114 protein-coding genes (3 of these 114 running past the window's edge) are annotated in these 111,068 nt (G+C 70.5%); 55 read left to right on the forward strand and 59 right to left on the reverse strand.

Annotated elements, in window-relative coordinates; genetic code table 11:
- Nucleotides 1-2, forward strand: partial view of a M15 family metallopeptidase gene (locus tag Aco03nite_RS26280; protein ID WP_203798890.1) — a 2-nt sliver only. The gene continues 664 nt to the left of window position 1, outside the view; only 2 of the gene's 666 nt are visible here; its start codon lies beyond the left edge, outside the window; its stop codon straddles the left edge of the window (only 2 of its three bases are visible, at nt 1-2).
- On the opposite strand, the gene Aco03nite_RS26285 is transcribed toward Aco03nite_RS26280, so the two are convergent.
- The 4 genes in view from Aco03nite_RS26285 to Aco03nite_RS26300 are tightly spaced (at most 14 nt apart) and all read right to left on the reverse strand, a layout consistent with a single transcriptional unit that may run on beyond the window.
- Nucleotides 1-2,353, reverse strand: the 5' portion of a protein-coding gene (locus Aco03nite_RS26285) for a glycoside hydrolase family 2 protein (RefSeq protein ID WP_203798892.1). The gene continues 23 nt to the left of window position 1, outside the view; only the first 2,353 of its 2,376 coding nucleotides appear in the window; it begins with the start codon at nt 2,351-2,353; its stop codon lies off the left edge, out of view. The genes Aco03nite_RS26280 and Aco03nite_RS26285 overlap by 25 nt on opposite strands.
- A gap of 14 nt (nt 2,354-2,367) precedes the next feature.
- Entirely contained in the window at nt 2,368-3,189 is an 822-nt protein-coding gene (locus Aco03nite_RS26290) for a carbohydrate ABC transporter permease (protein WP_203798894.1), read from the reverse strand.
- Complete coding sequence (locus Aco03nite_RS26295) at nt 3,186-4,046, reverse strand: carbohydrate ABC transporter permease (RefSeq protein WP_239145440.1); 861 nt, start codon at nt 4,044-4,046, stop codon at nt 3,186-3,188. The genes Aco03nite_RS26290 and Aco03nite_RS26295 overlap by 4 nt, the downstream gene beginning before the upstream one ends.
- Nucleotides 4,043-5,353 carry an ABC transporter substrate-binding protein gene (locus Aco03nite_RS26300; protein WP_203798898.1) on the reverse strand — a complete coding sequence of 437 codons (1,311 nt, stop codon included), beginning with the start codon at nt 5,351-5,353 and terminating at the stop codon, nt 4,043-4,045. Before Aco03nite_RS26300 ends, Aco03nite_RS26295 begins: the two co-directional genes overlap by 4 nt.
- A 153-nt stretch (nt 5,354-5,506) precedes the next feature.
- Here Aco03nite_RS26300 and Aco03nite_RS26305 point away from each other — a divergent pair, with 153 nt between their 5' ends.
- The 3 genes from Aco03nite_RS26305 (at nt 5,507) to Aco03nite_RS26315 (ending at nt 8,137) form a co-directional block, all read left to right on the forward strand.
- Nucleotides 5,507-6,157, forward strand: a complete 651-nt coding sequence (locus tag Aco03nite_RS26305; protein WP_203798900.1) for a TetR/AcrR family transcriptional regulator — start codon at nt 5,507-5,509, stop codon at nt 6,155-6,157.
- The gene (locus Aco03nite_RS26310) at nt 6,154-7,305 is read left to right on the forward strand and encodes an FAD-dependent monooxygenase (RefSeq protein ID WP_203798902.1); all 1,152 of its coding nucleotides are present in this window, start codon (nt 6,154-6,156) and stop codon (nt 7,303-7,305) included. Before Aco03nite_RS26305 ends, Aco03nite_RS26310 begins: the two co-directional genes overlap by 4 nt.
- Nucleotides 7,306-7,384: 79 nt before the next feature.
- Nucleotides 7,385-8,137: a DUF998 domain-containing protein gene (locus tag Aco03nite_RS26315; protein WP_203798904.1), complete on the forward strand. Its 753-nt coding sequence runs from the start codon at nt 7,385-7,387 to the stop codon at nt 8,135-8,137.
- Here the strand turns inward: Aco03nite_RS26315 and Aco03nite_RS26320 are convergent.
- From Aco03nite_RS26320 to Aco03nite_RS26330, 3 genes are read right to left on the reverse strand one after another with little or no spacing between them, the layout of a single operon-like run.
- Entirely contained in the window at nt 8,134-8,772 is a 639-nt protein-coding gene (locus Aco03nite_RS26320) for a hypothetical protein (RefSeq protein ID WP_203798906.1), read from the reverse strand. The genes Aco03nite_RS26315 and Aco03nite_RS26320 overlap by 4 nt on opposite strands.
- Complete coding sequence (locus Aco03nite_RS26325) at nt 8,772-11,159, reverse strand: hypothetical protein (protein WP_203798908.1); 2,388 nt, start codon at nt 11,157-11,159, stop codon at nt 8,772-8,774. The genes Aco03nite_RS26320 and Aco03nite_RS26325 overlap by 1 nt, the downstream gene beginning before the upstream one ends.
- Nucleotides 11,156-11,473, reverse strand: coding sequence for a type VII secretion target (locus Aco03nite_RS26330; RefSeq protein ID WP_203798910.1), 318 nt, complete (start codon nt 11,471-11,473; stop codon nt 11,156-11,158). Before Aco03nite_RS26330 ends, Aco03nite_RS26325 begins: the two co-directional genes overlap by 4 nt.
- A gap of 193 nt (nt 11,474-11,666) precedes the next feature.
- Here Aco03nite_RS26330 and Aco03nite_RS26335 point away from each other — a divergent pair, with 193 nt between their 5' ends.
- From Aco03nite_RS26335 to Aco03nite_RS26350, 4 genes are all read left to right on the forward strand, one after another.
- Entirely contained in the window at nt 11,667-12,104 is a 438-nt protein-coding gene (locus Aco03nite_RS26335) for a hypothetical protein (RefSeq protein ID WP_203798912.1), read from the forward strand.
- Between the two features lie 48 nt (nt 12,105-12,152).
- Nucleotides 12,153-13,352 (forward strand): MFS transporter, encoded by a 1,200-nt coding sequence (locus Aco03nite_RS26340; protein WP_203798915.1) that lies wholly within the window; start codon nt 12,153-12,155, stop codon nt 13,350-13,352.
- A gap of 10 nt (nt 13,353-13,362) precedes the next feature.
- Nucleotides 13,363-14,043: a FadR/GntR family transcriptional regulator gene (locus tag Aco03nite_RS26345; protein ID WP_203798917.1), complete on the forward strand. Its 681-nt coding sequence runs from the start codon at nt 13,363-13,365 to the stop codon at nt 14,041-14,043.
- Nucleotides 14,044-14,225: 182 nt separating this feature from the next.
- Entirely contained in the window at nt 14,226-14,762 is a 537-nt protein-coding gene (locus Aco03nite_RS26350) for a MarR family transcriptional regulator (RefSeq protein WP_203798919.1), read from the forward strand.
- Here Aco03nite_RS26350 and Aco03nite_RS26355 read toward each other — a convergent pair.
- Nucleotides 14,701-15,963 carry an RNA polymerase sigma factor gene (locus Aco03nite_RS26355; protein ID WP_239145441.1) on the reverse strand — a complete coding sequence of 421 codons (1,263 nt, stop codon included), beginning with the start codon at nt 15,961-15,963 and terminating at the stop codon, nt 14,701-14,703. The two genes, Aco03nite_RS26350 and Aco03nite_RS26355, sit on opposite strands and share 62 nt — an antisense overlap.
- Nucleotides 15,951-16,322 (reverse strand): YciI family protein, encoded by a 372-nt coding sequence (locus tag Aco03nite_RS26360; protein ID WP_203798921.1) that lies wholly within the window; start codon nt 16,320-16,322, stop codon nt 15,951-15,953. Before Aco03nite_RS26360 ends, Aco03nite_RS26355 begins: the two co-directional genes overlap by 13 nt.
- Nucleotides 16,323-16,411: 89 nt before the next feature.
- On the opposite strand from Aco03nite_RS26360, the gene Aco03nite_RS26365 reads away from it, so the two are divergent.
- Nucleotides 16,412-17,530: a hypothetical protein gene (locus Aco03nite_RS26365; protein WP_203798923.1), complete on the forward strand. Its 1,119-nt coding sequence runs from the start codon at nt 16,412-16,414 to the stop codon at nt 17,528-17,530.
- Here Aco03nite_RS26365 and Aco03nite_RS26370 read toward each other — a convergent pair.
- The gene (locus Aco03nite_RS26370) at nt 17,511-18,134 is read right to left on the reverse strand and encodes a maleylpyruvate isomerase family mycothiol-dependent enzyme (RefSeq protein ID WP_203798925.1); all 624 of its coding nucleotides are present in this window, start codon (nt 18,132-18,134) and stop codon (nt 17,511-17,513) included. The two genes, Aco03nite_RS26365 and Aco03nite_RS26370, sit on opposite strands and share 20 nt — an antisense overlap.
- Before the next feature lie 70 nt (nt 18,135-18,204).
- Between Aco03nite_RS26370 and Aco03nite_RS26375 the strand changes: the two genes are divergently transcribed.
- Entirely contained in the window at nt 18,205-18,876 is a 672-nt protein-coding gene (locus tag Aco03nite_RS26375; RefSeq protein ID WP_203798927.1) for a winged helix-turn-helix transcriptional regulator, read from the forward strand.
- 60 nt (nt 18,877-18,936) lie between these two features.
- The gene (locus Aco03nite_RS26380; RefSeq protein WP_239145442.1) at nt 18,937-19,335 is read left to right on the forward strand and encodes an MmcQ/YjbR family DNA-binding protein; all 399 of its coding nucleotides are present in this window, start codon (nt 18,937-18,939) and stop codon (nt 19,333-19,335) included.
- 8 nt (nt 19,336-19,343) lie between these two features.
- Here the strand turns inward: Aco03nite_RS26380 and Aco03nite_RS26385 are convergent, their stop codons facing one another.
- Nucleotides 19,344-21,062: a dihydroxy-acid dehydratase gene (locus Aco03nite_RS26385; protein ID WP_203798929.1), complete on the reverse strand. Its 1,719-nt coding sequence runs from the start codon at nt 21,060-21,062 to the stop codon at nt 19,344-19,346.
- A 45-nt stretch (nt 21,063-21,107) separates the two neighbouring features.
- Between Aco03nite_RS26385 and Aco03nite_RS26390 the strand changes: the two genes are divergently transcribed.
- Both Aco03nite_RS26390 and Aco03nite_RS26395 read left to right on the forward strand, forming a co-directional pair.
- The gene (locus tag Aco03nite_RS26390; RefSeq protein WP_203798932.1) at nt 21,108-21,605 is read left to right on the forward strand and encodes an IclR family transcriptional regulator; all 498 of its coding nucleotides are present in this window, start codon (nt 21,108-21,110) and stop codon (nt 21,603-21,605) included.
- Nucleotides 21,602-22,474, forward strand: a complete 873-nt coding sequence (locus Aco03nite_RS26395; protein WP_203798934.1) for an SMP-30/gluconolactonase/LRE family protein — start codon at nt 21,602-21,604, stop codon at nt 22,472-22,474. Before Aco03nite_RS26390 ends, Aco03nite_RS26395 begins: the two co-directional genes overlap by 4 nt.
- 60 nt (nt 22,475-22,534) lie before the next feature.
- Here the strand turns inward: Aco03nite_RS26395 and Aco03nite_RS26400 are convergent, their stop codons facing one another.
- Nucleotides 22,535-25,216, reverse strand: a complete 2,682-nt coding sequence (locus Aco03nite_RS26400; RefSeq protein ID WP_203798936.1) for a transglycosylase domain-containing protein — start codon at nt 25,214-25,216, stop codon at nt 22,535-22,537.
- 466 nt (nt 25,217-25,682) lie between these two features.
- Between Aco03nite_RS26400 and Aco03nite_RS26405 the strand changes: the two genes are divergently transcribed.
- Complete coding sequence (locus Aco03nite_RS26405; protein ID WP_203798939.1) at nt 25,683-28,193, forward strand: polysaccharide deacetylase family protein; 2,511 nt, start codon at nt 25,683-25,685, stop codon at nt 28,191-28,193.
- On the opposite strand, the gene Aco03nite_RS26410 is transcribed toward Aco03nite_RS26405, so the two are convergent.
- Nucleotides 28,171-30,312, reverse strand: coding sequence for a hypothetical protein (locus Aco03nite_RS26410; RefSeq protein ID WP_203798940.1), 2,142 nt, complete (start codon nt 30,310-30,312; stop codon nt 28,171-28,173). The two genes, Aco03nite_RS26405 and Aco03nite_RS26410, sit on opposite strands and share 23 nt — an antisense overlap.
- Nucleotides 30,313-30,590: 278 nt before the next feature.
- A complete protein-coding gene (locus Aco03nite_RS26415; RefSeq protein WP_203798941.1) occupies nt 30,591-31,712 on the reverse strand; it encodes a sugar ABC transporter substrate-binding protein in 1,122 nt (373 codons plus the stop codon).
- A gap of 458 nt (nt 31,713-32,170) precedes the next feature.
- Between Aco03nite_RS26415 and Aco03nite_RS26420 the strand changes: the two genes are divergently transcribed.
- Nucleotides 32,171-32,416, forward strand: a complete 246-nt coding sequence (locus tag Aco03nite_RS26420) for a GNAT family N-acetyltransferase (RefSeq protein ID WP_203798943.1) — start codon at nt 32,171-32,173, stop codon at nt 32,414-32,416.
- A gap of 81 nt (nt 32,417-32,497) precedes the next feature.
- Here the strand turns inward: Aco03nite_RS26420 and Aco03nite_RS26425 are convergent, their stop codons facing one another.
- The gene (locus Aco03nite_RS26425) at nt 32,498-33,328 is read right to left on the reverse strand and encodes a helix-turn-helix domain-containing protein (RefSeq protein ID WP_203798946.1); all 831 of its coding nucleotides are present in this window, start codon (nt 33,326-33,328) and stop codon (nt 32,498-32,500) included.
- Between the two features lie 134 nt (nt 33,329-33,462).
- On the opposite strand from Aco03nite_RS26425, the gene Aco03nite_RS26430 reads away from it, so the two are divergent.
- The 5 genes from Aco03nite_RS26430 to Aco03nite_RS26450 are packed head-to-tail and all read left to right on the forward strand — an operon-like array spanning nt 33,463 to nt 37,379.
- Nucleotides 33,463-33,900 carry a YbaB/EbfC family nucleoid-associated protein gene (locus Aco03nite_RS26430; protein ID WP_203798947.1) on the forward strand — a complete coding sequence of 146 codons (438 nt, stop codon included), beginning with the start codon at nt 33,463-33,465 and terminating at the stop codon, nt 33,898-33,900.
- On the forward strand, nt 33,893-34,204 hold the full coding sequence (locus tag Aco03nite_RS26435; RefSeq protein ID WP_203798949.1) for a hypothetical protein: 312 nt from the start codon (nt 33,893-33,895) through the stop codon (nt 34,202-34,204). Before Aco03nite_RS26430 ends, Aco03nite_RS26435 begins: the two co-directional genes overlap by 8 nt.
- Nucleotides 34,204-34,908, forward strand: a complete 705-nt coding sequence (locus Aco03nite_RS26440; RefSeq protein WP_203798951.1) for a WXG100 family type VII secretion target — start codon at nt 34,204-34,206, stop codon at nt 34,906-34,908. Before Aco03nite_RS26435 ends, Aco03nite_RS26440 begins: the two co-directional genes overlap by 1 nt.
- Before the next feature lie 27 nt (nt 34,909-34,935).
- Nucleotides 34,936-35,451 (forward strand): SUKH-4 family immunity protein, encoded by a 516-nt coding sequence (locus tag Aco03nite_RS26445; RefSeq protein ID WP_203798953.1) that lies wholly within the window; start codon nt 34,936-34,938, stop codon nt 35,449-35,451.
- 56 nt (nt 35,452-35,507) lie between these two features.
- A complete protein-coding gene (locus Aco03nite_RS26450) occupies nt 35,508-37,379 on the forward strand; it encodes a DUF6528 family protein (RefSeq protein WP_203798955.1) in 1,872 nt (623 codons plus the stop codon).
- A gap of 62 nt (nt 37,380-37,441) precedes the next feature.
- On the opposite strand, the gene Aco03nite_RS26455 is transcribed toward Aco03nite_RS26450, so the two are convergent.
- Complete coding sequence (locus Aco03nite_RS26455) at nt 37,442-37,915, reverse strand: NUDIX domain-containing protein (RefSeq protein WP_203798957.1); 474 nt, start codon at nt 37,913-37,915, stop codon at nt 37,442-37,444.
- A gap of 112 nt (nt 37,916-38,027) precedes the next feature.
- Here Aco03nite_RS26455 and Aco03nite_RS26460 point away from each other — a divergent pair, with 112 nt between their 5' ends.
- The 5 genes from Aco03nite_RS26460 to Aco03nite_RS26480 all read left to right on the forward strand — a co-directional run bounded on the left by Aco03nite_RS26460 (nt 38,028) and on the right by Aco03nite_RS26480 (nt 41,704).
- Nucleotides 38,028-38,813 carry an HNH endonuclease gene (locus Aco03nite_RS26460; protein WP_203798964.1) on the forward strand — a complete coding sequence of 262 codons (786 nt, stop codon included), beginning with the start codon at nt 38,028-38,030 and terminating at the stop codon, nt 38,811-38,813.
- A gap of 103 nt (nt 38,814-38,916) precedes the next feature.
- Complete coding sequence (locus Aco03nite_RS54170) at nt 38,917-39,507, forward strand: TetR/AcrR family transcriptional regulator (protein ID WP_203798967.1); 591 nt, start codon at nt 38,917-38,919, stop codon at nt 39,505-39,507.
- Between the two features lie 89 nt (nt 39,508-39,596).
- A complete protein-coding gene (locus Aco03nite_RS54175; protein WP_275415904.1) occupies nt 39,597-40,820 on the forward strand; it encodes a prolyl oligopeptidase family serine peptidase in 1,224 nt (407 codons plus the stop codon).
- A gap of 120 nt (nt 40,821-40,940) precedes the next feature.
- Nucleotides 40,941-41,114, forward strand: coding sequence for a hypothetical protein (locus Aco03nite_RS26475; RefSeq protein ID WP_203798970.1), 174 nt, complete (start codon nt 40,941-40,943; stop codon nt 41,112-41,114).
- 104 nt (nt 41,115-41,218) lie between these two features.
- A complete protein-coding gene (locus Aco03nite_RS26480) occupies nt 41,219-41,704 on the forward strand; it encodes a hypothetical protein (RefSeq protein WP_203798972.1) in 486 nt (161 codons plus the stop codon).
- A 9-nt stretch (nt 41,705-41,713) separates the two neighbouring features.
- Here the strand turns inward: Aco03nite_RS26480 and Aco03nite_RS26485 are convergent, their stop codons facing one another.
- Complete coding sequence (locus tag Aco03nite_RS26485) at nt 41,714-42,376, reverse strand: phosphatase PAP2 family protein (protein ID WP_203798974.1); 663 nt, start codon at nt 42,374-42,376, stop codon at nt 41,714-41,716.
- A gap of 185 nt (nt 42,377-42,561) precedes the next feature.
- Between Aco03nite_RS26485 and Aco03nite_RS26490 the strand changes: the two genes are divergently transcribed.
- Nucleotides 42,562-43,089 carry a SigE family RNA polymerase sigma factor gene (locus Aco03nite_RS26490; RefSeq protein ID WP_203798976.1) on the forward strand — a complete coding sequence of 176 codons (528 nt, stop codon included), beginning with the start codon at nt 42,562-42,564 and terminating at the stop codon, nt 43,087-43,089.
- Entirely contained in the window at nt 43,086-43,847 is a 762-nt protein-coding gene (locus tag Aco03nite_RS26495; RefSeq protein ID WP_203798978.1) for a hypothetical protein, read from the forward strand. Before Aco03nite_RS26490 ends, Aco03nite_RS26495 begins: the two co-directional genes overlap by 4 nt.
- Before the next feature lie 12 nt (nt 43,848-43,859).
- Here the strand turns inward: Aco03nite_RS26495 and Aco03nite_RS26500 are convergent, their stop codons facing one another.
- The 10 genes from Aco03nite_RS26500 to Aco03nite_RS26545 form a co-directional block, all read right to left on the reverse strand.
- Nucleotides 43,860-44,522, reverse strand: a complete 663-nt coding sequence (locus tag Aco03nite_RS26500; RefSeq protein ID WP_203798980.1) for a response regulator transcription factor — start codon at nt 44,520-44,522, stop codon at nt 43,860-43,862.
- A gap of 9 nt (nt 44,523-44,531) precedes the next feature.
- Nucleotides 44,532-46,067 carry a sensor histidine kinase gene (locus Aco03nite_RS26505; protein WP_203798982.1) on the reverse strand — a complete coding sequence of 512 codons (1,536 nt, stop codon included), beginning with the start codon at nt 46,065-46,067 and terminating at the stop codon, nt 44,532-44,534.
- Between the two features lie 37 nt (nt 46,068-46,104).
- Nucleotides 46,105-46,530: an RDD family protein gene (locus tag Aco03nite_RS26510; protein ID WP_203798984.1), complete on the reverse strand. Its 426-nt coding sequence runs from the start codon at nt 46,528-46,530 to the stop codon at nt 46,105-46,107.
- Nucleotides 46,531-46,753: 223 nt separating this feature from the next.
- Complete coding sequence (locus tag Aco03nite_RS26515) at nt 46,754-47,062, reverse strand: hypothetical protein (protein WP_203798985.1); 309 nt, start codon at nt 47,060-47,062, stop codon at nt 46,754-46,756.
- A gap of 293 nt (nt 47,063-47,355) precedes the next feature.
- A complete protein-coding gene (locus Aco03nite_RS26520; protein WP_203798986.1) occupies nt 47,356-47,964 on the reverse strand; it encodes a flavodoxin family protein in 609 nt (202 codons plus the stop codon).
- Nucleotides 47,961-49,061 carry an MFS transporter gene (locus Aco03nite_RS26525; RefSeq protein WP_203799306.1) on the reverse strand — a complete coding sequence of 367 codons (1,101 nt, stop codon included), beginning with the start codon at nt 49,059-49,061 and terminating at the stop codon, nt 47,961-47,963. Before Aco03nite_RS26525 ends, Aco03nite_RS26520 begins: the two co-directional genes overlap by 4 nt.
- A gap of 6 nt (nt 49,062-49,067) precedes the next feature.
- Nucleotides 49,068-49,607, reverse strand: a complete 540-nt coding sequence (locus tag Aco03nite_RS26530) for a hypothetical protein (protein ID WP_203798987.1) — start codon at nt 49,605-49,607, stop codon at nt 49,068-49,070.
- Nucleotides 49,608-49,634: 27 nt separating this feature from the next.
- Nucleotides 49,635-50,825 (reverse strand): ABC transporter permease, encoded by a 1,191-nt coding sequence (locus Aco03nite_RS26535; protein ID WP_203798988.1) that lies wholly within the window; start codon nt 50,823-50,825, stop codon nt 49,635-49,637.
- Nucleotides 50,822-51,505: an ABC transporter ATP-binding protein gene (locus Aco03nite_RS26540; RefSeq protein WP_203798989.1), complete on the reverse strand. Its 684-nt coding sequence runs from the start codon at nt 51,503-51,505 to the stop codon at nt 50,822-50,824. The genes Aco03nite_RS26535 and Aco03nite_RS26540 overlap by 4 nt, the downstream gene beginning before the upstream one ends.
- Nucleotides 51,502-52,620 carry an efflux RND transporter periplasmic adaptor subunit gene (locus tag Aco03nite_RS26545; protein WP_203798990.1) on the reverse strand — a complete coding sequence of 373 codons (1,119 nt, stop codon included), beginning with the start codon at nt 52,618-52,620 and terminating at the stop codon, nt 51,502-51,504. Before Aco03nite_RS26545 ends, Aco03nite_RS26540 begins: the two co-directional genes overlap by 4 nt.
- 80 nt (nt 52,621-52,700) lie before the next feature.
- On the opposite strand from Aco03nite_RS26545, the gene Aco03nite_RS26550 reads away from it, so the two are divergent.
- Together Aco03nite_RS26550 and Aco03nite_RS26555 are read left to right on the forward strand one after the other, a co-directional pair.
- Nucleotides 52,701-53,393, forward strand: a complete 693-nt coding sequence (locus Aco03nite_RS26550) for a response regulator (protein WP_239145444.1) — start codon at nt 52,701-52,703, stop codon at nt 53,391-53,393.
- Nucleotides 53,380-55,143, forward strand: a complete 1,764-nt coding sequence (locus tag Aco03nite_RS26555; protein WP_203798994.1) for a sensor histidine kinase — start codon at nt 53,380-53,382, stop codon at nt 55,141-55,143. Before Aco03nite_RS26550 ends, Aco03nite_RS26555 begins: the two co-directional genes overlap by 14 nt.
- Here the strand turns inward: Aco03nite_RS26555 and Aco03nite_RS26560 are convergent.
- Entirely contained in the window at nt 55,125-55,463 is a 339-nt protein-coding gene (locus Aco03nite_RS26560; RefSeq protein WP_203798997.1) for a hypothetical protein, read from the reverse strand. The two genes, Aco03nite_RS26555 and Aco03nite_RS26560, sit on opposite strands and share 19 nt — an antisense overlap.
- An 11-nt stretch (nt 55,464-55,474) precedes the next feature.
- Nucleotides 55,475-56,410 (reverse strand): TetR/AcrR family transcriptional regulator C-terminal domain-containing protein, encoded by a 936-nt coding sequence (locus Aco03nite_RS26565; RefSeq protein ID WP_203798999.1) that lies wholly within the window; start codon nt 56,408-56,410, stop codon nt 55,475-55,477.
- Between the two features lie 159 nt (nt 56,411-56,569).
- Here Aco03nite_RS26565 and Aco03nite_RS26570 point away from each other — a divergent pair, with 159 nt between their 5' ends.
- Nucleotides 56,570-58,081, forward strand: coding sequence for an MFS transporter (locus Aco03nite_RS26570; protein WP_203799002.1), 1,512 nt, complete (start codon nt 56,570-56,572; stop codon nt 58,079-58,081).
- 55 nt (nt 58,082-58,136) lie between these two features.
- Here the strand turns inward: Aco03nite_RS26570 and ahpF are convergent, their stop codons facing one another.
- The 3 genes from ahpF to Aco03nite_RS26585 form a co-directional block, all read right to left on the reverse strand.
- Complete coding sequence (ahpF, locus tag Aco03nite_RS26575) at nt 58,137-59,693, reverse strand: alkyl hydroperoxide reductase subunit F (protein WP_203799004.1); 1,557 nt, start codon at nt 59,691-59,693, stop codon at nt 58,137-58,139.
- Complete coding sequence (ahpC, locus tag Aco03nite_RS26580; protein WP_425544600.1) at nt 59,693-60,394, reverse strand: alkyl hydroperoxide reductase subunit C; 702 nt, start codon at nt 60,392-60,394, stop codon at nt 59,693-59,695. Before ahpC ends, ahpF begins: the two co-directional genes overlap by 1 nt.
- Before the next feature lie 103 nt (nt 60,395-60,497).
- Nucleotides 60,498-61,373 carry an AraC family transcriptional regulator gene (locus Aco03nite_RS26585; protein WP_203799010.1) on the reverse strand — a complete coding sequence of 292 codons (876 nt, stop codon included), beginning with the start codon at nt 61,371-61,373 and terminating at the stop codon, nt 60,498-60,500.
- 88 nt (nt 61,374-61,461) lie between these two features.
- On the opposite strand from Aco03nite_RS26585, the gene Aco03nite_RS26590 reads away from it, so the two are divergent.
- Together Aco03nite_RS26590 and Aco03nite_RS26595 are read left to right on the forward strand one after the other, a co-directional pair.
- Complete coding sequence (locus Aco03nite_RS26590) at nt 61,462-62,475, forward strand: acyl-CoA dehydrogenase family protein (protein ID WP_203799011.1); 1,014 nt, start codon at nt 61,462-61,464, stop codon at nt 62,473-62,475.
- A 130-nt stretch (nt 62,476-62,605) separates the two neighbouring features.
- On the forward strand, nt 62,606-65,887 hold the full coding sequence (locus tag Aco03nite_RS26595) for a CHAT domain-containing protein (RefSeq protein WP_203799012.1): 3,282 nt from the start codon (nt 62,606-62,608) through the stop codon (nt 65,885-65,887).
- A 4-nt stretch (nt 65,888-65,891) separates the two neighbouring features.
- On the opposite strand, the gene Aco03nite_RS26600 is transcribed toward Aco03nite_RS26595, so the two are convergent.
- Entirely contained in the window at nt 65,892-68,183 is a 2,292-nt protein-coding gene (locus Aco03nite_RS26600) for a DUF4132 domain-containing protein (protein ID WP_203799013.1), read from the reverse strand.
- A gap of 156 nt (nt 68,184-68,339) precedes the next feature.
- Complete coding sequence (locus tag Aco03nite_RS26605) at nt 68,340-69,326, reverse strand: aldo/keto reductase (RefSeq protein ID WP_203799021.1); 987 nt, start codon at nt 69,324-69,326, stop codon at nt 68,340-68,342.
- Nucleotides 69,327-69,427: 101 nt separating this feature from the next.
- Between Aco03nite_RS26605 and Aco03nite_RS26610 the strand changes: the two genes are divergently transcribed.
- Complete coding sequence (locus Aco03nite_RS26610; RefSeq protein WP_203799023.1) at nt 69,428-70,273, forward strand: helix-turn-helix domain-containing protein; 846 nt, start codon at nt 69,428-69,430, stop codon at nt 70,271-70,273.
- 2 nt (nt 70,274-70,275) lie between these two features.
- Here Aco03nite_RS26610 and Aco03nite_RS26615 read toward each other — a convergent pair whose 3' ends face one another.
- The 3 genes from Aco03nite_RS26615 to Aco03nite_RS26625 all read right to left on the reverse strand — a co-directional run bounded on the left by Aco03nite_RS26615 (nt 70,276) and on the right by Aco03nite_RS26625 (nt 72,058).
- Entirely contained in the window at nt 70,276-70,752 is a 477-nt protein-coding gene (locus tag Aco03nite_RS26615) for a hypothetical protein (protein WP_203799025.1), read from the reverse strand.
- A 187-nt stretch (nt 70,753-70,939) separates the two neighbouring features.
- Entirely contained in the window at nt 70,940-71,380 is a 441-nt protein-coding gene (locus Aco03nite_RS26620) for a BP74-related protein (RefSeq protein WP_203799027.1), read from the reverse strand.
- A gap of 111 nt (nt 71,381-71,491) precedes the next feature.
- The gene (locus Aco03nite_RS26625) at nt 71,492-72,058 is read right to left on the reverse strand and encodes a hypothetical protein (protein ID WP_203799028.1); all 567 of its coding nucleotides are present in this window, start codon (nt 72,056-72,058) and stop codon (nt 71,492-71,494) included.
- A 125-nt stretch (nt 72,059-72,183) separates the two neighbouring features.
- On the opposite strand from Aco03nite_RS26625, the gene Aco03nite_RS26630 reads away from it, so the two are divergent.
- The 3 genes from Aco03nite_RS26630 to Aco03nite_RS26640 all read left to right on the forward strand — a co-directional run bounded on the left by Aco03nite_RS26630 (nt 72,184) and on the right by Aco03nite_RS26640 (nt 75,965).
- The gene (locus Aco03nite_RS26630; RefSeq protein ID WP_203799030.1) at nt 72,184-73,332 is read left to right on the forward strand and encodes a sensor histidine kinase; all 1,149 of its coding nucleotides are present in this window, start codon (nt 72,184-72,186) and stop codon (nt 73,330-73,332) included.
- On the forward strand, nt 73,329-73,982 hold the full coding sequence (locus tag Aco03nite_RS26635; protein ID WP_203799032.1) for a response regulator transcription factor: 654 nt from the start codon (nt 73,329-73,331) through the stop codon (nt 73,980-73,982). Before Aco03nite_RS26630 ends, Aco03nite_RS26635 begins: the two co-directional genes overlap by 4 nt.
- 87 nt (nt 73,983-74,069) lie before the next feature.
- Complete coding sequence (locus tag Aco03nite_RS26640; RefSeq protein WP_203799034.1) at nt 74,070-75,965, forward strand: PAS domain-containing protein; 1,896 nt, start codon at nt 74,070-74,072, stop codon at nt 75,963-75,965.
- 39 nt (nt 75,966-76,004) lie between these two features.
- Here the strand turns inward: Aco03nite_RS26640 and Aco03nite_RS26645 are convergent, their stop codons facing one another.
- Together Aco03nite_RS26645 and Aco03nite_RS26650 are read right to left on the reverse strand one after the other, a co-directional pair.
- The gene (locus Aco03nite_RS26645; protein WP_203799036.1) at nt 76,005-76,814 is read right to left on the reverse strand and encodes a LodA/GoxA family CTQ-dependent oxidase; all 810 of its coding nucleotides are present in this window, start codon (nt 76,812-76,814) and stop codon (nt 76,005-76,007) included.
- Nucleotides 76,787-77,080: a hypothetical protein gene (locus Aco03nite_RS26650; RefSeq protein WP_203799038.1), complete on the reverse strand. Its 294-nt coding sequence runs from the start codon at nt 77,078-77,080 to the stop codon at nt 76,787-76,789. The genes Aco03nite_RS26645 and Aco03nite_RS26650 overlap by 28 nt, the downstream gene beginning before the upstream one ends.
- 105 nt (nt 77,081-77,185) lie before the next feature.
- Here Aco03nite_RS26650 and Aco03nite_RS26655 point away from each other — a divergent pair, with 105 nt between their 5' ends.
- Nucleotides 77,186-77,662: a hypothetical protein gene (locus Aco03nite_RS26655; RefSeq protein ID WP_203799040.1), complete on the forward strand. Its 477-nt coding sequence runs from the start codon at nt 77,186-77,188 to the stop codon at nt 77,660-77,662.
- Here the strand turns inward: Aco03nite_RS26655 and Aco03nite_RS26660 are convergent.
- Entirely contained in the window at nt 77,630-78,712 is a 1,083-nt protein-coding gene (locus Aco03nite_RS26660; protein ID WP_203799042.1) for a Gfo/Idh/MocA family protein, read from the reverse strand. The two genes, Aco03nite_RS26655 and Aco03nite_RS26660, sit on opposite strands and share 33 nt — an antisense overlap.
- Nucleotides 78,713-78,858: 146 nt before the next feature.
- Between Aco03nite_RS26660 and Aco03nite_RS26665 the strand changes: the two genes are divergently transcribed.
- Nucleotides 78,859-79,743 carry a helix-turn-helix transcriptional regulator gene (locus tag Aco03nite_RS26665; RefSeq protein ID WP_203799044.1) on the forward strand — a complete coding sequence of 295 codons (885 nt, stop codon included), beginning with the start codon at nt 78,859-78,861 and terminating at the stop codon, nt 79,741-79,743.
- A 4-nt stretch (nt 79,744-79,747) separates the two neighbouring features.
- Here Aco03nite_RS26665 and Aco03nite_RS26670 read toward each other — a convergent pair whose 3' ends face one another.
- Genes Aco03nite_RS26670 through rpmB form a run of 7 tightly spaced genes read right to left on the reverse strand, consistent with a single transcriptional unit; the run spans nt 79,748 to nt 83,169 of the window.
- The gene (locus Aco03nite_RS26670; protein ID WP_203799046.1) at nt 79,748-80,806 is read right to left on the reverse strand and encodes a CobW family GTP-binding protein; all 1,059 of its coding nucleotides are present in this window, start codon (nt 80,804-80,806) and stop codon (nt 79,748-79,750) included.
- Between the two features lie 25 nt (nt 80,807-80,831).
- Nucleotides 80,832-81,008 carry a 50S ribosomal protein L32 gene (gene rpmF / locus Aco03nite_RS26675; protein WP_203799048.1) on the reverse strand — a complete coding sequence of 59 codons (177 nt, stop codon included), beginning with the start codon at nt 81,006-81,008 and terminating at the stop codon, nt 80,832-80,834.
- A 44-nt stretch (nt 81,009-81,052) separates the two neighbouring features.
- Nucleotides 81,053-82,075, reverse strand: coding sequence for a hypothetical protein (locus tag Aco03nite_RS26680; RefSeq protein WP_203799049.1), 1,023 nt, complete (start codon nt 82,073-82,075; stop codon nt 81,053-81,055).
- Nucleotides 82,075-82,407, reverse strand: a complete 333-nt coding sequence (locus tag Aco03nite_RS26685) for a PadR family transcriptional regulator (protein ID WP_203799050.1) — start codon at nt 82,405-82,407, stop codon at nt 82,075-82,077. The genes Aco03nite_RS26680 and Aco03nite_RS26685 overlap by 1 nt, the downstream gene beginning before the upstream one ends.
- Before the next feature lie 56 nt (nt 82,408-82,463).
- A complete protein-coding gene (gene rpsN, locus Aco03nite_RS26690; RefSeq protein WP_203799051.1) occupies nt 82,464-82,769 on the reverse strand; it encodes a 30S ribosomal protein S14 in 306 nt (101 codons plus the stop codon).
- Nucleotides 82,769-82,936 carry a 50S ribosomal protein L33 gene (gene rpmG, locus Aco03nite_RS26695; RefSeq protein WP_239145445.1) on the reverse strand — a complete coding sequence of 56 codons (168 nt, stop codon included), beginning with the start codon at nt 82,934-82,936 and terminating at the stop codon, nt 82,769-82,771. The genes rpsN and rpmG overlap by 1 nt, the downstream gene beginning before the upstream one ends.
- A complete protein-coding gene (gene rpmB / locus Aco03nite_RS26700) occupies nt 82,936-83,169 on the reverse strand; it encodes a 50S ribosomal protein L28 (RefSeq protein WP_203799052.1) in 234 nt (77 codons plus the stop codon). Before rpmB ends, rpmG begins: the two co-directional genes overlap by 1 nt.
- 61 nt (nt 83,170-83,230) lie before the next feature.
- On the opposite strand from rpmB, the gene Aco03nite_RS26705 reads away from it, so the two are divergent.
- Nucleotides 83,231-84,487: a CobW family GTP-binding protein gene (locus tag Aco03nite_RS26705; protein ID WP_239145446.1), complete on the forward strand. Its 1,257-nt coding sequence runs from the start codon at nt 83,231-83,233 to the stop codon at nt 84,485-84,487.
- Between the two features lies 1 nt (nt 84,488).
- Nucleotides 84,489-84,743 (forward strand): type B 50S ribosomal protein L31, encoded by a 255-nt coding sequence (locus tag Aco03nite_RS26710; protein WP_203799054.1) that lies wholly within the window; start codon nt 84,489-84,491, stop codon nt 84,741-84,743.
- Here the strand turns inward: Aco03nite_RS26710 and Aco03nite_RS54180 are convergent.
- From Aco03nite_RS54180 to Aco03nite_RS26715, 3 genes are read right to left on the reverse strand one after another with little or no spacing between them, the layout of a single operon-like run.
- Nucleotides 84,738-84,866: a hypothetical protein gene (locus Aco03nite_RS54180; RefSeq protein ID WP_275415906.1), complete on the reverse strand. Its 129-nt coding sequence runs from the start codon at nt 84,864-84,866 to the stop codon at nt 84,738-84,740. The genes Aco03nite_RS26710 and Aco03nite_RS54180 overlap by 6 nt on opposite strands.
- On the reverse strand, nt 84,866-85,135 hold the full coding sequence (locus Aco03nite_RS53170) for a hypothetical protein (RefSeq protein ID WP_239145447.1): 270 nt from the start codon (nt 85,133-85,135) through the stop codon (nt 84,866-84,868). The genes Aco03nite_RS54180 and Aco03nite_RS53170 overlap by 1 nt, the downstream gene beginning before the upstream one ends.
- Nucleotides 85,078-85,785, reverse strand: coding sequence for a type III PLP-dependent enzyme domain-containing protein (locus Aco03nite_RS26715; RefSeq protein WP_239145448.1), 708 nt, complete (start codon nt 85,783-85,785; stop codon nt 85,078-85,080). Before Aco03nite_RS26715 ends, Aco03nite_RS53170 begins: the two co-directional genes overlap by 58 nt.
- 155 nt (nt 85,786-85,940) lie before the next feature.
- On the opposite strand from Aco03nite_RS26715, the gene Aco03nite_RS26720 reads away from it, so the two are divergent.
- The 10 genes from Aco03nite_RS26720 to Aco03nite_RS26765 all read left to right on the forward strand — a co-directional run bounded on the left by Aco03nite_RS26720 (nt 85,941) and on the right by Aco03nite_RS26765 (nt 98,220).
- A complete protein-coding gene (locus tag Aco03nite_RS26720; protein ID WP_203799055.1) occupies nt 85,941-87,398 on the forward strand; it encodes a choice-of-anchor M domain-containing protein in 1,458 nt (485 codons plus the stop codon).
- A gap of 56 nt (nt 87,399-87,454) precedes the next feature.
- Nucleotides 87,455-88,507 carry a WxL protein peptidoglycan domain-containing protein gene (locus Aco03nite_RS26725; protein WP_203799057.1) on the forward strand — a complete coding sequence of 351 codons (1,053 nt, stop codon included), beginning with the start codon at nt 87,455-87,457 and terminating at the stop codon, nt 88,505-88,507.
- The gene (locus tag Aco03nite_RS26730; protein ID WP_203799059.1) at nt 88,500-89,957 is read left to right on the forward strand and encodes a TIGR03773 family transporter-associated surface protein; all 1,458 of its coding nucleotides are present in this window, start codon (nt 88,500-88,502) and stop codon (nt 89,955-89,957) included. Before Aco03nite_RS26725 ends, Aco03nite_RS26730 begins: the two co-directional genes overlap by 8 nt.
- A gap of 71 nt (nt 89,958-90,028) precedes the next feature.
- Nucleotides 90,029-90,679, forward strand: coding sequence for a choice-of-anchor M domain-containing protein (locus tag Aco03nite_RS26735; RefSeq protein WP_203799061.1), 651 nt, complete (start codon nt 90,029-90,031; stop codon nt 90,677-90,679).
- Nucleotides 90,676-91,296: a choice-of-anchor M domain-containing protein gene (locus Aco03nite_RS26740; protein WP_203799063.1), complete on the forward strand. Its 621-nt coding sequence runs from the start codon at nt 90,676-90,678 to the stop codon at nt 91,294-91,296. The genes Aco03nite_RS26735 and Aco03nite_RS26740 overlap by 4 nt, the downstream gene beginning before the upstream one ends.
- Before the next feature lie 57 nt (nt 91,297-91,353).
- On the forward strand, nt 91,354-92,871 hold the full coding sequence (locus Aco03nite_RS26745) for an anchored repeat ABC transporter, substrate-binding protein (RefSeq protein ID WP_203799064.1): 1,518 nt from the start codon (nt 91,354-91,356) through the stop codon (nt 92,869-92,871).
- A 31-nt stretch (nt 92,872-92,902) separates the two neighbouring features.
- Nucleotides 92,903-93,772: a choice-of-anchor M domain-containing protein gene (locus tag Aco03nite_RS26750; protein ID WP_239145449.1), complete on the forward strand. Its 870-nt coding sequence runs from the start codon at nt 92,903-92,905 to the stop codon at nt 93,770-93,772.
- 14 nt (nt 93,773-93,786) lie between these two features.
- Nucleotides 93,787-94,488: an anchored repeat-type ABC transporter ATP-binding subunit gene (locus tag Aco03nite_RS26755; protein WP_203799312.1), complete on the forward strand. Its 702-nt coding sequence runs from the start codon at nt 93,787-93,789 to the stop codon at nt 94,486-94,488.
- A gap of 1 nt (nt 94,489) precedes the next feature.
- Complete coding sequence (locus Aco03nite_RS26760; RefSeq protein ID WP_203799065.1) at nt 94,490-95,341, forward strand: anchored repeat-type ABC transporter permease subunit; 852 nt, start codon at nt 94,490-94,492, stop codon at nt 95,339-95,341.
- 11 nt (nt 95,342-95,352) lie between these two features.
- Entirely contained in the window at nt 95,353-98,220 is a 2,868-nt protein-coding gene (locus Aco03nite_RS26765) for a choice-of-anchor M domain-containing protein (protein ID WP_203799066.1), read from the forward strand.
- 22 nt (nt 98,221-98,242) lie between these two features.
- On the opposite strand, the gene Aco03nite_RS26770 is transcribed toward Aco03nite_RS26765, so the two are convergent.
- From Aco03nite_RS26770 to Aco03nite_RS26780, 3 genes are all read right to left on the reverse strand, one after another.
- The gene (locus Aco03nite_RS26770) at nt 98,243-100,171 is read right to left on the reverse strand and encodes an ABC transporter permease (protein WP_203799067.1); all 1,929 of its coding nucleotides are present in this window, start codon (nt 100,169-100,171) and stop codon (nt 98,243-98,245) included.
- Nucleotides 100,168-101,580 carry an extracellular solute-binding protein gene (locus Aco03nite_RS26775; RefSeq protein ID WP_203799068.1) on the reverse strand — a complete coding sequence of 471 codons (1,413 nt, stop codon included), beginning with the start codon at nt 101,578-101,580 and terminating at the stop codon, nt 100,168-100,170. Before Aco03nite_RS26775 ends, Aco03nite_RS26770 begins: the two co-directional genes overlap by 4 nt.
- Before the next feature lie 113 nt (nt 101,581-101,693).
- On the reverse strand, nt 101,694-102,452 hold the full coding sequence (locus Aco03nite_RS26780) for an IclR family transcriptional regulator (protein WP_203799069.1): 759 nt from the start codon (nt 102,450-102,452) through the stop codon (nt 101,694-101,696).
- 45 nt (nt 102,453-102,497) lie between these two features.
- Here Aco03nite_RS26780 and Aco03nite_RS26785 point away from each other — a divergent pair, with 45 nt between their 5' ends.
- From Aco03nite_RS26785 to Aco03nite_RS26795, 3 genes are read left to right on the forward strand one after another with little or no spacing between them, the layout of a single operon-like run.
- Nucleotides 102,498-103,328, forward strand: a complete 831-nt coding sequence (locus Aco03nite_RS26785; RefSeq protein ID WP_239145450.1) for a fumarylacetoacetate hydrolase family protein — start codon at nt 102,498-102,500, stop codon at nt 103,326-103,328.
- Nucleotides 103,328-104,032, forward strand: a complete 705-nt coding sequence (locus Aco03nite_RS26790; protein WP_203799071.1) for a ThuA domain-containing protein — start codon at nt 103,328-103,330, stop codon at nt 104,030-104,032. Before Aco03nite_RS26785 ends, Aco03nite_RS26790 begins: the two co-directional genes overlap by 1 nt.
- Complete coding sequence (locus tag Aco03nite_RS26795; protein ID WP_203799073.1) at nt 104,002-105,096, forward strand: Gfo/Idh/MocA family protein; 1,095 nt, start codon at nt 104,002-104,004, stop codon at nt 105,094-105,096. Before Aco03nite_RS26790 ends, Aco03nite_RS26795 begins: the two co-directional genes overlap by 31 nt.
- 18 nt (nt 105,097-105,114) lie before the next feature.
- On the opposite strand, the gene Aco03nite_RS26800 is transcribed toward Aco03nite_RS26795, so the two are convergent.
- Together Aco03nite_RS26800 and Aco03nite_RS26805 are read right to left on the reverse strand one after the other, a co-directional pair.
- Nucleotides 105,115-105,636, reverse strand: coding sequence for a hypothetical protein (locus tag Aco03nite_RS26800; RefSeq protein WP_203799074.1), 522 nt, complete (start codon nt 105,634-105,636; stop codon nt 105,115-105,117).
- 23 nt (nt 105,637-105,659) lie between these two features.
- Nucleotides 105,660-106,409, reverse strand: coding sequence for a hypothetical protein (locus Aco03nite_RS26805; RefSeq protein ID WP_203799075.1), 750 nt, complete (start codon nt 106,407-106,409; stop codon nt 105,660-105,662).
- A 149-nt stretch (nt 106,410-106,558) separates the two neighbouring features.
- Between Aco03nite_RS26805 and Aco03nite_RS26810 the strand changes: the two genes are divergently transcribed.
- Nucleotides 106,559-107,356 (forward strand): SAM-dependent methyltransferase, encoded by a 798-nt coding sequence (locus tag Aco03nite_RS26810; protein ID WP_203799076.1) that lies wholly within the window; start codon nt 106,559-106,561, stop codon nt 107,354-107,356.
- Nucleotides 107,357-107,389: 33 nt separating this feature from the next.
- Here Aco03nite_RS26810 and Aco03nite_RS26815 read toward each other — a convergent pair whose 3' ends face one another.
- Nucleotides 107,390-108,529, reverse strand: a complete 1,140-nt coding sequence (locus Aco03nite_RS26815) for a chymotrypsin family serine protease (RefSeq protein ID WP_203799077.1) — start codon at nt 108,527-108,529, stop codon at nt 107,390-107,392.
- A 132-nt stretch (nt 108,530-108,661) separates the two neighbouring features.
- Between Aco03nite_RS26815 and Aco03nite_RS26820 the strand changes: the two genes are divergently transcribed.
- Entirely contained in the window at nt 108,662-109,228 is a 567-nt protein-coding gene (locus tag Aco03nite_RS26820; RefSeq protein ID WP_203799079.1) for a hypothetical protein, read from the forward strand.
- Here Aco03nite_RS26820 and Aco03nite_RS26825 read toward each other — a convergent pair.
- The 3 genes in view from Aco03nite_RS26825 to Aco03nite_RS26835 are tightly spaced (at most 52 nt apart) and all read right to left on the reverse strand, a layout consistent with a single transcriptional unit that may run on beyond the window.
- On the reverse strand, nt 109,167-110,042 hold the full coding sequence (locus tag Aco03nite_RS26825) for a sensor histidine kinase (RefSeq protein ID WP_203799081.1): 876 nt from the start codon (nt 110,040-110,042) through the stop codon (nt 109,167-109,169). The two genes, Aco03nite_RS26820 and Aco03nite_RS26825, sit on opposite strands and share 62 nt — an antisense overlap.
- Nucleotides 110,039-110,695, reverse strand: coding sequence for a response regulator transcription factor (locus tag Aco03nite_RS26830; protein ID WP_203799082.1), 657 nt, complete (start codon nt 110,693-110,695; stop codon nt 110,039-110,041). The genes Aco03nite_RS26825 and Aco03nite_RS26830 overlap by 4 nt, the downstream gene beginning before the upstream one ends.
- Before the next feature lie 52 nt (nt 110,696-110,747).
- Nucleotides 110,748-111,068, reverse strand: partial view of a cation:proton antiporter gene (locus Aco03nite_RS26835; protein ID WP_203799083.1) — the final stretch only. 918 nt of this gene lie beyond the right edge of the window; only the last 321 of its 1,239 coding nucleotides appear in the window; its start codon lies off the right edge, out of view — the gene reads right to left on this strand; it ends in the stop codon at nt 110,748-110,750.

The following is a 111,068-nucleotide window of genomic DNA, read 5'->3' on the forward strand; positions in this document are numbered from 1 at the left end:
GACCGTTGACCACGGTCGCCAGGTCGGTGAGCACCCACGGAACCTCGACAAGTGACGGATCGAGGGTGTGCGGGGCCCGGACGTGGAAGGTGACCGACTCCCCGGGAAGCAGGGTGACGAAACCCCGGTCGACGATGGCCTGTGGGTCGATGCGGTCGGGTTGCAGCAGGATGTCGCGGGCCAATCCGGTGGCGTGCACGTGGACGTCGAGGCCGCCGGTTACGATCTGGACGTCCACGGTGAGACCGCCATCGGCGAGCGGGTGGTCGTCGGCGAACCACAGCGCGCGGGCGTCGCCGAGCCGGGCCACCACCACAGGATCCCCGGCGGCCTCGACCGGGACGTGTGCCACCGACCGCGGCGCCACCGCCACCGACACGTCCTGATCGTTGACGGTCAGCGTCCCGGTCCAGGTGCAGGCGGTGTCGTTGAGGACCGCCACCACCAGGCCACCGTCGCGGGTCTGGATGGTGAGCGCCCGGTCCGCGTTCATCTCGCCGAGCGCGAAGTAGAGCGGCTTGTACCGCCCGGCCCCGTCGATCGCCGCCCAGGACGTGACCGGCCACAGGTCGTTGAGCTGCCAGAGGATGGCGCCGCCGGTGTGCGGCCAGTGCGACCGCCAGTGTTCGACACCGGTGCGGACGGCCCGGACCTGGTTGAGCTGGGTCAGATAGTGCCAGGCCTCGACGCTCTCCGGCCGGGGAAGATCCGCGGTCAGCCCACGGGCGAGCTTGCCGTTGCCGTCGTCGGCTTTCTGGTGGTGCAGCACACCGGGCGAGTCCGGCAGGATCGGATCGTCGGAGACGGCGTCCCGCAGCGTGGTCCAGGCCGGCGGCGCCTGCCACCCGAACTCCGCCACGAACCGCGGAGCCGACAGCCGGTAGTTCATGTACGGTTCCCGGTTCCAAACCTCCCAGGAGTGGAAGGTCCCGTGATCGACGTCGTTGGGTTCGTGCTCCCACGACCCCGACCAGGGACTTCCCGCCTGGTACGGACGGCTGGGGTCGAGTTCGGCGACGATCTCCGGCAGCGTCTCCAGGTAGTACCGCGAACCCCACGTCGCACCGGACGAGCCCCACCCCATCGCCCCGTGCAGCCACAGGTTCTCGTTGTTGCCACTCCACGTGATCAGGCTGGGATGCGACGCGAGCCGGCTCACGTTCTCCCGGGCTTCGGCGACCACCTCGGAGTGGAGCGGCTCCTCCTCCGGATAGTCGGCACACGCGAACAGGAAGTCCTGCCAGACCATCAGCCCGAGTTCGTCGCAGACCTCGTAGAAGGCCCGGTCCTCATAGATCCCGCCACCCCACACCCGGATCAGGTTCACCCCGGCGGCGGCCGCCTCCCCCAGCCGCCGCGCGTACCGTTCCCTGGTCATCCGGGACGGGAAGATGTCGTCCGGGATCCAGTTGACCCCCTTGATCAGCACCGGCGCGTCGTTGATGTGGAACACGAATCCGGTTCCCGCGTCGTCGGGAGTCTGGTCGAGCCGCACACTCCGGAATCCGACCCGGCGCTCCCACCGATCCAGTTCCTGATCACCATCGGTCAGTACGACGGTCAGCGTGTACAACGCCGGCTCACCGTGACCACGCGGATTCCACGGTTCCACTCCGGGCACGTCGATCTCCGACCGCGCCGAATCGGCATTGACCGCCACCACTGATCCGATCTGGTGGCCGTCGAGAAGGATCGTCGCGCTCAGCCCACAATCGCGGATCCGCTCGATGTCCACGGTCAAGTTCAACTTCCCGACCCCGCTTGTGTACGTCGTGAGCGGGCGAACCGCCGCGAGCCGCGCCGTGCTCCACCCCTCTAATCGCACCGGTCGCCAGATCCCGGCGGTGACCAGCGTCGGTCCCCAGTCCCAGCCGAAACCGCACGCCATCTTGCGGATGAAGTTGAACGGCTCCGGATAGGCGTTGTCCCGCTCCCCCAGCAGCTCACGAACCCTCTCGGCCTCGGCATAGGCGGACTCGAAACGCACGGTGAGCGGCTGCGGCCCGCCGGCGAGCAGTGTGGTCACGTCGTACCGGAAACTGCGGTGCATGTTGCGGGTCCGCCCCAGGGAGACGCCACCGAGTTCGATCGACGCGACTGTGTCGAGGCCGTCGAAGACGAGGTCGATCCGGTCGTGGGCCGGTCCGGTCCAGGCGACTTCCCGGGTGTACTGCCAGTCGGTGTGCCCGACCCAGGCGACGGCTTTCTCGTTGTCGTCCAGGAAGGGATCGGGCAGCCGGCCGTCGTTGATCAGGTCGACGTGGACACAGCCGGGAACGGCAGCCGCGATGGCCGGATCGCCGGGCTTCTCGCGCAGTTCCCACGCACCGCCGAGGTCTTGTGAATGCAGCATGTCCCGGTCCTTCGTCATTTGGTGGCTCCGGCGGTGACGCCGTTGTAGATGAAGCGCTGCAGCAGCAGGAAGATCACGACGGTCGGCAGGATCACGATCATCGTGCAGGCGGCGATGGTCTCCCACTGCGCGCCGTACGGGCCCTTGAACCGGAACAGCGCGGTGGAGATGACATTGAGGTCAGGCGATCGAAGATAGAGGAAGGGGATGTAGAACTCGTTGTAGATCGCGATGCCCTTGATGATGACGACGGTGGCGATCGCCGGTTTCATCAGCGGCAGGATGATCCGGCGGTAGATGGTGAACCGGCTCGCGCCGTCGACCATCGCGGCCTGGTCCAGGCTCGGCGGAATGGACTGCATGAACTGGAGGAAGATGTAGATCGCGATGATGTCGGTGCCGAGGAACAGCACGATCGCCGCCCACGGGGTGTTGACCAGCCCCATCGACTTGACGATCTGATAGGTCGCGACCTGGGTGGTCACTCCGGGCACCAGTGAGGCGACCAGGAAGAGCCCGAGGATCAGGCGTTTGAAGGGAAAGACGAAACGGCTCATCGCGTACGCGGCCAGGGTGCCCACCGCGACCGTACCGGCCAGGGAGACGATCAGGATGACGGTGGTGTTGAGGAAACCGCGCAGCATGTCCCCGGCCGTCCACGCGGTGACGAAATTGTCGAGGTTGAGCCAGTCCGCGGGCGGGGTGAGCGGGCCGGTCGCCTGGTACTCCGCATGCGTCTTGAACGACGCGAACACCACGACCACGAGCGGGACCAGAACCACCAGGGAGGCCAGCACGAGCGAGGCGTACTTGGCGAGACGAGCCACGTGCCTCATGACAGGGACACCTCTTCGTCGGGCAGCAGACGGCGCTGCAACCAGGTGATGAGCAGGACGATCAGCAGCAGCACCACGGCCATCGCCGAGGCCAGGCCGATCTGCCGGAACTGGAAGGCCGACTCGTACGCCTGGATCACGAAGGTGCGGGTCCCGTTGGCGCCACCGGTCATGATGAACGGGATCTCGAAGGCGCTCAGGCTGCCGGAGATCGCCAGGATCATCGACAGGCTGATGATCCGCCGGATACCGGGCGCGATGATGTGCCGGAACTGGTGCCACCGGTTCGCGCCGTCGATTTCCGCGGCCTCGTAGATCTCACCGGGAATCGACTGGATCGCCCCGAGGAACAGCACAAAACTCAGGCCGGTGAATCGCCACACCGACGTGCCGGCCAGTGACACGTTGGCGATGTCCGGGTCGCCCAGCCAGAGCCGGGTGTGTTCGCCGAGTCCCAGGAACCGCAGCACCGTGTCGAGGGTGCCGTCGGGCTGGAAGAGGTAGAGGAAGACGAATCCGACGGCGACCCCGTTGAGCAGGTAGGGGAAGAACAGAATGCCTTTGAACAGGTTCCGGAACCGGGTGCTGAACGACAGGATCACCGCGAAGTACAGCGCGACGACGATCTGCACGAACGACGCCAGCAGGTAGTAGAGGCTGATCAGGAAGACCCGCCGGTACTGCTCGTCGGTGAGCACCCGCACGTAGTTGTCCAGCCCGGCCGGTGTCATCGTGACGTCCAGGCCGTCCCAGCGGTGGAAGCTGTACCAGATCATGTTGCCGACCGGCACATAGGTGAAAGTGAGGAGCAGGATCAGCGCCGGCGCGACGTACAGATACGGTTGCCGTTTCGTCACTTCATGACCCGGGACTGCGCCGCGCCCCATCGTCTGTTGAGGTCGGCGAAGAACGACTCCTTGTCGCCCTCCGCGGCGCCCCGGGCGACGTCGACGAGTTTCTGCCGGTAGATGTCGCCCTTCAGATCGATTTCGGACTCCCGGATGATCTCGTCCTCCTTGCCGGCGTTGGCGACCGCCTGCGGCGTCTCCATCAGCTCGGTCCCGGCGCCGGTGACCGCTTGCAGGGCGGCCGGCAGCGGCTGGTCCACGGCGGGCGGGATGGCCTGGTTGTCGGCGGCGAATCCGGACTCGGTGGCGAACCAGTCCAGCCACGCCTTGGCGGTCGCCTTGTTCCCGGAGTTGCGGCTGATCGCGGCGGTGTAGTCGCCGTCGATACGGGCGTGGAACTTCCCGTCCTTCTGATAGGGGAACGGCCAGAACGCGATGTCGTCCGGGTTGGCCCCGGCGGCCTTCGCGGCGTCCTGCACCTGCGGAACCGCCCACGAGCCGAGCAGCATGCTCGCGGTCTTCCCGGTGGCGAGCATCGGCTTGGAGGCTTCCCAGTTGGTGGTCAGCGGGTCCTTCTCGGTGAGTCTCGCGTGGACGATGTCGAAGAGCAGGCCGTCGGCGAGGTACTGGATCCTGCCGGGCTGCCACGGGGCGGCATCGGCCGGGAGCTGCTCGTTGATCTGCGGATCGGCGAAGACGGCACGCTGGTTGTTCCACTCGCTGAGCGGCCAGCCGTCCTTGTAGTTGGTGTAGTAGGGCACCGCGCCGCCGGCCGCGATCGCCCGCAGCCCGGCCAGGAACTCCTCGGGTGTCTTCGGCGGGGCGGTGATCCCGGCCTCGGCCCAGATCCGCTTGTTGACGACAAAACCCTTGGCGATCCCGCCGAGCGACAGCCCGTACGCCTTGCCCTGGTAGGTCGTCTGGTCGATGAACCGGAACCTCGTCCTGAGGTCGGCGGCGTCGCCGAGCGGCTCGAAGAACTGCGGGTACTGGTCGACCGCGACGCTGTTCGGGATCAGCAGCACGTCACCGTAGTCGCCGCCGCTGAGCTGGGTGGTGACGTCGTCCTCGTAGTTGGTGACGCCCTCGAACGTGACGGTGGTTCCCGGATATTTCGCCTGGAAGGCCTTGGCGTACTCCGGCAGCTTCGTCTCGACCAGGTCGGTCCGGTTGGTCAGGACGGTGATGGCGCCCTTGACCTCACCGGAGAAGTCGCCACTGGCACCGCTGCCGTCGCCGGCGCCGCCGGTACAGCCGGTCATCAGAGCCAGGGCGGCGACCGTGCCGGCACCCAGGAGTGTCCTTCTGTTGAGCATGGAGAGTTGTCCGTCCTGCTGGCTGGTGGAGCGCCCAGCATGAGACGGCCGCCACCATCACGTCAAGATTAAATTACTAATTTATTTAAACACCTTCTACACGTACGCGGAAAAGTTTTGTGGTTACCCAAAGTTTGTGGTTACTCTATTCGCATGCAGCAGGAACCTGGCCTTCGTGAACTGAAGAAGGCGCAGATGCGGGAGCGCATCGCCGACGTCGCCGCCGGCCTGTTCGCCGAGCGTGGCTACGACGGCGTCTCGATGATCGAGGTCGCGCGGGCCGCCACCGTGTCGGAGCAGACGGTCTACAACTACTTCCCCGCCAAGCAGGACCTGGTCCTCGACCGGGCCGACGAGATCCGCGAGCAGTACCACCGGGCGGTCGCGACACGTCCGCCCGGCACCAGCCCGGCATCGGCGCTGCACCTACTGGTCATCGGGCTGATCACGCACTTCCGCAGCGAGGAGCTGTCGCTCGCCCGGGGCGAGTTCCCCGCACAGTGCCTGATCAGCCCGGTCCTGCGCCGGTTCGCGCTCGAGGTCCGCGAGCAGCAGGCGCAGACCATCGGCGACGCGATCCGCACGACCGACCCGGCCGTTCCCGCGATCGTCGCGCGCGCTCACGCCGCCGCGATCGTCGCGGTCGTCCAGAGCATCACCGACGACATCGGCACCCACGTCCGGTCCGGGGACGTCTCCGACGAGGCCGCCGACCGGATGCGCCGGACCGCGGCCCTGGCGTTCGACCACCTCGACCAGGCCTTCCGGTCGATCACCACCACCTACCGGGGAGACCCACGATGATCAACAAGCGTGTGCTCATATCCGGCGCGAGCATCGGCGGGCCGGCGCTGGCCTACTGGCTGCACCGGCACGGTTTCGACGTCACCGTCGTCGAGAAGGCGGGCGAGATCCGCCGCGGCGGGCAGGCCGTCGACTTCAAGGGCCCCATCCACCGCCGGGTGCTCAGCGAGATGGGCATCCTCGACCGGGTGAAGCAGGCGACCGTGATGGGCGGCGACGACCGCATCGTCGACGCCAGGGGCCGCACCATCGGCTTCGTCCCGGCGGCCTTCGCCGGCGGCGAGTTCAACATCCCGCGCGGCGATCTGGCCCGCCTTCTCTACGCCCTCACCGCGCACACCTGTGAGTACGTCTTCGGCGACTCGATCACGTCGCTGACCGAGACGGCGTCCGGTGTCGACGTCACGTTCACGCACGGCGCCCCGCGCACCTTCGACCTCGTCGTCGGCGCCGACGGCATGCATTCCAACGTCCGCAGGCTCGCCTTCGGACCGGAGTCGGACCACGTCACCCATCTCGGTTACTACTACGCCTTGGCCGACCTCGACGCGGGCGACGACAACGTGGCGTACAACGAGCCCGGTCGTATGGTCGGTCTCGGCGGTTCCAAGGCGCCGGCATTCTTCGTGTTCGCCGCGGACCGGCTCCCGGCCCGGGACGACGTCGACGCGCAGAAACAGATGATGATGGACGCCTACCGCGACGGCCGGTGGCGCATCCCGGAACTGCTCACGAAGATCCCCGCGGCCACCGGGTTCTACATGGATTCCATCAGCCGCGCGACAGTCGACCGCTACTCGACCGGCCGGGTCGCGCTGGTCGGCGACTCGGCCTGGGGCAACGCGCTGGGCGGTTTCGGCACCGGCCTGGCCATGGTCGGCGCCTACGTCCTGGCCGGCGAGCTGGCCCGGGCAGGCGGCGACCACACGGTGGCCTTTCCCCAGTTCGAGACCAAATTCCGCGAGTACGCGTCCATCTCCGACAAGATCAACGCCGGCCGTCTCCTGGCCCCGAGGACCAGACCCGGAATCGTGGCCCGCAACCTGCTCTTCACCGCCCTGAAGCTGTTCAGCCCCGCCATGCGGCTGATCGAGGGCCCCGCAAAGAACATCACCCTCGACGATTACGCCTCGACCCAACCGGCGTGACCACCAGATCGGGCCGGCAGCCGGCACGCCAGGGCTGCCGTGCGGTGGGGTCGTTGCCGATGTCGATCATGATGGTGGGATGACGCGGATCCGGCTCACGGCTGTCGCCGCCGCCCTGGCAGTGGCGGGCGGCGCCGGCACGATGATGTTCACGCTGGCCGCCGGGCCCGAACCGTGGTGGTACGGATATGTCAGCGAGGCCGGCACCGACGAACAGCCCTACGCGATCCCGTATCGCTGGGGACTGGTCACGCTGGCCCTCGGTGTCGCGCTGCTGGGCGTGGCCCGGTCGGCATTGCCGGGCCGTTCCGTGCAACCGGCCGGGGTGCGGGCCCGGTTGGCCGGGCTGCTCGCGGGGACGCCCCGGTTCCGGGGACGGCTGGCCGACGGCCGGGTGACGGTGTGGGCGCTCGCGGTCGCCGCCGTGCTCGCGGCCGTCTCCGGGGCGGTGCCGTGCAGTCACGAGTGTCCGCTGCCGCCGTACGAGCCGACGACCCTCGCCGACGTCGTGCACGCCGGGGCGAGTGTCGTCGGCATGGTGGTGCTGGCCGGGGCGATGGCGGCGATGTGGTTCACCGCAACGGACCGGGCCGTCCGGTGGCTCTCGGGCGTCGCGGTCCTGACGATGGTGCCGCTCGGCGCGGCACTGGCGGTGATCATGCTGGCCGTCGGCCGGGCGACCACCGGCGCCGTGGTGGAGCGTCTGGTGTTGCTGATCGCCGTGGTCTGGCTGATCGGCACGGCACTGTTCACCGCCCGTACCGCGGGCCGGGACCGGGAGCCGGACAGGGCCGGCGATCCCACGTCACCGGGCCCCACGCCGCATCCCTAGTGCTTGGCCCATTCTGTGCACTCCGCGCCGTACGTGCCCTCCCGGCTCTCGTCACCGTTGATGCCGCCGTCGGTCAGCCAGCGGCGTTCGCCGTCGCCGGTCTGGACGTGGTGCATCACGTACGACTCGAGGGTCGCCCGGATCTCGGCCCGCTGAGTGTCGTCCTTGATCCGGCCCCAGTTGCCGGTGTCGACGCAGAACGTCACGGTCGTCTCGTCGGCGCCGGTCTTCGCCACGCCCATGGTCCGGACCCAGACCGGGCCGGTCTGCGGGGTGTCGGTCGTGGTGTCCGCGAACGGCGCCATCACCCCGTCGTAGTGCTTGTCGGTGGAGAGCAACCGGCTGACCCGGATGGCCGGGGCCCAGTCGGTCAGGCTCTTCATCCAGTAGACCTGCGCGAGGCTGCGCCGGGCGGCGAGGATCTCCGCGGTCTCCGGGACGCCGGCCGGATCCCAGGTGATCGGGACCTGCTCGGTCCCGTCCAGGGGCAACGCCCGGTACGCCTCCTCGTAGGTCATCGACGGCGCCGCGCTCCCGCTCGGCGCCGGGGCGGCCGGGGGCTCCGCGGGATCGGTGCACCCGGCCGCCGTCAGCCCGACCACAACGGCGACGATCGCCGCGCCACGCCATCCCACTAGGATCCGCCTTCCTTCGCTTTGCCGAGTAGCTGGTCCGCCCATGCCAGGCCGTCCTGGTAGGAACTGGCCGCATCGACGGCGGACCGTCCCACCGTATCCATGCCCTGGTGGCCCACGTAGTACTGCCACTCCCAGCGCTGGTCCTCGCTGAGCTCGTTCATCGGGGTCAGTTTGCCGTCCACGTAGAGCTTGGCGGGCATGTCGTCGAGCCGGCCGCTGTGGTAGAGCGCCGACTCGGTCAGGCCGACCGTGGCGGTCCGGCCGGCGTTCAGCATCTCGCCCACCTCGAAGTTGGTCCGGCCGGTGCCGTCCACCTTCTCCGACTCCTCCATCTGGCTCAACATCTCCCCGACGACCCCGTTGACCAGGTCGCTGGCGCCGGGAACCCGGTCCGTGGCCACGCTGGAGACCGCCTCGCTCACCGGGCCCAGAATCTTGTACTTGTCCTCGATCGAAGCGTTGATCTTCTGATCCAGGTCGGCGCTGGTCTGGTGCTGCGCGAGGCCGGCGCCGTGGTCGATGACGCCCATCACGCTGCCGTGGTTGTGCGAGACGACCTTCATCGCGTCCAGGTCCCCGCGCAGCGTGTTCCCCGGGTCCACCTGGCCGGCGAGGATCTGGTCGTACATCGCGGCGGTGTACAGGCTCTCGGCCTTGCCGATCGCCTCGTGCGCCTTCTCGTCCTTGCCGAGGTCGGCCAGGAACCGGGTGAGATCGTCCTGCGCGACCTGGAACGAACCGCGGGTCACCGGCTGGTTGAGGGCGATGTTCTCGTTCACGTCGCCGATGTACGCCGCCATGATGTTGCCCATCGAATCGCGCAGCTGCGGTTCGACCAGGTTCGTGTTCGTGAAGTCGGTGGTCTTGCCCTCCTCCGGCTTCTCGCCGTTGGCCGCGCCCTGGGCTTCCTCGTCGACGTTGGTCTCGAAGATGATCGACTCGATCAGGCGCCGGGACTCCTCGCCCGGGTGGTCGATGGTGGCGCGTTCCAGGGCCTCACCGAAGCGGTCGAGACCGACGTTGCGGTAGCTCTCGCCGTTCTCCATCAGCTCGGCCATCCAGCCCGGGCCGCCCGGCACGTCCGACGCCGCATCCCAGTTCCGGTCGGTGAGCAGGTAGTCCAGGCGCGGCAGCCGGTTGCTCTCGGCGCCTTCGCCGGTCCGCCCGAGCAGCAGGTCCTGGGTGCCGGCGCCGTTGTGCGACATCCCGTCCATCAGGGCGGTGATCGGGTCGTACCCCGCCGGTGCCTTGTTGTCGTCGTGGTTCCGGGTCCAGTCCAGGCGGACGTTCTCGCTGCGTGCCTCGGTCCACAGGGCGCTGTTCTTCCCCTGCGACATCTCGAAGTCGACCATGTCGCCGCCGATGTCGGCCACGAACTTCGGATCGTGCTCGCCGTCGTGCAGCAGCGGGCCGAGCAGCTGGTATCCGTAGACGCCCTCGACGTACCGCGCCGGGTTGTCGGGATCCCCGATGTTGAACTTGCTGCGCCCGGCCTCCTTCAGGTCGTCGACCCACTGGTCGGGCAGCCGGTGCTTGCCGGTCCGGTCGGTCGCGGTCTCCAGCATGTCGCCGAGACCCGACTGCAGACCCTTCACCGCATCGGCGGTACGGCTGTCGAACAGCATGCTGTCGGCGTCCACCCCGGGCCGGTCCAGCTGGTACGTCGCCAGCGTGCCGTTCAGCTCCAGCAGGCCCTTCGGGCCGAGCGTGGTGAGGAAGTCGTGGGCGAACACCTCGTCGTCGCCGTACCTGTCGAGCAGCAGCCGCAGCTCCTCCAGCTCCTCCGGGCTCGGCTGGTACGACGGATTCTTGAGTTTGAGCGCCAGCTCCTCGGCCCGGTCGATCGCCCCGGCCTGCCCACCCCAGGCGCGCCCCGGCCCGGACGGCACGTTGGCGTTCAGGATCGCGGCGGTCTCGTCGTCCTGCGACCGGGCCCGGGTCAGCACCCCGGTCAACTCGGCGGCCAGCGCCTCCGGGGTCCGGCCCGGCACCACGAACCGCGGGCCGACGAACTCCCGCTCCGGTTCGGAGATGACCCCCTTCGCGACGTCCACCTCGAACCCGGAGTTGCGTGCCGTCGTGATGATCTGCTCGGCCTGCTGGCGCAGCCCCGCCATCGCGTATCCGTGCAGGTCCAGCTGGTCGCCGATGCTTTTCACCGGGGTGTACGCGTCACTGACCCGGGTCTTCAGCGCGGTCGCCCTGGTGGCCGCCGCCTGCGATCCGGTGCCTTTGCTCCACGCCTCCGGCAGGTCCCGGGTGCCGCGGACAAAATCCTCGTCGGCCTCTTCGAGCTTGTCGGCGACCCGCCGCCACCCGTTCGCGGCGCTCTGCCACGGCCCGGCCTGCCAGCTCAGCAGATCCTGCAGCGTCAGTTCGCTCATCGCGGCTTCTCGCTCTCGCTCTTGGCCCGCCGGACCGCCTCGGCGCTGGCGCTGTCACTGGCCGAGTACTCCTTGGCCGACGTGGCCAGGTGCGTCCCGAACGTCTCGACGTCGCCTTTCAGCTTCCCCAGTCCGGCCACCCAGGCCTGCTCCGCCGCCCGCGCCGCGGTGGCAGCAGCCGACCCGGCATGCCCGACGGGCGCGTTCCCCGACCCCGCCGCCGACAGCGCCTCCTGCAGCGTGCCGCTGACCGCGGTGACACTGCCCGCCACACTCTCCAACAGCTCCCGGTCGACCTCGAACCCCGGCTGCATGACGTCCCCCTCGTCCGCGCGAGCCCACCACCATACGCAAGATCACCCCAACCGCAATCACCCACGCCACTCCCCCACCCCCGCCCCTGCCCCGCCCTCGCGAAGTTCCGGTGAGCGATCCTCAAGTGAGACCGAGGCTCTCCGATCAGTTGTGGGCCAGCGCACAGCGCCCACCGAGGATCCGAGGCTCGTCATGAAGAGAATTCTCGTCGTCATCTCGACGGCACTCATCAGTGCCGGGCTCGTGGGCACCGCCACGCCGGCACAGGCCGCCGGTGACACCGCTTCGCACACACGCAAGATCGAGCGAGGGCTGTATCTGGTGCCCGCCGGCATCGGCGACTCCACCTGCAAGAACGGAACCTTCGAGTACAACATCTCGCTCGCCGCGCTGCCGAACGTCGCCCGGTCGATGGTCTTCAAGGTCACGATCCCGGGCCGGGGCGTCGTCACCTTCGACGACCTCTACGTCGACCACGATCGCGGCACGGCGTGGTACTCGGCGTGTGTGTCCAAGGCCGGCTACCGGGTCATCGAGGCGTCCCAGCGCCTCAAGGTCACCGGGAAGGACTTCGAGACCGGGCGCAAGGTCACGCCGCGCAACGTCAAGGTCTACGTCACCGACTGCTGAGGACACTCGACCAGAATTCATCCCATCATCCCATGTTAGGGTTCGGGGGTGTCTGCTGCCGCGCCTCTTTCTACGCAGTCCCGTGCCCGCCTGGCTCGTGGGGTTCTGCTCGCTGTTGCTCTGACCGCGCTCAATCTGCGCACGGCGGTGACCGGGTTCAGCGTGCTGACCGGGGATGCCGGGGCTGAGCTGCGGTTCGGGCCGGTCGTTGCGGGGGCCATCGGGACCATCGTCACCGGGTGCTTCGCGGTGGCGGCGTTCTCCGTCGCACCGCTGGCCCGGCGGATCGGGCTGGAACGGACCGCCGCGATCGCCGCCACCGCGGTGACCCTGGGGGTTCTGCTTCGTGCTGTCGCCTGGTCGCCGGGGGTGCTGATCGTCGCCACGGTCATCGCGTTCTCCGGGGTGGGGGCGGCCAACGTCGTTCTCATCCCGATCGTGAAGCAGCATTTTCCGGAGCGGCTGCACGCGGTCAGCACGATGTACATGGTGTTGCTGCAGGTCGGGCAGCTGTCGGCGCCCCTGGTCGCGCTTCCGCTGGCCAATGCCTTCGGGTGGCGTACGGCCGCGGGGGTCTGGGCGGTGTTCACCGGGGTGGCGGCGATCCTGTGGTTGATGTTCGTGCCCCGCTCCGGCTCCTCCTCCGCGGCGGCCACGGTTCCGGCCGCGCCCCCGGTGTCCTGGCGTACGCCGCTGGTGCTGGGGTTGATCGGTTTGATGGCCATGACCACGTTGCACGTCTACGCGCTGGTCACCTGGTTCCCGGCCATGCTCGAGGACGCGGGGCTGAGTTCCACCGCGAGCGCGTTGCTGCTGTCGTGGTTCTCGGGGCTGGGGCTGATCGCCGCGTTCGTGGTGCCGCCGCTGGTCAGGCGACTGCGCAACGCGTACCCGATAGTCGTGGTGTGTGTGGTTCTCATGGGTGCCGGTTACGGGGGCATGATCGTCGCGCCGGCGGCGGGCGCCTTCCTGTGGGCGACCGCGTTCGGGCTGGGCGTGAGCACCTTCCCGCTCTGTCTGACTCTGATCACCGTCCGGGCGGTGGATGCGGCGGGCGCGTCCCGGCTGTCCAGTCTGGTGCAGGGGGTCGGGTACGGCGCCGGCTGTCTCGGGCCGCTGGCGATCGGCGCGTTCCACCAGGCCGGCAACGGCTGGGACGGCACCTACCTGGTGCTCGCGGCCACCCTGCTGGTGACCCTGGCCGCCGGGTGGGCCGCGTGCCGGCCGGTGCCGTCCACCGCCGGTTAGGCTGCTTCCCGTGTCCAGCCCGAACCTTGACCGCACCGCCCTCGCCACCCGCCTGACCGAGGCCTTCCGCGCCCGGGTCACCGACGGCCACTGGCCGCTGGGCAGCAAGATCCCCACCGAGCCGGAGCTGGTGGAGTGGAGCGGCGCCGGGCGCAACACGGTCCGGGAGGCGATCAGTTCGCTGGTGCAGTCCGGGATCCTGCGCCGGGAGCAGGGGCGCGGCACCTTCGTGCTGTCCGTTTCGGATCTGCGGTCGTCGGTGTCTCGCCGGGCCGCGGCCACCTCCCGCCGGGACTGTCTGGAGCTGAGGCTGGCGCTGGACGCCGCGTCGGCCCGGATCGCCGCCGTCCGCCGCACCGACGACGACGCGGCCCGCCTGACCACCCTGCTGGACGAGCGGCGGCAGGCCTGGAGCGGCGGCGACGTGCACGAGCGGATCCGCGCCGACTCGGCGCTGCACCGGGCGGTGGTCGGCGCCACCCACAACCCGCTGCTGGAGGAGGTCTACGACGGACTGCTCGGCATGTTCGAAGAGGTGCAGCTGCACGACGTGGCCGGCGACACCGACGACCTGGCGCAACTGCACGCCGACCTGATCGGGGCCATCGTCGCCCGGGACGCCACCGCGGCGGCGGCCACCATGTCGGCCCTGCTCCAGCCGATGATCAACGAACTGGACCCACCCGAGTAGCGCAGGATCTCGATCTCGGCGGCCGGGCCGGTGCAGGCCCCACACGAGCACGGGTCCGGCGATGCCGGCTCCGGTCACCGGAATGCGCATCGGGTTTCCTCGTCAGCCGGTAACCCGTACGCCAAGTAGCTCTAGATTCAAGGTATTTGAATTTCGAGTCTCTCCGAGCCGGGAAGGGCCGTATGCGCGCCGCCGATCAGATGGTCGAAGCCCTGCGGGTGTACGCCGCCGACAACGCGGACGTGACCCACCGCCTCGCCCACTGGCTGGGGGTGAACACGGCCGACGCCGAGGCGTTCGGGCAGGTGCTCCACGCCCAGGACCGGGGAACACCGCTGTCACCCTCCGCGCTCGCCCGGCGTCTGGGCCTGACCAGCGGCGCCACCGCCACCGTGATCAACCGCCTGGAGACCGCCGGTCTGGTCGCCCGGTCCCGCGAGCACCGGGACCGCCGGATCGTGACCCTGCGTATCGTGCCCGAGGTCAAGGAGCACGCGATCGGGTTCTTCGCCCCGCTGGCCGAACGGGTCGACGAGCTGATGAGCCGGCACCCGGAGGAGTTCCTGCGCTCAGTCGTGGCCGTCCTCGGCGAGCTGCACATGGCGATCGCCGAGGTGGTCGAGGAGTTCGACCGGGCGCCGCAACGGCGGGACACCTCTAGTTACGCAGCGCGGCACGCCGCTCCCGCAGATGGGACCGTTCCCGCGGATCGTGGGTGAGATCGACCGCGCTGTCGTACGCGCCGGCGGCCTCGCCGATCCGGCCGAGGCGTTCCAGCAGGTGCGCCCGGAGCACCCGGGCCGGCTGGAAGCGCCCGCCGGCCGCACCCGCCCCGGCCAGCAGTTCGTCGAGCCGGGCCAGGCCCGCCGCCGCCCCGTCCACCTCGGCGGTCACCGCGGCGAGCGCGACACCACCGCCCAGCGACGGCGCGATCGTCTGCAGGAGCCGGTGCAGGTCCAGTAGGCTCGGCCAGTCGGTGGTCCCGGTCCGGGCCCGCGCGCAGTGCACCGCCTGGATGCCGGCTTCGAGCTGGAATCGGCCGAGCCGCCCGCACGCGTGCGCCGCCCGCAGGTGGTCGTGCGCCCGGCCGATCAGGTCGGGATCCCAGCGGGTGGTGTCCTGCTCGGTCAGCGGGACGAACCGGCCGCCGGCTCCGGTCCGGGCCGCGGCCCGCGCGCTGGAGAACTGGACGAGCGCGGCCAGACCGTGGGCCTCCGGATCGCCGGGGACCAGGGTGGTGAGGATCTCGGCCAGGTACCCGGCCTCGCCGGGCAGCGTGCGCGGTTGCGGCCCGGTGGTCGCCCAGTCGATCACGTAGGCGCCGTAGACCGCCTCCAGCACCGCGGCCATCCGGCCCGGCAGGTCGTCGCGGTCGGGCAGCCGGAACGGGATCCCGGCCGCCTTGATCCGCTTCTTCGCGCGCACCAGCCGGGTCGCCATCGTGGCGGTGGGCATGGCGAACGCGACGGCGATCTGCGCCGCGGTGAACCCGAGCACCGTGTCGAGCATCAACGGCGTGTGCATCGTCCGGTCGATCGCGGGGTGGGCGCAGACCAGCATCAGCTCCAGCCGCCGGTCCGGAATCAGATCAAAGTCCCATTGCTGGTCGTACGCCGGGGAGTCCCGCTCCGGATCGAGCGCGACCGTGCGCCGGGCCGCCGCCGACTTCCACCGGTCCCGCAGCCGGTTGCGGGCCACCGTCAGCAGCCACCCGTCCGGATTGTCCGGGATCCCGCGGGCCGGCCACGTCCGCAGCGCCTGTTCGAAGGCGTCGGCGAGCGCGTCCTCGGCCGCGGTGAGGTCGCCGGCCGCCGCCGACAGCAACGCCAGCAGCCGGCCGCGGCTCTCCCGGGCGGCCCGGCCGGCGGCAAGCGCAGCCGGCCGGGCCGGGTGGTTTCCGCCGCCGGTCAGGCCGACCACCGGCCGTCCAGGAACGCGGTGGCCACCGGCCGGATCTCCACGAAACCCCACTGGGTGCCGGGGCACTTCTCCGCCCAGCCGATCGCCGCGTCCAGGTCCGGCACGTCGATCAGGAACACCCCGGCGAGCGCTTCCCTGGTCTCGGCGAACGGCCCGTCCTGCACCCGCAGCCCACCGTCGCGGCGGGTGACCGTGGTGGTCGCGTCGCTGGACCGGAGCACGTCGGCCAGGCGCAGGACCCCGGCCTGGTCGAGAGCCTTGGCATAGACGTCGAATGCCCGCCGGGCCTCGGCGACGACCTCCTCGCTGAGTTCTCCGGCAGCCGGCTCGGCGTAGTGCATCAACAGCGCGTACCGCATGTCGTTCTCCTCTCGTGGCAACCTGCCACCACGATGACGACCCGACCGTACCGAAATCGTCACCCGGCGGCCGGATATAGGGTGCCCGGGTGCTGCACGATCCCCTTGATCTCGACTGGTCGGCTGTCGACCACGCCTACGGGCCGGCCACCGACATACCCGACCTGCTGCGGACGCTGCGCTCGCCGGAGGAGGAGCGCCGGACCGCCGCCGTGGCGCGGTTCCGGGACCTGGTGATGCACCAGGACTCGCTCTATCCGGCCGGCGTGGCCGCGGTCCCGTACCTGATCGAGCTACTGGCCGACCCCGGCGCCCCGGACCGCACCCTCGGCCACGAGCTGCTCGCCGAGATCGTGCCCGACCCGCCGGAGACCCGCCCGCACCGGCTCGGGCCACGGCTCCACGAGATCGCCGACCGGCGCAGCGACCTGTACCTGTCCCAGCGGGAGGGCTGGATCCGGCACGGCTTCCCGCCACCCGATCCGATCGTCAAGGAGGCGCACGAGGCAGTCCGCGCCGGTGTGCCCACCTTCGTGCGCCTGCTGGACGATCCGGCCCGCGACGCCCGCGGTTTGAGCGCCCACCTGCTCAGCCACTTCCCCGCCGACGCGGCCCGGATCGTTCCGGCGATCGTCGCCCGCCTGGCCGTCGAGACCGACGGCGTGGTCGGCTCGTTCCTCTGCCTGACCGCCGGGACGATCGGCGACCCGGACGACACCGCACTGGTCACCGCGGTCACCCGGTGGCGCGACCGCCCGGGCCTGATCAGCAGCTGGACGGTCCTGATGGGCCTGGCCCGGCTCTCCGCACAACCCGACGACGACATGCTGCAACAGCTGTGCGACTGCCTGTTCCTCGGCCCCGACGAGGTCTACGGCTGGGCGTTCTACCGGGAGAACGTCGCCCTGGGCGCCGCGCTCGCTCTCGGTGCCCTGCCGGTCGTCGCCCTGCCCACGCTCGCTCCGATGCTGCTCACCCACTTGACGGCCGGAGGCGAGGATCCGAGCCGTTTCCTGTACGCCGCCCGGCTGCTGCTGAGCCTCGCGTTCCCGGACGGCCCGTTCCGGCCCGGCGACACCCCCACCCCTCTGCAGTACGCCGCGGCGCAGGTCTTCGTGGACAGCGGCGTGCTGGCGGACGTCTTCTTCGCCCGCCTCTTCGAGGAGTGCAACCTCGGCGCGCTGCCGGTCACCCCAGCCGGTCGATGATGACGGCACGGCCGTCGCCGTCGAGTTGATCGAGGTAAGCGCGACGGCCCGCCATCGTCATCACCAGCGCCAGCGTGGAACCGGAGACCGGCACCCCGTCCCCGGCCCGGAACGGCCCGTCGGTGGCCGTCAGCCGCAACCCCGACGCGAGAGTCCGGCTGGCAACGGTGAAGTCGCGGCGCGCGTAGAACTCCGCGACCGCGGTGAGCGCCTCGACGTCCGGTTCCGTGCCGATACCCAGCGGAACCCGGATGTCCTGGCTGTGGACGAGCACTTCACCGAGGTAGGCGGCGGTGTCACCGGTCGGCGCGACGGTCGCTGCGACGACGGCCTCGAACCGGGTGAGCGTCTCCGCCGGGGTCGATCCCAGGTGCGCACGCAGGCGGCGGTCGTTGTGCACGGCGGGCCGGAACCCGGCGAGCACGATGCTGCGGATCCACGGCCACCGCCCGGTGGAGGCGGCAGCGGTCAGGTGGGCGACGACGTGCTCCACGTCCCACCCGGTGCAGAGGGTCGGCTCGTGCCATCGCCCGGGCGCGAGACCGGCCAGGTCGTCGGCCAGCGAGCGGCGCGCGGCGTGGACGAGGCTCCAGACGTCGGTCATCACAGGCACCTTCCTTCCGTAGCTACCAATTCAGTAGTGGACACTACTGTATTGGTAGTAGGATGTGTCCATGGTTGCCCGGCGGAGTTACGGCTCGTACAACGACGGCTGCGCGGCCGCGCACGCACTGGACCTGATCGGTGACCGCTGGACGATGATCGTGGTGCGTGAGCTGCTGCTGGGGCCGAAACGTTTCGCCGACCTGCAGCGTGACGTGCTGGGCATCGGGCCCGGCATCCTCACCCGGCGCCTCCACGAGCTGACCACCCACGGGGTCGCCGTGCGGCGCCGGCTGCCCGGCCCCGGCCGGGTGGAGGTCTACGAGCTCACCGCCTGGGGCCTCCGCCTGGAGACGATCAACTCGACCCTGTCGGCATGGGCCGTCCAGTCCCCCACCATGCCGTTCGAGGCCGACATGAGCCCGGACACCCTGGTCCTGGCGATGCGCACCCACGCCCGCCCACTGCCGGCCGGTCCCGGCCCGCTGACGGCGTCGCTGACGCTGACCGACTCCCGCCAGGAGACCGTCGACCCCGTGCACTACCGAGCGATCATGACGTCCGACGCCACCACGATCGAGCGGGTTCCCGAGCCCGCCCGGGCAGACGCGACGATCACCGCCTCCACCCGGGACTGGAAGGCCTGCGTCATCGGCGGCACTCCCCTCTCCCAGCTACCCGGCATCACGATCACCGGAGACCGGGGCACCGCGGAACTCCTGATCACCGCGACCGCACTGTGACGGCCGCCGGCCGGTGTGTCGGGTGGTGCGATCAGCGGCGTCGTGGCCGAGCATGGAGGGGTGGCTCACCCGATCATGTTCGACGACGACGATCCGCTGCTGGTCCGCGTACGGGGGATCGCTCTGGCCTTTCCCGATGCCGCGGAGAAGATCTCGCACGGGCATCCGGCGTTCTACACGACCAAGGTGTTCGCCTACTACGGCGGGTCGATCAAGGTCGGTGGGGAGTGGGTCCGCAAGGAGCGGGCTCTGCTGATCCTTCCCGACGACGCGGAGCGTGCAGCGCTGCTTCCGGAGGAGCGCTGCTTCGTCCCGGCCTATCTCGGGCCGTCCGGCTGGATCGGGCTGGAGCTCGGCGACGACACCGACTGGGGTGAGATCGGGGAACTCCTCGACACCAGTTACCGCCGCACCGCCGGACCGCGCCGGGTGGCCCGGCTGGACAAAGGCGCCGATTAGGTACGACGTCAGTGCGACTCGCGGGAGACCTGGTCACCGCTGGAACCCAGCAGAAATCCCTGGTCAGCGCCGGTGCTCGCCGGGCCGACGGTGTCCACGTAGAGGCGTTCCCAACCTCGGGCCGGAGCGGCGAACGCCTTCACCGTCGTGGCATCGGGCTCCCGGGCTTCGAGTTCACCGGGCGGCAGGTCGACGTCCAGGCGCCGGTTCGGCACGTCCAGAATGATCATGTCGCCGGTACGGACCTTGGCCAGCGGCCCACCGGCGGCCGCTTCGGGGGTGACGTGCAGGACCACGGTGCCGTAGGCGGTTCCGGACATCCGGCCGTCACAGATCCGGACCATGTCGCGTACACCCAGGGCAAGAAGTTTCGCCGGCAGCGGCATGTTGGCGACCTCGGGCATGCCCGGATAACCCTTCGGGCCGCAACCTCGCAGAATCAGCACCGAGTCCGCGGTCACCTCCAGCCCGGGATCGTCCAGGCGGGCGTTCAGGTCCTCGACCGAGTCGAACACCACGGCCGGGCCCCGATGCCGCAGCAGCGCGGGCGAGGCGGCTGCCGGTTTGACGACCGCGCCGCCGGGAGCGAGGTTGCCGTACAGCACGGCGATTCCCGCGTGCTGCTGCAACGGCTGCTCCCGGGTGCGGATGACCTCCCGGTCATAGACACGGGCATCGTCAAGATAATGGACCAGCGGACGGCCGGTGACGGTCAGCGCGGCCGGGTCGAGCAGGTCCCGGATCTCGGCCAGGACCGCGTGCAGGCCACCGGCCCGGTACAGGTCGTCCATCAGGAAACGCCCGGCGGGCAGAAGATCGACGATCAACGGCACTTCGGCGCCCGTACGATCGAAATCGTCCTGGGAAAGGGTGATGCCGAGCCGTCCGGCGATGGCGAGCAGGTGCACGACCGCGTTGGTGGAACCGCCCAGGGCGGCGAGCGCGACGATCGCGTTGAGGAACGAGCCCCGGCTCAGGACGGTGCTGGGCCGCCGCCCGCTGTCGGCCAGCTCGACCGCGAGGACACCGGTGGCGTGCGCGGCCTCCAGCAGGCGCGCGTCCGGTGCGGGGGTGCCGGCGACACCGGGCAGGGTCATCCCGAGGACCTCGGCGAGCAGGCCCATCGTGGACGCGGTGCCCATCGTGTTGCAGTGGCCCTTGCTGCGGATCATCGACGACTCGGAACGGGAGAACTCGGCGGCCGACAGTGTCCCGGCCCGGACCTCCTCGGACAGTTTCCACACGTCGGTGCCGCAGCCGAGCGGCACACCGCGGAAGGTGCCGGTCAGCATCGGCCCGCCCGGCACCACCACGGCCGGCAGATCCACCGAGGCGGCGCCCATCAGCAGCGCGGGAATCGTCTTGTCGCAGCCGCCGAGCAGCACGACCGCGTCGATCGGGTTGGCCCGCAGCATCTCCTCGATCGCCATCGCGGCCATGTTGCGCCACAGCATCGCGGTGGGCCGGACCTGGGTCTCGCCGATCGAGACGACCGGCAGGTTCAGCGGGATGCCGCCGGCCCGGTGGATGCCGTCGGCGACACTGCGGGCGACCTCGTCGAGGTGCGCGTTGCAGGGGGTGAGGGCGGAAGCGGTGTTCGCGATGGCGATGTGCGGGCGGCCGTCGAAGGCGTCGGCGGGCAGGCCACGGCGCATCCAGGCGCGATGGATGTAGCTGTTGCGGTCGTCTCCGCCATACCACTGAGCGCTGCGCCGGGGAGCTGTCACATCGACGAACGTAGCAGTTTCACCATAGTGGAATGAAGATCTAAGATGCGGAATGCCCTCTGCGACAGGTACGGCGAGACCGTCCACTACGCGGTCCTCGACGGCCGGTCGATCGTCTACCGCGCCAAGCTCGACCCGCGGGTCGGCGCGGTCCGGCTCACCTCGGTGGTCGGCGGCCGCAACCCGGCACACTGCACCGCGGTCGGCAAACTGCTGCTCGCCGCGGCGCTGCCGACCGAGCAGGCGGTCCGGGACTGGGTCGGCGACCAGCCCCTGGCCACGCCGACCGACCGGTCCATCGCCACCGTCGAGCAGCTGCACGCCGAGCTCGAACGGGTCCGCGTGACCGGTTACGGCGCCGAGGACGGCGAGACCGAACCGGGCGTCAACTGCCTGGCCGTCCCCGCCTATCTCACCTCCCCCACCGTCGCCAGCGGGGCGATCAGCATCAGCAGCCTGTCCTACCGCACACCCGCCCAGAAACTCGTCGACGAACTGCCGGTCATCCGCGCGATCGTCGCCGGCACCCCGGAGAACAGATGACACACCGTTTCACCGCACAGCCCGCCACCGAAGACGTCTACTTCCTCGGCGAGGGGCCGGTCTGGGATCCGCTGCGGCAGCGCCTGCTGTGGGTCGACATCGTGCCGGGTGTCGTCCACGAAGGGCGCCTCGACGGCGGCGCCGTCACACCGACCGGGTCACTGTCCTTCGACACCACGGTCGGCGCGGTCGCCGTCGCCGAGAGCGGGGACCTGCTCGTCGCCGAGCGCCACACCCTGACCCGCGTCGACGCGACCACCCGGGCACGTACGCCACTGATCCGGCTCCTGGACGAGCAAAGGCAGAGCCGGCTCAACGACGGGGCCGTCGACCCGGCCGGGCGGTTCCTGGTCGGCAGCCTCGCCCAGGACGACCGCAAAGGGCAGGAGATCCTGTTCCGGCCGGACGGCACGGTCATCGACGACGACCTGCACCTGTCCAACGGGCTCGCGTGGAGCCCGGACGGCACCCGCCTCTACAGCATCGACACGATCCCCGGCACGGTCTGGGTCCGCGACTACGACCCGGCGACCGGCGGCACCGGGCCGCGGAGCAGCGCGTTCACCCTCAGCAACCCGGACGGCATGTGCACCGACGCCGACGGCAACCTGTGGATCGCGCTCTGGGGATCGGGGCGGGTCGAATGTCGTACCCCAAGCGGTGATCTCCTGGCCGTCGTCGAGGTCGACGCGCCGCACACCTCCAGCGTCGCCTTCGCCGGCCCCGCCCTGGACACGCTGGTCGTCACCACCGCCCGGCAGGACCTCTCCCCCGCCAACCTGGCCGAGCATCCGCACTCGGGCCGGCTGTTCACCGCCCGCGTCCGCACCACCGGCACCGCCACGCCCTATTGGAACCCCCACCCCTGACAAACGGCAAACGGCGCCCTTCTCGTACGTACGAGAAGGGCGCCGTCGTTCGACCGGAACCTAGCGGCCGGGCCGTCCTCCGCCTCCGGGACCGCCGGTGTTACCGCCCGGGCCACCGGTGTTACCACCCGGGCCCTGCCCCTGACACTCCGGGGCGGTCTGGTCGATATTGCAGTACTCGCTGTTGTCCCCGGTCGGCGGCGGTACCACCTCGACCGGCTTGACGCCGTTGCCCTTGTCGTCCTGACCCGTCTTCACGCCGGGCGGGAAGGACTCGTTCTCCCACTCCATCGCCCTGGCCGAGGTGTCCAGGAACTCCTTCCAGATGTCCATCGGAGTTCCGGACCCGGTCATGTTGGCCCCGCCGTTCGGCTCCTTGAGCGGGATCCGGTCCTGCGCGCCACCGACCCAGACGGTCGCCGCGAGCTGCGGGATGCCACCGACGAACCAGGTGTCACCGCTCAGTCGCTGGTTGCCGACCTTGATCTCCCAGGTGCCACTCTTGCCGATCGCCGGGCGCCCACCGGCCAGCGGCTTCTTCTTCGCGATCTCCTTGAGCACGTCGGCCAGACCGGCCATCTGGTCCGGGTCGAAGACCCGCTTGCCGCTCTTGGAGGCCTTGTAGATGACCTTGTTGGCGCCGGTCTTGCCGTCCCGCTGACTGATCTGCTTGATGAAGTGCGGGGTGAACCGGACACCCTGGTTCACGATGGTGGCCACACCCGAGGCGTGCTCCAGCGGAACCACACGGTACTGACCGAAGGCGACCTCGTTGTCGAAGTTGTTCTTCAGCTTGCTCGCGTTGGCGGTCTTCAGGTCGATCTTCTCGAAGTCGTCGTTCCACATGGTCTCGACACCGGCCAGGCGCGCCGCGTCGATCACCTTGTCCGGGCCGACGGTGTCGGCGATCCAGTAGAACGGGAAGTTGTACGACTTGATCGTGCTGAACCGCAGGTCGCAGTACTCGATCTTGCCACCGCAGAGGTTGGAGTCCGCCGCGCCCGCGTTGCTGATCTTGCCGCCGCCCTTGCGCTCCTTCGTGCCGTCCCAGATCGTGTCGAACGACATGTCCGCCTTCAGACCGGCCGCCAGCGTGTAGATCTTGAACGTCGAGCCGGGCGACTGACCCGCCCGCGGCAGCACACCCTCACCGTTGCCGGACATGTAACCGGCGTAGTCGGTGCCGGTCGGGTCGTCCCCGCCGTACATCCCGAGGACCTCACCGGACTTCGGGTCGATGCCGATCACCGCGGACTGCATCTTCTTCGACTGCTTGTACAACGGCGACGTCTTGCTCAGCCGGGAACCGGCCTTCTCCGCCGCCGCCTGGATCTTCGGGTTGATCGTGGTGGTGACCGTGTACCCGCCCTTGTCCAGCATCTCCTCGGTGATGCCGAGCTGGTGCAGCTCGTACGTCACGTGCCGCATGACCACGCCGACCGGCTTGCCCGCGGTGTTGTTGGTGCTGGTCTTCTTGTTCGGCAGGACGGTCGGGAACTTACGGGCGTCGTACTGCGCCTGCGTGATCGACTTCATCTCGAGCAGCTTGCCCATGGTGTATTCCCAGCGTTCCAGGGCACCCTTCGGGTTGTTCGCCGGGTCGAAGCCGGGGTGCGTCTTCGACGCGTAGGGCTGCTTGATGATCGAGGCGAGCACCGCGGCCTGCTCGATGGTGATCGGCTTCTTCGCGTCCTTGACCACCGAGGTGCCGAAGTAGCCGTTCGCGGCGGCTTCCACGCCGTACTTGCCGCGGCCGAGGTCGATGTAGTTCAGGTACATGCCGAGGATCTCCGGCTTTTTGTACTCCGACTCCAGCTTGCGGGCGATGACCGCCTCACGCAGCTTGCGGCTGTAGCTGATGTCCTTCTCATCGGCGATGTGCCGGGCGTACTGCTGGGTGATCGTCGAAGCGCCCTGCAGGTCACCGTTGGTGAAGTTGTTCCACGCGGCACGCATGATGCCCTGGAAGTCGATGCCCTCGTGATCCCAGAACTTGTTGTCCTCGGCGGCCACGACGGCGTCCTGCATCACCTTGCTGATCTGGTCCGGCGGCACGTTGATACGTGGTGAGCCGGTCTGCTCCAGCAGCTTGTTGTTCGACGTGAGGATCTTGTTCATCTGCGCTTCCGGGGCGGCCTCGGGAAGCTTCACGTCGTCGAAGAAGTACGTGCCACCGACGATGCCCACACCGAGCATGATGACCAGCACCGCGGCGGAAGCCGTCAGGATGTTGGCGCGCCGGTTCTTCTTGTCGGCCTTCTTCTTGGGCTTACGGCCACCGGAACCGCCGGAACCCGAACCTCCGCCGCCGTTGCCGCCACGCGGCGGGCCGCCACCCGGGGGGCCACCGCCACCGGGCGGGACCGAGGCACGGCCGCCCACCTGGGCCGCACCGACCGAGGCGCGGCCCGGGGTCGCCGGGCTCACCGACGCGCGGCCGGGGGTCGCTCCACCCGGGACTGCGCCGCCGACCTGGGCCCGGCCCGGGGTGGCGCCTGGGGTGGCACCCCCCACCCTCGCCCGGCCCGGGGTGGCGCCGCCGACCTGGGCGCGACCCGGTGTCGGGCCGCTCACCTGGGCACGGCCGGCACCACCGACCGACGCGGCACCGGACGGGCGCCCGTAGGCACCCGGACCGGATCGGCCGTCGTCAGCCGGCTGGCCACCGGGAGTGGAAGCAGCGGACGGCCCGGGCACCTCGGCCCGGGCTCGTGCGTTCTGCGGTTCCCCGTACGCGTTCATTTGTTCACACCTACCGGTCGCGGGGGCGCTGCCGGGTGGCCGGGGGTGACCACCAGGACGGTGCGCCTCGTTCGGGCATGGCGGGCTGCGGCTCCGTCAGCCCTACGTCTGTCCGTTGTGGCCGGAGGGCCGGCCACGAACTGGTACACGGTAGCGGGATCGAACCGCCGAGCCACAGAGCCTCCCTACTCCGTGACCGGACCCTAGCCGCGCCAGGCAAACGCGGCGCGACAATTGTCGATGCATCTATGCTGGATGTGACGGACGCCACTCAAATTGCGGTTCCGGGTGGTTTCCGGCTCGCGCGGCCGATAGATGCGGTGATCAGCTGATCGCTCACCGTTCCGGGCGCTGGTAAGGGCGCACGGAGGAAGGAAGGAGACACCCGGATCCCGCCGGAACACGACGGTTCACAGGCAAGACACAGATGACGACCGATTTGACCTTGGGCGAGAGAATCCCACCGATGAACACCGATGAGCCCACCCCCGCACCCGAGACCGGTACGCCCGGAAAGCCCACCACGGCCGACTCGTCGACCGACCCCACGGTGGCTCTGACCGGCCTAGGCACCCCCGGCGCGTCGTCCGATGCCGGTGGGGCTAGCGCTCTCGGAGGTTCCCCCACCACGAGTACGCCCAGCACGGCGGCCGGTTCCAGCGCCCCCGGCACGACGTCCGATTCCAGCGCCCCCGGCACGGCGGCCGGTCCCAGCGCCCCGTCCGGTTCCAGCGCCCCCGGCACGACGTCCGATTCCAGCGCCCCCGGCGCTGCCGGCACGTCCGATGCTTCCGGCACGTCCGATGCTTCCGGCGACGAAGCCGAGCCGACGGTCATGCTGCCGGCCACGGAGACCGCCGACGCGACGGTGGACCTTTCGGCAACCGGGACCGCCGACGCGACGGTCACCCTCACCGCGGCAGAGGTAGCCGCAGCTGTGGCCGCCGCCACTGCGGAGGACGAGGCTGCGCAGGACCGGGCCGCGGAGAACGAGGCCGGGAAAGACGGCGCCGAGCCGACGGTGACCCTTCCCGCGGCCGGGTCTACCGACACGACGGCCACTTCCACCGCGGCAGAGGCCCTCACCTCGGCAGAGGTAGACGAGACGACGACGGTCCTCCCGGCGACCAAGGCCGCTGATCCTGACGCAGACGCGGACGAGAAGACGACGATCCTCCCGGCGACCAAGGCCGCCGGTCCTGCCCCTGACACGGACGCAGACGAGAAGACGACCCTCCTCTCAGCCGGAAAGCTTTCCGAGGTGTCGACCGCCCCGGCTACGGCAGAGGCGAAAGAGAAAACGACGGTCCTCCCGGCGGCGAAGCCTGCCGAAGAGACTGTCGCCGAGGTGGATGAAAAGGCCGTCACCATCATGGCGGCGAAGGCCACCGAGGAGACCGGTACGCCTTCCGCCACGGAACCGGACGAGGAGACCGTCACCTTCACGGCCGCGAAGGTCGCCGACGAGACCATCGCGGACGCGGACGAGAAGACCGCCTTCCTCCCGACAACCAAGCTCGCCGCCGAGACCGTCGCGGACACGGACGAGAAGACCGTCTTCTTCCCAGCGGCCAAGGTCGCCGGAGAAGCCAGCGCAGACGTGGACGAGAAGACCGCTTTCCTCCCGGCAGCCACGGTCGCCGAAGAACCCGCCGCGGACGTGGATGAGAAGACGGTTGCTCTTTCTGCCGGGGCGGTTGCCGCGGCGGTGGCGGCAGCGACCGCGGCTGAGGACCGGGACGAGACGACCACGGTGATCTCGGCCGGGGCCGGGCCTGCGGTTTCGCTGCCCAAGCCTCGGACCTCGCCGGATTCGACGGTCGCGCGGCCGGCTTCCCGGGTTGCCCCGCCCACGCCCGAGGCCACCGTCACCGTGCCGGCCGCACCGACCGCCGACGCCACCGTCGCACTGCCGGCCACGCCCAGGTCCGAGGCCACCATTGCGCTGCCGATCACGCCGACGGCTTCGGGTGGGGTGGGGGCCGGGGCCGACTCCACGGTCGCACTGCCGGTTTCGCCCCACAGGCCGTCGCCGGTGGTGCCTGCTCAGCGGGCTGCGCCCACCGTTACCCCGCCGCCCGCGGAGCCCACGATCGCGCTGCCGGCCGGGGTGCCGGTCGCACCCAGGGCTGTTCCTGGCGTACCGCCGCAATCGAAGCCTTTGACCCGGCGCCGTCTGCTCTGGGCCATTCCGGCCATCGCCGGGACCGCGCTCGCCGGTGGCACCATCGCCGCGCTGACCGGCCGGGACGAGCCCGCGGCCGTCAAGAAGCCGAACCTGGTGGTCAGCGAGCCGCCACCGGTGTCGCAGACCCCGACGCCGGCGCCGACCACGCCCCGGCCGACGGCCCCGGTGATGAAGGTGCCGGTGCACACGCTCGCCGATTTCCGCAAGGTGGTGCCGGGCGACGCGTTCCCCACCGACTCCATCGCGCTCACCATCGACGACGGCCCACACGGGGTCTGGACGCCGCAGATCCTGCGGTTGCTGGAGAAGTACCACGTCCCGGCGCTGTTCTGCATGATCGGCAACCAGGTGCTCGGCCACGAGTCGATCGCCAAGGACGTGGTCACCGACGGTCACCACATCGCCAACCACACGTGGAGCCACCCGCTGAAGATCGCCGAGCTGCCGGCCCGCAAGACGATCAAGGAGCTCGAACGGGCCCAGGACAAGATCTACAGCACCACCGGGTTCGCCCCGAAGCTCTTCCGTGCCCCGGGCGGCGCCTGGTCCGACGGCCTGTCGAAATCGGTCTCGCAGAACGGCGTGATCCCGATGGACTGGACCAACGACCCGCGCGACTGGTCCCGGCCGGGGGTCGCGCACATCACCAAGCGGATGCTCGCCGCGAAGCCCGGCCAGATCCTGCTCTGCCACGACGGCGGCGGCGACCGTTCACAGACGGTGGCCTCGCTGAAGACGGTCCTCCCGGCACTGAAGGCGAAGGGCTTCAACTTCGTGGCCCTGACGTGACCCCACGCAGTGGCCCTGACGTGTCCCCGAGCAGTGGCCCTGACGTGTCCCCGCGCAGCGCCGCCAGCGCCTCGTGCCGGTAGGCGCTGTCCCCGGACGCTGGATCGACCTCGGTCAGCCACTCCAGCAGTGTGCGGGGCGGCGACGTGCTCCACGGGTCGGGGTAGAGGCCGCTGTTCGGGTCGGCGCCCGCCGCGGCGAGCGCCCGGACCAGGGACAACGGCCAGCGGCGCTCGACGGCGTGGGTCAGCGGGGTCGCGTCGAAGTGGTCACGGGCGTCGAGGTCGGCCCCGGCGGACACCAGCCGGGGCAGCAGCCGCTCGTGGTCGAACGCCCCCAGCAGATGGGCGAGCGTCCGGCCCCGCTCGTCGCGGATCATCGGGTCCATGCCGGCGTCCAGCAGCCGGAGGGCCTCATCGGTGCCACCGTGCCGGATCCGCAGCCACAGATCACGCCGGAGGGCGAACAGCCGCCTCGGCAGCCGCCCGGACCCGCCACCCCAGGCATGCGCCACCGCGAAGCACCCGCCGGACGTGCCACCGAAGGCGCGCAGAGCCCGTTCCCGTTGCCGCTCGGCCTCGGTGTGCGCCGAAAGCGTCAGACCCCCGTCCCGGTGCTGCAGCTCGTGCCACTCCCCCCGACAGCGAACCCAAACCGAGGTCGTCGCCGCCGCACGCCCAAGACCGAGGCCCCGCCGAGCAACCACCGAACCAGACAAAACCGACGGCTCCTGCGGTACGGCCGACGGTGACAACGTCTGCGGAACAGCCGACAGCGGCAACGTCCGCGGCAGGGCTGATCGTGGGGACGCCTGCGGGCGAGCTGATGGCGGCGACGCCTGCGGGCGAGCCGGTGGCGGCACCTCCGGGCGAGCTGACCGTGGCAGCACCTGCGGGAGCGCTGACCGTAGCAGCACCTGCGGGCGAGCTGCTGGTGGCGGCTGGAGGAACAGCGCCTCCCGGACCAGCGGATGCAACTCGTCAGGGGCGAGCAGACCGCGCCGGACCAGCAGCAGGTCGGTGCAGAACTCGACCTGGGCGGGATGCAGCCGGGGCCGGTGGTCGAGAGAGTCGTCCCACTCGACCGTTCGCACGGTGACCGCGTCACCGTCGACCTGCACGGCGAGCACGTGTCTGCGCTCGTACCGAATGATCCATACCGGTCGTCCGGTCTGCGCACCGAGACGCCGAGCCTCGGCAGCGAGCCGGAGCGGGTCGATGATCGCCGCCAGGGTGCGGTCACCGATGCTGGTCGCGCCGTCAGCCAGCAGCCCCGCCTCCGCCCAGGCATCACCGGCCCGGCGCGTCATCCAGGCCCGTTCGGCGCGGGCCGCTGGGTCGTCACCGACTCCAAGCAGGGCCACCGGGCGCGGGCTGCCGTGGAAGTCAGCGTCAGCGCGAACGTCGGTGCCAGCGCGGGCGCGGGCGCCGGTGCCAGCGCGGGCGCCGGTGCCAGCGCGGGCGCCGGTGCCAGCGCGGGCGCGGCCGCCGGTGTCAGCGGGGGCGCGGGCGCTGGTGTCAGCGGGGGCGCGGCCGTCGGTGCCAGCATGGTCGGTGTAGGCGGCGGTGCCGGCGTGTCCATCGGTGCTGGCATGGGCGTGGGCATCGAAGAAGGGCACCCGTCGGTCGTCGCCGCCGATTGCGGTTCGGAACTCTCCGGAGCGGCGGGCGTCCCACTGGTGCGGTGCGAGCCAGACCGCCCGGTGCGGGTTCAGGCCGCCGGCGCGGCGGACCCGCAGCCTCATCCGCTGGTTGCCGAACGGCAGGAAGTTGCTCGTGCCCATGTTGTCCCACAGCGGGGGCGGCGTACGTACCGCCAGAACGGGGGTGCCGGGCCTGAAGGGGCCATCAGGGGTGAGAACGAGATCCAGACCAGAGGCGATGGTCCCGAAGGCGTCGAGGGCCCGGGGCGCGTGCCAGCGCAGCAGGTCGGGCGCGAACCCGGCAAGCGCATCGGCGAAGGAGGCGGCCTCGCCGGGGCTCTCGAAGTCGGCGACGATGTCCCCGGCCGCGCAGGCCCGCCGCCAGTCACCCCGCTCCCGAGCCTGCGTGCACTCGTCGATCATCAGCGGGGGCACCGCATAGCTACGCACCCGCCGACGGGCGACCATCTCCATCACGCGCCGAAGGCTAGGCGCACCCCCCGACAATTTCCGCCTCGCCGCCCAAAGGGCAGCACGGCGGAAGGAGGGCGGCGCGCGGAAGGAGAGGGTGCCCGAGCGGACGGCACCATCACGACAGGCGGGCCGGGGACGCCGACGTCACAGCAGGCAGCGTCCCCGCAACAGCGGGCGGGTCAGCGGACACCGCCGTCAGAGCGGGCGGCGTCCGCGGGATGGTGGGTGGGTCAGCGGATGCCGCCGTCAGTGCGGGCGGCGTCCGCAAAACGGTGGGTGGGTCAGCGGATGCCGGCGTTCTGGCAGGCCTTGCGGTAGGCGGCGGTGCACAGGGTCGCGGCGTCCACGTACACGTCGACGATCGACTTGATGTTGGCGCGGTTGATCGCCTTCGGTTCCAGCTTCACGAACGGGATGTACAGGCCGGAATCCGGGTCCTTGATCTTGGCCGTGACGTTCTGCTTCTCTTTCTTGTACAGCCCGATCGCCAGCTTGGCCGCCGCGTCCGCCTCGGCCTTGGTGTCCTTGTAGACCGTCATGCACTGGTCGCCGGTGAGGATGTTCTGCAGGCCCTTGACGGTGGCGTCCTGCCCGGTGACCGGCACCTTGCCGTTGCGGCCCTTGGACTTGAGCACCTCGATGGCCGCGTTCCCGAGGCCGTCGTTGGCGGCGAGCACCCCGTCGACGTTCGGGTACTGCTTGATCATCAGTTCGAAGATCTCGCGGGCGTTGTCCTCGTCCCAGCCGGGCACGAACTGGTCCGGCCCCTTGATCGCGGACGCGTTGTCGTAGTAGCTGTTCAGGACCTTGTCGTAGCCGTCCTTGAACAGGTACGCGTTGTTGTCCGACTGTGAGCCGTTGAGTTCGGCGATGACCGGACTGTCGACGTTCTTCTGCTTGAGGCAGTTCATCAGGCCTTCGGCCTGGAGCCGGCCGACCTCTTCGTTGTCGAAGCTGACGTAGTAGTCGGCGGCGCCGTTGAGGGTGAGGCGGTCGTAGTCGATCACCGGGACGCCGCGGGCGTGTGCGTCGGCGATGACGGCTTTGCCGCTGGCGGCGGAGAGGTTCACGATGACCAGGACCTTGAAGCCCCGGTCGAGGGCGGTCCGGGCGATCCGCTTGAACTCCTCCTCGTCGCCTTCGGCGTTGAAGATCTGCGCGGGTACGCCCGATGCGTCAAAAGCGGCCTGCAGGTATTTCGGATCGTCGTTGACCCACCGGGTGGAGCTGGTGGTGTCCGGCAGGATCACCGCGACGCCGTCGGTTCCGGTCACCTTGCCGCTGGTGCCCAGGGTGGCGTTGTCACTGCCGGTGGCGCCTTCGGTCCCCCCGCTGTCGCACGCCGTGACGGTCACCGACGTCAGAAGTCCGGCGGCGACCAGGGCCATCAAAGACTTGCGCATGGGGAATATATGTCCTCTCAGGGGTGTAGCCCGGGGCGGCCTACCGCTGATAACCGTTTTTGTAACAACAATCCGTTTATGAACGGGACGCACAATGATCACGGCTCGTCAGCTGCGGAGGTAACCGTCCGTTAAGCCGCCAAAATCATCTCATCGGTCAGGAAGTTGCGGAGATACGTTTCGATTCAGACCTGCAGGCAGGTACTTATGGCCGACGATGTTCCGCTTCACATCTACGGCGAGATTTGTCCGATCTTGCTGAGAATGAAAATGACCACAGTGGCACAGTTGATGCTTATATTGGCGTGCATCTATCAGCTTGGGTTCCGGCGTGTCGCAGGAGTGGGCCGATCGGAGAGGACCTGCCGAGGACCGGCGACGGTTGCGGGCGTCGTGACCGGGGCCCGTCCCGGCTCGGCGAGGTATGGCGCGGCATGGCGTCTGTCTGAGTGCCCCAGATGGTGATCTGCTGGGATTCACAGCGCTCGGAGGCCGAAGACCACTTCCTGCTGAAAGAGATGTGCGTGCGCACGGCACGCCAACGGCAGGGACATGGCTCCGCGCTGCTCGAAGCTCTGGCAAGCCGTCTACCTGAAGTTCGTCATCGGTACCTGCTGACCGCTCGAGACAGCGCCGCCTCGGACTTCTACCAGGCGAACGGCTTGAGGCCCGCCGGGCGGTTGGCCGTGTTCGTCCGTCCGTGACGGGATCGGCATCCGGCACTGATCCGCCATCCGCTGCGCCACCGCCGACGGGCCTCCCGGCCCGACAGTTCGACTCAGCTTTCAGGACTGCAGTCGGTGGGCGGTCGAGGCGAGGATGCCGAGCAGGCGCACCGCATCCGCGGCGGGACTGTCCGGCGCCGCCCGGTAGACGATCAGCTGCTGGCCGGAGGAGCCCCGGACGTCGAAGGTCCGATAGGTGAGCGTCAGCTCCCCCACCGCCCGGTGCCGGAACCGTTTGGCCGCGCCGGTCTTGCCGCGCACGTCGTGCCGCTCCCACAGCTGCCGGAACCCGTCGTCGGCAACGGTCAGCTCGTCGATAAGCGCGAGGGTGCGCCGGTCGCCGGGATCGTGCCCGAGCGCCAGCCGCAGATGGGCCACACACGCCTCGGCGGCCGGTTCCCAGTCGGCGAAGAAGGTGCGGCCGGCCGGGTCGAGGAACGTCATCCGGGCCAGGTTGCCGGTGTCGGCGAAGTCCGAGTACAGCGCGTCGGCGATCGGGTTGCGGGCGAGCAGGTCCAGGCGCCGGTTGAGGATCACGGCGGGCTGGTGCGGCCACTCGCCGAGCAGCTCGCGCAGGTCGTCGTCGACCCGGTCGGTGAGCGGCGACCGGTCCGCGGCCGGGACGCCGGCCAGCCGGAACAGGTGCTCGCGCCCGTCCGGGCCCAGGTCCAGGGCGCGGGCGATCCCGTCCAGCACCGACGGCGACGGCGCCCGCTCCCGGCCCTGCTCCAGCCGGGTGTAGTAGTCGGCGCTGACCCCGGCGAGCACGGCCACCTCTTCCCGGCGCAGCCCGGCGACCCGCCGCCGCCCGTGCGACACCAGCCCGACGTCTTCCGGCCCGAGCCGGGCCCGCCGCGCGACGAGAAACCGCCCGAGGTCGCTGACAGCCATGCGACCAGGGTAAACACCGACGTCCCCGGCCATCCAGGGTGTACCGCACCCCGGCACCGGATCGATCTTGGACAGGACCGTCTGATAACTTCGCGGATCGGACGCAGCGTCGTATGAAACGGGGAGATCAGCCGATGTCGAACGTCTCCGACCCCGGGTCGTTCCTCGATCCGGAGGCTTCCCGGGACTATCTGCGCAGCTGGCGCGACGACGCCGAGCGCCGCGCCGAGCGGGCCGCCGCGATGGCCGCCCGGATCGAGCAGGTGCGCACGTCCGCCAAGGACGGCAACAACCTGGCCGAGGTGACCGTCGACTCCGGTGGTGTGCTGATCGACCTGGTGCTCACCGACCGGATCCACCGTGTCGACCCGGCGACCGTGGCGCAGGCGGTGCTCGGCGCGCTGCGCAAGGCCCGGGCCGGGGCGGCCGAGCAGGCTCAGGCGATCGCGGTCGAGACGATGGGCGCGAACTCGCTGTCCGCGCAGGTGATCGGTGACCGGATGCGGCAGCAGCTGGACCGCCCCGAGCCCGGGACGGCTTCCCGGAGCGGCGAGGATCGTTACCGTGGCTGACGCGTTCCAGGTCGACGCGAGCCAGCTGCACCGGCACGCGGCGAAACTGCTGGCGGTCCGGGACCAGCTCGACGCGATCAAGAGCGCCAGTTCGGCGATCGGGCAGAACGACGCGGCGTACGGCATGTTGTGCGGTTGGATCTCGGCGATCCTGGAACGACGTCATCAGGGCACCGACGAGCTGTTCGGCCTGGTCGACGAGAACCTGCGCGCGGCGGCCGACGCGATCACCGCGACCGCCCGTGACTACGAGGCCGCCGACGCCGGCGCGCGGGACCGGATCACCCGGGCCGGTGGCCGCTGATGGTGTCCAACTCGTCGCTGGTCGCCGACACCGTCTCGACCCGGACCGCGTTCACCGGCATCGGTCTGGCCGACGGCGCCCAGGGGCTTTATCAGTCCGTCCAGGGTGGCAGCTGGGTCGACACGCTGCTGGCCGGCGGCGCGTTCGCCGGTGACGCGGCGGCCGCGGTCCTCGACCCGTTCAGCACGCTGCTGTCCAGCGGGCTGGGCTGGGCGATGGAGCACTTCGAGCCGCTGCGCGACATCCTCGACAAGCTGGCCGGCATCCCCGACGTGATCACCGGGCACGCGCAGACCTGGGCCAACATGGCCGGCGCGCTGCAGACGATGGCCGTCGACCTGCAGTCCAACCTCGCCGCCGACCTGCCCGACTGGGGTGGCAGCGCGGCCGAGGCGTACCACGGTCTGATGGCCGGCAACGTGGACGGCATCGGCGGGCTGGCCGGCCTGGCGAACACCATGTCCGCGGCGACCCAGGCGGCCGGCAACCTGGTGCAGTTCGTCCGGGACATCGTCCGCGACCTGATCTGCGACCTGGTCGCCCGGGTGATCGTCTGGGCGGCGGAGGCGCTGCTGGTGGTCACCATCCCGCTGGGGGTCTCGCAGATCGTCGCCGCGGTGGCCAAGTGGTGCGGCCGGATCTTCGGCTACACCGGTGCTCTGATCAGCAGCCTGCAAAACCTGACCGCCCTGGTGGAGGGCTGACCGACCGCCGTCGGGGAGGATGGGGACATGACTGCTGACCCGCGTTTGCTGAGCCTGTGGAGTGTCGACGAGCTGGTGCCGTTCCCCCGGGAGTCGTGGCTCGAAGGCGGCATCCCCGAGGAGGACCTGCCGGTCGGCGACGAGATCCCGCAGGACGTGGCGATCGTCTACACCGCGCAGATCGAGGCCGGTTTCGAACTGTACGACGTGATCCAGCTGGCCACCGACGACGGCAGCCTGGACATCCGGCTGATCGCCCTGGGCGCGGTCGCCACCAACCCCGGGCTGCTGTACGTGATGGATCCCCGGACCGGCGAGATCCTGCAGCTCGACATGGAGGCCGGCGACATCCAGGGGGTCAACTCCACCTTCCGGACCTTCGCCGAGTTCCTGTACCAGATGGGCCGCTTCGTGGCCGACGACGAGGGCAAGGAAGGCCGTGCCGAGCGCGCCGCGGTCCTGGCCGACCTGTTCGAGTCGATCGACCCGGACGCCATGAAGCCCGAGTGCTGGTGGCCCCTGGTGATCTCCCAGCTGCGCTGACCCCAGCCCGAGAGTCGATGATCTTGAATCTTTAGCAACGTGGATATGATTTCCACATGAACAAACGGGGAACCGGCGCCGTTCTGGCGGCGCTGGTAATCAGCATGACATCGGCCCTGGCGGTGCCGTCGGCGGCGGTCGCGGCCGTCGCGGACTTTCCGGTCCTGGCCGGGGACCAGAAGACCGACAAGATCTATCGCTTGAGTACGTCCACCTACACGTGGGACTCCTGGACGTGGGCACCCACCACGGACCTGGGGTACACCACCGGTGAGGGCGAAGGCTTCAACGGCGGCAACGACTTCCGGGTCCGGAACACCACCGCCGGGCAGCGCCTGGTCGTGGCGGACGGGCCGGGCCTGGTAACTGTTGCGACATACCCGGAGGGCAAGCGGGTCTGGGCGACCAAGGCCACCAGCGGCGACAACCTGCACTCGGCCGAACTGCTGCCGGACGGCAACGTCGCGGTCGCCGCCACCGGTACCGGTGAGGTGCGGATCTACCCGACCAGTTCCGCGGCCAAGCCGGCATCCTTCCCCCTCCCGGCGGCACACTCCGTGCTGTGGGATCCGGGCATCCGCCGGCTGTGGGTGACCGGCTCGCCGACCGACGGCACGGCCAAGGAGCAGGTGCTGATGGCGCTGGAGGTCACCGGCCCGGCCTCCACGCCCGGCCTGCGGGTGGACACCACCCGGACCCTGAAGATCAGCACCGGAACCGACGACGTGCACGATGTGGCGGCCGACCACACCGACCCGAACAAGTTGTGGATCACCACAAACTCCCGGGTGTACGCCTACGACAAGACCACCAAGCAGCTCACCAGCGCCGGCACCGGGGTCGATCGTCAGGCGGTGAAGTCGATCAGCCTGCAGCCATCGGGGCAGATCGTGCAGACCCAGGCCGACAAATACCGGACGCCGCCGGTGGACTGCGGCACGCCCGTCAACGGCTACTGCACCGCGACGCTCGACTTCTTCAACCCGGCCAAGTCGGTGACCAAGGCGGGCGCGGAGTTCTACAAGGCCCGAGTGGCGAGCCCGTACTACGGCGTCGAGGACATCGCCCAACGCGGCCGGGTGTTCGACAGTGCCGGTGGGACCACCGTCGAGGTCGGCGAGACCGCGACGGTCGGCCGGATCGCGGCCACCATCGACAAGGACGGCCGGCAGCACGTGCTCACCCTGATTCCCGGCGAGGGACTCTGGTCGCGCACCCGGGATGCCGACGGCGTGTGGCAGGCCACGGAGAAGCGTGACAACAGCCTGCGGATCACCGACGTGACGGTCACCGCCGACGCGGCCGGTAACCTGCACGCGTTCACGCTCATCCCGGACCTGGGCGTCTGGTACCGCAAGCGCCCGGCCAGCCAACCGTGGAACGCGACGTCCAGCCAGGTCGACTCCAGCACCGACCTGCGGTCGATCGCCGCGGTCGCCCACCCGACCGGCAAGCTGCACCTGATCCTGGCCGGTTCGACCGGCGGCGTGCGCGAGCGCACCGCCACCGCTGCCGGCGTGTGGAGCAGCACCGTCACCACCGTGGACAACAACAAGGAGATCGCCGACCTGGCCGCGGCGGCCCTGCCGAACGGCAGCCTGCACCTGTTCACGGTGACCCTGTGGGGTGGCGTCTACCACCGCGCCGGCTCCGACACCACCTGGCCCGTCGCGTCGACCCTGGTGCCCGGTGGCACCGAGAGCCCGGCGACCGGCCAGGTCCGCGCGCTGGCCGCGGCCGGCTGGCCCTCGGCCCAGTTGGACCTGGTGACCCTGCGGTCCGGCATCGGCCTGTGGAACCAGACCTGGACCGGAAGTTCCTGGCCCACCCCGGTACGCACCGACACGTCCACCGGAAGCCTCCAGGTGTACGCGGTCCGCGGCACCGACGGCGTCCTGCACACCGGAAAGATCAGCGAGATCTCCTGACCAGGAGGGTTCGCAGAAGGGCGAGGCTGGCCGCACGGTCGGCCTCGCCACCCCGGGCCTGGTCAGAGCGACAGACCGCCTGACGGCCAGCGGGTGTCACGCAGCAGCGCCCGGGTGAACCGGTTGAGATCCGGCAGCCGGTCCGGGGCGAACCAGCCCAGCTCGCTGATCTCGTCCTGGTCCGGCGCAGGCGTGCCACCCTCGACGGCGGCCTGGTAGACGGTGGTGACGTAGGCGGCCCGGTCGCCGTTGCGGTAGGTCACCTCGTAGTCGGGCCCGCCGAGCACGTCGAGCAGCCGGAGACCGCCGATCCGCAGCCCGGTCTCCTCGAGGATCTCCCGAACCGCGGCCTCACCCGGCGACTCACCGACGTCGACCCCACCCCCGGGCACCGCCCACCACTGCCGGTCCCCGGCGTGCCGGACCAGCAGAAGCCGCCCGTCCCCGTCGACGACGAGCACCGAAACCGACGGCAGCAGGATCAGCTCAGGCCCGATCAGCGAGCGCAACCGAGCCAGATGCGGTGAGATGGCCACCCCCCGACAGTGACACCCTCGCCACCTCGAACGGAAGGGATGGCGAAGGACCGGACAGCGGCAATCAGGATGATGCTGCTGGTCTCGCCGTTCGTACGCGAGGATGGCCGGCATGGCGACCTTCCTGCTCACTGGGAACCCTGATGGTCCGGGATGGCCCGACCCCGATCACGAAGCGGCCGTCGAGGCAGCCGCGGCAGGTCGGAGCGAACTCCAGCGCTGGAGTGTGGCTCTACGCCGATCTGGCATCACGATCGGGGACCGGGCCTTTCTCGTGCGTCAACGTCGCCAGAGAGGCATAGTCGCCAGCGGTCACTTCTCTCATGCGATCTACGAAGCTGAGCACTGGGACGGGTCCGGTCGCCGGACAACCTACGCCGACATCGAGTTCGACCAGGTGCTGGCGGTGGAGGACCGGCTTCCCGTCGAGGTGCTCAAGGGCAGGGTGCCCGCGGTCTCCTGGGACCGTCTTCAGGGCTCCGGGGTCGCCGTCGCCCAGCCCCATGATCAGGACCTGGAGGAATTGTGGCAGGCGCATGTCGGCGACACGCCCTATGCCAACCCCGAGGAGCTCACAGCAGAAACGTACGCCGAGGGCGACGTCACCCGCGTCATGGTCAACCGGTATGAGCGTGACCGGAACGCACGTGCTGCCTGCATCCGCCACCACGGCCTTACCTGCCTCGTCTGCGGCTTCAACTACCACGAGATGTACGGACCGTTGGGACGCGACTTCATTCACGTGCACCACGTGCGCGAGATATCAACGCTCGGACCGGGATACCGGGTGGATCCGAAACGCGACCTGGTGCCGCTGTGCGCCAACTGTCACGCGATGGTTCATCGGCGTCGGCCGGCTCTCACCCCGTCGCAACTGAAAGGTCGACTCCGCGGCTGACGTGACCCCGGATGCCCCTGCACGGGACAGCTCCCTGTCACGGCGTAACGCCTAGCGAGTGTTCGGACCGTTGATGATCGTACTTCCAGCCGGAGGTGGTCTCGTGGCGCAGCAGGAGGCGGGGCGTGGGGACGCGGCCCGGGAGCGGGTGCTGCACGCGGCTCTGCGGGCGATCGCCGCGCACGGCTATCGGGGGTCGACGCTGGCCGGGATCGCCGCCGGCGCGGCACTGACCAACGCCGGGCTGCTGCATCATTTCCCGAGCAAGGAGCATCTGCTGGTGGCGGTGCTGGCCGAGCGCGATCGCCTGGACACCGCGCATTTCCGGCTGGACGGCTGCCGGGGGCTGGCGGCTCTGGACCGGCTGGTGGAGCTGGTGCGGTACAACACGATGGTCCCGGGTCTGGTGCAGACGTTCACGGTGCTGGCCGGAGAGTCCGCCGGGTCGGATCATCCGGCCCGGGAGTGGTTCCGGGAGCGTTATCTGCGGCTGCGGGCGGACATCGCGACCGCTCTCCGCAACGGCATCACCGCCGGGGAGATCCGTGCCGATGTGGACTGTGACGCCCAGGCTGCCGGGATCCTGGCGATGATGGACGGCCTGCAGGTCCAGTGGCTGCTCGCCCCGGAGCGATTCGACATGGCCGCCGTCTTCGCCGATTACGTCGCCATGGTGCGCCGGGCAATCGGGTAACGGAAAGGTAACGGAACCTACCGATCGGTCTACTCAGAGGTAGACATATGTCTATCCCGTTTCCACAGTGTTTCGAGGAGGCGACAAGAGTGCCGATCAGTCGACGCGCCGTTCTGGCCGCAGGCGCGGGAACAGCCGCCGCCGTCACGATGCCCGCGGCCGCGGCGCGCGCCGGTGGTCGTACCGCGGCAAGCCTGAAGTTCGTCCTGAACGCCCGAACGCTGGACGGCGGCGAACAGGTCACGTCGATCACCCTGGACACCTCGCGCATCGGGCCGATCGAGCGGTCCAGCCTCACCGCCGGCACCTTCGCCGTACACGTCACGGCCACCAGCCCGGTCGCCGCCGCCAACGACCCCGGTTACGACCTGGACCGCACCGTCACCGCCGCCCGCATCGACCGCTCCGGCGACATCGTGCTCGACCTGGCGCACGCCGAGGGGATGCCCGGCGGCAACACGCTCGGTTACCTCAACAGCAAGTCCCGCAACGTCCGCCTCACCCTGGTCTACACGATCAAGCAGATCAAACCCTTGCTGGTGTACGGGCGACCCGTCACGTTCACCGATTTCCGTCAGGGTCGTCTGGTCAACCCCGAGGTCGACGCGTACAGCTACCACGAGTCACCGTCCGGGATGAAGTACCGCCTATTCGACCCTCGCCGCGGTGGCCGCCGCCCGCTGATCGTCTGGCTGCACGGCGGCGGTGAGGGCGCGTCGCTGCCGGACGGCTACTACGACAACGAGACGACGCTGCGCGCCAACCGTGGCGCGCTGGGTTTCTCCACCCCGGAGGCCCAGAAGATCTTCAACGGGGCGTACGTGGTGGCGCCGCAGAGTTTCTCCGCCTGGATGCAGGACGGCCCCCGTTTCGCCCCGCTGATCCAGGAGATCGTCACCGGTGTCGCCCGCCGGCACCACGTCGACACCGACCGGATCTACGTGGTGGGCTGCAGCAACGGCGGCTACATGACGATGAAGATGACCACGGTCTACCCGGACACGTACGCCGCCTCGGTCCCGGTCTGCGGCGTGGTCGCCGGGAGCCCGCCGCTGATCCCGGACGCCGAGTTGACCGCGATCACCACCCCGACGTGGCTGGTGACGTCCCGCGACGACGCGACCGTGGACCCGATCGCCAACACCGTGCACGCCCACGACCTGATCCCGCGGTCCCGGCTGACGCTCTACGACAACGTGATCTGGAACGGCCATCAGTTCGCCGGCCATTGGTCCTGGATCTACGTGGCCCGTAACGCCCCGTCCATCAACGGCACGCACCTTTGGCAGTGGATGTCCCGGCAACGTCGTTGATCAATTCCACATTGGTCACCGTACGTAATGTTCTTGCTCGGTTACGGCCTGCGATTGAGTGCTAGAAGTCACTTGAGCAGGGATTTTCCAGCAAGGTTTCGGTGTCGTAACCTACTCAGCGTGATCTTCTTCGACGACTCGGACGCCGTCGCCGTCCAGGATTCCCCGGTACTGGCCGCCCGCGCCGGTGCACTCACCATCGCCGGCCGCCTCGCCGCCGGAGCCGGAGCCGCAGCCCTGATGCTGGTCGCCGTGGCCGGTGCGATCGTGGCAACCGCGGCGGCGCTGATCTGACGGCCGACCCCGAAAACCGGGTGGCTCGAACGGATCAATCGCGGGCACGATGCATACTCAACGGGCAATCGATCGAAGTGACCCCGTCGACGAGGAACGAGGACTTGACCGTCTTCCTGTGTTCCCGGTGCGGCGTCGCGATCACCGCGGAGCTGGTGGAGCTCCGGGCGATCCCCGACGTCCACGAGTCCGAGCAGGATCGGGACGAGAAGACCCGCCGCGCTCCGTCCACGATCCCACCGGGGCACTTTGCGATCGACCCACAGCCCTGGGGCTTCCCCTACGTGCTGCAGGAGAACCAGGGCGACCCGGAACCGGCACAGTCCCGCGGCCCCCTGGTCTGCCATGAAGAGGGCTTCGTGATCTCCGCAGGCCCCCGGGACACCATCGTGGTGCACCCCGAGGACGCCGCCGGTCTCCAACCGTTACCCGACCACCGAAACAGCAGTGGCTGCTGCGGACCGGCAGGCAACCAGGGCCTCAACCTGGCGTGCCCCTGCGGAGCCCCGGTGGCGACACTCGCCGCCGACTGCTTCGGCCCCTACGAACTGCACCTCGACCCGGTCCGGACATTCGCCCTCGCTCCGTAGGGAAGCTCGCTAGAACCTCGCGGTCCCCGCCCCGGCGAACTCCCTGACCTCGGGCCGGGCAGCCGGGACACCGGGCCCCAAGGCCCAGGCCAGCGCGGTCTGCGACCGGCCCCACTCGACCAGGCGGGCGCCGTGCCGGGCCAGCAGCAACGTCAGGGTGGCGGTGACCGTCGCGCCGAGCAGGTAGCCGGTCAGCACGTCGTGCGGGTAGTGCACGCCGACGAAGACCCGGGAGAACGCCGCCACCGTCGCGATCGGCAGGGCGATCAGGCCCCAGCGCCACGACACCAGGAACGCGGCGATGAACAGCGCACCCGCGATCGTCGAGTGGTTGCTGGGGAACGACCAGTCGCCCACGGGCGGGCACTCGGCGGCCACGATCGGCAGGCCGACCGCCCGGCACGGACGCTCCTCGGTCAGGAACGTCTTGCTGACCTCACTGGTCAGGTACGCCAACACGCCGGCCGCCGGCGCCAGCACACTCAGCGCCATCGTGGTGGCGCTCGCGTGCCGGGCCCGCCACCACAGCCACACCACGATCCCCAGCAGAATGATGATCGAGAACTCGGTGAAGTGCTCCATGAACCACTGGACACTCTCCGGCGATCGATCGGCCATGCCGACGACGACGCGATAGAGATCGGTGGAGAACTCCGGCGGTTGCAGACCCATATGCGCGGATCTTAGTGATTGTTTACCTGAAAGACACCTGTGGGGTCCGTGGTGTTCAGATCGCGGCACCGTCCGGGCCACGTGGCCGCGATCACCCCGGCCGGCAACCGGAATCCGGGACAGTCGACTCAACCCCGGACGCGGTTCGAGGCGTTTCTCCGGCATGAAGTTGAGGGAGACGGTCGATGAGACCTGACGACGACGGTTTTCCGGAATTCGTACGACAGCAGTGGGGCCCGCTGCTCCGGTCCGCCTACCTGCTGACCGGCGACCGCAGCCACGCCGAGGACCTGGTGCAGGCGGCGCTGGAGAAGACCCACCGCAAGTGGCGCAAGGTCGCCGCGATGGACGCGCCCACCGCCTACGTCTACCGCGTGATGGTCAACACCGCGACCTCGTGGCGGCGCCGGCGCAGCTGGGGCGAGATCCCGCAGCTGCCGGCCGACACCGCGCGGGCCGACGACCCGTACGAGCAGATCGAACACCGCCAGCAGCTGTACGCGGCCCTGCGCAAGCTGCCACCGAAGATGCGGGCCGTGCTGGTTCTGCGCTACTTCCAGGACATGAGCGAGGCGGACACCGCCGACATCATGGGCTGTTCCGTCGGGTCGGTGAAGAGTCAGGCGTCCCGCGGCCTGCAACGCCTGCGTGACCACCTGGACACCACCGACCTCCGTTTCACCGCTGACAACCTGCTGGGGAGCCGACCGTGACCATCGAGACCGAACTGCGTGACGAGATGAACGACCGGGCGGCCGCGATCACCCTGCCCGACGACCCCTGGCTGGGATTCCACCACCGGGAGGTCCGCCACCGCCGGCACCGCCGGGCCCGGATCGGCGTCGCCGCGGCCGCCCTCGCCGGGATCGTCGGGGTGCAGTCGGGACTGCTGCCGGTGCCGGGCTGGGCACCGACGGTCGCCGTCGCCTCGGCCGACGACGCGCTGATCAACAGCCCGGTCCGGGGCTCCCTCGCGGCCGACACCGCGTGGCAGGAGGGGCTGCGGGCGGTGCCCGAGGACAAGCAGGATCCGACCGAACTGTGGCGGGTCGTCGACCGGGACACCGTCCGGGTCCTGTACGCCGGGGACGTCGGCGACCGGCGGGTGGCGCTGGCCTACGTGTCGTACCGGTTCGGCCTGCTCACCGACCCGCAGATCGTCTGGTTCGACGGACCGCGCGGCGCCACGCCCCAGCAGATGAGCGAACGCGGCAACCTCGACGCCGCGCGGCAGGGCGCGTCGCTGATCGACACCTCCGCGGACGGGCCCGGCATCGCGGTCGTGGTCGGCCCGCAGGGTTCCACCGCCACGATCGGCACCGGCACGCCGGTGACAGGTGTCCCCGGCAGCGGTCTGGCCGAGGCCGTTCTTGCGCCGCAGGCCGCCGAGCCGACGATCACCGGCACCCTGACCAGCGACGGCCGGACCGTGACCGTGCCGGGCACAACCGGCTGGACCACCACCGAGTAACGGATCCGGGCATCAGTCGAGAAGCAGGCCCGCCTTGTGGACGAGCAGGGCGGCCTGCACCCGGTTGTCGCAGCCGAGTTTCAGGAACGCCCGGCTGAGGTGGGTCTTCACAGTCGCCTCGCTGATCCGCAGCCGCTCGCTGATCGCCGGGTTCGACAGGCCCTGGGCGAGCAGCACCATCACCTCCCGTTCCCGGTCGCTGAGAGCGGCCAGCCGCTCGGCGGCCGGGTCGACCGCCGGGGCGGCGGGCGCGGGCAGCCGGTCGAGGACCTGCCGGGTGACCGCCGGGGTCAGGAACGCCTCGCCGGCCGCCACCGCCCGGACCGCCGGCGCCAGCTCGTCCACCGCCGAGTCCTTGAGCAGGAATCCGGCGGCCCCGGCGGCGAGGGTCTCGGACACGTAGGCCGCCTCCCCGAACGTGGTCAGGATGATCACCGCGACGCCGGGGGCGGTCCGCCGGATCTCCCGCAGGGCGGCCGGGCCGTCCATCACCGGCATCCGGATGTCGAGCAGCACCACGTCCGGCCGGTGCGCCAGGGTCAGAGCGACGGCCTCCCGTCCGTCGGCGGCCTCGGCGACCACCTCGATGTCCGGCAGCGGGGCGAGGACCAGCCCGATCCCGGTACGCACGAGCCGGTCGTCGTCGGCGATCAGCACCCGGATCGTCGCGCTCATGGCAGCACCTCACGGGCCGGGCTGGTAGAAGGACTCCTTGGCGGCGAGCACACCATCCGCGAAGCAGAACCGGTAGGACAGGTCACCCGCATGATCATCGCCCAGCCGGGCCACGAACGACGACTCGTAGGCCACGCAGGCCGCGCCGTCGACCGTGCTCGCGGTGCCGTTCCCCGGATCGGGCAGGGTGGCGCGGACCGACTCCTCCGGCTGCCCGACCGTCGCCGCGTCGTAGGTCTGCTCGTCGACGGTCAGCATCGTCTCGGCGAGGATCAGGCTGCCCGAGCACAACCCGACCATCGCGGTCACGCCGACACCCACGGCCACCAGCCAGATCCGGGAGCGCCGCGCCGTCCGGTCCATGTGCACGCTGAAGTCGCCGGCCGGCGCGGTCACCGGCACCACCTCAGCGACCTCCGAGCGGTAGGGCAGCGTCGCCGCGATCCGGAACCGGCCGTCCGGCATCCGGCCGTGATAGAGCACCCCACCGGCGAGCCGGACACGTTCGGCAAGACCGATCAGACCCTGGCCTGACGTACGCCCGGAGTACGGCACCCCCGGCGTGTTGACCACCTCGGCGATCACCGCGTCCGGCTCGTACCGCAGAATCACCTGGACCGCACCCCCGTGAGCGTGCCGCAGCGCGTTGGTGACACCTTCCTGGACGACCCGGTAGGCGGCGTGTTCGATCATCGGCGCCAGCGGCCGCTCCTCCCCCTCGCGCCGCAGTGTGACGTCGGCGTCCGCGGACCGTGCCCGGTCCAGCAGGTCGTCGAGGCGGCTGAGTGGCTGGGCGGCGCCCGGTTCGTCGCCGTCCTCCTGGCGCAGGATGCCGAGGATCTGCCGCAACTCGCTCATCGCGGCGGCCGACGTGGTCCGCAACAGTCCGACCGCCTCCGCGCGCTGTTTCTCGTCGGCCGTCGACAGGATTCCGGTGTAGAGCGAGATCAACGTGAGCTGGTGCCCGAGCGAATCGTGCAGGTCACGGGCGATCCGGGTGCGTTCCCGTTCGCGGGCCTGCCGGGCCACCGCCGCCTGCTGGCCGTAAAGCTGCAGGTTCCGGGTGTGCATCGCGTTCACCAGCGACCGGCGGCGGGCCACCGCCCGGGCGACGACGGCGGGCAGCACGGCGAACATCAGGTACAGGGCGCCCAGCAGGATCATCGAGCCCCCGTCGAAGTCCCCTTCGAACAGCAGCGCCCCGGCCACCGCCAGCAGCCCGATCACGAACGCCGCCACGGTGCGCCCGAGATGCGTCATCCGGTAGCCGGCCGCGACGCCCATCACCACCATGACCGCGATGCTCTGGCCCCCGGCCACGACACTCGCGCAGGCACCGGCCGCGAACGCTCCCGCCGGATAGACCAGCCGCAGCGGGACCAGGGCGGTGGTGATCACGGTGACGATCACCACGAGCACGGTGGCCACGGTGTCGGCGTCCAGGGCCGAGACCGCGACGATCGCGGCGACCAGCAGGGCCAGGCCGATCTCGTACGTCAGCCGGGCCGGGCCGGCACCGCGGGCCGCCGCCCACCATGTGATCATCCGACAAGACTTCCAGGTCCGTGTCCGCCGCGGTGTCTCAGGCCGGCGCCGGTGCCGGGGCAGCGGCAGGAGCAGGGACCTCGGAGACCACGACGGTCCGGCACACCAGGTCGGCGATCGTCTGCTTGCGGGCGGTGAACAGCGGCAGCAGATAGCCCAGGTTGAAGATCGCGCCGTCGAGCAGGTGCGCCCAGTCACGGCCGGCGGCGCGCAGCACTCCGACCGGCCGCCCGCTGTCCGCGCCGACCAGGTGCACGCCGAGGACCATCCGGCCCCAGCTCTGCCCGGTGCGCCCGGCCAGGAACCAGCGGTTGTAGACGAACACGACGGCCCCCAGCAGGATGAGGACGACGCCGACCAGCCCCGGCCGCTCGGTGGCCGCGCCGACCACGAGAGCCGGTGCGAGCACCAGTCCGTCGATGGTGTTGGCACCCACACGAACGAACCAACCCGCGTACTTCATCGATGTCCCCTTCGCTTCCGGCCGCCTCCGGCCGACTGCGTCAAGGTTCGCAACACGGGCCTGCCCGCCGCGTCGGTAGCAGGACTGATTCCCGCAGCCGCCGGTGTCATCCGATCGGTTGACACCGGCGGGCCCGGCTCTTACCGGGGTCTTACCGGGGTTCGCAGACGCACCGCGGGGCCCGGCGCGTCGCGCCGGGCCCCGCAGGGTCGAGAACCGCAGGTCAGCGGAGGCGGCGCAGCCAGGCCGCGGGCCCGGACGGGATCACCTGCCGGGCCGCGGCCGCGCGCCGCCGCTGCACGACGACAAGCGTGGCACCCAGGAGCGCCGCGGCGATCACCGCCGGCGGCACGGTCCGGCGCACGGCGGGGCGACGGCTCACGTCCGCCACACGGTCCCGCGTTCCGCTGAGCGCCTGCCTGACGCGTCTGCGGGGCGCCGGGGCGGTGTCGTCGACTTCGACGTCGAAGGGGGTCTGCTCGGTGTCGTCGGCCAGGTGCTCGCGGCCTACCGGATCACTGGTGTAGGTCATGCGTACCGCCCTCGGTTCACTGGTCTTCAGGTCTGCTGTGGCTGGTGTGCCCGGCGCTGAGCAGGTGAAACCGACGGTCAGATTCCCGTCAGTCCGGTCACGCCGCCGTCGGAGCGGTGCGGCGCGGTCACGAACGGTTCCCGGAGCCGCTGCATGGCCTCGTGGCTGCGATCGGCCACCGCCGGGACGTCCGAAGAGGAGACGGACGGAACCGACCGAAACAAAACCGTGATTTCCGACATTGGTTTCCTTTGGGTTGAAGAGGTCCTGGCTCTACCCGATCAGGAGCGGACTCAACCGCCGCTGTACGGGTTCTCCGCCAGCAGCCGCGCCAGGTGAGCGGCGTTGGCCGCCAGAGCAGTGGTCGCCTTCCCGGTGGTGTCCGGTTTCGGTCCGGCGTCCTGGTAGTCGAGCGACCCCATCGCCTCACCGACCCAGTAGGTGCCACCGGCCGCCGGAATGCTGAACCCCACGTCGTTGAGCGCCTGCAGCACTTCAGCGGTGACGTGATGCGCGCCGTCCTCGTTCCCGACCACGGCGACCGTGGCGACCTTGCCGTACATGCTGGGCCGCCCTTGATCGTCGGTTTCGGACAGCTCGGCGTCGAGGCGTTCCAGGACCAGCTTGCAGACGCTGGACGGCTGGCCCATCCAGATCGGGGTGGCGATCACCAGGATCTGCGCGGCGAGCACCTTCTCCCGGATCCGTGGCCACGCGTCACCGTCCCCCTCGTCGGTGGACACCCCGAACCGCACGTCGTGATCGACCACCCGCACGACCTCACCGTCCACGTCGTGATCGGCCAGGGCGGCGAGAACCTCCCGCCCGAGCAGCTCGGCACTCGACGGTGCCGGCGATTTCTTCAGCGAACAGCCGAGGACCAGGGCTTTCAACGTCGTCATGGTTCGTCCGGATGCCCCGGATCAGCCACCGGAAACACCGCCGACGGCATTTCCCCGGTGGTACGCAGCGGCGACAGCAGGGCCGGAACGAACGCGGCGGTCATCCCGGCCGCGCCGATCCACAGCACCGCGGGGGCGCCCAGCAGCCCGCCGAGCGCTCCGCCGAGCAGGCCCGCGAGCGGCATGCTGCCCCACTGGACGAAACGGACGGTGGCGTTCATCCGCCCGAGCAGCCGGTCCGGGGTGGCGGTCTGCTGCAGCCCGCCCTGGGCGATCAGCCGGATCACCCCGCCCAGCGAGACCAGCATCAACCCGGCCACCGCGAGCCACAGCGACCAGCCGGGCCGGGCCATCGGCATCAGCGCGGCGGCCGGGGCGGTGCACAGCGGCGCCAGCCAGACGATCGGGCCCGGGCCGATCCGGGCGATCACCCGCCGGGCGGTCAGCGCGCCGATCAGGTCACCGGCGGCCATCACCGACAGCGCCAGCCCGATGCCGGACGTCCCCAGGCCGGCATGCCGGGACAGGAAGATCAACAACATCGTCTGGTACGTCACCAGGAACAGGCTGAACATGCCGTCCGTGATCAGGATCGGCCGCAGCAGCGGGTGCCCGGCGACGAACCGCAGCCCCTCCCCCACCTCCCGCAGCAGGCGCCGCTCACCGGCGGTCTCCGCGACCGGCTCGGGTTTGCGGATGCGCCAGACGCCGAGCGCGGAGAGCAGCATGCCCACCGAGCTCGCGACCAGCGTCACCGGCGCGCCCAGCCACCCGGCCAGTGGCCCGGCCAGTCCGGGCCCGCCGACGCTGACCGCCGACCGTACCGCCGCGATCTTCGCATTGCCCTCGACCAGATGATCACGGCCGACCAGGACCGGCAGATAGCTCGTGTAGCCCACGTCGAACAGCACGGTCGCCAGCCCATGGGCCAGGGCCACCCCGAAGAGCAGCCAAATTGTCAGTACGTCCATCGCCCAGGCGACCGGGACCAGCAGCAGGAGCACCGCGCGCAGCAAATCCGCGGCGATCATGACCGGGCGTTTGCGCCACCTGTCGATCCACGCGCCGGCCGGCCCGGAAAGGACCGGCCGGCGGATTCGGGGTCAGTTGCCGGAGAAGGCTTCCACCCGGCACGCCATGTCGATCTCGTCCGCGTCGGGCGGCACGATCACGTTCGAGGACTCGTAGTTCCAGCCGCCCTCGGTCTCGACGATCGGCATGCCCTTGTCCTGCTGGCATTTCACGTACTCGTGGTGCTGCCGCTGGTATTCCGGGTTGAGGTCCGGGTCCATCTCACGCGGCAGGAAGGCCGGCTTCTTCGAGGCGCAGGCGGCGAACATCTCCGGTGTCGCCTGGGATTTGTCCACCACACCGTTGATCTTGGATTTCGGTGAGTCCGACACGTTCGCGCCCTGGTCCTTCATGCATTGCCAGTAGGCCAGGGCCCATTCCTCCAGTTCCTTCTGGGTGGTGTCCAGCCGGGCACGGGGCCCCTCGGAGGAGCCGGGGGCCGCGGCCGCCGCGGACGGTGGCTGGGAGATCGACGCCACCGGGGGCGCCTGGTCGGCGCCGGTGCTGCCGGTCGTACCGCACCCCGCGAGTGCGGTGAGCAGCGCGGTGACGACGAGGGTCCTGCGTACCATCGGTGATGGTCCTTTCTTCGGGGGTTTTCAGGCGGCCAGGGCCGCGGTCGGGGAGAGGGCGGCGGCACGCATCGCGGGATATCCGCCGACGAGCACGCCGATGGCCACGGCGCCGCCGAGGCCGGCCAGGATCGCGGCGGGCGGCAGGACCACCGGCCAGCCCTGGTAAGTGGCGTATCCCGCGGTGGCGGCGGCGCCACCCGCGGTTCCGGCGAGGCCGCCGAGCAGGCAGAGCGCGACGGACTCGGTGAGGAACTGGGTGCGGATCTGGCCGCGGTGTGCGCCCAGCGCCCGGCGCAGGCCGATCTCCGCGCGGCGTTCCAGCACCGAGATGACCATCGTGTTGGCGACGCCGACCCCGCCGACCAGCAGCGCCACGGCGGCCAGGCCGAGGAACAGCGCCGAGAAGGCCGAGGCGGTGGCCCGCTTGGCGGCGAGCACGTCGGAGGGCCGGGTGACCCGGACGGTGGACGGGTCGGCGGGGTTGACGGTGGCCGGCAGGACGGCGCGGACCTGTTCGACGGCGTCCTCGTGGGCGCGGACGTAGACGACCGTGGGGTGCCCGTCGAAATCCAGATGGGTGACCGTCGACTCCCAGCCGACGAGCGCCGACACGTCGAGTTCGGGCGCCAGGGCGACCGGGTCGATGATGCCGCCGACGGTGAACCACCGGTCGCCGGCCAGCACCTGCGGGGCGGGGGCACCGGGGGTCAGGTCGGGGATGCCGAGCCGGGTGGCGGTGACCGATCCGAGCACGATGACGGGCAGCCCGGCGGTGGTGGCGTCGAGGAGCCGGCCGCTGCGCACCTGCCCGCGTACCAGGTCGAGCAGCGCCGGTGTGCTCGCGAGCACGGCCAGACCGGCGCCGTCACCGTCACCGGTCTTGTCGGAGCGGCGCAGCGGGACGTGGGTGTTGGCGACCGCGGCGACCTGTTCGACCGGGCCGATCCGGGCGACCATCGCCGGGGCCTGCGAGGGCAGCACCGCGGAGTCACCGGAGCCGTCCGGTGCGCCGGAGGCCTGCAGCACGCCGGTGCCGAGCGCGGACAGCCTGCTCATCAGGTCTGCCTGGCTGGACGCGGGAATGCCGGTGACGACGACCATGGTGGCGATGCCGAGCGAGATTCCCAGCGCCGACAGGGCGGCGCGCGTCTTGCGGGTACGCAGTCCGATGAGTCCTACGGAGAGCACGTCGAACACGCTGAGCCGGATGTTCATGCGACCGCTCCGGCCGAGTCGGACCGGATCCGGCCGTCGCGCACCTCGACGCGGCGTGGCAGGCGGGCGGCGATGTCGCGGTCGTGGGTGATCACGGCGATGGTGGTGCCTTCCGCGTGCAGCCGTTCCAGCAGTTCCAGCACGGCGTGGCCGGTGGCCGTGTCCAGGGCGCCGGTCGGTTCGTCGGCCAGGACCAGGGCGGGTGAGTTGACCAGGGCCCGGGCGATGGCGACCCGCTGGCGTTCGCCGCCGGACAGCTCGTGGGGGCGGTGCCCGATCCGGTGCGCGAGGCCCACCCGGTCCAGGGCCCGCTCGGCGAGGGGCTTGCGGTGCCGGCGGCGTACGCCCGCGTACAGCAGCCCGGTCGCGACGTTCTCGGCCGCGGTGAGCCCGGCGGAGAGGTGGAACTGCTGGAAGACGAAGCCGAGGCGGCGGGCGCGCAGGGCGGACAGCTTCCGGTCGGAGAGGGTGGCGACGTCGACCCCGTCGACCTCGACCGTGCCGTGGGTGGGCCGGTCCAGGGTGCCCATGATGTTGAGCAGCGTCGACTTGCCGGAGCCGGACGGGCCGACGATGGCGAGCAGCTCGCCGCGCTCGATGCGCAGGGAGACCGTGTCCAGGGCGACGACCCCACCGGGATAGGTCTTGCCGGCCTCGTGGACGCGCAGGACCGGGGTCATGAGGTCGTCACGACCGTCGCGCCTTCGGCGAGCCCGTCGCCGCTGACCTCGACCAGGCCCTTGGCGATGATGCCGGTCCGGACGGCGACCAGGGCGCCTCCGGACAGCTGGACGGCGTACCCACCCTCGCGCAGGGCCAGCAGCGCACCGACCGGGACGACCAAGACGTCCTGGTGTCTCTCGGTCACGAAGTCGACCTGTACCTGTGCCGCGTCGAGGCGGGCGGCCTCGTTCCGGCCGGTCAGGGTGACGGTGATGGTGAGTGACGGGGTGCCGCCGTCGGGGCCCGCCGCCGTGCCGATCGCGGTGACCTTGCCGGTCTTCGCGTTTCCGCCCGGCACCGTGACGGTGACCGCGTCGCCGGTGCTGACGGTGCCCGCGTCACCCACCTCGGCTATCACTTCGATCACCTTCGCGGTGCCGGTGACCGTCATCAGCTCGTCGCCCGCGGTGTCGCCGGGTCGTGCGGTCACCGTCGCGACCCGGATCGGGCGGGGCTGGACGAGAACGTCGCCGCGGGCGATGGTGCCGGTCTCGGGCAGCTGCCGGTCGCGTTGCCAGGCCTTGATCGCCTTGATCAGGCCGTCGGTGACCACCGCTTCGCCGGCGTGCACGGTGACCGGCGGGCCCGGCGGCACGCTCGGTTCCGGCGCCACGGTCACGACGGTGCCCTTGGCGGGCTGCGAGCCGACCCGGTATCCGAGGGCCTCGAGGTTGTCGGCCACGATCCGGACGTCCCGGCCGACCAGGTTGGCCCGGTCGAGGCTGCGGAACAGCGGCACCTTGCCGTAGAACACCGGGACCGGCCGGTCGTCGATCCGGTACGCCTGCTCACCGCGCTTGACGGTGGTTCCCACGGCGGGCAGCCAGGTGACCACCCCTTCGCCGGGCGCGGTCACCGGCCAGGCCGGACCGTAACCGACGGTTCCGGTGAGAGGCCGGCCGGTGGCGATGTCCTGGCGGACCACCTCGGCGGTGGACAACGTGGCGGTGCTCGCGCTCGGCCGGGACTGCGGACTCCCGCCGGCCCGCTGCAGCGAGAGAAACCCGGCACCGGCCGCGGCCACCGTCAGCGCGGCCGCCGCGAACGCCCATGGGCCTTTCCTGAATGGCATGGCCGCAGAGTCTCGGCAGCGATTGTGGAGTTCCTGTCGGGAATCCGGAACCGATTCCGGCCGCGACCTATAGTCGGCCGGTGTGCGCCGCCATCCTCCTCGCCGAGGACGACCCCAGACAGGCCGAGATCCTGCAGCGATATCTCACCGGAGCGGGCCATCGGGTCACCGTGGCCGGCGACGGGCAGAGTGCCCTCACGCTGGCCCGGGCCGGTCGCCCCGACCTGATCGTGCTCGACGTGATGATGCCGACCGTCGACGGCCTCACCGTCTGTGGTGTGCTGCGCGCCGAGTCACCGGTCATGATCCTCATGCTCACCGCCCGGGACAGCGAGGACGATCTGCTGCGTGGCCTGGACCGGGGCGCCGACGACTACCTCACCAAGCCGTACAGTCCCCGCGAACTGCTGGCCCGGGTCCGTACCCTGCTGCGCCGGGTGGAACACACCGGATCCGCCCGCACCGAGGTGCTGCGGATCGGACGGCTGTCCGTGGACCCGCACCGGCACACGGTCGCCGTCGGTGATCGGCCGGTCGACTGCACACCGGCCGAGTTCGCCATCCTGGCCGCCATGGCCGCCCAGCCCGGCCGGGTCTTCACCCGCCGCCAGCTCCTGGAACAGACCCGCGCCGTCGATCGTGACTCCACCGATCGGGCGGTCGACTCGCACGTGCTCCATCTGCGCCGCAAGATCGAGACGGATCCCCGGCGCCCGGAGCACCTGCAGACGGTCTACGGCGTCGGATACAAGCTGCGCGATGCCGGCGACTGAGGTCCCGCTGCACCGCAGCCTGCTGGTCCGGCTGCTCGCAGCGTCCCTGACGATCGCCGTCACCGCCATCATCGCCACCGCCTGGCTGACCTTCCGCAGCACCACGCAAGTGATCCGTCAGCAGCAGGGCCAGTCCCTCGCCGACTACAGCCAGGTGTACGACACCCTGATCGGGTACGCCGCGGCACACACCGACTGGACCGGGGCCGGACCGGTGGTCGCCGAACTGGCCCGGCAGACGAACCGGCGGATCACCCTGACCACCACCGACCGCACCCTGCTCGCAGACTCCGCCCCCGGCCCTTCGCTGCGCGACGCCGCACCGTCGGCGACCGTCGATCCGCTACGGCTGGAGGCGGATCTCAGCGGGCGGCCGCAGAACAGCATCGACCCCCGGGCGATCGGGCCGTACCGGGTGACCGGCAAGGACGCCAACAGCAGGCAGAGCGCCGCACAGGCAGCTGTCGCGTGCCTGAGCGGGCTGGGCGTGCCCGCGCGGGTGGTCACCCAGCCGAACGGGCGGCCGGTGGTCCGGGCCGACGAGGTCGACCTGGCCGATTTCACCGGCTACTGCCCCACCCTGAGCTGGCTCGCAACGGCCACCTGGGCCGAGCAGAGACAGCTCGACGACCTGATCGAGCGCACCAACACCTGCCTCGGCACGAAGCTCGTCACCGGCATCGCGGCCGGCACGTTCACCCCCACCCCGGCCCTGCCGTCGGACACCTGCCTGATCGAGGGCCGGCGTGCCCAACTGCGGAACCACGTCGCCCCACCCGCCCTGGTGTTCGTCACCGCCCCGCACACCGATCCCGGCGGAACGGCCATCGACCTGTCCCGGCCCAACCTGGTCCGGATCTTCGGGGTCACCGGCCTCGTCCTCGCCCTCGCGATCGTGGTCACCGTCCTGGCCGGCAGCCGGCTCGTCCGCCCGCTGCGCGCCCTGGCCGCCGCCGCACACCGGCCCACGGCGACACGGTTCACCGCCGGGACACGGGATGAGATCGGCTACCTCGCCGACGCGCTCAACGACCTCACCGAACGGCGCGAGGAGGGGGAACGACAGCGGCGGGAGCTGGTCGGCGACGTCGCCCACGAACTACGGTCCCCGCTGACCAACATCTGCAGCTGGCTGGAGGGCGCACAGGACGGCGTGGTTCCCCTCGACCCGCGGCTGCTCGACCTGCTGCTCGACGAGGCCGTGCTCCTGCAGCACATCATCGACGACCTGCGCGATCTCGCCGCCGCCGACGCCGGGACGCTTCGCCTGCACCGCGAACCCGCCGACGTCGAGGACCTGACCGCGCAGGTCGTCGAGGCCCACGACGGCGCGGCCCGAACCGCCGGTGTCCGGCTGGAACTCGTCCACGCCGGCGCCCCACAGGCGTTCGTGGACCCGCAGCGGCTGCGTCAGATGATCGGCAACCTGGTCGCGAACGCGATCCGCCACACCCCCGCCGGCGGATCCGTCACCGTACGGCCGGCGCTCCACGGCGACCGGTTGACGATCACGGTCACCGACACCGGAGTCGGCATCAGCCCATCCGACCTGCCCCGGGTCTTCGACCGGTTCTGGCGCGCCGACACCTCCCGCAGCCGCGCCACCGGCGGCAGCGGGCTGGGCCTGTCCATCGTGCGAAAACTCGCCGAGGCCCACGGCGGAACGGTCACCGCGGCGAGCACCCTCGACGCCGGGAGCACTTTCACGATCCGTCTGCCGGCGCAGGAGGGTCAACTCCCGGCGGCGTGACCGCGGGCCTTGCGGGCCGCTTCCACCTCGGCGATCTCGGCGCGGGTCCAGGAGTCCTCGTACACCATCGTGCCGTTGACGCTCGTCTGATGCCGGAAGGCGATGATCCGGAACTCGACCTCCCCGGCCGGCGGCGGCTGGCCCGGTGCGCCGCCGAAGTCGAGCCGCCACCGGGCCCGGTCGCCGACCTGCATCGCCGCCGGGACGATGTCGTTCAGGGTGTGGACGGCGGACCGCTGGTGGCCGCCGGGTTTGACGCCGTTCTGACCGTCGGCGAACGTGACCCCGTTGCTGATCAGCTGTCCACTGTCGATCGCCATGGAGGCGGATCCTATCGGTCCGCGTCCAGCCGCCCGGTGGCCCGCTGCTCGATGAGCACCCCGACGCCGTCGAGGACCCGGGTCAGGCCGAACTCGAACATCCGGTCCAGGTCGAAGGCGGCGCCGAGCACCTCGGTGGAGCGGGCCAGCAGCGGGAACGAGCCGGTAGCGAACATGTCCTGCACGGCCCGCTGCTGGGTGTGCAGCCACTCCTGATCGGTGATGCCGCTCTCCTGCCGGGCCTCGGCCTCCATCTCCAGGTTGATCGCGAACCCGCGGACGTAGCTGGTGGTGATGAGGTGGACGTGCAGCATGGTGACCGGGTCCAGGCCGATGCCGTCGATCGTCTGCAGGGCCCACTCGGTGTGCGCCATCGCGTGCGGGGCGGGCCGGGGCCGGGTCAGCGGCGTCACCTGGACCAGCCAGGGATGCCGGCGGTAGATGACCCACTGCAGCCGGCAGATGTCGCGCAGCGCGGTACGCCAGTCCGCCGGCCGGTGCGGGGGCGGTGGGGTCTGCGCGAACGCCGCCTCGGACATGAGCAGCACCAGCTGTTCCTTGTTGGCGACGTACCCGTACAGGGTCATCGGGGCCACCCCGAGCTCGGAGGCGACGCGGCGCAGCGACAGCGCGGCCATGCCCTCCCGGTCGGCGATGTCCACGGCGCAGGCGACCACCCGTGCGGTGGAGAGGTCCGGACCGGACTCCCGCTGGACCGGGGCGGCCGGAGCACGCCGGGGCCTCGGGGCGACCACGGTGCCGATGCCGGGGACGACGTGCACCAGCCCGTCCTGGCGGAGCTTCGCCAGCGCCTTGGTGGCGGTGGCCATGGCGACACCGAACTCCTGCATCAGTTGCCGGGTGGACGGCACCCGGTCACCCGGTCGCAGCGATTCGGCGGTGATCCGTTCGGCGAGGGCCTCGGCGATCCGCAGATAGGGGGCCATGGTAGCTCCGGTGTGCTGGTCGGGGTGTTCCGACGCACACCCTAGTGCACTAGGGCACCCTGATGCACGAATGCCAGAATCAGCGCCGCGCTTTGTCGTCCCGATCATTGTTCGTACGGTGTACGAGAACCCATTGATCGCAGAAACGGAGCACGGCGAGTGACAACGCACAACCCGAGGGGACAGGCCGGCCGCCGCGAGTGGTTCGGCTTCGTCGCACTCCTCATCCCTCTGTTGCTGGTCTCGATGGACGTGTCCATCCTGTATTTCGCGGTGCCGTTCGTCGCTCGGGATCTCGCGCCGTCCAGCACCGAGCAGCTGTGGATCCTCGACATCTACGGCTTCGTGCTCGCCGGTCTGCTGATCACCATGGGCGGCGTGGGCGACCGCATCGGCCGTCGCCGGCTGCTGCTGGCGGGCGCGGTCGCGTTCAGCGCGGCGTCGCTGCTGGCCGCCTACGCGTCGAGCCCGGAGACGCTGATCCTGGCGCGGGCCCTGCTCGGTATCGGCGGCGCCACCCTGATGCCGTCGACGCTCGGCCTGATCCGCAACCTCTTCCCCGACGAGACGCAGCGCAACAAGGCGGTCGCCATCTGGACGGCCGCTCTCTCCGGCGGGGTGGCGCTCGGCCCGCTGCTCTGCGGCCTGCTGCTGGAGCGGTTCTGGTGGGGTTCGGTCTTCCTGGTCAACGTGCCGTTCATGGTGCTGCTGCTGATCGCCGCCCCGCTGCTGCTGCCGGAGTTCAAGAACCCGGCCGCGGTACGTTTCGACCTGCTCAGCGCCCTGCTCTCGCTGGCCGCGATCCTCCCGGTCGTCTACGGCGTCAAGCAGCTCGCCGCGGACGGCCCGGAGACCACTACGTTGTCGTACGTCGGCGTGGGTGTCCTGATGGGTGTGCTCTTCGTGTGGCGGCAGATCGCCAGGCCGGGTTCGCTCATCGACATCGACCTGTTCCGGCGGGCCGCGTTCAGCGGTTCCATCCTGGTGAACCTGTTCGCGATGCTGGCGATCGTCGGTTTCGCCGTCTACCTGACGCAGTACCTGCAGCTGGCTCTGGGCATGGACACCCTGGAGGCCGCCCTGTGGAGTCTGGTGCCCACCCTGGTCACCGGTGGTCTCGCTCCCGCGGCCGTGGCCATCGGACAGAAGGTCAACCGGGCGTACGTGATGGCCGGCGGTTTCCTGCTGGCCGCCGCCGGTTTCACCGTCCTGTCCCAGGTGCAGACCGGCACGGCGCTGTGGTTCGTGCTGTTCGGTGGCGCGCTCTACGCCGGCGGCCTGGTCGCGGTGATCTCCCTGGTCACCGGCATGGTGCTGGCGGTGGCCCCACCGGAACGGGCCGGTTCGGCCTCCGCGCTGCTGGAGTCCGGCACCGAACTCGGCGGCGCCCTCGGCATCGCGATCCTGGGCAGCGTCGGCACCGCCGTCTACCGCGGCGAACTCGCATCGGGCCTGCCCGCCGCCCTGCCGGAGACCGCCGCCGACCAGGTCCGCGAGTCACTGGCCAACGCCACGGCGGTAGCCACCCAGATCCCGCAGGCCGCCGGCGACGTACTCACCGCGGCCCGGTCCGCGTTCCTCGCCGGCTTCGACGTGGCCGCCACCACGGCGGCGGCCATCATGCTCACCGGCGCGGTGGTGGCGGTCGTGGCGCTGCGCAAGGCGGCCTGACTCCCGCCGGAGACTGCCGTGCGGTCGTCCCCGAACAGGGACGACCGCACGGTTGTCAGTTGCGGATCAGGTGGTCGAAGGCGCTGAGCGCGGCCTTCGCCCCGTCACCCGCGGCGGCGACGATCTGCTTGTGTGGCGTCGTCGTGCAGTCGCCGGCGCCGAACACGCCCGGGGCCGAGGTGGCGCCGTGCGCGTCGATGACGATCTCGCCCCGGTCGTTCAGGGCGAGGGCGCCGCTGACCCAGTCGGTGTTCGGCAGCAGCCCGATCTGCACGAACACGCCCTCGACCGGCAGCGTCCGCTCGGTGTCGGTCGAGCGGTCGCGGTAGCTCAGGCCGGTGACCTTGCGGCCGTCGCCCACGACCTCGGTGGTCTGCGCCCGGGTGAGCACGTCCACGTTCGGCAGGCCGGCCAGCTTGCGGCGCAGCACGTCGTCGGCGCGCAGTTCACCGGCGAACTCCAGCAGCGTCACGTGCGAGGCCAGGCCGGCCAGGTCGATCGCGGCCTCCACACCGGAGTTGCCGCCACCGATCACCGCGACCGGTTTGCCCTTGAACAGCGGGCCGTCGCAGTGCGGGCAGAACGTGACACCCTTGTTGCGGTACTCCTGCTCCCCCGGCACGCCCATGGTGCGCCAGCGGGCGCCGGAGGCCACCACGACGGTCCGCGAGCGCAGCACCGCCCCGGTCTCCAGCTCGACCCCGATCAGGCCGTCGTCGTCGACCGCCGGGTGCAGCTTGGCGGCCTTCTGACGGGCCATCACGTCGACCTCGTACTCGCGCACGTGCCGTTCCAGGGCGGCCGCGAACTGGGTGCCCTCGGTGTGCGGCACCGACGGGTAGTTCTCGATCCCGGCGGTGTCGAGGACCTGGCCGCCGATCCGGTCGGCGAGCAGGCCGGTGCGGATGCCCTTGCGGGCGGAGTACATCGCCGCCGTCGAACCGGCCGGGCCACCACCGATGACCAGGACGTCGTACGGTTCCTTACCGGTCAGCTGGGCGGCCTCGCGCTCGGCGCTGCCGGAGTCCAGCTGGGCGACGATGTCGGCCAGTTCCATCCGGCCCTGCCCGAACAGCTCGCCGTTGAGGTAGACGGCGGGCACGCTCATGACCTCGCGCTCGGTCACCTCGGCGGCGAACGCGCCACCCTCGATCGCGGTGTGCGTGATCTGCGGGTTGAGGGCGGCCATGGTGTTCAGCGCCTGCACCACGTCGGGGCAGTTCTGGCAGGTCAGCGAGAAGTACGTCTCGAAGTGCAGCGGGCCGGTGAGTGCCCGTACCGCGTCGAGCAGGTCCGCGTCGTGCCGGGGCGGGTGCCCGCCGACGTGCAGCAGCGCGAGGACCAGCGAGGTGAACTCGTGTCCGAGCGGGACTCCGGCGAACCGTACGCCGGAGTCGTTTCCGGGTGTGGTGATCAGGAACGACGGGGTGCGGACGTCCGCACCGGAGTCGTCCCGGACGGTGACCTTGTCGCTGGCCGAGCGCACGTCCTCGAGCAGCTCGCGGGTCTGCTGCCCGGCCTTGCTGTCGTCCAGGGTGGCCACCAGCTCGATCGGCGTACGCAGGTTCTGCAGGTAGGCGCTGAGCTGCGCCTTCAGGGCAGGATCCAGCATCAGATCTTGCCGACCAGCTCGAGCGACGGGGTCAGGGTCTCGGCGCCCTCTTCCCACTTGGCCGGGCAGACCTCGCCCGGGTGGGCGGTGATGTACTGGGCGGCCTTGACCCGGCGCAGCAGCTCGGCGGCGCTGCGGCCGATGCCGGTGTCGTGCACCTCGATGGTGCGGATCTTGCCTTCGGGGTCGATGACGAACGTGCCGCGCAGGGCCTGGCCGTCCTCCTCGATCAGCACTTCGAAGTTGCGGGAGAGCGTCAGGGTCGGGTCGGCGAGCAGCGGGTACTGGACCTTGCCGACGGCCTCGGAGGTCTCGTGCCACGCCTTGTGAGCGAAGTGACTGTCGGTAGAGGCTCCGTACACCTCGACGCCGATCGCCTGGAACTGCGGGTACAGGTCGGCGAGGTCGGCCAGCTCGGTCGGGCAGACGAAGGTGAAGTCACCGGGGTAGAACACGATGACACTCCACTTTCCCTTCAGATCGGCGTCACTGACCTGCAGGAACTTGCCCTGCTGGTAGGCGTGGACCGTGAAGGGCTTCACGACGGAGTTGATGAGAGACACGGTGGAGCCTTTCCTGTGGACCTGACCACCTGTGCCGGCACGCACAGGTGGAGCAGCGGCGCGGATCGTCACGCTGAGTGCTGCGGCTCCGATCATAAGATCAACTGCTTCTCTTGATCCATTCCAATCTAGGGTCATCACGGAGATCCTCACCACGTTCAAACCCGCCCTTGTCGTACGCCCAGGTGTTCCTCCCTGGTGAACAGCATCCGGCAGGTCGGCCCGCTCGCGAATGTCGGCGTCAGCCCCGGCTCTGGCGGAACCGGCCCGGGGCCATGCCGAACTCGCGGCGGAACGCGCCCGAGAAGGCGAACTCGGTCGCGTACCCGACCCGGCTCGCGATGGTGGCCAGCGGGGCGTCGGTCTCGCGCAGCATCCGGGCGCCTCTGGTCAGGCGGCTGCTGATCACGTACGCCATCGGAGGTGTTCCGACCCGGGCGGTGAAACGCCTGGTGAACGCGGTCCGCGACAGTCCCGCCGTGCGGCTGAGGCGCTCGACCGTCCACGGGTCCTGCGGGCGCTCGTGGATCAGGTGCAGGGCGGCGGCGATGACCGGATCACCGAGGGCCTGCCACGGTTTCCCGCCCGTGGTGTCGTGCCAGATCCGCAGCACGTGGATGAGCGTCAGGTCGACCAGCGCCGGGCGGGTCACCTCGGCCCCGGGCCGGTGCTGGGTCATGTCGGCGGCGAGCACCTGGACCAGCGCGGACAGGACCGGGTCCGGCGTCACGGTGAGTACCGGGGGCAGCGATCGCAGGTAGGGGTGCAGGGTGCCGCCGGTGTCGAGCCGGTAGGCGCCGCAGATGAAGTCCAGGCCGTCCGGGCCGTCGGGCGGCGGGACCGGGCCCATGGCCATGATCGGCAGCGTGTGCAGCGCGTCCGGCGACGGCCAGAATCCGTGCGGGGCACCGTGCGGGGCGAGCACCACGTCACCTTTCCCGACCCGGACCGGCGGCTGGTCCTCGCTGATCAACCAGCCCTGGCCGCCGAGCACGACGTGGAATCCGACGCCCACGAACCCGGTGGACCGGCCGACCCGTCCGCCGGGCGCCTCGATCCGCCGGCCGTAGGCACGGCCGATCCGCAAGCCCTCGACCGCCTCGCTGATCACGTCCACGGCGCGAATCTATCCGGCGCACAAACGCGCATGGACCGGGTACGACCGCGCATGGTGTCACCCACACCCGGCTGCTTGGCTGTTGATCATGGTTTTTGACGAGAAGGACAGGTTGCCGGCGGAGACGTTCGCGGCGATGCGCGAGGCCGGCGACTTCGCGATGGCGGTTCCCCTGACGTACGGCGGAGCAGGGTCGAGCTCCGGGGCCGTCCTCGACCGGCTGATCGAACTCGGCCAGAAGGACGCTTCGGTGTCGTGGGTGGCCGGGGTGAGCGTGGTGTCGAAGGTGCTCGCCGCGCGGCTGGGCGACGACACCGTACTCAAGGAGATCTTCGCCGACCCGCGCTCGGTGAGCTGCGGGTCGGGCCGCCCGGAATGCGGCACCGGCACCCGCGACGGCGACGACGTGCTCGTCACCGGGGCCTGGCCGAACGTCTCCGGCTGCGAGGACGCCGACTGGGCCGGGCTCGGGCTGATGCTCGACGGGGCACCGCACGTCGCGTACATCCCGGCCGGTGACCTGCGGGTCGAGCACACCTGGCGGACGGTCGGCATGCGCGCGACCGGCAGCCACACCCTGACCGCCGGCGCGGTGCGGGTGCCGGCCGCGTTCGTGCTGCCGATGCGCCCGTTCCCGGTCGACGACGTGCTGCTGTTCGCGCTGACCGTTCTCGGTCCGGTGATCGGCGCGGCCCGCGGTGCCCTGAACGCCACGACCGCGATGTTCGGCACCGGCCGCAAGCCGTTCATGACGGCGTACACGTCGATGGGCGAGTCCCCCGGCGCCCGGCACTGGCTGGCCGAGGCCACCCACCTGATCACCCGCGCCGAACAGACCGCCCACACCATCGCCGCCGCCGTGGACGCCGACGGCCCGATCCCGCCGGCGGATCTGCCGCGCTGGCAGATGGCCCAGTCCAGCGCGGCCCGCGACTGCCGGACGGCGGTGGACATGCTGCTCGACCTGCACGGCGGCGGCGGTTTCAGCATCGACAACCCGATCCAGCGGTTCTGGCGCGACGTGGCGGCCGACAGCCGTCACCCCCACCTGAACCCGTACCTGGCCACGGAGAACCTCGGCAAGGTGCTGACCGCCGGGTAGACCTGACCGCGCTCGACGCGCTCCGGGCTCTGCGCAGGTCCCGCCCGGCCGTGCCGACGGCCCGGGTCGCCTTCGTCCCTGCGGGCGATCCCCGCTGAAGTGGTGGCCGACCGCGGATACATTGACGGTGATGGACGTCTCGGAGCGCATCGACCTGTTCACCCGTACCGGCGATTCCTCGGTCGTCGACGGGCTGGACGCGCTGCGTGACGCCGCCGGGCTGCTGCGGGACTCGCCCGGGGAGACCGAAGCGGCCGGGCTGCTGTTCTGGCACCGGTTCACCACCAGGCCCGGCACGCCGGCCGGGGACGCCGATCTGTCGACCATGTTCGCCCTGGTCGCGCGGCCCGGGACGGTGCCGCCGGACTGGTTCCGGACCGGGCTGACCCGGCACTGGGACGACTATCAGGCGTGGCTGCGGGCGAACACCGGCGGCCAGCAGGAAGCCCTCGACCAAGCGCTGGCCCTGCTGACCGGGGGTGTCGACGACGTCAGCACGGCCGACCTGACCGCCGCGACGGATCGTCTGCGGCACGCGGTGCGGTTCATCTCCTGGGCGCACCCGGCCACCGCGGAGACGCTGGCGCACCTGGGCAACCTGGTGCTGCACTGTTTCCTGCGCGAGGGGGATCCCGCGCTGCTCGACGAGGGCGAACGAATCCGCCGCGAGTCCCTCGCGCTCGCGTTCGGTGACGACACGGCGTGGGCGCTGTCCCAGCTGATCGACTGCCTGGCGGGCCGACCCGAGTATGACCGGGACACCGGCGCCCTGGCCGAATGCGCCGAGCTGGGGCGCCGGCTGGCCACCGCACCGGTCACCGATCCACAGGTGCGGCTCGCCCTCACCCGGCATTCCGGTCTGCGGCTGTTCACCCTGGCCCGCGACCACGACGATCCCGCCTCCGCGCAGGCGGCCGCCGAGTTGCTGCAGGTGGCCTGGGAGACCGACGCCGGCCGGGACGTGGACGTCGCCCGGGAGTGCGCCGAGGGCTTCCGGGAGGCGTTCCGGCTGATCCGGCACCCGAGCTGGATCCGCAACGCGGTGTACGTCGCCCGCGAGGCCCGCGCCGCGGAGCAGGTCGCGGGCCGGACCTCCGCGCAGTTGCTCGGCACCCTGTGCGCGGCCCTGGTCGACTACGCCCAGGCCGAACCGTACGGCACGAACCTGCAAGAAGCCGTCCAGGCGGGCGTCGACGCCTGCACCGCGACCCCGGAGGACGACCCGCTACGCGGACCGCTGCTGCACGAGCTGGCCCGCGCCTACTACGCGACCGCGGTCCAGGACGGCGGGGTGCCGTACGCCTCGGCCGCGATGCTCACCGCGGCGCAGGCGTTCAACACCCTGAAACCCGGGCATCACCGGCGTGGCCTGGCACTGCACCTGGCCGCCGCCGCGCAGCACGAACGGTGGCGCCGCACCGGCCGGATCGACGATCTGCGGGGCTCGATCGCCCTGACCCGCGAGTCGGTGCAGATGGACCTGCCCGCGACGACTGCAGCGGACCAGCTCGGCAGCCTCGCCTCGGCACTGTGCGATCTGGCCGCGATCGAGGACGACGTCGCTCTGGTACGCGAGGCCCACACCGTCGCGGAGCAGGCCGTCGACCGCGATCCGGCATCCGGGGCCGCCCACCTCGCCCTCGGCCGGGCACTGCAGGCGCTGCATGTGTTCGGCGCCGCCTCGGCGGACGACGCGCGCGGCCCGTTCCTCCGCGCGTGCCTCGACGACTCCCTGCCCGTCTCGGTGCGCATCACCGCCGATCGTGGTCTCGCCTGGACCTACCTGCAGGCCGGAACCCCGATGCAGGCCCTACCGCCGCTGATGGACGCGATCACGCTGCTGTCCGAACTGTCCTCGATGGTGATGTGGCGCGGGGACCGGCAGCGCGCTCTGGCCGGAGTCTCCGGACTGGCCGGTGAGGCGGCGTCCGCCGCGATCGCCGCCGGTGAGCCCGCTCTCGCCGTCGAACTGCTGGAACGCGCCCGGGGCACGCTGCTCACCGAGACCATGGACCGGCGCGGACTCGGCGCGCGGATCACCGCGGCCGATCCGGAACTCGGCGCGGAGTACGCCCGGTTCCTCGAGATCCTGGAACTTCTCGACAACGACCCCGAGGACCTGGTGGTCATCGAGATGGACCTCAGCGAACTCAGCGACACCGACCGGCAGTACGTCCAGCAGATGCAGGGACCGTCCGCCGGTGGCCGCGCCGCGGGTTTCTCCTACCCCGGCATGTACGCGGACCTGCAACGCGAACGACGGCAGGCCGAGACCGAACTCGGCGAACTGCTCGACCGGGCCCGCTCCCGCCCCGGGCTGTCCGGGCTGCTGGAACCGCCGGACGAGGACGAACTGATCCGGCAGGCGGCGGCCGGGCCGATCGTCCTGATCACCACGAGCCGCTACGGCGGCGACGCGCTGCTGTGCACCACCGACGGCATCCGCTCCCTGCCGCTGCCCGGCGCCGACCGGAGGGCGGTGGAGGAACAGGCCCACCTGCTCGCCGTAGCGGTCGACCTCGACGAACGCCGCGCCGGCCAGCAGACGATCACCGAGGTGCTGGGCTGGATCTGGGACCGGATCACCGAACCGGTCCTGACCGCTCTCGGTCACACCGGCCCACCGGCTGACGGCAGCGAGTGGCCCCGGATCTGGTGGTGCCCCACCGGCGCCGCGACCCCGCTGCCACTACACGCCGCCGGGCACCACACCGACGGCAGCGGCCGCACCGTCCTGGACCGGGTGATCTCCGCGTACACGCCGACGATCGGCGCGCTGCGGCACGCACGGTCGGTGCCGGTGACCGGGGAGCCACCGGACCGGCTGCTCGTCGTCGCGGCGCCGGGAACCGCCGTCCCGCTGCCCCGGGTACGGACCGAGACCGCAGCCGTCCAGCGACTCGTCCCCGAATCCGTACTGGTCGAGGACGGTGACGTGGAGCAGGTGGCCGCCATGCTGCCCGACGTCGCGCTGGTCCACTTCGCCTGCCACTACCGGGTGGACCCCACCGATCCGGACGCCGGTGGCCTGGTGCTGGCCGACGGTGACGGCGGCACGCTGACCGTGGGCCGGGTCGCGAAGGAGCACCGGCCGGGCGCGGCCCTGGCGTTCCTTGCCGCCTGCGAGACGGTCCGCGGGGCCGAAGGGCTGTCCGACGAGCCGATCCACGCCGTCAGCGCGTTCCAGCTCGCCGGGTTCCGGCACGTGATCGGCACTCTGTGGCCGGTCCACGACTCCGCCGCCGCACAGATCACCGAGGCCTTCTACACCCGGCTCACCCGCGGCGGCACCGTCCGGCCCGACCCGGAATCCGCCGCCGAGGCCCTGCACCACGCGGTACGCGGCCAGCGTGCCCGCCACGCCGGCCGCAACCCGTCGATGTGGGCCGCCCACGTGCACTCCGGCGGCTGACAACTCACCGCCGGTGCGGGATCACCGGGTCCTCGATCTTCGGGTCGCTGCCGACACCGGCGGCGGCCACGAACAGGTCGATGTCGCGCATCACCTCGCTGAGCACCACCGGCGGCACCGTCTCCAGCGGCACCGGCTGGTCGTCGGGGCCGAGGAACCGCAGCCCGTCGGTGGCCATCGTGTCGAAGACCGTCATGTCGTCGTCGCGATCGTCGATGCCGGTGATGCTCAGCTCGGCGCGCAGGTTCCAGTCCGGCAGGGCCAGCCGCGGCGGCTCCCGCCAGTACGGGTCGTTGCGGTACTGGGCGTACGACCAGCCGCGCCGGGCCAGCAGGGCGGTGAGCCGGTGCTGGTGGACCACGTGCGCGGCGAACCGGTTCGAGTACGTGCCGGTGGCCCGCTCGGCGTCGGTCAACACATACCGCTCGCGGTGTGCCTGCTGGAACGGCTGGGTGATCCCGTGCCGGATCAGGAACTCGCGCCACCCCGCGGACGGCGACACGGCCGGATGCCACAGTCGCACCACCGCGTCGTCCGCGGGCTCGACCACCGTGTCGTCCACGGCACGCAGGGCGTCGCCGGCCCAGCAGACGGCCACGTCGCCGACGGTCCAGATCAACCGCCTGGCGATCGTACGAGCAAGGGGGTGGTCGTGGAATCTCTCCCGCCACTGGTCGACCGTCCACTGCCGGTCCCGCCGCAGCAGGCCGTCGAGGCGGTCACGGAGCGCGAGCAACGTACCGGAAATGTCCTTGATCGTGGTGGTGAGCTCGTGAAGGTCCTCGCGGTGATCGGCACGGACCTCGGCCGGAGCGGCCTGGACCGGCTTGCCCGCCGCGCCGGTCCACCGGACGACCGCGTCGACGCCCCGGATCTCCACCTCGTACGCGCAGTCTCCGAACTTGCCGGCCAGTGGCAGCCCGAACCCGGGCAGGGCCATCTCCTCGACGTCCTCCCGGGCGATGCCGAGCGCGGTCGCCCGGACGTCGAGGCCCTTCCCCACCAGCGTGAGCGTGCTCTTGTAGGTCAGCCGGGACGCCAGCCGGGCCAGCTGCGCGACGGCGGCCGGGTGATCCATCGCGGTCATCGCCGTGACCGCCGCGTTCGCCAGTTTCGGGCTGACCGGCCCGTGCCCGGGGAGCTTGCGGGTGGCCCGCTCGGCGATCCGGCCGAGACTCCGGATCGCGCCCTCGGCCGGTGGGCACAGCACCCGCGCCCAGAGCAGCCCGGACAGCAGGCCGATGTTGTACCGGTCCGGCGTGTGCGGCGAGCCTTCGCCGACGGTGACCGGAAAGTAATCGGTGACCACCCGCCCAGGCACGCTGCGGGGTGCGCCGACCAGCGCGAGCCAGCCGTCGAGGTGGGTGGCGAACACGTCCGCGCCGACCGCGGCGAGCAGCGGCCCGGCCTTCCGGCGCCAGGTGGCTGTCGGTTTCGCCTGATCCTTCTCGTTCACGCAGTGGGCGAGCAGCGCGTGCCAGGCGGCGCGGTCCGGCGCGGGCATCGCCTCGATCTCGGCGATGGCGCGATCGGTCCACGGCTCGCCCGGGTCGGGCACCGGCCACAGTGACGGGCTGTCGACCGGCTCGTGCCGCCCGATCCGGGTGCGGCGCCAGGTGGCGAGCGCCCACGGGTGGGGACGGCCGGCCTCGTGCTCGGCCCGGATGATCGGCTCGGTCCAGTCGCCGGGGTACATCATGAAGAAGGCCCCGAACCGGTCCAGCCAGCCCCGGCCGTCGACGCCGCCGGCCGTCAGCAGGCTGCTCGTCAGCCGGCCGAAGGGCTCGCGGCCGGGACAGGCGCTGCCCTCGATGACCGTCCACGTGTCGAACAGTGTCTGCCGGACCTCCACCGGCTGACCGCTGAGCACCTCGCGGGCCCGCTCGACCATGCCCTCGGTGGCCTCCCACCACAGGTCGTCGGCCGGGTGGTAGGCGCTGCCGACGACACCGGCATGCAGGAAACCGGTCGCCGTCGTCGCCGCGGCCACCCGCTGGTCGTGGCCGGCGTCGGCGCTCTCCAGCGTCCGCACCGCGCCGAGCAGCCGCTCCGCCTGCTCCACAGCCGACGGCATCACCTCCCGTTGGACGCCGACCAGCGGGAACTCGCCGAGTGAGGCGAGCAGAGCCGCCCCGGTGCCGGACGGCGCCCAGCCGCACACCATCGCCACGTGCTCGGCGAACTGCTCCAGCTCGCTGTCGTCGGCCCGGTAGGTGTGGTCGCGGTTCTGCTTCTGCATCCGGCCGATGCTGTCGGCCACCAGGCGCAACGTGGCCTCGGCATCGAACGTCGCCATCAGCCACCCAACGACGGCACGAGCGTGCGGAAGGTGACCCGCGCCCCGGCACGCAGGTCCACGGTCGCGTCCGTGATCATGATGATCGACATCGCTGGAAGGTACCAGCGACCTACGACAGTCCCGGATCCGCCGCCGCCTGCCGTGATCAGCCGATCAGTTGCCGACCGCGAGGTCGGCCATCATCACCGACGGGTAGCGGTCGCCGCGGGCCGCACCCCTCGGCACCGCCTTCTCGATCTCGGCCAGGTCGTCCGCGGTCAGCTCCAGATCGAGCGCCGGCAGGGCCTCGTCCAGGCGCTTGCGGGTGCGGGCGCCGATCACCGGCACGATGTCGTCCCCGCGCGACGCCACCCAGGCGATGGCCAGCTGGGCGACCGTGCAGCCCTTCGTCTCGGCGACCCGCCGCAGCGCCTCGACCAGGGTCAGGTTGTGCTCCACGTTCCCCGCCGCGAAGCGTGGGGTGTGCCCGCGGTGGTCACCCGGACCGGCAGCCGTCCAGTGACCGGAGATCAAACCCCTCGACAACACGCCGTACGCGGTGACGCCGATGCCCAGCTCGCGCAGCGTCGGCAGCACCTCGTCCTCGACCGCCCGGGAGATCAGCGAATACTCGATCTGCAGGTCGGTGATCGGGTGCACGGCGTGCGCACGGCGGATGGTGTCGGCGCCGACCTCGGACAGGCCCACGTGCCGGACGAAACCCGCCTCGATCATCTCCCCGATCGCGCCGACCGTGTCCTCGATCGGCACCTCCGGGTCGAGCCGGGCCGGGCGGTAGATGTCGATGTGGTCGGTGCCGAGCCGGTTCAGCGAATAGTTCAAGAAGTTCTTCACCGACGACGGCCGGTTGTCGGTGCCGAGGAACGACCCGTCCGGGCCCCGCAGCGCACCGAACTTGACGCTCAGCAGGTAGCTGTCCCGTGGACGGCCGCGCAGCGCCTCGGCCAGCAGCAGCTCGTTGTGCCCGTTGGCATAGAAGTCGCCGGTGTCGATCAGGGTCACGCCCGCGTCGAGCGCCGCGTGCACCGTGGCGATGCTCTCCGCCCGGTCGGTCGGCCCGTAGGCATCCGACATGCCCATGCCGCCCAGCCCGATCGCGGAGACGGACGGCCCGTTGTTTCCCAAGGTTCGCTTCTGCATGACCCCAGGCTGCCCGCGTTTCCCCGGGTCCGGGAGAGGACCGCTTATCGTAGGAGCGCCAGTCCCTGGATGGGCCCGCCCCGGCGGAGGACCATGGGCTGATGCAGCGTGAACAGCTCGCCGACTTCCTGCGCCGCCGCCGGGAGGCGATCCGCCCGGCCGAGGTCGGCCTCGCCGGCGGCCCGCACCGCCGCGCCCCCGGCCTGCGCCGTGAGGAGGTCGCGATGCTCGCCGGCATGTCGGTGGATTATGTCGTGCGGCTGGAGCAGGGCCGGAGCAGCCAGCCGTCGGCCCAGCTGCTCGGTGCGCTGGCCCGGGCCCTGCGCCTGTCCGACGACGAGCACGACCATCTCTTCCACCTGGCCGGTCATCAGCCGCCGACCGCCGACGGCGTCGCCCGGCACGCCCGCGCCGGGCTGTTGCGCATGCTCGACCTGGTCGGCGACAACCCGGCGATGGTGCTCTCCGACCTGGGCGAGGTGCTCGCTCAGAACCGGATGTCCGTGCTGCTGGCCGGCGATCTCACCCACTTCACCGGCGACCGGCGCTACCTGGCGTTCCGCTGGTTCACCGAGACCGGCATCCGGGACGTGCACCCGGCCGCCGAGCAGGACCGGCACGCCCGGCAGCTGGTGGCCGATCTCCGCGCCACCGTGGGCCGCCGGGCCGGCGACCCGACGGTCACCGGCCTGATCGCCCGGTTGCAGGCGGCCAGCGACGAGTTCCGCCGCCGGTGGGGCGAGCACGAGGTCGCGGTGCGCCGGGCCGACCGCAAGACCCTGTTCCACCCGCGGGTGGGGCCCCTGTTGATGGACTGCGAGACGCTGGTGACGCCGGACCTGGGTCAGTCACTGCTGGTGCTGACCCCGACCGACACCCCGTCCCGGGAGAGGCTGGAGCTCATGCGGGTGGTGGGCGTGGAGGAGTTCCCCGCGGTGCCGACCTGAGGTCAGGAGATGCAGAACGGCGCTGCGTCGAGGCCGAGGTCCTTGCAGTCGAACCCGCTGCCCTGGCTGTGATATTTCCAGGTGGTGCCGGTCTTCTGGAAAAGGTAGACGCCGTCGCCGGTCTTCGGCCCCTTCGGGGTGGCGGCCGCCCAGCCCTCGGCACAGGTCACGTCGGTGAACGACCAGCCCTCCGGCAGTTCAGTGGTGAGCCCTTCGAGGGTCTGCGCCGAGGGGCACTCGTCGGGCTTCGGCGCCGGGTCCGCGGTGGTCTTTCCCGGCGCGGGCGAGGACGCGGTGGTCTTCTCCGGGGCGGGCGAGGACGCGGTGGTCTTCTCCGGGGCGGGCGAGGACGCGGTGGTCTTCTCCGGGGCGGGCGCGGCCGCCTCGGGAGCGGAGCCGACGGTGCCCGAGAAGGAGCAGGCGGACAGGGCGACCATCAGGGCGGGGGCGACCAGCAGCAGGCGGTAACGGGCAGACATGTGAAGTCCTCAGGAATCGTCGTGGTGTTCGCCGGCGGCCCGTTGGCCGTCCCGGCGTCGAGGACAATCCTGGCGGGACCACTCATCGACCGATATCCCGGAAATGCGCCACGCTCCACTGTGCACGCGAACAGCGCCCCGCGGACCGGGGTCCGCGAGGCGCTGTTCGATGTCTCGGGTCAGGCGGTCACTTGATCTCGCGGGTCAGCTTCGACGCCCACGGGCACCAGAAGTAGCCCGGCAGAAACGCGCCGCCCGCCTCGTCCAAGTGGTCTTCGAGGTACTGGATGGACGAGTCGCAGACCTCGATCGCCACCTCGAAGAACTGGATCGTGTCCGGGTCGTACTGGAAGCCCCACCGCGGGTTGTAGTCAGCGGGACGCTTGATGAACCGGCCCATCACGTGAGTTCTGCGCTGCTCCTCACCGGACAGGATCCGCCGGGCCTCGGCGATCCGGTCCGGGTTGGTGAGTTTGATGACGAACGTATCCCTCTGCTGCTGATCGGTGAACTCGAACAGCGCCGATTCCTCGGCCTGGGCCGCGACGGGCACGGCCAGCATCCCACCGGCGACAGCCAGCGCGGCAGCCGTGACGACACGGCCGATCCGGGAACGCAAGGTCTGCATGTCACTACCCCTAAAGTTGCGCACAGACCCGCCAACTGATCATGGCGGGCTGCTTCGCAAGTTAGGTGCAAACCCCGTGACCTGGGCCGATATGCCCGATCAACCCCTCGATCAGGCGGTGATCGCGGTACGGCGCAGGCGCGCTGTGGAGATCAGGTAGAGGATCGCGCCGCCGACCGCGTAGCCGGCCACTCCGGTGAGGGAGAGCTCGGGCTGGGTGGCCTGGTTGACGAAGGTCAGGCCGACCAGGGCGGAACCCGCGCCGCTGATGATCATCGACCACTGGCCGGGGAGGCCGCGGCGCAGCCGGTTGACCGCCAGGGCCAGCTGGATCACGCCGGTGAGAATCGCCCAGGCGGCGTAGACCCGCAGTACCGGAGCCGGGCCGTCGAGGGCGGCCACCAGCACCGCGACGGCGGTGACCGTGCTGATCGCGGCGTTGATCCACTGGGTTCGGGCGTTGCCCGGCCGGCCCGACGCCTGCTGAGCCCGGGCGTCGACCACCGAGGCGGCGACGTCGATCACCGGATAGAGGACGAGCAGGGCGGTGGCGAAGGCCGGCACGGCGGATCCGGCGGTCAGGGTGCCGGCCTGGGCCAAGGCGACGAAGAGCAGAACCGCCCAGGTCAGGGCGGTGATCGCACGGATCAGGTAGAGCCGGGTGAGGGTGGCCGACATGGGGTTTCCTTCCGGGGCTGAGGTGGGGCGAGTGCTCCCGGTGAGGAAGTCTGCGGGCGGCGGGGCGGGGCCGCGTACTTCGGATGAAGTACGTGTGGAGAGAGTTGGGCAAGCAGAATCTGGTCATGGTCATCGCCCCCATGTGGATCCGCCGTCCGGAGATGCTGCACCGGTTGGCGTACGCGGCAGCCGCTCTGTCCTTCGCCGGTCAGATCGTGGCGTCGGTGGTGCGCGGAGCCGGGTGGCCGACGTTCCTGGCCGTGCTGCTGGCCGGTGCCGGGGTGGTGCTGTCCCGGTGGCACCCGTGGGCCGGGCTGGCGGTGACGAGCGCGGCGACGTTCGCGGTGACCGAGGTCGGCGCGGATCCGCTGTCGGTGTGGATGATGGCGGTGTTCGTGCTGTTCTCGGTCACGTTCCGGGGTGAACCGCCGCTGGCCGCGACCGCCCTGGTGGCGGTGTTCTTCCTGGGCGCGTTCATGACGGTCGGCGGTTTCCGGGGTGGCGCGGTCGCCGGTACCGCCGCATTGTTCTCCGCGGTGGCCGGCGGGGCGACCGGGGCGGCGCTGCGGATCCACCGGGACCAGTGGTGGATGCTGGAGGACCGGGCGGTGCGGGCGATCGCCACCCGGGAGATCGAGGCCGACCGGCGGGTCGCCGAGGAGCGGCTGCGGATCGCCCGGGACCTGCACGACGTGGTCGGCCATCAGATCGCGTTGCTGAGCATGAACCTCGGGGTTGCCGAGATCGGGTTGCCGGCCGGCGCCGACCGGTCCCGGGAGGCCCTGGTCACGGCCCGGTCGCATGCCCGGACGGTGATCGTGGAGACCCAGCGGATCCTGGCGCTGCTGCGCCGGGGCGACGAGCCGTCCGGTGACGAGGCACTGCGGCCGACCCCGTCGATCGACGGTCTCGGTGCTCTGATCGCCTCGTTCGAGAGGGCCGGGCTGACCGTCGATCCGGAGATCGAGGTCCCGGCCGGGCTGGTCGAGCCGGCGGTCGGGGTGACGGTGTTCCGGGTGGTGCAGGAGGCGCTCACCAACGCCTACCGGCACGGCGAGGGACCGGCGACAGTGGCGGTACGGGAGCGGGACGAGAGGATCAGTGTGACGGTGGAGAACCGGGTCGGGCCGGGTGCCGGGCCGGGCGGCGGGCTGGGGCTGGTGGGGATGCGGGAGCGGGTCGAGTCGTCGAACGGGCGTCTGACGATCGACCGGGACGGCGGCCGGTTCCTGGTCCGGGCCGAGTTCGACCCGGCCGGTGCGGTGATCCGGTGACCCGGGTGCTGATCGTCGACGACCAGGACGACATCCGGGCCGGGATCCGGGCGATGCTGCTGCTCGACCCGGCCCTGGAGGTGGTCGGCGACCTGTCCGACGGGCTGCAGGCGGTGCCGTTCCTACGGGAGCATCAGGTCGACCTGGTCCTGATGGACATCCGGATGCCCGGCATCGACGGGGTGGAGGCGACCCGCCGGATCCGCGCCGAGCACCCGCCCGCCCTGGTCCGGATCATCGTGCTGACCACGTTCGACCAGGACGACATCGTGCTGGCGGCGCTGCGGGCGGGCGCCAACGGGTTCCTCAGCAAGACGGTCAGCCCGGCCGAGCTGGTCGCCGGGATCACCGAGGTGGTCGCCGGCGGTGGCGCGCTGTCGGCGAACGCGTCGGCCGCGCTGATCGGGCACATGGCCGACAGCCGGACGCCGGTGGTCGACCGGGAGCTGCTGCGCCGTTTCGACGTCCTGACACCCCGGGAGCGGGAGATGGTGGTGCTGGTGGCGCGCGGGTTCAGCAACGAGGAGATCGCGGCCCAGATGTTCGTGTCGCCGCTGACCGTGAAGACCCATGTCGTCCGGGCGATGACCAAGGTCGGCGCCCGGGACCGCGCCCAACTGGTCTCGTTCAGCTTCCGGGCAGGTCTCTGACCTGGTATTCCTCAGGTCACCCGCCAGGCTACCGATCAGCCTCTTGCGCCGGATCGGTAGCACAAAACGCAGCGGGAGGACACGGACTTGTCGGATCAGACGGCCACCACGGGTATCACCACGGATGAGCTTCTGGCCGAGCTCAGGAGCCAGGTCGAGGCGTACGAGCAAGGGTCGGCCACGGCCGAGTACAGCCCGGACGGCCGGCTGGTGCGGGCGAACGACGCCTACGCCACGTTGGTGGGCGCCGACCCGGCCGGGATCGTGGGCACCGAACACCGCTCGTTCGTCGCACCGGAGACGGCCGGTTCGGCGGAGTACACCACGCTGTGGGAGCAGCTGCGGTCCGGCAGCGACACCGCCGAGTTCCGGCTGCTGTGGCAGATCCGCGACCGGTGGATCCGCTCCAGCTGGGTGCCGGTGAAGAACAGTGCCGGCCAGATCGTCAAAGTGATCGAGCAGGCCCTGGACGTCACCGAGGGCAAGCGGGCCGCGGCGGACGCGGCCGGCAAGATCCAGGCGATCTCCCGGTCCCAGGCGGTCATCGAGTTCGACCTGGACGGCAACATCCTGGACGCCAACGACAACTTCCTGAACACCGTCGGTTACACCCGCGACCAGGTCGTCGGCAGGCACCACCGGATGTTCGTCACCGAGGAGGACGCGCAGTCCTCGGCGTACCAGAAGTTCTGGCAGCGTCTCGGCGCCGGCGAGTTCGTCGCCGGGGAGTTCCGGCGGATCGGCCAGAGCGGCCTGGAGGTGTGGCTGCAGGCCGTCTACAACCCGATCCTGGGTGTCGACGGCAAGCCGTGGAAGGTCGTCAAGTTCGCGGTCGACGTCACCGCCGCGAAGCTCGCCAACGCCGAGTTCGAGGGCAAGGTCGCCGCGATCAACCGCTCGCAGGCGGTGATCGAGTTCGACCTGGACGGCTTCGTCCTGAGCGCGAACGCGAACTTCCTGGCCGCGGTCGGGTACCGCGCCGACGAGGTGATCGGCAAACACCACCGGATGTTCGTGTCCAAGGAGCAGGCGAACTCCGCCGAGTACGCCGAGTTCTGGCAGCACCTGCGCAACGGCGAGTTCGTCTCCGGCGAGTTCCACCGCTACGGCCGCGGCGGTAAGGACATCTGGCTGCAGGCCACCTACAACCCGATCTTCGGGCTGGACGGCAAGCCGTGGAAGGTGGTCAAGTTCGCCAGCGACGTGACCGAGGCCAAGACCCGCAACGCCGACTTCGAGGGCAAGGTCCGGGCGATCCGTCGCTCGCAGGCGGTGATCGAATTCGACCTGCAGGGCATCGTTCTGGACGCCAACGATTCGTTTCTCGACCTGATGGGCTACCGCCTGGACGAGATCCAGGGCAAGCACCACCGGATGTTCGTCGCCCCCGAGGAGGCGGCCCTGCCGGAGTACCAGGCGTTCTGGGAGAAGCTGGGCCGTGGGGACTTCCACTCCGCGGAGTACCGGCGGATCACCAAAGACGGTCGTGAAGTGTTTATAAGAGCCACGTACAACCCGATCATGGACGCCGACGGCAAGCCGGTGAAGGTGGTCAAGTTCGCCAACGACACGACGGCCGAGAAACTGCGCAACGTCGAGTACGCCGGACGCCTGGACGCCATCGACAGGTCGCAGGCGGTCATCGAGTTCGACCTGGACGGCCGCATCCTGACCGCGAACCAGAACTTCCTGGACACGGTCGGCTACACCCTCGAGGAGATCGTCGGCCGGCACCACAGCATGTTCTGCACCGAGGAGTACGCCGCCTCCGAGGAGTACCGGAACTTCTGGGCCCGCCTGCGCAACGGCGAGTTCCGCTCCGGCCGCTTCCACCGGCACGGCAAGAACGGCCGCGACGTCTGGATCCAGTCCAGCTACAACCCGATCCTGGACCTGTCCGGCCGCCCGGTGAAGGTCATCAAGTACGCCTACGACGTCACCGAGCAGGTACGCCTGGAACAGAAACTGAGCGTCCCGGCCTGACGCACCACCGATGACGGGTAGCGGTCCCACACCGGACCACTACCCGTTCTCGTCGTCTGCCGAGGCGTGGCGGTGTCCATGACGATCGCTTCCCGGTCGGCGACGTCCGGGTTGCGCAGCGTCGTCGGCGGCGCGTAGGTGGCCTCCGGAATGTCCAGGACCAGCTGGAACCCGTACCAGGCCGGCATCGCGGTACGTGCCCAGGGGCAGCGGGTCCGGGTACGGCACCTCCGGTGCGTAGAAGAACTCGTCACTGGACCCGACCCGGGCCACCCCGATCGCCGGGTGGATCACCGCCTGCACGATCGTGTCGTCGGGTGCGGGTTCCGGCAGCACCGCCGGGCGCGGCCGGGCCGGGTCGTCGACCGGCTGGCCGTTGGCGAGGTGGCGCAGTTCGGCACCGGCCGCGTAGACCACCTGCCTGGCCCGGGCCAGCGACGACTCCTCGCACGGCCGGTTCGCGGGCGGCACCCGGCCGATGTTGAAGGCGAGCGCCTGCCCGTACTCGGCCTGACCGCGGGCGCTCACGTCCTGACGGGCCAGAACGAGATCGGCGATCGGGACGTACGGGCTGACGTCCTCGGGCCAGAGCACTGTCGCCTTGTCCAGCGGCATCCGGTCCGGATCGGTGCGTACCTGCACCGACAGGGTGAACCGGTATTCGTCGCGGGCCAGGCGGGTGGCCAGGTCGTGCAGCACCTCCTTGGCGACCGGGTGGGTGGCGAGGTATCCGGGATAGTCGTGGCGGATCACCCCGGCCTCGGTGAACGTGGCCATCTCGGTGGCGTCGTCGACGAAGAAGCGCGGGCCGTTCTGCAGGATCAGATCCGCGGTTCCGGAACCGGGCACGCCGAACAGCTTGATCCCGATGCCGAGGGTGCTGCCCAGGTCCGGGTCGGTGGGGCGGCGGCGCTGGAGAACCGTACCCAGGCGGTCAGGTCTTCAGGTTCGAAGATCCCCGCCCGCCATCGCCGCGGCCGGTCCGGGCGCGGGACCAGCCGGCCGTGCGCCGCACCGTGCAGTTTGCGGAAGACGGCCCGCTCAGCGGGCGGCGGGCCGGTACGCGTACGGGCGCCCTGCACCGCGCCGACGAACAATTCCTCGAGCTGCCTCACCGGTTCTTCGACCACGGCCACAGCATCCCGAACCACAGCAGACAGCACGCCACTTCAGCCGGATGTAGCCGGAACGGGGGAAGTGGTCCACCGTAGAGTCAGCCGGTGATCGAGATCGAATATCGCCGCACGGGGCCGTACGTGGTCCATGGCCGGGAGAACGACGAGGGTGTGGACCTCGCCCTGGTCAGCCGCGCCGATCTGTGCTGGTACTACTTCTGGTCCGACCTCTCGTTCACGATCGGCGGCATCGACCTGTCCCCGCCGTGGTCATGGACGCCTGTCTTCGACCTTCTGTGGTCGATGAAGGGTGTGCTGGAGCATCTGGAGGGGGGTGAGAACTCCACGATCGGCTTCACCGAGAATGCCGAGTTGATCACGTTCACCTTGGACGGCGGGGCGGTGCGGGTCTCGTGCACCTACACGGAGGCCGAGGCCGTCTGCGAATTCGCTGACCTCACCCGCGCCTGGCTGGACTTCCGGCAGGCGGTGCTGGCCCGGCTCGTCGGCGAATATCCGCGGCTCGCGGCCAACCCGGCTCTCGACGAACTAGCTGCTCGCGACTTCGACCCGCTGTCCTGAGGTCGCGGCCCGCGTCACCGCCGCGAGCAGGCGGGCGTTGTGGGCGGCGTGGCCGAATCCCGGGGCCGTGCGGGTTCCGGTGCGGAGGTCGGCGGCCAGTCTCGCGTACAGCTCGCCGACGTTGATCGCCGGTCCGGAAACCCCCTTCGCGACCGGGTCGTCGGGCGCCTCGAACACCGCACTCGACGTCAGGGTCAGGTCGCCGCCCTGGACGCCGAAGAGCGTACCGCCGGTGAGCGTCAGCCAGCCGTCGGTGCCACGCAGCTCGAACCGGAACGTCGCGTCGTCAGGCGCGACCCCGCCCACCACGTCAACGGCGACGACCACCCCCGATGTCGTACGGGCCAGCACGTCGACGTGGTCCGGCACCTCCCGGTCGATCTGTTCGCCGGTGTCGGCCAGCAGCGGCCGGGGCCACAGCGTCTCGGCGCGCGCGTCGATCTCGGTCAGGTCGCCCAGCAGGGCCTCGACGATGTCGAGCGTGTGACCGGTGGTGATGGTCAGCAGGTTGGCGCCCGACTCGGCCTTCTCGAAGTACCCGTACGGCGAGGCGGTGACCGGCCCGAACCCCGCCGAGGTGGACACGACCCGCGCGTTGAGCGGACGCCCGATCGCCCCCTCGCCGATCAGCTGGGCGGCACGCCGGACCGAGGGGTTGAACCGCCCCTGCAGCCCGACCACGTTCGCCCCGGACCCGGCCGCGGACGCCAGGTCGAGGGTCTCGGCCAGGGACACGCCCAGCGGGGCTTCGCAGTAGACCGCCTTGCCCGCGGCCAGCGCGGCACGGACCAGGTCGCGGTGTGCCGGAACCCGGACGGCGATCGTGACGACGTCGACAAGATCACTGCGGATCATCGCGTACGGGTCATCGAACCAGTGCCCGGCCTCGAACGCGCCAGCGGCCTCCCGGGCACTGTCCTCGCGCCGGGTCGCCACCGCGGCCAGCGTCAGCGTGTCGAGTCCACGGATCGCCGGAATGTGCGACACCCCGGCCCAGCTCGCCCTGGTGTCGGCCCCGATGACTCCCACCCGGAGTCGGTTGTCAGACATGGTGTTCCCTTTCGGTGATCGATGCAGCTCGTGAAGAACTCACGAGCACCATCAAAATCGGCCGACGGGTGTGCTCGCCAGGGCGAGTCGTGCCTGGTCACGACATGACCAGGCAGCGGCGGGGCGGCCTGCCTACGATGGGCGGCATGTCCGCGCGCACACCGAACGCCGCTCTCGGGGCGTTCCTGCGCTCGCGCCGTGACCGGCTGACTCCGGCGCAGGCGGGCATCGACCCGTTCCCCGGCCCACGGCGGGTGCCGGGGCTGCGCAAGGACGAGCTGGCCGTGCTGGCGGGCATCAGCTCCGACCATTACAGCCGTCTCGAACAGGGCCGTCAGAGCACGCTGAGCGACGAGATGTGCGCGGCGCTGGCCCGGGCACTACGCCTCGACGACGTCGAGCGCCGGCACCTGCGCACGCTGGCCCGGCCCACCTCGCGCCGCCGCAGCGGCTGGGAACACCCGCAGCGGCCCGAGCCCGGGATGCTCCGGATGATGTCCGCGCTCGACCACCTGCCGGCGCTGCTGCTGGGCCGCCGCAGCGAGGTGCTGGCCCGCAACACACTCCTCGACGCCGTGCTCGGCGAGGAATTGGAGATCGGCACACCGTTCGCCCGGTGGCTGCTGCTCGGATCGGCCGCCCGCGACCGCATCGTCAACTGGGCTGATTTCGCGCAGGCGGCCGTCGGCGGGTTGCGCTACGAGAGTGGCCGGCATCCGGACGACCGCCGTCTCGCCGAGCTGATCGCGCAGCTGAGGACGGGTTCGGAGGAGCTGGCCGGGTGGTGGGACGACCAGGGCGTGACCGACCGTACGTCGGTCGAGAAGGTGATCTCGCATCCTTCGGCGGGCCGGCTCCGGTTCCACATCGAGGCCGTCACCGTCCCGCACCACCCGGAACAGCGTCTGGTGGTCTACACCGTAGAGCCCGGCTCACCGACCGCGAAGGTGCTGCCGTTGCTGGGCAACTGGGGCGCGGACGACAACGCCGCGCCGCAGCCGGCAAGCCGGGGCACGGATCAGCGGCCGTAGGTCGTCAGGCGCTGAGGGTGCGGTAGCGGCGCAGACGGCGCAGGCCGGCGGTGTGTGGCCGCTCGGCCGGGGCGTTCGCGACGGTGTCGAGGCGGTGCTGGGTGGTCTCCTGGTCCAGGTTCATGCCGATCGCCACCAGCTCGCCGACCGGTGGTGGGGCCGGTAGGGGCGTGACGTGGATCTGGGTTCCGACCACGTTCACGGCGTAGCCCTGGGCGGTACGCGATCCTCGTACGACAATCCGGCCTTTGATCCGGTAGGCACCGGGCGGCGGGTCTTCCAGGAGATCGATCAGCGCGTCCGGGCAGACCGGCCGCACCAGTTCGGTGGAGGCCGCCCGTGCGTGCTGGTGGTCGTGGCGATCCTCGTACTGGTCGCGGATCAGGCGGGCCAGTGGCAGCTCGTCCACCGGGTCCTCGTCGGCGGCGGTGTCGAAGACCAGCGCGGGGTCGATGCGGCTGTGCCGGGCGGTGATGATCTGGACGTGCGGGTGGCGTTGCCGGACCCGGTCCTGGATGTGGGCGATCACCTGGTCACGCTCGGCGGGCGGCAGCAGGTCCACCTTGTTGATGACGACGAGTGTCGCCGCGGCGTAGCGGGCGGGTGGTTCCGGCCACAGGTCGACGGTCCGGTCGTGTTCGACGGCGTCGATCACCTCGACGATGCCGCCGGGGCGGATCCCCTTGACGGGGCTGAGGCCGATCAGGCGGGCCAGCCCGATCGGCTCGGCGATGCCGCTGGCCTCGACCAGGATCGCGTCCAGCCGGAGCCGGGGGCGGGACAGGCGCTGCAGCGCGTCGTCCAGCCCGCCGGCGTCCGGCAGGCAGCACACACAACCACCGGAGATCGCTTCGGCGTCGTCGATCTGCCCGGCGACCAGGGCCGCGTCGACGTTCAGCGTGCCGAAGTCGTTGACCACCACACCCAGCCGGGCGCCCGGGCGGCGCAGCAGGTGGTTGAGCAGGCTCGTCTTGCCCGCGCCGAGGAAACCGGTCAGCCCGATGACCGGCACCCGGCCCCCACGGGAGGGCCGCGCGGCGGGCCGGGACGTCACATCTGCCATGTCGCCGAAGCTTACGGCCGGCTTCTCAGCGGAAGGCGGCCGGATCGAGGTACCCGCGCTGCACCGCGCGGACGAGCCGGCGGGGAATGCGGTAGATCTCGCTGCCGACATGGATCGGCACCAGGTCGACGGCCGCCGCCTTCCAGTTGGCCCGGCGATGCCGGGTGTTGCTGCGGGACGTGCGCCGCTTGGGAACAGCCATCGGAACTCCTTCGGAAAACCAAACGGTTTTGACAACCGTTTTCATTAAGATACGCGATCCCGAACCTCCCCCGGACCTGGGGTACGCGACACCCGCTCGGAACCGAACTCGGGCCGCACCGGCAGGGCTGCCAGCAGCAGCGCCAGCGCGGCGAACACGGCGCCGATCCCGAGCAGCAGAGAGAACACCGACGGGCCGGTTATATCCATCCAGGTGGCCCGGCCCGGGGTGGCCGCGACGACCAGCGCCAGCGTCGTCGGCACGCACCAGAAGAACGTCGCCAGCATCAGGGGAAAGAGAACGGCCAGCCGGGCCGGGTGGCCGGGGCGACCGGTGCGGCGGCTCGCCCAGGCGAAGACGAGGAACGCCACGGCCGCCGCGATCAGGGCGCCCACGGCAGCGCCGATCCAGGATGCCGCGGGCACGCTGTGGGTGAACGCCACCGACACCGTCGCCGTGCGCGGGTCCTGTGTCAGTGACATCTCCAGGGTCAGCGTCACGTCGCCTCGGGTGGCCCGGAGCCGGCCCGGTGAGCCGGCGCGGACATCCCATCCGGTCGCCGTCAACCGGTCGGCCACGCGACCGGCCCGCGCACCGAGGCCGTCGGCGGTGGGAAACAGGGCCTGCGCGTACTGCGGCGAGGCGCGGTGGCCGGCTCCATTGAACAGCAGATCGCCCGCGTTCCTCCAGGTCAACTCGTCATCACCGAGCTGGAACGGGGACGACGGCGGGATCGGCACCACCCCGAAATCGCCATCCGGCAGTACGTCGGCGAGCAGCGCCCGCGTCCACTCGGGACGGGGCAGCGGACCGGTGACCTGCTGACCCGCCCAGGAACCGGCGGCCACCCCGAAGGCCCCGCCGAGCACCGCCACCAGCACGGCCCAGACCACCACCCCGCGGCTGACGGGACGCCCGAGGCGGGTTCGCAGACCGTGAACGATCAGGTTCGCGGCCTCCCGCAGCGTGGAGCGGCGGGACTCGACGAGCATCGGTTCGAGCAGCTCGTCACCGTGATCGCGGCGGTAGTCCTTCGGATAGGCGGCGAGGATCCAGGTGTGTCGCATCAGATCGCCCCCAGCCGCGGTGCCCGGCTGAGCCGCTGCTCGGCCGCGGCGGCGAGGGCACGCAGCCGGGCGGTCTCGGCGCGCAGCGCGGTCAGCCCGTCGTCGGTGAGCCGGAAGTAGCGACGGGTGCGCCCGTCGACCCGCTCCTCCCGGTCGAGCACGACCAGCCCTTCGGCGGTGAGCCGCTCCAGTGCTGTGTAGAGGGTGCCGGTGAGCAGTTTGACCCGCCCACCGGACACCTCCCCCACCTCTTGAATCACCCCGTAGCCGTGCCGGGGCCCTTCGGCGAGTGCGGTCAGGATGAGGAATGTGGGTTCCCGGAGCGGCGTCATGACCACCGAGGATAGGTAAATGATCTACCTATGGTCAACCGTAAAGGGCCAGTCGACTACCAGGAGGCTTTGCGTACGCCCGGAAGTTCGCCGCGGAGGGCCAGCTCACGGAAGCGGACGCGGGACAATCCGAAGCGGGTCAGTACGCCGCGCGGCCGCCCGTCGATCTGGTCCCGGCTGCGCTGACGGGACGGGCTGGAGTCTCGGGGCAGGGACGACAGGGCACGCACGGCGGAGGCACGCTCTTCGGGATCGGTGGCGGGCGCCGAGATCGCCTGCTTGAGGGCGGCGCGCCGGTCGGCGTACCGCAAAGTCAGTTCGGCCCGGCGTTTTTCGCGTTCGGTCAGGCTGCGGCGGGCCATCAGCGGTCCTCCCGGAAGTCGACGTGGCGGCGGATCATCGGGTCGTATTTGCGCAGCACCAGGCGGTCGGGGTGGGTGCGGCGGTTCTTGCGGGTGACGTAGGTGAATCCGGTCCCCGCGGTGCTGCGCAGTTTGATCACGGGGCGGATGCCGGTGCTCTTGGCCATCAGAGCTTCACCCCCTTGGCCCGCAGGCGGGCGACGACGGATTCGATGCCGTCCCGGTCGATGATCTTCAGCCCGGTGGTGCTGACGGTGAGGCGGATGGTGCGGCCTTCGGCGAGGCGGAAGCGGCGGCGCTGGATGTTGGGGTTCCAGCGACGGCGGGTGCGGCGGTGGGAGTGGGACACGGCGTTGCCGAAGCTGGGCTCGGCGCCGGTCACGTCACAGACGAACGACATGGCCGCAACCCTACAATGAAAATGGTTGTCATTATCAAGAGGATTCAGCAAGATGGTCTCCGTGAGTACCGTCCCGATCACCTCCGCCGTGACCGCGCCCGTGGACCGCCGGCCCGCCGTCACCGTGCTGTCCGGCTTCTCCCCGAGCGCCGTTCAGGCCGCCGCCAGCGCGCTGCTGGTCGCCGACCCCGAACTCCTCGCGATCCGTCACGACCTCACCGGGATCCGTGACGGACTCGTCAGCCGCACCGTGCTGACCGCCACCACCGTCCTCGAGCACACCCTCGTCGAACTGCTGCACGGCTGCGTCTCCTGCACGCTGCGCGAGGACGTGCTGCCCACCCTGATCCGGCTCGCCCACGAACGGCCGGGCAGCGATCTGCTGCTGGTCCTGCCGCCCGCGGTGGAACCCGAAGCGGTGGCGGCGGCCTGCGAGCACAGCCCGGTCGGCGAGTCCGTACGGTTCGACTCGTACGTCACCGTCGTCGACGCCGACACCTTCCTCGACGATCTGGCCAGTGCGGACGATCTCAGCGACCGGAACCTGCACGCGGCCGACGACGACCACCGGGCGGTGGCCGAGGTGGTCGTGCACCAGGTCGAGTTCAGCGACACCGTCATCCTCTGGACCCACCCGGACACCGACCCTCTCGAATCCGAGCGGCTCAGCGCCCTGGTCCACCGGCTCGCCCCCTGGTCGGCCCAGGTGCCCACCGGCAACTCGGACCGGGTCGACTGCACCGCCCTGGCGGCGCGGGTCCGGCGCACCGGGCGGCACGATCCGACCCGCCCCGGGTTGCTCGGCCGGGCCCTCGAAGGACGGCAGATCGCGGTGCACGACCCGGACGGTGACCACGGTGTCACGTCCATCGTGTTCCGCACCCGCCGACCGTTCCACCCACAGCGCCTCAACGAGGCCCTCGAAGAGCTGACCGAGAACACCCTGCGCGGCCGAGGGCAACTGTGGCTGGCCAGTCAGCCGGACACCGCCCTGGCCTTCGAGTTCGCCGGCGGCGGCCTCAGCCTGGGCACCCTCGGCTACTGGCTGGCCGCCCTGCCCGCCGAACGCTGGACCGAGACCAGCGACGAGCGCCGTCTGGCCGCCGACCTCGACTGGGATCCCTACTACGGCGACCGCCGCACCGTTCTCGCCCTGATCGGACTGCACCTGGACCACCACGCCCTCACCGGGCTGCTGCGGTCCTGCCTGCTCACCGACGCCGAACTCGCCGACGGCTCCGACGCCTGGCGTGACCTGCCCGACCCGTTCGCCGGCTGCTTCCCGCTGACCGACGACACCACCACCGAGGAGAACTGACATGAAGCCCGGAATCCACCCCGACTACCACCCGGTCGTCTACCGCGACCGCAGCGCGAACTACGCCTTCCTCACCCGCTCCACCGCCACCAGCGACCGGACGATCGAGTGGGAGGACGGCCACACGTACCCGGTGATCGACGTCGAGATCTCCGCGGGCAGCCACCCGTTCTGGACCGGCAAGCGCCGGCTGCTGGACACCGCCGGCCGGGTGGAGAAGTTCCGCGCCAAGTACGCCCGCGCGGCCAGGTCATAACGCCGTTCGCAGCACCGGCCAGCACTGGTGGCCCAGGAACCAGCGCCGCTCGCCGTCGTCCTTGCAGGCGGCGACGGTGCGGGCCGCGGGCCGCATCAGCGCGCTGCCCGCGCTGAAGTCCATCAGATAGCCGGCCGTTTCGCGAACACCAGCAGGTCACCGGGACACGGCCCGCGCGGCAGGACGACCTTGCGCCGGGTGATCAGATCGGCTTCCAGGCACAGGTCGCCGGCGAGGTGGACACCCGCCGGCTCCGGCGGGCCGGCCTCGTCCCGCAGCCCGTAGCCGTGCCCGTTCCAGGTGATCGGCGGCCGTCGGCCGAGGACGGCCGCGGTCAGTTCGGTGGTCCACGCCTCCCACTGGGCGCCGTCGGTTCCATGGCGAGCAGGCACCCTTCCAGGGCGATCGCCTTCTCCGGGAGCCCGACGGTGTCCAGGTGGTAGGCCATCCCGAGCAGGTCGAGCTGCTCCCGATGCTCGATGAGGACGCCCCAGAGCCCGGCCGGGCCGGTCGCCGGAGTGCCGAACCGGCTGGCCCGGGTCAGCACGGTGGTCCCCGTCGAGGCGAAGCCGGACAGCCGCGCCATCACCGGGACGCGGGGCAGCCGGTGGCCGGCGACGATCGTGGCGAGGTCGCGCAGTTCGGTGACCGAGTCGGCGTTGACGGTCACCCCGGTCCGGGCGGCGAGCCACAGGAACTCGCGGCACTTGGGACCGGTCGCCATGATCCGGGCCGGGCCGAAGCCGGCGCCGAGGGCGTGCTGCAGTTCGCCGAGCGACGCCACGTCGATGCCCGCGTCGGTGGCGGCGAGCCGCCGGATCAGGGCGGCGGACCGGTTGGCCTTGTGGGCGAAGTAGATGCCGCCGCGCAGGCGGTGGTCGCGGTAGACGTCGCGGAACCGGTGCACGTTCCGGGCGATCTGATCCGGCAGTACCAGGTTGAGCGGTGACCCGAGCGCGCCGACCAGCTCGTGCAGCCAGCGGTGATCGTCCAGAACGGACCGCAGTTCGCCCTCGACGCGTGGTCGCAGATCGGTCGCCATCAGTCTCCTCCCGGGCGGGGAGCCCAACGTAGACCACGTACAAGAAAAAGAAAACCGATATCGTTATCGATTGAGGGCGAACTTTCTGGCATGCTGGCGTCCACTTGAAAACGAGAGTCGTTTTCAAGTACTGCAAGTACAGAAAGGAGGTCCGCGTGACGAGACCAGGCCTACGGGTGACGACTGCGGTCATCGGTCTCACCCTGGCCGCAGCCCTGTTCGCACCGGCACCCGCGCTCGCCGCCGAGGCCGTGGTGCTGGCACAGGGGCATACCGACGCCATCGACGTGCACTACGAGGGCGGCGCTCTGAAGCTGAAGGTCAAGGACGACACCATCAGCCCCGCCGTCGTACGGGATCCGGCCGACGTCACCTTCCAGGTCCTGCCCGCCGCCGAGACCGTCGTGCCGGACCTGCCGGCCTTCGCGTTCCTCGGGTCACCGGGCAGCAAAATCTGGATGCTTCCGCAGGTCCAGGACCCGGCCCTGCTGTGGCCGGGCTGGAACACCACCACCCTGGGCAGTGGCGTCTTCGCCGGCGACAAGGTGACCATCAGCCTGACCGGCGTGGACGGTCCCGGCGATGTGACCCTCTTCGACACCAATTCCCTGGGTACGCCGAACATCAAGTTCCGCAGCAACGACGGCCTGCCGGACAAGCTTGACGTGCCGGTGCACACCCACGCGCACGCCGGCTGGGTGTTCTCCGCCCCGGGGACGTACACGCTGAAGTTCCAGGCCGACGCCACCCTGGCCAACGGCACAAAACTGTCCACCGGCCCGGTCGACTACCGGTTCGTGGTCGGTGACACGCAGTCCACGGTCGGCCTGAGCATCACCGGCATGCCGGAGGGCGACCAGCAACCCGGCACCGCCGTCACGCTCCAGGCGGTCCAGTCACCCCAGGGCTCGCTGACCCGCTACCAGTGGTTCAGCAAGAAGCAGGGCGACAGCGACTACACCGCGATCGAGGGCGAGACCGGCGCGGCGTACCGCTTCACCGCCACCCGTGCCCTCAACGGCGCGGAATACCTGGTCAAGCTCTACGACGGCAGCACCGTGGTGGCGTCCAGCGACCCGGCGTGGCTGTGGGTGGCGTTCCCGGACGACAGCAGCAGCACCGCCAAGACGGTGACCGCCACCATCAACGCCTCCGACGGCGCCCTCGTGATCAGCGTCGATCCCGAGAACCGCACCGTCACCCTGCCCGCCGCCGCACTGTCGGCGGCCGGTGACCGGTGGGAGAGCAACGGCGCCCTCCAACCGGTCACGGTCACCGACACCCGGGCCGCCCAGCCCGGCTGGACCGTGTCCGGGCAGGTCGCCGACGGGTTCCGCAACAGCGAGGGCAAGACCTTCGCCGGCGGCTACCTCGGCTGGACCCCCAGCGTCACCACGCAGGGCGACCAGCAGGGCGTCATCGCCGGACCGGTCTCGGCGCCGTACGTCTCCGGACAGCCGGGCACCGGCCTCGGCGGCAGCGCGGCCCTCGCGTCGGCGCCGAACGGCAAGGGCCGGGGCACCGCCCAGTTGGACGCGGCGCTGAAGCTCAGCGTCCCGACCGACACGGCGGCCGGCACCTACACCGGCACCCTGACCCTGACCGCCATCTAAGACGTCGTGGGGCGGCCCTCTCCCCGGGGTCCCGCCCCACGACCCGGAAGACTCCCATGCGCACCCGCATCGCCACGGCTGCTGTAGCCGTACTCGCAACGCTGTCCTTTCTGCCTCTGCCCGCGCATGCCGCGGCCGAATCGCTGACCTGGTCGGTCGCTCCCTCCGGTCCGGAAGGGCCGAACGGGCGGGCCGCTCTGGACTACAAACTGGACCCCGGCGCGACCGTTTCCGATCACGTCGCTGTCACCAACCACTCGACGCAGCCGCTGACGCTGCGGCTCTATCCGAACGACGCGTTCACGACCGCGGGCGGCGGATTCGACCTGCGGGCCGGGAACGCGGCGGCCACCGACGCCGGTGCGTGGATCACACTCGGTCAGGAGCGGCTCACGCTGCCGGCGTCGTCGCGGGTGATCGTGCCGTTCACCGTCACCGTGCCGGCCAACGCCACCCCCGGTGACCACGCGGCCGGGGTGGTGGCCTCGCTCGTCGCCGCCGGCACCGACGCCGCCGGCAACCAGGTCTCCGTCGATCACCGGGTCGGCACCCGGGTCTACCTGCGGGTCGCCGGGCCCCTGAATCCGTCGCTGGCCGTCACCGAGGTGCGGGTCGAGGCCGCGACATCCTGGAACCCGCTACGGCTGCCGCGTGTCACGGCCGATCTCACCATTGCCAATCCGGGCAACGTACGCCTGACCGGGGCCCTGTCCGCCCGGGTCACCGGCCCGTTCGGTCTCGGCGCCCGGGACAGCGCCCCGGTGGCGGTCCCGGAGATCCTGCCCGGCGGATCGCTGCGCACCAGCATCGTCCTCGACACGGTCCCGCCGCTGTTCCACGAGTCGCTGACCATCGAGATCCGGCCGGCAACCGCCGACGGCCGGGAGATCAGTCCCTTGCCGGTACGAGCCGTCACCCGGCACAGCCTCTGGCTCGTCCCCTGGCCCCAGCTCGCGATCCTGGCCCTGCTGGCAGCCCTCGCCGTCGCCTGGCTGCTGGCCCGCCGCCGCCGCGCCCGCCGCATGACAGCCGCCTTGGCCGCCGCCGAACAACGAGGCCGCGACCAGGCCGCATCCCGAACGGAATCAAGGAGTGAGCCGCATGCGTAAGACCGCCGCTGCCGTCACCGCCTCACTCGCCGTGGTGCTGGGGACCGGCACACCGGCGTCGGCGGCCCCGCAGGCCGACGGGTCGGATCTCGTCGCCCTGACCGTGGAGTCCGGTGAGTTGCGGATGAGTTTCCGTAGCGAATCAGGATCGGACACCGACCCGCGATCGCTGGCGTTCACCGCCTCCGGGTCGCCGGCCGGGACGATCCCGGACGACCCGGAGTTCGCGTTCCTCGGCAAGGCGGGGGCGCCGGTGTGGTCGCTGCAGGAGGGCTCGCCGTTCTCCACCTTCGACACCACCGCGATCTCTAAGGGCGAGGTGACGCTGGAACTCGCCTCGGTCGAGGGCCCGGGATCGTTCGCCGCCTACACGCTCTCCGAGTGGGGACGGCCCACCCTGCTGTTCGACAGCGACGGTCCACGCAGCACGAATCTGCCCGCCGGGCAACGGCTCGGTGGCGTGGTGTGGATGTTCGACGCGGTCGGCGAGTACCGGGTGACGCTCCGCGCGACCTCGGGAAAGCTGACGGACGAAGCCGTCTACAGCATCTCGGTCCAAACGAAAGCCCAGGCCACCCCGCAGCAGGCCGCCCCACAGAAGGCCGCGGTGCCGAAGGCCGGAGCGGTTGCAGCGGCGTCCACGGCCGCGGCCGGGCAGAAGGTGATCTCGGACGGGCACGTGGACATGGGACCGAACCTGTCCGGCGGCACCATGACGATCCGGCTCAAGGACGACACCACCACTCCCCCGACCTGGCGGGAACTCTCCGCCGTCACCCTCAAGGTCACCAGCAAGGCGCAGATCGACGTGCCGGCCGGGGCCGGATACGCCTTCCTGGGCAAGGCCGGCGACAAGGTCTACCTGCTCCCCCAGTCCCAGCAGTCCGGCATCGTCTGGCCGGGCTGGAACACCCAGCACGAGTCGGTGGTCAGCGGCACCAAGGGCAACGTCACCTGGCGTCTCAAGCAGGTCACCGGCCCCGGCGCGTTCAAGCTGTTCCTGACCGGATCGTTCGGCACCCCTGAGGTCATCTTCGACTCGGCGAATTCCCTGCCGCAGCAGTTGAGCATCGCCCCGAACACCCACGCGCACGGCAACTGGGCGTTCACCAAGGCCGGGATCTACCGGCTCGCGGTGGAGATGACCGCGACGACGACGGCGGGCAAGAGCGTCTCGGACACAAAAGCGCTGACCTTCGCAGTCGGCGACTCGACCGACACCGGCTCCAGCGCCGACAAGGGCGGCAACACCGGCACCGACAAGGGCGGCAACGACGCCGGCAACAAGGACACCAGCGGCAACGACAAGGCCAACAGTGGTGGCGGCGGCCTGGCCAAGACCGGAACCGACGTCATGTCGATCGCCGTCGGCGGCGTGCTGCTGCTCGGCGTGGGGACGGCCGTCGTGGTGCTGTCCCGGCGCCGAAAGTCCACTCCCGACCCTTCCTAATGAAAATGAAAACCATTAAGGTTTACTTCGATCCGGTGATCGAACACCGGACTCGTATCAAGGAGATTCCCTTGCGTAAACCGCTGCGCGCGCTGCTGGGCACCGGCGTCCTCGCCGCCGCCCTGCTCGGCACCGCCGTCCCCGCCCAGGCCACCCCGGTCGTGGTGCTGAGCGCCGGCCACGTCGACCTGGTCGATGTGGCGTACGAGGACGGCGCCCTGGAGATCGGCGTCCACGACGAGACCGTCGAGCCGGACGTCGAGCGGGAGGTCGACGACGTCGTCTTCCTGGTCAAGAAGGCCGCGAAGACCACGGTGCCGGCCGACCCCGCCTACGGTTTCCTCGGCACCGCCGGCAAGCCGGTGTGGATCCTGCCGGAGATCCAGAACGAGGACCTGCTCTGGCCGGGCATCGCCACCGAGGAGATCGAGGCCGGCGTGTTCGCCGGTGACCAGGTGACCCTCAAGGTGGAGAAGGTGACCGGTTCCGGTCAGGTCGCCGTCTTCACCGAGGACGCCGTCGGCACCCCGGACGTGCTGATCGACAGCGCCGACGGGCTGCCCGACGCGCTGCCGCTGGCGACCGGCACCCACCTGCACGCCAGCTGGGCGTTCTCCAAGGCCGGCGTCTACCTGATCAAGGTCCGGGCCACCGGCACCCTGGTCGACGGCAGCACCGTCACGTCCGAGCCGGAGACGTACCGGATCGTGGTGCAGCCGTGAACCTGGTCGCCGCGATACTGACCGCCGTCTCGGTCGGCGCGCTGGCCGCCCCGATCACGCTGACCAGCGGGCACGTGGACGTCCTGGACGTCGACTACGCCGCTCCGGGCACGCTGACCCTCGCGGTCGGCGACGACACGGGTGGCAGCCTGGTCGAACGTGACCCGGCCGACGTGACCTTCCAGGTCCCGGCGGCTGCGAAGATCACCGTGCCGAGCGGGAGTTCCTGGTCGTTCCTGGGCAGCCCCGGCGCGACCGCGTGGGTGCTGCCGCAGAGCAACACCGCGGGTCTGTTGTGGGCGGGCTGGGACACCAGCGAGGTCCCGGCCGGGGTGCTGCAGGGCAACTCGATGACATTCCGGCTGAACAGTGTCACCGGGCCCGGCAACGTCAGCGTCTACACCGTCGCGGCCGGCACCCCGACCCGGATCTTCGACTCCAGCGACGGCCTGCCCGACACGAAATCCGTCCCCTACCACTCGCACGCCCACGCCAACTGGGGCTTCACCCGGGCCGGCACCTACACCGCCACGTTCGAGGTGACCGCCCGGCTCGCCAGTACCGGAGCCACCGTGACCACGGGCGCGAAGGCGTTCACCTTCACCGTCCTGCCGTAAGGAAATCAGGGTGGGCCCGCTCCACTGGAATTGGAGCGGGCCCACTCCGGGAGACTAATGAACCGCATCCCCGTCGCGCTCGTGGCCTGCCTCACGCTGGCCGGTTGCGCGGCTCCGCCCGCCCTCTCCGCCGACGACAGCCGGGTCCAGGTGATCACCACCACCGGGATCCTCGCCGACCTGGTCCGTAACGTCGGCGGTGACCAGGTGCTCGTCGACTCGATCGTGCCGGACAACGCGGACGCGCACGCCTACGAGCCGACGCTGCGCGACGTGCGCAACATCGTCTACGCCGACGTGGCGTTCAGCAACTACCTGATGCTGGAAGCCCAGAACGTCATCAAGACCCTGGACGCCAACCTGCCCTCCGGCGTCGAACAGATCTCCCTGGCCGAGGGCGCGACCAAGTACGCCGCCGAGATCATCCCCCTCGTCGAGGACGTCTCGCTGGACACCGTCTGGCTGGGTATGCGGGCCCGGGGCGAGGGTGCGGCCCACGGGGTGGACCGGTCCTCGGACGTGCGGGTGTCGGCGACCGGCGTGTCCGGACCGGGCCGGGCGACCGCTTACTTGACGGAGTCGTTCGGAAACCCGGACACGTTCTTCGACTCCGGCGACGGTTTCGAGGCGGCCAACGGCTTCCGGGACGACACGATGATCCTGCCACCGGACGCGCACACCCACATGAGCTGGGCGTTCAGAGAGCCGGGCGTCTACCGGCTGACGCTGCGCGCCGAGCTGGCGGTGACCGCCGACAGCAGGCCGATCCCGATGAACGAGCAGACGATCACCTTCGCGGTCGGCGTCGACCCGCACCTCTCACCCGACGTGACGGTTCTGCGGGGCGGTCATACCGACGTCACCACGGACATCGACACCGGCGAGATCTATCTACTGGCCGAAGATCAACGGCTCGACCCTGCGCGTACGGTCGTCGAAGTCCCGGTGAAAGCCCTGCGTGAGGTGCCCGCGGGGCCGGGCTGGCGGTTCCTCGGCCGACCCGGGACCAGCATCTACCAGCTCCCACAGGCGGTTCTCGGGCGGCACGTGCACGGTGAGATCGACCCGCACCTGTGGCAGGACGTCGGCAACGCCCAGGCCTACGTGGAGCTGATCCGGGACAGCCTGATCGCGGCCGACCCGGCGGGCACCCCCGGGTACCGCGCCAACGCCGACCGCTACCTGGGTGAACTCAGCGCGCTGGACGCGTACGTCAAGAAGGAGATCGACGCGATCCCGACGGCGAACCGACATCTGGTCACCACGCATGACGCTTTCGCCTATCTGGCGAAGGCCTACGGCATGCCGGTCGCCGGTTTTGTCACGCCCAATCCGGCGGTGGAGGCGAGTCTCGCCGACCGGCGCCGGCTCACCGAGACCTTGCGGAACCTGCACGTCCGGGCGGTCTTCCTGGAACCGAACCTGAAGGCCCGCTCGTCGACGCTGGTCGAGGTGGCGAAGCAGGAGGACGTGCGGGTCTGTGACATCTACGGCGACGCCTTCGACGGCCGGGTCACCGACTACGTGTCGATGATGCGGTTCAACGCCGACTCCCTAAAACGATGCCTGACGTGACGACGATGCCTCACCTGAACAGGAAGATCCCTTGATAAGAGCAGTTCTGGCGCTCGCGCTGGTGATGGCGCCCACCCCGTCCGGTGATCTGGATCAGACAGTGGACCCCGGTCAGGTCCAGGCGAGCGGCCGGGCCGTCCTGGAGACCGGGCACGTCGACATCGGCCCCCGGCTGCACGACGGGAAGTGGACGATCCAGATCCACGACGACCACGCGGTCCCGTCGGTGTGGCGCGACCCGGCGGAGACCGTGCTGCGCGTGCGGGACACCGCCGAGCTGCAGGTTCCCGACGACGAGTCGTATGCGTTCCTCGGCTCGGCCCCGGGCGAGACGGTCCATGTCGTACCGCAGACCGAGAAGCCGGGTGTCGTCTGGATCGGCTGGAACACCCAGGATCCGGCGGTGATGGCCGCGATCAGCCGGGGTGTCACGCTGAACCTGCGCGGGGTGCAGGGCCCGGGCGCGGTCACGGTGTTCCTGCAGTCGGGCAATCTGGGCGCGCCGCGGGTGCTGTGGAGTTCGGCGAAACCGTACCCGCAGCCGCTGTGGGTGGAGACCAACACGCACACCCACGCCAACTGGGTATTCGCGAAGACCGGCACGTATCTGCTGGCCGTGGACGTGACAGCCGATCTGGCCGACGGTTCGACGGCGACCGCGCGCACGATCCTGCGCCTCGCGGTCGGCGACTCCACCGACCCGGCGGACGCCTTCGGCGCGACCTTCACCGGACCGTTGCCGTCCGCGCCCGTCTCCCCCGCCGCCGTCGCTGCCCCGGCCGCTGCGGGAAGCAACGCCCTGCTGTTCGTGGCGATCGCCGTCATCGCCACGTTGCTGCTGGTCGCGGCGCTCGTGTGGCGGCAGTCCACGGTGCGCCGGCGGGCCGGGGACACCCGGTGACCGCGGCTCTGGAGATGACCGGAGTGTGTGCCGATCTCGGTGGCCGGCCCGTACTGCGGGATGTGGATCTTCGCCTGGAGACCGGTTTCACGGCACTGCTCGGCCCGAACGGCGCCGGCAAGACCACCCTGATGCGGGCCGCCCTCGGCCTGGTCCCGCTGCGATCAGGAACGGTCACGTCCGGCACCACCGGCTATGTACCGCAGCGCCACGAATTCACCTGGGACTTCCCCGCCTCGGTCGAGGACGCGGTGCTCAGCGGCCTGGTTCGGCGGATCGGCCTGTTCCGCCGCCCGACCGTCGCGCACTGGCGCGCCGCCTGGGCCGCCCTGGACCAGGTCCGCCTCGGTGACCTGCGGAAACGACCCGTCGGTGAGCTGTCCGGCGGGCAGCGGCAGCGGGTGCTGGTGGCCCGGGCGCTGGTGCTGGAACCGGCGGTGCTGCTGCTGGACGAGCCGTTCACCGGTCTGGACATGCCCGCCCAGGAGACGCTGACCGAGTTGTTCACCGAGATCGCCCGGGACCGATCGGTCCTGATGGCGACCCACGATCTGGTCGCGGCGGCGTACGGCTGCGATCGATTGATCCTCCTCAACCGCACGGTGATCGCCTGCGGCCCGCCCGCATCGCTGAAGGATCCGGGGATCTGGATGCGGACCTTCGACGTCGGCCCCGCAAGTCACCTGCTCAAAGCGCTTGATCTGGTGGAGGCCTGACGTGTCGCCGTGGCAGTTCCTGGCCGACCTGGCCAATCCGGACCTGGCGTTCCTTCCCAAGGCGCTGACCATCGCGGTGCTCGCCGCCGTCATGTGCGGGGTCGTCGGCTGTTACGTGGTGCTGCGTGGCATGGCGTTCATCGGTGACGCCGTCGCGCACGCGGTCTTCCCCGGCCTGGCGATCGCGTTCCTGTTCTCCGGCAGCCTGGTCCTCGGCGGCACCCTCGCCGGTGTCGTCACCGCCCTGCTGGTGACCGTTTTCGCCCAGAACCGGCGGCTGAAGGAGGACTCGGTCATCGGGATCTTCTTCGTCGCCGCGTTCGCCCTGGGCATCGTGGTGATCTCGCGGGCGCCCGGATACGCGGGCTCGCTGCAGCAGTTCCTGTTCGGGTCGATCACCGGCATCCCCGACCGGGACCTGTACATCGTCGGCGGCACCACCGTCGGCGTGCTGCTGACCGTCTTCCTGCTGCACAAGGAGTTCGTGGCGGTCACCCTGGACCGGGAGATGGCGCGGGCCCTCGGGCTGCGGGTCTTCTGGCTCGACCTGCTGCTGTACGTGCTGGTCACCCTCGCCGTGGTGATGGCCGTCCAGACCATCGGCAACATCCTGGTGCTGGCGCTGCTGGTCACCCCGGCCGCCACCGCCCGCCTGCTCACCGACCGGTTGCCGGTGATGATGGCCGTAGCTCCGGCGATCGGGGCCGGGTGCGCGCTGATCGGCCTCTACCTGTCCTGGTCCTGGGACCTGCCGGTCGGCGGCACCATCGTGCTGACCCTGACCGGCGCGTTCCTGCTGGCCCACCTGTTCGCCCCTCGTCACGGCGTCCTCATGCGCCTGCGCCCCTCGTGAAAGGCACAACAGTGTCCGTTTTATCCGCCCCGCGTCGCCGGGCGGCGATGCTGGCGACAGTCGTCGCCGGGACCGCCGTCGTGCTGGCCCCGGCATCCTCCGCCACCGCGGCCGAAGGGCCCGCCCCGCAACCCCGTGAACACCGGATCATCGCCGGGGTGCACACCGACGCGGTGTCCACCTTCCTCGACGACGGCAAGCTGACCCTGGCGTCGAAGGCCGACGTCGACGAGGGCAACGGCACCCGGTTCGCCTCCGGCGACATCTGGTTCCACCTGGCCGACGACGCCCAAGCGACGGTCCCAGCCGGCTACGAGTTCATCGCCCCCGCCGGCAGCCAGGTCTGGATCGCACCCGAATCCAACCCGGGGTCCGGTCGCCTGTGGCCCGGTTTCTCCACCGAGTCGATCCCGGCCGGCGCGATCGAGAACAATCAGACCACCCTCACCCTGACCGGCGTCGACGGCCCCGGCAACCTGGAACTGTTCACCGCGGCCGGATTCGGCGGAGCCAAACGCCTGTGGTCCTCGAGTCAGGACCTCAAAACCTTTTCCGTCGGCCGTACGCACATGCATGCGAACTGGGCCTTCACCGCAGCCGGCACCTACCGCCTCGGCGTGGAAGCAGCCGTCGTTATGGGCGGTCAGCGGCAGACCGCCCGCGCCACCTACACCTTCGTGGTCGGCGACATGCCCACCGCCGCTGCCACCACCACGGCACTGACCGCGAGCGCGACCAGCGTCGTCGCCGGTGACCGGGTGCGCCTGGACGCGACGGTCGACGCCTCCGGATTTGTCGAGTTCCTGGACGGCACGACCGTTCTCGGGCACACCGAGGTCACCGCCGGACGGGCCACCTTCGAGACCACCACGCTGCCGCTGGGCCGCCGGGAACTGACCGCCCGGTTCGTGCCGCACGTCCTCAACGACTTCACCCGCTCGGTCTCCGCGCCGGTTGTTGTCACGGTCACCGAGAAGCCCGGCGGCGAGGTGTTCGCCATCACCGGTCTCGCCGACCGGTATCAGGCGGGGCAGATCATCGACCTGGGGATCACCGGCGCGACCGCCGGAGACGGCGACACCTGGCGATGGCTGGTCCGGCCAGCCGGGCTGACCAGCGACTATCTCGCCCTTCGTGGCGACCGGTACACCCGGGACGCCACCGTGGCGATGCACGGCTCCCAGATCAAGGTGCAGCTACGCAGCGCGGACGGCAAGACCTTGCAGGAGACCGGTTACCACCCGATCACCGTGGACGGGCCCAACGTCGGCACCGGCGAGCCGGTCACGGTCACCGGCATGCGCGACTCCTACCACCTCGGCGATCCGGTACGGGTCACGGTCACGCACCGGCCCCTCGCCGCCGGGGAGACCGGCCGCTGGGCGAACCGGCTCGTCCCGATCGGCGCCGTGTGGAACCCGGCCAGCGAGTGGTCCCAGCCGAAGCCGGTTCCGGGTGTGCCCACCGATCACTTCCTGGACACGTCCTGGATCAACCAGTACGAATGGGCGTACGAAATAGTCGGTCCTGATGGTGTCGTGGTGGGCCGTTCCGCCGCGCACAGCGCCGCCATCACCAACCGGGAGTTGCTGCTGTCCGGAATCCGCACCGTCTACCGAGTCGGCGACACCCTGCGCGCCGAGTCCGAGCTGTATCCGGCCCGCGACGGCGTCACCTACCAGTGGAGTCTCACCGACCCGATCCCCGGCGCCACCTCGTCCTCGCTGGAGCTGCCGGTCACCGCGGACCTCGACGGGCAGACCCTCTTCCTGACCACCACCGACGCCGACACCGGATACACCATCGGATGGGCCCAGCAGAAGCTGCGGGTCACCGACGCCGCACCCGGCGAGCAGCAGGTGTTCCTGGATTCGCTGTCCGGCCATTACCACCAGGGCAACACGATCCGCCTGTCGGCGGCCGCCGACCCGGTGGCCGGCGACACCGACACCTACCGCTGGTGGTGGAAACGCCCCGACCAGGGCGACTTCGTGGCGATCGACGAGGCCACCGCCGCCGTGCACGAGGTCCGGGCCGAGCAGGCGCTGGACGGCACCCTGGTGAAGGCCGATCTGCTGTCCGCCGCCGGTGACGTCCTGGCCACCAGCGAGCCGGCGACCATCCACGTCGACGACCACGGTGCCGCGCCCCAGCAGAAGGTGGCCATCGAACAGACCGGCGACCGGGTGACCGCCACGGTGAACCCGGCGTCGGTGCTGACCCGATGGGAATGGCACGTCCAGCGACAAGGCGCGGAGACGGCCTCCCCGGTCGCCGGTCAGCGGGAGGCGTCTCTGCAACTGTCCGCAGCGGACGACGGAGCGACGGTCTTCGCCCGACTGACCTTCGACGACGGCCGGAAATACGTGGAGTCCGCCCCTCTGCAGGTGGTGGCACCGCCGCCGGGCGGCGATGCCGCCAAGACGGTGACCGCGACGATCAGCGAGGCCGAGGGCGCGCTGGTGATGAGCGTGGCGGTGGCCGACCGATCGGTGATCCTGCCGGCGGCCGTCCTCAACGGCACCGGCGACCGCTGGGAGAGCACCGGCACCCTGCGGCCGGTGACGATCACCGATACCCGTACCGAAAAGCCGGGTTGGACCGCCTCGGGCCAGATACCGAACGGCTTTCGTACCGAAAAAGGTCAGTCCTTCCCCGGCAGCCACCTCACCTGGACCCCGAAGGTGGTGGCCCAGGGCGACACCCAGGGCGTGACGACGGGCCCGATCGCTGATCTCGGAACCAGCGCGGCGCTGGCAACCTCCGCGCCCGGATCCGGCCGGGGCACCGCCCAGCTGGACGCCGGCCTGACGCTGAGCGTGCCGACCGACACCGAACCGGGCGTCTACACCGGAACCCTGACCCTGACCGCCCTCTGACCGTGCCGCGGTGGAGGGCGTCTCAGCCCTTCACCGCGCCGGCGGTCAGGCCCTCGGTGAGGAAGCGCTGGCCGAAGGCGTACATGACCACCACCGGGATGCTGACCAGCAGGGACGCGGCGGCGAGCTGGCCCTGTGGGACCACGTCGCCGGCGATCATCGACTGCATGCCGACCGGCAGGGTCTTGTACTCGTCCTTGGTGATGAACACGAAGGCGAACAGGAATTCGTTCCACGCGTTGGTCAGGGTGAACAGGGCGACCGCCAGCAGCCCCGGTTTCGCCAGCGGCAGCACCACCCGCCGGAACGCCTGGAAGCGGGTGCTGCCGTCGACCAGGGCGGCCTCCTCCAGGTCGACCGGGATCGACGCGAAGTAGCCGGTCAGCAGCCAGGTGGCGAACGGCAGCGTGAACGTCGGATAGGTCAGCACCAGCGACCACAGCGAATCGGTGAGCCGGGTCTGGATGAGCAGCTGGTACAGCGGGATGAACAGCAGCGCGCCGGGCATCACGTAGGTGAGCAGCACGGTCACGGTGAAACCCTGGGCGCCGCGGAACCGGAGCCGGGCCAGGGCGTATCCGCCGAGGGCGGCGCAGATCAGGGCCACCGTGGTGGACGCGGCCGACACCATCAGGGTGTTGAGGTACCACTGGCCGAACGGCTGGTTGGCGAAGAGCCCGGTGAACTGTTCCAGGGTCCACGGGGTCGGCCACAGGTCGCTGTCGCGCATGACGACCTGGTTCTCCGATTTGAACGCGGTGACCGCGATCCAGTAGATCGGGCCGAGCACGAAGGCGAGCAGGCCGGCCAGGGCCAGGTAGGTGACCCGGCCGATCACGACGACGAGCAGCAGGATCACCGAGAGGACGACCGCGGCCCGCCAGAAGATCCCCGGGTTCGCCCAGAACAGCAGGCCGGTGAGCACCGCGGTGAGGACCCAGGGCAGACCCCTGATTCTTCGGTACGGCCGGGCCGGCCCGTCCTCACGCAGCAGCCGGACCAGGAAGAACACCAGGCCCGCGATGATCGGCAGCATGACCAGGGTGGCGGCGGCGCCCGCACCGTACTGGAGTTGCAGGATCGCCTTCGAGTACGCGACCAGCACGTACGGCGCGGTCACGTCCCCCGGCCCGCCCTGGGTGAGCAGCCAGATCAGGTCGAAGTTGTTGAACGTCCAGATCGAGGACAGGGTGACCGTGACGGTGATGACGTGGCGCAGCCCGGGCAGCGTGACGAACCGGAACTGCTGCCAGGTGGAGGCGCCGTCGATGGTGGCCGCCTCGTAGAGTTCGGCGGGGATCGCCTTCAGCCCGGCGAGGAAGCAGACGGTGAAGAACGGCACCCCCTTCCACACGTTGACCAGGATCACCGAGGGCATGGCCAGTTCCGGGTCGGACAGCCAGCCGGCCGGCCAGCTGTCGACCAGTTGCAGGTTCGCCAGCAGGGGGCCGATGCCGGAGCTGGTGAGCAGGGTGTTGACGCTGCCGAAGATCGGGTCGAGCAGGGAGCGCCAGCTGAACGCGGTGACCACGGTCGGCACCACCCACGGGATCAGCAGCAGCCCGGTCAGCAGGGCCCGCCCACGGCGCAGCCGGTGCAGGAGCAGGGCCGCGGCCAGGCCGAGGACCACCTTGAACACTTCGGCGTACGCGGTGAAGACGAACGAGTTCACCACGCCGGTCCGGAACTGCTGGTCGCCGGCGAGCGCGGTGTAGTTGTCGAGCCCGACGAACACGCTCTCGGCGCCGTGCCGTTCGGTGGTGCTGGTGAACATCGACTGGACGATCGGCACCAGCACGAGGGCGCCGACGAGCAGGGCGGTGGGCGTCAGGAAGACGGCCGCGAGCCGCCAGTCCCGGCCCAGCCTGCGCTGGACCGGGGTGAGGGAACCGGGCCCCGGTGGCGACGTCCCCTTCGCCACCGGGACCGGTCCGGTGCGGAGTGAGGTCACTGCGGCAGCCCCTGCTGGGTGAAGATCTGCACCATCTTGGCGTGTGCGTCCTTGACCGCCTGCGCGGGCGCCGCACCCTGCACGACCTGCTGCATCATGTCGGTCATCACGTAGGCGGCGACCACCGCCTGCTGTCCGGCGCTGGCCTTCTGCGGGAAGCTCAGGCCGTTCTTGGTCGCCAGTGGCAGCGGCTGCTGCGACATGGTGCGCAGCATCGGGAACGCCGGGTCGCCGCCGGCGAAGAACGGGTCGTCGTCCCACACCTTCTGCCAGGCGGGCATCACCAGGCCGGGCGCCTCCTTGGCGACGCCGACCAGGGCGGGCGCGGTGATCAGGTACTGGGCGAGCAACCGGGCGAGGGCGCCGTTCTTGGCGCCCTTGAACACCACGAAGCCCTGGGACTGGCCGAGCAGCAGCGACTTGTCGGTGGCCGGGCCGGTGCAGTCGGAGAAGACGTGCGTGTTGGCGTACACCGGATTCTTCTTGGTCTTGGAGTCGGCGTAGACGCTGAAGCTGTTGCGGGTGTAGCCGAGGACTCCGGCCAGCCAGTTCTCGTTGTTGCTGGTGTCGGTCCAGCTGTCCACGCCGGGCGGCAGCATGGGTTTGTACTTGGCGTTGGTGTAGATGTCGCCGAGGAAGGTGACCGCCTGCACGGTCTCCGGGGAGTCGAAGGTGACCTTGCGGCCGTCGTTGGAGGCCACCGCCCCGCCGTACGAGTTGATCAACGCCTCGATCATGCCGTTGCCGTCGCCGGAGCGGTTGACGGTCATGCCCCAGCCGAAGCGACGTTTGCCCGGGTCGGAGATCGCCAGGCAGACGTCGCGCAGCTCCTCCCAGGTGTAGGCGTCCTTCGGCGTGATGCCCTTGTCCTGCATCCAGTCCTTGCGCAGGAACGAGCCGATGCCGATGAAGTGGTAAGGGATGGCGTACCACTTGCCGTCGAAGACGCAGAAGTTCTTGGCCTCGGCGCAGGGTTCGCCGTACACCGCGGTCAGTGCCGTGACGACCTCGGTCACGTCCTCCAGGTCGCCCAGCGCATGGAACTGCGCGATGAACCGGGAGTCGGTCATGAACGCCATGTCGCGGGCCACGCCGCCCTTGACCTCGGCGTCGATCTTGGCGACGACGTCACCGGCGTCCGCCTGGACCAGGCTGTTCTCCACCGTGGTCCCGGTGGCCTCGGCGAATTTCCGGATCGAGGCGTCGAGCCTCTCGTTGGCCGCCGTCGAGTACAGCTTCTGCGACAGCAGGCCCATCGTGGAGCCTTTCAGCGCCGTGGCGGCGTCGAGCAGTTCCTTCGGCACCTCGGCTGCGACCTTGGGTGGCGCTTCGGTGCCGCCGCCGCACGCGGCCAGCCCGGCCGCGCCGAGGACTCCCGCGCCGATCCCCAGGAAGTTGCGTCTCTCCATGTCCGCTCACCCCTATGTTCGATATTTCGAACGTGGTTCGATATACCGAACCAGGTGGACGCGACGCTAAAGCAGAACCGAGAAAGGTGTCAATGTTTCGAGCCGATGGCGAATTATCGATGGCCCAGACGGCGGGACAGCACCGCCGCACCCTCACGGACCAACCCGGTCCACTCCTGCGGCGACTGCGGGGTCCAACGGATCATCGGCGCCGACACGCTCATCGCGGCGATGACCGCTCCGGAATGGTCCCGGACCGCGGCGCCCACACACCGCATCGCCGTGTCCGACTCCCCGACATCGTCCGCCACACCCTCGGCGCGGACCCGCTCCAGATGCGCCCGCAGCCGGTCCGGCTCGGTGATGCTGGCCGGCGTCATACCGACCAGAGGACCCTTCGCCAGTACGGCGTCCAGGCCGGACCGATCAAGACCGGCCAGCAGAACCTTGCCGACCGCCGTACAGTGCGCGGGCAACCGGCGACCCACCGCCGACACCATCCGGACCGGGTGCGTGCTGTCCACCTTGACCAGGTAGATGACGTCGGCGCCGTCCAGCACGGCCACATGGACCGCCTCGTCACAGGCCGCCGCCAGGTCCCGCGCCACGATCTGCGCCTCCCGGACCAGATCCAGCCGCCCGGCGAACGCCGAACCCAGCTGGAACAGCGGCATGCCCAGCCGGTACCGCACCGGCTGACCCGGGACCACGATCAGGTACGCCCGCTCCACCAGCGTCACCAGCAGCTCGTGCACGGTGGTCCGGGGCAGGTCGAGCCGCTCGATCACCTCACGGGCCGACAGCTCCGGCCGCTCCAGGAACAGCTCGAGGATGTCGAGCGCGCGGATGACCGCCGGTACCACACGGGCCACGTCGATAGTCCTTTCGATCTCCACCCCAGGTTAACGGAGGCTCCTGTGCCGATCTCGCTTCACCACCTGCACACCGGCTGGGCGGTGTGCACCGACGGCGCCTGGTCCGCCCTCCGGCACACCCTCGCCGACCTGCTGGCCCTGCCGATCGCTCAGGCCCGGGCCGCGGTCGAGGCCGCAAACCCGTTCTCCGGTACGCCGGGCCCGTCCCGTCCCCCGGTCGACCGCCAGGAGATCTGGGCGGCCGGGGTCACGTACCTGCGCAGCCGCGACGGTCGCCGCGAGGAGTCCCGGTACGGCGCCCTCTACGACGACGTCTACGACAGCGACCGCCCGGAGATCTTCTTCAAGTCCAGCCCGTGGCGCGTGGTAGGCGACGGCGACCCGGTGGGAATCCGCGCCGACTCCGGCTGGGACGTGCCCGAGGCCGAGATCGGCCTGGTCCTCAACGCGGCCGGCGAGGTGTTCGGTTACACCCTCGGCAACGACATGAGCAGCCGCTCGATCGAGGGCGAGAACCCGCTCTACCTGCCCCAGGCCAAGATCTACGACCGCTCGTGCGCCTTGGGCCCGGCGATCGTACCGAGCTGGTCGCTGTCTCCGGGCCCGTTCGACATCGGACTGCGCGTACTCCGCGACGGCCGGACCGCCTACCAGGCGACGACCTCCACCGCGAAGATGGCCCGAGACTTCACCGACCTGGCCGACTGGCTGTTCCGGGCCCTGAGCTTCCCGTCCGGCGTGATCCTGCTGACCGGAACCGGCATGGTCCCGGACGCCGATTTCACCACCCGCCCCGGCGACACCATCGAGATCCGGTGTCCACAACTCGGGATGTTGACCAACCAGGTCGTCGCAGTGGGCACAGTTCGATGATGGCTGATGCTTTTGTTGTCCGCGGCGGCTGGGCCGGTCACCGGCCGGTCGAGGCCACCGAGCTCTTCCTCCCGTACCTGGCCCGCAACGGTTTCGACGTCCACGTCCACGATTCGACGGCGATCTACGCCGACCAGGCGGTGATGGCCGGAACCGATCTGATCGTCCAGTGCGTGACCATGTCGTCCATCGAAGCCGAGGAACTGGCCGGGCTCCGGGCGGCGGTGGCCGCCGGCACCGGGTTCACCGGCTGGCACGGCGGCATCGCCGACTCGTTCCGCGCCTCGTCGGACTACCTGCAACTGATCGGCGGGCAGTTCGCCACCCACCCGGGCAAGGAACCGGGCTGCCGCGTCCAGGACGAGACCGACAACTTCCTGACCCACACCGTCGCCATCACCCCGCTCGGCCGCGACCACCCGATCACCGCCGGGCTGACCGATTTCGATCTCACCACCGAGCAGTACTGGGTGCTGCACGACGACCTGATCGACGTGCTCGCCACCACCACCCACCCGGTTCAGCCGTGGCACCCCTGGCACCGGCCGATCACCTCCCCCGCCATCTGGACCAGGCAGTGGGGCGCCGGCCGCATCGTCGTCACCACCCCCGGCCACAGCCTCGACGTCCTCGCGAACCCGTCCGTACGTACCGTGATCGAAAGGGGCATGCTGTGGGCGAGCCGCACCGCATCGGCATCGTAGGAACCGGATGGATCTGCGGCGCCTACCTGCAGACCCTGCGTGACCACCCGGCGGTGGCCATCGCCGCGGTCGCCGATCTCGATCCGGCCCGCGCGGCGTCGGTCGCCGCGAGCGTCCCCGGCTGCCGCGCCCTTTCCCCCGGTGACCTGCTGCGCGACGACTCGATCACGACGATCCTCAACCTCACCGTCCCGGCCGCCCACGCCGAGATCGGGCTGGGCGCGATCAAGAACGGCCATCCGCTGTACGGCGAGAAACCGCTGACCGCCGACATGACCTCCGCCCGCACCCTGATCGACCAGGCCCGCGACCACGGCGTCGCGGTCGGTTGCGCCCCCGACACGGTCCTCGGCACCGGCGTGCAGACCGGCCGCGCCGCCGTCGACAGCGGGCTCATCGGCCGGCCGCTGTCCGCCGTCGCGGTGATGGCGACACCCGGTCCCGAACGCTGGCACCACCAGCCCGGCTTCTACTACCAGCCCGGCGGCGGGCCGCTGCTGGACATGGGCCCCTACTACCTGACCGCCCTGGTCCACCTGCTCGGACCGATCGTCGCGGTCACCGGCGCCGCTTCCCGGCAGCGCGCCTGGCGGGTGATCGGCAGCGGCCCACGCTCGGGCGAACGGATCCCGGTCACGGTCGACACCCACGTGACAGGTGTCCTGCACCACGCGAACGGCGCCCTCTCCACCATCACCACCAGCTTCGACGCCGTCCGGACCACCGCCGCCCCGATCGAGGTCCACGGCGAGACCGGCACCCTCGAGGTCCCCGACCCCAACAACTTCACCGGCGACGTACGCCTGTTCGCTCTCGGCACCACCGACTGGCAGACCCTCCCACCGTCCGCCGGCTACGCCGAAGCCTCCCGCGGCATCGGCCTGCTCGACATGCTCACCTCCGCCGCTCCCCGAGCCGGCGGCACACTGGCCCTGCACGTGCTCGACGCCATGACGGCCCTGCAGCGTTCCGCCGACGAGGGCCGCCGCATCGACCTGACGACCACCGCCGAACGCCCCGCCCCACTCCCCCTGGTCCCCGCGACGACCTGGCGCCGGCCGTGAGCTGTAGGGCCGGCCGGACTACGGGCGCGGCTTGCCGCCGCCCACGTCGTTCAGGCCGTCGACGAGCATCTCCGCATCGTCCGCTGAGATGTTCATCGTGCTGCTGAGTAGGGTGATCGCCTGGTCGCGCTGACCGGCCTCCACGAGCGCCGCGATCTGGAGCCAGGCGAAGGCGTCGACCATCGCGTCGTTCGTCCCGCCCGGCTCCGCCGACACACCGCCCGGCTCCGTCGACCACCCGTCCGGCGCGGCAGTCGCGTCCCGAACCGGCCGGCTCACCGCGTCAGGAGTGACGTCGGCGGGAGCAGCGGCTTCGTGGGCGCGCGCCTCGGCGACCCGGGTGGCCGCGTCCCACGAGCGGGTGTCCGCTTGCGGGGACGCGGCGGCCCGCGCCTGCATCTCGCTCACCTGCGCGCCTAAAAGGTCCCGGCTGCCGTCACGACGGCGCAGGACCATCGTGATCACCGCGATGACCGTGATCGCGACGAAGAAGCCCACCACCAACTGCAGCAGGCTCACGTCGGTACCACCCGGGCTCATACCCGGCAATCGTAGTACCGGATCTACGGGTACTGCCCGTCGAGCAGCCCGTTCACGTACTTCTCGATGTTGGTCCAGCCGGTCCCGTCGAAGTCGCCGGCCGCGTCGGCGACCGCGGGATTCAAGCCGTATCGGGTCTCCCACGCGTTCGGCATCCCGTCGCGGTCGGTGTCCGGGGGCGGTGTTCCACCGGCGACCACCCCGTAGCCGTTCTCCGGCAGCCCGGTCGCGGTCTGGCTGGCCCACAGCGCGCCCTTGGTCCCGAGCGAGGTCACGTCGGCGACGACCAGCTTGTCCACGTCGTCCCGCGGAATCGCGCCGGCCCTGGTGAGGACGTCGGCGTACCCGGCCGCCGCACCGAGGGTGGGGATCTGCGCGGTGCCCGGCGAGAACGGTGCGGTCAGCGCGGTGGCGCCGCCCCGGACGACGGTCGCCGCGCCGTCGAGTTGGCCGTCCCGGTCGCTGTCGATCCAGTTGTCGCGCTGGTAGATCTGCTGATTGCCGGTCTGGTAGTAGTAGTTCGACGCGCTGGTCGTGCGCGGTCCGGTGATGAAGTAGTTCCCGACCACGTCGTGCAGGAAATGCCCGGACGAGTTCCCGGCGGTGTAGGCGGCCTGATAGTTGTAGACCACGTTGTTGACGAACTGGGTGTTCGCCTTCGCCAGCGGATTACGGTTGTGCGAGTTCGCCCAGAGATTGCGCCACCACGTGTACGGCCCGGTCTCCCGACGGCCCGGCGATCGACATGAGCAGCACGGCCGTACCGGCGGCAATTGTCCTTGTTCTTGTTCTTCGCATGCCGTTACCGACGCACCGAAGGGGGCGGGGATAACACCCTTTCCGAGCTTTTTTCGGTACGGGGTCGGCGCCGTGGCCCGAGGGGGTGACGACAATCGAAGCGCCGGTCACTATCGTGTACGCGATGGGAGAGATCGCCTTGGATACGTCGGTCCCGCACAGCGCGCGGATCTACGACTACCTGCTCGGGGGCAAGGACAACTTCGAGGCGGACCGGGCCGCGGCCGGGCACATCACCAAAGGCTCCCCGAACCTGCCGGTGTCGATGCGCGCGAACCGGCTGTTCATGGCCCGGATGGCGGGCCGGGTCGCCCGGGTGCACGGGATCCGGCAGTTCCTGGACATCGGCACCGGCCTGCCGACCGCCCCGAACCTGCACGAGGTGGTCCAGAAGGTCGATCCCGCCGCCCGGGTGGTCTACATCGACAACGACCCGATCGTGCTGGTCCATGCGCGGGCGCTGCTGACCAGCACTCCGCAGGGCCGGGCGGCCTATCTGGACGCCGATCTGGCCGACGCGGACACGATCATGCGGTCGCCGGAGGTCCACGACACCCTGGACCTGAAGCAGCCGGTCCTGGTGAGCCTGATCGCGATGCTGCACTTCGTCGTGGACGACGACCGGGTGCACGCGGTGATCCGCCGCCTGATGGGCCCGCTCGCACCGGGCAGCATGCTGGCGATCTCCACCCTGACCGCGGATTCGGCCCCGGCCGAGGTGGCCCGGGGTGTGGCCGGCTACCGGGCGCAGGGGATCCCGGCGCGGGCCCGGACCAGGGGCCAGGTGGAGGCCCTGTTCGACGGCTTGGAACTGCTCGACCCGGGTGTGTGCCCGGTGCACCGCTGGCATCCGGAGCCGGATCAGCCGGGCCCCGACGACGACAAGGTCTTCGTGTACGGCGGCGTGGCGGTGAAACGCTGACCGGGCGGCCGCCACCGCCCGATCAGTGGCCTGTCAGTCGGTGATCCAGATCCCGTAATCGCGGGTCGCGGTACCGAAGTCCTGGAAGCCCAGGATCGTGTTGTTACCGACGTAGGTGTAGTTGTTGATGCCCTTGGCGATGACGTTTCCGCTGGCCGACGGGCCGAAGACGGGGCCGCCGCTGTCGCCGCCGCGGACCGCCGGCTGTCCGTCGACCTGGCGCGCCTCGACGGCGTCACCCGAGTCGGTGTTGAACTTCTCCACCCGCAGGCCGCAGACCGGGCCGCCGATGTCGCGGGCCGACGAGCCACCGGACTGGCACAGGTATTCGCCCGGGAACACCCAGTCCCAGCCCTCGACGGTGGTGACCACGTTGCTGTCCAGGCCACCGACGTACATCAGGTTGTCGGATCCGCTCGGGGTGTGCACCAGCGCGATGTCGTGGTCGTCGCGGTCGCCGGTGAACGTGCCCATGAACTCGCCGACCCCGTCCCGGATGGTGTTGCCGTTGCTGCCGCAGTGCCCGGCGGTCAGGATGAACTCGGCCTCGGCGTTACGGACCGCGAAGCCGGTGGTGCAGCGGGAGTTGCCGTTGATCTGGTCGGCGCCGCCCTTCCACTGCGGCCAGTCGTCGCGGCGGCTGGTCAGCTCCTTCGCGCCCTGGTCGACGACCTCGACCGGCACCCCCACGTCCGGGACCTGCGCGGTACGGAGACCGGCGTGCCCGGCGAGGTCGACGACCACGCGGCTGCCGTCCACGGCGTACTTGATCCGCGGTTTCCCGGCTGTCAGAGAGGTGCGCAGCTGTGCACCGGCCGCCCGGAGTTCCCGCAGCGTGTAGGTGGCGGCGCCGATCTGAACGGGGGCGGTGCGGCGCGCGGTGCCGACCGCCTGACGGATCGCGGCCGGCGGTGCGCCCTTCCACCACAGCACGACCCGGTCGTCCTGTAGTTCGATGCCGGCATAACCGGCGTCCGTGCCCTTGTCGACGACGCTGCGGATGGTTCCGGCCGCCTGCACCAGCGGAATCTGCCGGCGGGCCTCGGCGGGGAACTCGAACTTCTGCGGAGCCGGCTGTGCGGCCGGTTGTGCGGACGCGGGGGTGGGGACGCCGGTGACGGTCAGTGCGACAGCGATGCCGAGTGCGGCGCCGAGACGCCTTCTTTCGAACATGCGGAACTACCTCTCCACGCGGGGACGGGCGATCCTTAGATCGAAGGCAGTCTATAAGTAAGGGTTATTAAAACAACAGGGTCCGCTGATCGGCGACGGCGGCGACTGTGACCCACCGGCTACCGTGGTCGGATGCCTACCAGACTGTCCCCTGCGGAATGGGTACGACGGCGCCGGGCCGACCTCGTCGACCGGCGGCTGGAGGTCGCCGGCGCGCGAGCGTTCGGCCGGCTCGACAGCCTCGGCGAGAGCTGGCACATCGTGGACTGGTCGGAGACCGGCCTGTCGCGCCGGCACGACGAGTCCGACCCACTCGGCGCCCGCGCCGGTTTCCTGGCCGTCGGCCCCGGCGGCGTGTTCGCGGTCACCGTCGCCGACCAGCGGCTCTTCCGGGTCCTGATCGTCGGCGACGTGGTGCAGATCAACGGCCGGCGGCTGGGCTATGTGGCCGAGGCCAAACGTGCCGCCGCCCGGGCCGCCACCGCGCTGTCCACGGCGGCGGGGGTCGCCGTGCGGGTCGCTCCGGTGCTGGCCTTCACCGGCGCGGGCGCCCTGAGCACCCACGGCGCCACCACCACCTGCGTGATCACCACCGACCGCGACCTGGACAAGGCGCTCACCTCCGGCGGTCACCGGATCACCCCGGAGACGGCGACCCGCCTCGCACGGATCGCCCGGGACAGCGCCCCGGCCGGGTGATCCGCGTGGCGAGCGGCGTCTGACCGGCGAGCGGCAGCCGGACGGTGAAGGCTGCTCCCCGGCCCGGGTGACCGTCCGCGACGATGGTGCCGCCGTGGCTGGTCACCACCTCGCGCAGCAGCGCCAGGCCCAGCCCGAAGCGGCCCCGGTCCGGCCCGCGGTGGAAACGGTCGAAGATCCGTTCGGCGTCGGCCGGGTCGAAGCCGTCGCCGGTGTCCGCGACAGTCAGTTCCGCGGTCGCCGGCGAGGCTCGCACGGTGACCGTGATCCGGCCGCCCGGGGTGTGGGCGAGCGCGTTGGCCAGCAGTTCGCTGACCACCCGGCGCAGCGCCGACTCGACCCCGACGACCGGCACCGGCCGTTCCGGAGCCCGCAGGGTGACCGTGGTGGTCCCGGTGAGGGCCCGCTCGGTCTCCTCGGCGGCGAGCCGGGCCAGGTCGACCGGCACGCCCGGCGACGGGTCGTCCGGGCCGGTGCCGAGACGCGCGGAGAGCAGCAGTTCGTCGACGATCTCGCCGAGCCGCCGGGTGGTGTCGACCAGCCGGTCCAGGTCGTGGTGGTCGGTCCCGTCCCGGGCGGCCCGCCGGGCCAGCAACTGGGCGCGGGCGTGCACCTGGGCGATCGGGGTGCGCAGTTCGTGACTGGCGTCGGCGACGAACCGGCGTTGCCGGTCGAGCGCCTCGGCCAGCGGGCCGACGGCCCGGCGGCCGACCAGTGTCCCGGCCAGGATCGCGGCCAGCAGCCCGGCTCCGGCCAGTACCCCGGTCTGCCAGTGGGCCCGCCGGTCCGCCCACGGTTCGACGTTCCGGATCACAGTGCGCCGAGCCGGTAGCCGAGCCCGTGCACAGTCTGTACCACCTTGCGCCCGAGCTTGCGGCGCAGGTAGTAGACGTAGGTGTCCACGATCGACGCGGCGGCCGCCTCGTCGAAGACCCGCCGGCGCAGGGCGGCCCGTGCGTGTACGGCACCGGGCCGGGCCGCCAGGACACGGAGCAGTTCGAACTCCCGCGCCGACAGCGACACCCGGGTTCCGTCGGGCAGTACTGCGTCGCGGACGCCGAGATCGAGCATGCCGTCGCCGACCCGCAGCACGTCGGTGGCGTCCGAGGTGCGCCGGCACAGGGCCCGGATCCGGGCGCTGAGTTCGTCCAGGTCGAACGGTTTGACCAGGTAGTCGTCGGCGCCGGCGTCCAGCCCGGCGATCCGGTCGTCGACGGTGCCGAGGCCGGTCAGCATCAGGGCGCGCGCCGCGACGGCCCGGGCGCGCAGCCGGGTGATCAGGTCCAGGCCGTCGAGCGCCGGCAACCGCCTGTCGATCACCAGCACGTCGTACGGCCGGGTCAGGCTCAGATGCAGGCCGCGCTGGCCGTCCGGCGCCTGGTCGACGTGGTAGCCCTCGTCGACCAGGGTCTCGGTGACCAGCTCACGTAGATCGGCGTCGTCCTCGACCACCAGAAGCCGCTGCATTCATCGAAGATCTCATATGCTTACGGTGGGATTCGCGTCTCCGGCCGAATTCTTAAGAAGCTATGAGAACTCTCTGTTCACGCCGCTCCAGCAGGGTCAGCAGCGGCGTCGTCATGATCGTGGTGACCAGCGCGACGAGCACCAGCACGGTGAACAGCGACGAGTTCACGATCCCGGCCTCCAGCCCCACGTTCAGGGCGATCAGCTGCATCAGCCCGCGGGCGTTCATCAGCGCGCCGACCTTCAGCGCGACACCGTTCGGCTCGCCACGCCACCGGGCGGCGGCCCAGCACGCGCCGAACTTGCCGGCGATCGCCACCGTCACGCAGGCCGCCGCGAACAGCAGCACCCGCGGGTCGCCGAGCAGCGCGAA

Origin of the sequence: Actinoplanes couchii, assembly GCF_016862075.1 — a bacterium.
GTDB lineage: Bacteria > Actinomycetota > Actinomycetes > Mycobacteriales > Micromonosporaceae > Actinoplanes > Actinoplanes couchii.

What these genes read in the sequence shown, in the direction of transcription:
- Aco03nite_RS26290 (WP_203798894.1), bottom strand. Translation starts at nt 3,189, where the DNA reads ATGAGGCACGTGGCTCGTCTCGCCAAGTACGCCTCGCTCGTGCTGGCC.
- Aco03nite_RS26300 (WP_203798898.1), bottom strand. Translation starts at nt 5,353, where the DNA reads ATGCTCAACAGAAGGACACTCCTGGGTGCCGGCACGGTCGCCGCCCTG.
- Aco03nite_RS26305 (WP_203798900.1), top strand. Translation starts at nt 5,507, where the DNA reads ATGCAGCAGGAACCTGGCCTTCGTGAACTGAAGAAGGCGCAGATGCGG.
- Aco03nite_RS26310 (WP_203798902.1), top strand. Translation starts at nt 6,154, where the DNA reads ATGATCAACAAGCGTGTGCTCATATCCGGCGCGAGCATCGGCGGGCCG.
- Aco03nite_RS26315 (WP_203798904.1), top strand. Translation starts at nt 7,385, where the DNA reads ATGACGCGGATCCGGCTCACGGCTGTCGCCGCCGCCCTGGCAGTGGCG.
- Aco03nite_RS26325 (WP_203798908.1), bottom strand. Translation starts at nt 11,159, where the DNA reads ATGAGCGAACTGACGCTGCAGGATCTGCTGAGCTGGCAGGCCGGGCCG.
- Aco03nite_RS26330 (WP_203798910.1), bottom strand. Translation starts at nt 11,473, where the DNA reads ATGCAGCCGGGGTTCGAGGTCGACCGGGAGCTGTTGGAGAGTGTGGCG.
- Aco03nite_RS26335 (WP_203798912.1), top strand. Translation starts at nt 11,667, where the DNA reads ATGAAGAGAATTCTCGTCGTCATCTCGACGGCACTCATCAGTGCCGGG.
- Aco03nite_RS26350 (WP_203798919.1), top strand. Translation starts at nt 14,226, where the DNA reads ATGCGCGCCGCCGATCAGATGGTCGAAGCCCTGCGGGTGTACGCCGCC.
- Aco03nite_RS26360 (WP_203798921.1), bottom strand. Translation starts at nt 16,322, where the DNA reads ATGCGGTACGCGCTGTTGATGCACTACGCCGAGCCGGCTGCCGGAGAA.
- Aco03nite_RS26370 (WP_203798925.1), bottom strand. Translation starts at nt 18,134, where the DNA reads ATGACCGACGTCTGGAGCCTCGTCCACGCCGCGCGCCGCTCGCTGGCC.
- Aco03nite_RS26375 (WP_203798927.1), top strand. Translation starts at nt 18,205, where the DNA reads ATGGTTGCCCGGCGGAGTTACGGCTCGTACAACGACGGCTGCGCGGCC.
- Aco03nite_RS26390 (WP_203798932.1), top strand. Translation starts at nt 21,108, where the DNA reads ATGCGGAATGCCCTCTGCGACAGGTACGGCGAGACCGTCCACTACGCG.
- Aco03nite_RS26395 (WP_203798934.1), top strand. Translation starts at nt 21,602, where the DNA reads ATGACACACCGTTTCACCGCACAGCCCGCCACCGAAGACGTCTACTTC.
- Aco03nite_RS26400 (WP_203798936.1), bottom strand. Translation starts at nt 25,216, where the DNA reads ATGAACGCGTACGGGGAACCGCAGAACGCACGAGCCCGGGCCGAGGTG.
- Aco03nite_RS26405 (WP_203798939.1), top strand. Translation starts at nt 25,683, where the DNA reads ATGAACACCGATGAGCCCACCCCCGCACCCGAGACCGGTACGCCCGGA.
- Aco03nite_RS26415 (WP_203798941.1), bottom strand. Translation starts at nt 31,712, where the DNA reads ATGCGCAAGTCTTTGATGGCCCTGGTCGCCGCCGGACTTCTGACGTCG.
- Aco03nite_RS26420 (WP_203798943.1), top strand. Translation starts at nt 32,171, where the DNA reads ATGGTGATCTGCTGGGATTCACAGCGCTCGGAGGCCGAAGACCACTTC.
- Aco03nite_RS26425 (WP_203798946.1), bottom strand. Translation starts at nt 33,328, where the DNA reads ATGGCTGTCAGCGACCTCGGGCGGTTTCTCGTCGCGCGGCGGGCCCGG.
- Aco03nite_RS26430 (WP_203798947.1), top strand. Translation starts at nt 33,463, where the DNA reads ATGTCGAACGTCTCCGACCCCGGGTCGTTCCTCGATCCGGAGGCTTCC.
- Aco03nite_RS26440 (WP_203798951.1), top strand. Translation starts at nt 34,204, where the DNA reads ATGGTGTCCAACTCGTCGCTGGTCGCCGACACCGTCTCGACCCGGACC.
- Aco03nite_RS26445 (WP_203798953.1), top strand. Translation starts at nt 34,936, where the DNA reads ATGACTGCTGACCCGCGTTTGCTGAGCCTGTGGAGTGTCGACGAGCTG.
- Aco03nite_RS26450 (WP_203798955.1), top strand. Translation starts at nt 35,508, where the DNA reads ATGAACAAACGGGGAACCGGCGCCGTTCTGGCGGCGCTGGTAATCAGC.
- Aco03nite_RS26460 (WP_203798964.1), top strand. Translation starts at nt 38,028, where the DNA reads ATGGCGACCTTCCTGCTCACTGGGAACCCTGATGGTCCGGGATGGCCC.
- Aco03nite_RS26485 (WP_203798974.1), bottom strand. Translation starts at nt 42,376, where the DNA reads ATGGGTCTGCAACCGCCGGAGTTCTCCACCGATCTCTATCGCGTCGTC.
- Aco03nite_RS26490 (WP_203798976.1), top strand. Translation starts at nt 42,562, where the DNA reads ATGAGACCTGACGACGACGGTTTTCCGGAATTCGTACGACAGCAGTGG.
- Aco03nite_RS26500 (WP_203798980.1), bottom strand. Translation starts at nt 44,522, where the DNA reads ATGAGCGCGACGATCCGGGTGCTGATCGCCGACGACGACCGGCTCGTG.
- Aco03nite_RS26505 (WP_203798982.1), bottom strand. Translation starts at nt 46,067, where the DNA reads ATGATCACATGGTGGGCGGCGGCCCGCGGTGCCGGCCCGGCCCGGCTG.
- Aco03nite_RS26510 (WP_203798984.1), bottom strand. Translation starts at nt 46,530, where the DNA reads ATGAAGTACGCGGGTTGGTTCGTTCGTGTGGGTGCCAACACCATCGAC.
- Aco03nite_RS26515 (WP_203798985.1), bottom strand. Translation starts at nt 47,062, where the DNA reads ATGACCTACACCAGTGATCCGGTAGGCCGCGAGCACCTGGCCGACGAC.
- Aco03nite_RS26520 (WP_203798986.1), bottom strand. Translation starts at nt 47,964, where the DNA reads ATGACGACGTTGAAAGCCCTGGTCCTCGGCTGTTCGCTGAAGAAATCG.
- Aco03nite_RS26530 (WP_203798987.1), bottom strand. Translation starts at nt 49,607, where the DNA reads ATGGTACGCAGGACCCTCGTCGTCACCGCGCTGCTCACCGCACTCGCG.
- Aco03nite_RS26535 (WP_203798988.1), bottom strand. Translation starts at nt 50,825, where the DNA reads ATGAACATCCGGCTCAGCGTGTTCGACGTGCTCTCCGTAGGACTCATC.
- Aco03nite_RS26540 (WP_203798989.1), bottom strand. Translation starts at nt 51,505, where the DNA reads ATGACCCCGGTCCTGCGCGTCCACGAGGCCGGCAAGACCTATCCCGGT.
- Aco03nite_RS26545 (WP_203798990.1), bottom strand. Translation starts at nt 52,620, where the DNA reads ATGCCATTCAGGAAAGGCCCATGGGCGTTCGCGGCGGCCGCGCTGACG.
- Aco03nite_RS26555 (WP_203798994.1), top strand. Translation starts at nt 53,380, where the DNA reads ATGCCGGCGACTGAGGTCCCGCTGCACCGCAGCCTGCTGGTCCGGCTG.
- Aco03nite_RS26560 (WP_203798997.1), bottom strand. Translation starts at nt 55,463, where the DNA reads ATGGCGATCGACAGTGGACAGCTGATCAGCAACGGGGTCACGTTCGCC.
- Aco03nite_RS26565 (WP_203798999.1), bottom strand. Translation starts at nt 56,410, where the DNA reads ATGGCCCCCTATCTGCGGATCGCCGAGGCCCTCGCCGAACGGATCACC.
- ahpF (WP_203799004.1), bottom strand. Translation starts at nt 59,693, where the DNA reads ATGCTGGATCCTGCCCTGAAGGCGCAGCTCAGCGCCTACCTGCAGAAC.
- ahpC (WP_425544600.1), bottom strand. Translation starts at nt 60,394, where the DNA reads ATGACCCTAGATTGGAATGGATCAAGAGAAGCAGTTGATCTTATGATC.
- Aco03nite_RS26590 (WP_203799011.1), top strand. Translation starts at nt 61,462, where the DNA reads ATGGTTTTTGACGAGAAGGACAGGTTGCCGGCGGAGACGTTCGCGGCG.
- Aco03nite_RS26595 (WP_203799012.1), top strand. Translation starts at nt 62,606, where the DNA reads ATGGACGTCTCGGAGCGCATCGACCTGTTCACCCGTACCGGCGATTCC.
- Aco03nite_RS26600 (WP_203799013.1), bottom strand. Translation starts at nt 68,183, where the DNA reads ATGGCGACGTTCGATGCCGAGGCCACGTTGCGCCTGGTGGCCGACAGC.
- Aco03nite_RS26605 (WP_203799021.1), bottom strand. Translation starts at nt 69,326, where the DNA reads ATGCAGAAGCGAACCTTGGGAAACAACGGGCCGTCCGTCTCCGCGATC.
- Aco03nite_RS26610 (WP_203799023.1), top strand. Translation starts at nt 69,428, where the DNA reads ATGCAGCGTGAACAGCTCGCCGACTTCCTGCGCCGCCGCCGGGAGGCG.
- Aco03nite_RS26615 (WP_203799025.1), bottom strand. Translation starts at nt 70,752, where the DNA reads ATGTCTGCCCGTTACCGCCTGCTGCTGGTCGCCCCCGCCCTGATGGTC.
- Aco03nite_RS26620 (WP_203799027.1), bottom strand. Translation starts at nt 71,380, where the DNA reads ATGCAGACCTTGCGTTCCCGGATCGGCCGTGTCGTCACGGCTGCCGCG.
- Aco03nite_RS26625 (WP_203799028.1), bottom strand. Translation starts at nt 72,058, where the DNA reads ATGTCGGCCACCCTCACCCGGCTCTACCTGATCCGTGCGATCACCGCC.
- Aco03nite_RS26630 (WP_203799030.1), top strand. Translation starts at nt 72,184, where the DNA reads ATGGTCATCGCCCCCATGTGGATCCGCCGTCCGGAGATGCTGCACCGG.
- Aco03nite_RS26660 (WP_203799042.1), bottom strand. Translation starts at nt 78,712, where the DNA reads ATGTCTGACAACCGACTCCGGGTGGGAGTCATCGGGGCCGACACCAGG.
- Aco03nite_RS26665 (WP_203799044.1), top strand. Translation starts at nt 78,859, where the DNA reads ATGTCCGCGCGCACACCGAACGCCGCTCTCGGGGCGTTCCTGCGCTCG.
- Aco03nite_RS26670 (WP_203799046.1), bottom strand. Translation starts at nt 80,806, where the DNA reads ATGGCAGATGTGACGTCCCGGCCCGCCGCGCGGCCCTCCCGTGGGGGC.
- rpmF (WP_203799048.1), bottom strand. Translation starts at nt 81,008, where the DNA reads ATGGCTGTTCCCAAGCGGCGCACGTCCCGCAGCAACACCCGGCATCGC.
- Aco03nite_RS26680 (WP_203799049.1), bottom strand. Translation starts at nt 82,075, where the DNA reads ATGCGACACACCTGGATCCTCGCCGCCTATCCGAAGGACTACCGCCGC.
- Aco03nite_RS26685 (WP_203799050.1), bottom strand. Translation starts at nt 82,407, where the DNA reads ATGACGCCGCTCCGGGAACCCACATTCCTCATCCTGACCGCACTCGCC.
- rpsN (WP_203799051.1), bottom strand. Translation starts at nt 82,769, where the DNA reads ATGGCCCGCCGCAGCCTGACCGAACGCGAAAAACGCCGGGCCGAACTG.
- rpmG (WP_239145445.1), bottom strand. Translation starts at nt 82,936, where the DNA reads ATGGCCAAGAGCACCGGCATCCGCCCCGTGATCAAACTGCGCAGCACC.
- rpmB (WP_203799052.1), bottom strand. Translation starts at nt 83,169, where the DNA reads ATGTCGTTCGTCTGTGACGTGACCGGCGCCGAGCCCAGCTTCGGCAAC.
- Aco03nite_RS26710 (WP_203799054.1), top strand. Translation starts at nt 84,489, where the DNA reads ATGAAGCCCGGAATCCACCCCGACTACCACCCGGTCGTCTACCGCGAC.
- Aco03nite_RS54180 (WP_275415906.1), bottom strand. Translation starts at nt 84,866, where the DNA reads ATGGACTTCAGCGCGGGCAGCGCGCTGATGCGGCCCGCGGCCCGCACC.
- Aco03nite_RS26715 (WP_239145448.1), bottom strand. Translation starts at nt 85,785, where the DNA reads ATGGCGACCGATCTGCGACCACGCGTCGAGGGCGAACTGCGGTCCGTT.
- Aco03nite_RS26725 (WP_203799057.1), top strand. Translation starts at nt 87,455, where the DNA reads ATGCGCACCCGCATCGCCACGGCTGCTGTAGCCGTACTCGCAACGCTG.
- Aco03nite_RS26730 (WP_203799059.1), top strand. Translation starts at nt 88,500, where the DNA reads ATGCGTAAGACCGCCGCTGCCGTCACCGCCTCACTCGCCGTGGTGCTG.
- Aco03nite_RS26745 (WP_203799064.1), top strand. Translation starts at nt 91,354, where the DNA reads ATGAACCGCATCCCCGTCGCGCTCGTGGCCTGCCTCACGCTGGCCGGT.
- Aco03nite_RS26755 (WP_203799312.1), top strand. Translation starts at nt 93,787, where the DNA reads ATGACCGGAGTGTGTGCCGATCTCGGTGGCCGGCCCGTACTGCGGGAT.
- Aco03nite_RS26775 (WP_203799068.1), bottom strand. Translation starts at nt 101,580, where the DNA reads ATGGAGAGACGCAACTTCCTGGGGATCGGCGCGGGAGTCCTCGGCGCG.
- Aco03nite_RS26790 (WP_203799071.1), top strand. Translation starts at nt 103,328, where the DNA reads ATGGCTGATGCTTTTGTTGTCCGCGGCGGCTGGGCCGGTCACCGGCCG.
- Aco03nite_RS26800 (WP_203799074.1), bottom strand. Translation starts at nt 105,636, where the DNA reads ATGAGCCCGGGTGGTACCGACGTGAGCCTGCTGCAGTTGGTGGTGGGC.
- Aco03nite_RS26810 (WP_203799076.1), top strand. Translation starts at nt 106,559, where the DNA reads ATGGGAGAGATCGCCTTGGATACGTCGGTCCCGCACAGCGCGCGGATC.
- Aco03nite_RS26815 (WP_203799077.1), bottom strand. Translation starts at nt 108,529, where the DNA reads ATGTTCGAAAGAAGGCGTCTCGGCGCCGCACTCGGCATCGCTGTCGCA.
- Aco03nite_RS26820 (WP_203799079.1), top strand. Translation starts at nt 108,662, where the DNA reads ATGCCTACCAGACTGTCCCCTGCGGAATGGGTACGACGGCGCCGGGCC.
- Aco03nite_RS26830 (WP_203799082.1), bottom strand. Translation starts at nt 110,695, where the DNA reads ATGCAGCGGCTTCTGGTGGTCGAGGACGACGCCGATCTACGTGAGCTG.